The organism is Sulfurimonas denitrificans DSM 1251, from assembly GCF_000012965.1.
GTDB classification, from domain to species: Bacteria; Campylobacterota; Campylobacteria; order Campylobacterales; family Sulfurimonadaceae; genus Sulfurimonas; species Sulfurimonas denitrificans.
The window spans coordinates 1,787,559-1,902,901 of record NC_007575.1 but is presented as its reverse complement, the minus strand read 5'-3'; the positions used below and the strand labels follow the sequence as shown (position 1 = coordinate 1,902,901).

The 115,343-nt window shown below is 35.4% G+C and carries 118 protein-coding genes and 1 tRNA gene (2 of these 119 cut by a window edge); 91 read left to right on the top strand and 28 right to left on the bottom strand.

The features are described from left to right. From nuoH to SUDEN_RS09425, 9 genes are all read left to right on the top strand, one after another. On the top strand, nucleotides 1-435 hold the 3' portion of the coding sequence (gene nuoH, locus SUDEN_RS09465) for an NADH-quinone oxidoreductase subunit NuoH (RefSeq protein WP_011373435.1). Its footprint begins 552 nt before the window's first position; only the last 435 of its 987 coding nucleotides appear in the window; the start codon falls outside the window, past its left edge; it ends in the stop codon at nucleotides 433-435. 9 nt (nucleotides 436-444) lie between these two features. Then, complete coding sequence (gene nuoI, locus SUDEN_RS09460) at nucleotides 445-1,080, top strand: NADH-quinone oxidoreductase subunit NuoI (protein WP_011373434.1); 636 nt, start codon at nucleotides 445-447, stop codon at nucleotides 1,078-1,080. 11 nt (nucleotides 1,081-1,091) lie between these two features. Continuing rightward, entirely contained in the window at nucleotides 1,092-1,664 is a 573-nt protein-coding gene (locus SUDEN_RS09455) for an NADH-quinone oxidoreductase subunit J (RefSeq protein WP_011373433.1), read from the top strand. Beyond that, complete coding sequence (gene nuoK / locus SUDEN_RS09450; RefSeq protein ID WP_011373432.1) at nucleotides 1,661-1,969, top strand: NADH-quinone oxidoreductase subunit NuoK; 309 nt, start codon at nucleotides 1,661-1,663, stop codon at nucleotides 1,967-1,969. The genes SUDEN_RS09455 and nuoK overlap by 4 nt, the downstream gene beginning before the upstream one ends. 3 nt (nucleotides 1,970-1,972) lie before the next feature. Next, nucleotides 1,973-3,895, top strand: a complete 1,923-nt coding sequence (gene nuoL, locus SUDEN_RS09445) for an NADH-quinone oxidoreductase subunit L (protein WP_011373431.1) — start codon at nucleotides 1,973-1,975, stop codon at nucleotides 3,893-3,895. Between the two features lie 3 nt (nucleotides 3,896-3,898). Further along, nucleotides 3,899-5,452: an NADH-quinone oxidoreductase subunit M gene (locus tag SUDEN_RS09440; RefSeq protein WP_011373430.1), complete on the top strand. Its 1,554-nt coding sequence runs from the start codon at nucleotides 3,899-3,901 to the stop codon at nucleotides 5,450-5,452. Continuing rightward, complete coding sequence (gene nuoN / locus SUDEN_RS09435) at nucleotides 5,452-6,960, top strand: NADH-quinone oxidoreductase subunit NuoN (RefSeq protein ID WP_011373429.1); 1,509 nt, start codon at nucleotides 5,452-5,454, stop codon at nucleotides 6,958-6,960. Before SUDEN_RS09440 ends, nuoN begins: the two co-directional genes overlap by 1 nt. A 36-nt stretch (nucleotides 6,961-6,996) precedes the next feature. Continuing rightward, nucleotides 6,997-9,363, top strand: a complete 2,367-nt coding sequence (locus SUDEN_RS09430; protein WP_011373428.1) for a tetratricopeptide repeat protein — start codon at nucleotides 6,997-6,999, stop codon at nucleotides 9,361-9,363. An 83-nt stretch (nucleotides 9,364-9,446) separates the two neighbouring features. Beyond that, on the top strand, nucleotides 9,447-11,180 hold the full coding sequence (locus tag SUDEN_RS09425; RefSeq protein ID WP_011373427.1) for a histone deacetylase family protein: 1,734 nt from the start codon (nucleotides 9,447-9,449) through the stop codon (nucleotides 11,178-11,180). On the opposite strand, the gene miaA is transcribed toward SUDEN_RS09425, so the two are convergent. Then, the gene (gene miaA / locus SUDEN_RS09420; protein ID WP_041672565.1) at nucleotides 11,177-12,070 is read right to left on the bottom strand and encodes a tRNA (adenosine(37)-N6)-dimethylallyltransferase MiaA; all 894 of its coding nucleotides are present in this window, start codon (nucleotides 12,068-12,070) and stop codon (nucleotides 11,177-11,179) included. The two genes, SUDEN_RS09425 and miaA, sit on opposite strands and share 4 nt — an antisense overlap. Nucleotides 12,071-12,138: 68 nt before the next feature. Between miaA and mqnP the strand changes: the two genes are divergently transcribed. From mqnP to argS, 18 genes are all read left to right on the top strand, one after another. Continuing rightward, nucleotides 12,139-12,999, top strand: coding sequence for a menaquinone biosynthesis prenyltransferase MqnP (mqnP, locus tag SUDEN_RS09415; RefSeq protein WP_011373425.1), 861 nt, complete (start codon nucleotides 12,139-12,141; stop codon nucleotides 12,997-12,999). Then, on the top strand, nucleotides 12,996-13,517 hold the full coding sequence (locus SUDEN_RS09410; protein WP_011373424.1) for a hypothetical protein: 522 nt from the start codon (nucleotides 12,996-12,998) through the stop codon (nucleotides 13,515-13,517). The genes mqnP and SUDEN_RS09410 overlap by 4 nt, the downstream gene beginning before the upstream one ends. Next, nucleotides 13,514-14,032: a DUF6115 domain-containing protein gene (locus SUDEN_RS09405; protein WP_011373423.1), complete on the top strand. Its 519-nt coding sequence runs from the start codon at nucleotides 13,514-13,516 to the stop codon at nucleotides 14,030-14,032. The genes SUDEN_RS09410 and SUDEN_RS09405 overlap by 4 nt, the downstream gene beginning before the upstream one ends. A 7-nt stretch (nucleotides 14,033-14,039) precedes the next feature. Continuing rightward, a complete protein-coding gene (locus SUDEN_RS09400; RefSeq protein ID WP_011373422.1) occupies nucleotides 14,040-15,203 on the top strand; it encodes an FtsW/RodA/SpoVE family cell cycle protein in 1,164 nt (387 codons plus the stop codon). Nucleotides 15,204-15,209: 6 nt separating this feature from the next. Further along, entirely contained in the window at nucleotides 15,210-16,232 is a 1,023-nt protein-coding gene (gene murG, locus SUDEN_RS09395) for an undecaprenyldiphospho-muramoylpentapeptide beta-N-acetylglucosaminyltransferase (protein WP_011373421.1), read from the top strand. Then, complete coding sequence (locus SUDEN_RS09390) at nucleotides 16,225-16,836, top strand: DedA family protein (protein ID WP_011373420.1); 612 nt, start codon at nucleotides 16,225-16,227, stop codon at nucleotides 16,834-16,836. Before murG ends, SUDEN_RS09390 begins: the two co-directional genes overlap by 8 nt. Continuing rightward, entirely contained in the window at nucleotides 16,829-17,296 is a 468-nt protein-coding gene (locus SUDEN_RS09385) for a DUF420 domain-containing protein (protein ID WP_011373419.1), read from the top strand. The genes SUDEN_RS09390 and SUDEN_RS09385 overlap by 8 nt, the downstream gene beginning before the upstream one ends. Nucleotides 17,297-17,310: 14 nt before the next feature. Beyond that, entirely contained in the window at nucleotides 17,311-17,895 is a 585-nt protein-coding gene (locus SUDEN_RS09380) for a cytochrome b/b6 domain-containing protein (protein ID WP_011373418.1), read from the top strand. A 9-nt stretch (nucleotides 17,896-17,904) separates the two neighbouring features. Continuing rightward, on the top strand, nucleotides 17,905-18,372 hold the full coding sequence (locus tag SUDEN_RS09375) for a peroxiredoxin (protein ID WP_011373417.1): 468 nt from the start codon (nucleotides 17,905-17,907) through the stop codon (nucleotides 18,370-18,372). Between the two features lie 314 nt (nucleotides 18,373-18,686). Then, nucleotides 18,687-19,466: a 30S ribosomal protein S2 gene (gene rpsB, locus SUDEN_RS09370; protein WP_011373416.1), complete on the top strand. Its 780-nt coding sequence runs from the start codon at nucleotides 18,687-18,689 to the stop codon at nucleotides 19,464-19,466. Between the two features lie 2 nt (nucleotides 19,467-19,468). After that, a complete protein-coding gene (tsf, locus tag SUDEN_RS09365; protein ID WP_011373415.1) occupies nucleotides 19,469-20,521 on the top strand; it encodes a translation elongation factor Ts in 1,053 nt (350 codons plus the stop codon). A gap of 225 nt (nucleotides 20,522-20,746) precedes the next feature. Then, a complete protein-coding gene (locus tag SUDEN_RS11125; RefSeq protein ID WP_011373414.1) occupies nucleotides 20,747-21,352 on the top strand; it encodes a transglycosylase SLT domain-containing protein in 606 nt (201 codons plus the stop codon). A gap of 53 nt (nucleotides 21,353-21,405) precedes the next feature. Continuing rightward, nucleotides 21,406-22,050, top strand: coding sequence for an ABC transporter ATP-binding protein (locus tag SUDEN_RS09355; RefSeq protein WP_011373413.1), 645 nt, complete (start codon nucleotides 21,406-21,408; stop codon nucleotides 22,048-22,050). Between the two features lie 19 nt (nucleotides 22,051-22,069). Then, a complete protein-coding gene (gene fliR, locus SUDEN_RS09350; RefSeq protein ID WP_011373412.1) occupies nucleotides 22,070-22,834 on the top strand; it encodes a flagellar biosynthetic protein FliR in 765 nt (254 codons plus the stop codon). 46 nt (nucleotides 22,835-22,880) lie between these two features. Beyond that, on the top strand, nucleotides 22,881-24,290 hold the full coding sequence (locus SUDEN_RS09345) for a hypothetical protein (protein ID WP_011373411.1): 1,410 nt from the start codon (nucleotides 22,881-22,883) through the stop codon (nucleotides 24,288-24,290). Then, nucleotides 24,290-24,910, top strand: a complete 621-nt coding sequence (gene gmk / locus SUDEN_RS09340; protein WP_011373410.1) for a guanylate kinase — start codon at nucleotides 24,290-24,292, stop codon at nucleotides 24,908-24,910. Before SUDEN_RS09345 ends, gmk begins: the two co-directional genes overlap by 1 nt. Before the next feature lie 62 nt (nucleotides 24,911-24,972). After that, on the top strand, nucleotides 24,973-25,218 hold the full coding sequence (locus SUDEN_RS09335; RefSeq protein ID WP_011373409.1) for a Sec-independent protein translocase subunit TatA/TatB: 246 nt from the start codon (nucleotides 24,973-24,975) through the stop codon (nucleotides 25,216-25,218). A 3-nt stretch (nucleotides 25,219-25,221) separates the two neighbouring features. Then, entirely contained in the window at nucleotides 25,222-26,817 is a 1,596-nt protein-coding gene (gene argS / locus SUDEN_RS09330; protein ID WP_041672310.1) for an arginine--tRNA ligase, read from the top strand. An 11-nt stretch (nucleotides 26,818-26,828) separates the two neighbouring features. Here argS and SUDEN_RS09325 read toward each other — a convergent pair whose 3' ends face one another. Further along, nucleotides 26,829-27,473 (bottom strand): L,D-transpeptidase family protein, encoded by a 645-nt coding sequence (locus SUDEN_RS09325; protein WP_238374806.1) that lies wholly within the window; start codon nucleotides 27,471-27,473, stop codon nucleotides 26,829-26,831. A 98-nt stretch (nucleotides 27,474-27,571) separates the two neighbouring features. Between SUDEN_RS09325 and SUDEN_RS09320 the strand changes: the two genes are divergently transcribed. Then, nucleotides 27,572-28,195 carry an acyl-CoA acyltransferase gene (locus tag SUDEN_RS09320; RefSeq protein ID WP_011373406.1) on the top strand — a complete coding sequence of 208 codons (624 nt, stop codon included), beginning with the start codon at nucleotides 27,572-27,574 and terminating at the stop codon, nucleotides 28,193-28,195. Here the strand turns inward: SUDEN_RS09320 and SUDEN_RS11280 are convergent. Further along, on the bottom strand, nucleotides 28,175-28,465 hold the full coding sequence (locus SUDEN_RS11280; protein WP_148153555.1) for a hypothetical protein: 291 nt from the start codon (nucleotides 28,463-28,465) through the stop codon (nucleotides 28,175-28,177). The two genes, SUDEN_RS09320 and SUDEN_RS11280, sit on opposite strands and share 21 nt — an antisense overlap. On the opposite strand from SUDEN_RS11280, the gene SUDEN_RS09315 reads away from it, so the two are divergent. Then, a complete protein-coding gene (locus SUDEN_RS09315) occupies nucleotides 28,437-29,579 on the top strand; it encodes a Na+/H+ antiporter NhaC family protein (RefSeq protein ID WP_049752238.1) in 1,143 nt (380 codons plus the stop codon). The genes SUDEN_RS11280 and SUDEN_RS09315 overlap by 29 nt on opposite strands. Here SUDEN_RS09315 and SUDEN_RS09310 read toward each other — a convergent pair. After that, a complete protein-coding gene (locus SUDEN_RS09310; protein WP_011373404.1) occupies nucleotides 29,568-30,311 on the bottom strand; it encodes a 3'-5' exonuclease in 744 nt (247 codons plus the stop codon). The genes SUDEN_RS09315 and SUDEN_RS09310 overlap by 12 nt on opposite strands. Before the next feature lie 49 nt (nucleotides 30,312-30,360). Here SUDEN_RS09310 and SUDEN_RS09305 point away from each other — a divergent pair, with 49 nt between their 5' ends. Both SUDEN_RS09305 and SUDEN_RS09300 read left to right on the top strand, forming a co-directional pair. Continuing rightward, nucleotides 30,361-31,020, top strand: a complete 660-nt coding sequence (locus SUDEN_RS09305) for a peptidoglycan recognition protein family protein (RefSeq protein ID WP_011373403.1) — start codon at nucleotides 30,361-30,363, stop codon at nucleotides 31,018-31,020. Next, a complete protein-coding gene (locus SUDEN_RS09300; RefSeq protein WP_011373402.1) occupies nucleotides 31,017-32,147 on the top strand; it encodes a DUF819 domain-containing protein in 1,131 nt (376 codons plus the stop codon). Before SUDEN_RS09305 ends, SUDEN_RS09300 begins: the two co-directional genes overlap by 4 nt. On the opposite strand, the gene SUDEN_RS09295 is transcribed toward SUDEN_RS09300, so the two are convergent. Further along, nucleotides 32,144-32,725, bottom strand: a complete 582-nt coding sequence (locus SUDEN_RS09295; protein WP_011373401.1) for a putative metalloprotease CJM1_0395 family protein — start codon at nucleotides 32,723-32,725, stop codon at nucleotides 32,144-32,146. The two genes, SUDEN_RS09300 and SUDEN_RS09295, sit on opposite strands and share 4 nt — an antisense overlap. Nucleotides 32,726-32,915: 190 nt before the next feature. Here SUDEN_RS09295 and SUDEN_RS09290 point away from each other — a divergent pair, with 190 nt between their 5' ends. After that, nucleotides 32,916-33,353 carry a hypothetical protein gene (locus SUDEN_RS09290; RefSeq protein ID WP_011373400.1) on the top strand — a complete coding sequence of 146 codons (438 nt, stop codon included), beginning with the start codon at nucleotides 32,916-32,918 and terminating at the stop codon, nucleotides 33,351-33,353. Further along, nucleotides 33,350-34,375: a dipeptide epimerase gene (locus SUDEN_RS09285; protein WP_011373399.1), complete on the top strand. Its 1,026-nt coding sequence runs from the start codon at nucleotides 33,350-33,352 to the stop codon at nucleotides 34,373-34,375. Before SUDEN_RS09290 ends, SUDEN_RS09285 begins: the two co-directional genes overlap by 4 nt. On the opposite strand, the gene nhaA is transcribed toward SUDEN_RS09285, so the two are convergent. Beyond that, nucleotides 34,372-35,706: a Na+/H+ antiporter NhaA gene (gene nhaA / locus SUDEN_RS09280; protein ID WP_011373398.1), complete on the bottom strand. Its 1,335-nt coding sequence runs from the start codon at nucleotides 35,704-35,706 to the stop codon at nucleotides 34,372-34,374. The two genes, SUDEN_RS09285 and nhaA, sit on opposite strands and share 4 nt — an antisense overlap. A gap of 85 nt (nucleotides 35,707-35,791) precedes the next feature. Here nhaA and SUDEN_RS09275 point away from each other — a divergent pair, with 85 nt between their 5' ends. From SUDEN_RS09275 to SUDEN_RS09265, 3 genes are read left to right on the top strand one after another with little or no spacing between them, the layout of a single operon-like run. Continuing rightward, nucleotides 35,792-37,150 (top strand): hypothetical protein, encoded by a 1,359-nt coding sequence (locus SUDEN_RS09275; RefSeq protein ID WP_011373397.1) that lies wholly within the window; start codon nucleotides 35,792-35,794, stop codon nucleotides 37,148-37,150. Then, nucleotides 37,147-38,142: an AAA family ATPase gene (locus tag SUDEN_RS09270; RefSeq protein ID WP_011373396.1), complete on the top strand. Its 996-nt coding sequence runs from the start codon at nucleotides 37,147-37,149 to the stop codon at nucleotides 38,140-38,142. Before SUDEN_RS09275 ends, SUDEN_RS09270 begins: the two co-directional genes overlap by 4 nt. Nucleotides 38,143-38,149: 7 nt before the next feature. Continuing rightward, a complete protein-coding gene (locus SUDEN_RS09265; RefSeq protein WP_011373395.1) occupies nucleotides 38,150-39,262 on the top strand; it encodes a vWA domain-containing protein in 1,113 nt (370 codons plus the stop codon). On the opposite strand, the gene SUDEN_RS09260 is transcribed toward SUDEN_RS09265, so the two are convergent. Next, nucleotides 39,259-40,503, bottom strand: coding sequence for a diguanylate cyclase (locus SUDEN_RS09260; RefSeq protein ID WP_011373394.1), 1,245 nt, complete (start codon nucleotides 40,501-40,503; stop codon nucleotides 39,259-39,261). The genes SUDEN_RS09265 and SUDEN_RS09260 overlap by 4 nt on opposite strands. Nucleotides 40,504-40,553: 50 nt before the next feature. Between SUDEN_RS09260 and SUDEN_RS09255 the strand changes: the two genes are divergently transcribed. Next, nucleotides 40,554-41,822 (top strand): ATP-dependent DNA helicase, encoded by a 1,269-nt coding sequence (locus SUDEN_RS09255; protein ID WP_011373393.1) that lies wholly within the window; start codon nucleotides 40,554-40,556, stop codon nucleotides 41,820-41,822. A 30-nt stretch (nucleotides 41,823-41,852) separates the two neighbouring features. Then, nucleotides 41,853-41,990, top strand: coding sequence for a hypothetical protein (locus SUDEN_RS11340; protein WP_158301046.1), 138 nt, complete (start codon nucleotides 41,853-41,855; stop codon nucleotides 41,988-41,990). A 38-nt stretch (nucleotides 41,991-42,028) separates the two neighbouring features. On the opposite strand, the gene SUDEN_RS09250 is transcribed toward SUDEN_RS11340, so the two are convergent. Next, entirely contained in the window at nucleotides 42,029-42,625 is a 597-nt protein-coding gene (locus tag SUDEN_RS09250) for a peroxiredoxin (RefSeq protein WP_011373392.1), read from the bottom strand. Between the two features lie 185 nt (nucleotides 42,626-42,810). Here SUDEN_RS09250 and metK point away from each other — a divergent pair, with 185 nt between their 5' ends. From metK to SUDEN_RS09215, 7 genes are all read left to right on the top strand, one after another. Further along, nucleotides 42,811-43,989, top strand: a complete 1,179-nt coding sequence (gene metK / locus SUDEN_RS09245) for a methionine adenosyltransferase (RefSeq protein ID WP_011373391.1) — start codon at nucleotides 42,811-42,813, stop codon at nucleotides 43,987-43,989. Between the two features lie 133 nt (nucleotides 43,990-44,122). Beyond that, nucleotides 44,123-44,407, top strand: a complete 285-nt coding sequence (locus SUDEN_RS09240) for a 4Fe-4S dicluster domain-containing protein (protein WP_011373390.1) — start codon at nucleotides 44,123-44,125, stop codon at nucleotides 44,405-44,407. A 141-nt stretch (nucleotides 44,408-44,548) separates the two neighbouring features. Beyond that, nucleotides 44,549-44,962, top strand: coding sequence for a nucleoside-diphosphate kinase (gene ndk / locus SUDEN_RS09235; RefSeq protein ID WP_011373389.1), 414 nt, complete (start codon nucleotides 44,549-44,551; stop codon nucleotides 44,960-44,962). Between the two features lie 9 nt (nucleotides 44,963-44,971). Beyond that, the gene (locus SUDEN_RS09230) at nucleotides 44,972-45,352 is read left to right on the top strand and encodes a hypothetical protein (RefSeq protein ID WP_011373388.1); all 381 of its coding nucleotides are present in this window, start codon (nucleotides 44,972-44,974) and stop codon (nucleotides 45,350-45,352) included. Nucleotides 45,353-45,374: 22 nt separating this feature from the next. Continuing rightward, entirely contained in the window at nucleotides 45,375-45,524 is a 150-nt protein-coding gene (rpmF, locus tag SUDEN_RS09225) for a 50S ribosomal protein L32 (protein WP_008335740.1), read from the top strand. 3 nt (nucleotides 45,525-45,527) lie between these two features. Beyond that, entirely contained in the window at nucleotides 45,528-46,526 is a 999-nt protein-coding gene (gene plsX / locus SUDEN_RS09220) for a phosphate acyltransferase PlsX (RefSeq protein WP_011373387.1), read from the top strand. Further along, the gene (locus SUDEN_RS09215; RefSeq protein WP_011373386.1) at nucleotides 46,526-47,524 is read left to right on the top strand and encodes a beta-ketoacyl-ACP synthase III; all 999 of its coding nucleotides are present in this window, start codon (nucleotides 46,526-46,528) and stop codon (nucleotides 47,522-47,524) included. The genes plsX and SUDEN_RS09215 overlap by 1 nt, the downstream gene beginning before the upstream one ends. Before the next feature lie 95 nt (nucleotides 47,525-47,619). Here SUDEN_RS09215 and nosZ read toward each other — a convergent pair whose 3' ends face one another. The 4 genes from nosZ to SUDEN_RS09195 all read right to left on the bottom strand — a co-directional run bounded on the left by nosZ (nucleotide 47,620) and on the right by SUDEN_RS09195 (nucleotide 53,836). After that, complete coding sequence (nosZ, locus tag SUDEN_RS09210) at nucleotides 47,620-50,214, bottom strand: Sec-dependent nitrous-oxide reductase (protein ID WP_011373385.1); 2,595 nt, start codon at nucleotides 50,212-50,214, stop codon at nucleotides 47,620-47,622. A gap of 20 nt (nucleotides 50,215-50,234) precedes the next feature. Then, nucleotides 50,235-51,533, bottom strand: coding sequence for a c-type cytochrome (locus SUDEN_RS11405; protein WP_011373384.1), 1,299 nt, complete (start codon nucleotides 51,531-51,533; stop codon nucleotides 50,235-50,237). A gap of 136 nt (nucleotides 51,534-51,669) precedes the next feature. Beyond that, nucleotides 51,670-52,038: an HIT family protein gene (locus tag SUDEN_RS09200; RefSeq protein WP_011373383.1), complete on the bottom strand. Its 369-nt coding sequence runs from the start codon at nucleotides 52,036-52,038 to the stop codon at nucleotides 51,670-51,672. A 175-nt stretch (nucleotides 52,039-52,213) separates the two neighbouring features. Further along, nucleotides 52,214-53,836 carry a DEAD/DEAH box helicase gene (locus SUDEN_RS09195; RefSeq protein ID WP_011373382.1) on the bottom strand — a complete coding sequence of 541 codons (1,623 nt, stop codon included), beginning with the start codon at nucleotides 53,834-53,836 and terminating at the stop codon, nucleotides 52,214-52,216. Nucleotides 53,837-54,080: 244 nt separating this feature from the next. Between SUDEN_RS09195 and SUDEN_RS09190 the strand changes: the two genes are divergently transcribed. Both SUDEN_RS09190 and SUDEN_RS09185 read left to right on the top strand, forming a co-directional pair. Then, nucleotides 54,081-54,278, top strand: a complete 198-nt coding sequence (locus SUDEN_RS09190; RefSeq protein ID WP_011373381.1) for a hypothetical protein — start codon at nucleotides 54,081-54,083, stop codon at nucleotides 54,276-54,278. Continuing rightward, entirely contained in the window at nucleotides 54,275-54,658 is a 384-nt protein-coding gene (locus SUDEN_RS09185) for a DoxX family protein (protein WP_011373380.1), read from the top strand. Before SUDEN_RS09190 ends, SUDEN_RS09185 begins: the two co-directional genes overlap by 4 nt. Nucleotides 54,659-54,660: 2 nt before the next feature. Here the strand turns inward: SUDEN_RS09185 and SUDEN_RS09180 are convergent, their stop codons facing one another. Continuing rightward, nucleotides 54,661-55,218: a CDP-alcohol phosphatidyltransferase family protein gene (locus SUDEN_RS09180; RefSeq protein WP_011373379.1), complete on the bottom strand. Its 558-nt coding sequence runs from the start codon at nucleotides 55,216-55,218 to the stop codon at nucleotides 54,661-54,663. A gap of 149 nt (nucleotides 55,219-55,367) precedes the next feature. On the opposite strand from SUDEN_RS09180, the gene SUDEN_RS09175 reads away from it, so the two are divergent. The 7 genes from SUDEN_RS09175 to mltF all read left to right on the top strand — a co-directional run bounded on the left by SUDEN_RS09175 (nucleotide 55,368) and on the right by mltF (nucleotide 63,179). Beyond that, nucleotides 55,368-56,687, top strand: a complete 1,320-nt coding sequence (locus SUDEN_RS09175; protein WP_430742003.1) for a hypothetical protein — start codon at nucleotides 55,368-55,370, stop codon at nucleotides 56,685-56,687. A 91-nt stretch (nucleotides 56,688-56,778) separates the two neighbouring features. Then, nucleotides 56,779-57,009 carry a FeoA family protein gene (locus SUDEN_RS09170; RefSeq protein WP_011373377.1) on the top strand — a complete coding sequence of 77 codons (231 nt, stop codon included), beginning with the start codon at nucleotides 56,779-56,781 and terminating at the stop codon, nucleotides 57,007-57,009. Beyond that, the gene (feoB, locus tag SUDEN_RS09165) at nucleotides 57,006-59,141 is read left to right on the top strand and encodes a ferrous iron transport protein B (RefSeq protein WP_011373376.1); all 2,136 of its coding nucleotides are present in this window, start codon (nucleotides 57,006-57,008) and stop codon (nucleotides 59,139-59,141) included. Before SUDEN_RS09170 ends, feoB begins: the two co-directional genes overlap by 4 nt. A 64-nt stretch (nucleotides 59,142-59,205) precedes the next feature. Continuing rightward, nucleotides 59,206-59,721: a ferritin-like domain-containing protein gene (locus SUDEN_RS09160; protein ID WP_011373375.1), complete on the top strand. Its 516-nt coding sequence runs from the start codon at nucleotides 59,206-59,208 to the stop codon at nucleotides 59,719-59,721. A 55-nt stretch (nucleotides 59,722-59,776) separates the two neighbouring features. After that, nucleotides 59,777-60,439 (top strand): response regulator transcription factor, encoded by a 663-nt coding sequence (locus SUDEN_RS09155; protein WP_011373374.1) that lies wholly within the window; start codon nucleotides 59,777-59,779, stop codon nucleotides 60,437-60,439. Between the two features lie 26 nt (nucleotides 60,440-60,465). Further along, nucleotides 60,466-61,740, top strand: a complete 1,275-nt coding sequence (locus SUDEN_RS09150; protein WP_011373373.1) for an ArsS family sensor histidine kinase — start codon at nucleotides 60,466-60,468, stop codon at nucleotides 61,738-61,740. 35 nt (nucleotides 61,741-61,775) lie between these two features. After that, a complete protein-coding gene (gene mltF, locus SUDEN_RS09145) occupies nucleotides 61,776-63,179 on the top strand; it encodes a membrane-bound lytic murein transglycosylase MltF (RefSeq protein WP_238374805.1) in 1,404 nt (467 codons plus the stop codon). A gap of 71 nt (nucleotides 63,180-63,250) precedes the next feature. On the opposite strand, the gene rsfS is transcribed toward mltF, so the two are convergent. After that, nucleotides 63,251-63,586 (bottom strand): ribosome silencing factor, encoded by a 336-nt coding sequence (gene rsfS, locus SUDEN_RS09140; protein ID WP_011373371.1) that lies wholly within the window; start codon nucleotides 63,584-63,586, stop codon nucleotides 63,251-63,253. Then, nucleotides 63,571-64,119, bottom strand: coding sequence for a nicotinate (nicotinamide) nucleotide adenylyltransferase (nadD, locus tag SUDEN_RS09135; RefSeq protein WP_011373370.1), 549 nt, complete (start codon nucleotides 64,117-64,119; stop codon nucleotides 63,571-63,573). Before nadD ends, rsfS begins: the two co-directional genes overlap by 16 nt. A 66-nt stretch (nucleotides 64,120-64,185) precedes the next feature. Here nadD and gap point away from each other — a divergent pair, with 66 nt between their 5' ends. The 6 genes from gap to SUDEN_RS09105 all read left to right on the top strand — a co-directional run bounded on the left by gap (nucleotide 64,186) and on the right by SUDEN_RS09105 (nucleotide 69,750). Further along, entirely contained in the window at nucleotides 64,186-65,184 is a 999-nt protein-coding gene (gap, locus tag SUDEN_RS09130; protein ID WP_011373369.1) for a type I glyceraldehyde-3-phosphate dehydrogenase, read from the top strand. 8 nt (nucleotides 65,185-65,192) lie between these two features. Then, on the top strand, nucleotides 65,193-66,392 hold the full coding sequence (locus SUDEN_RS09125) for a phosphoglycerate kinase (RefSeq protein ID WP_011373368.1): 1,200 nt from the start codon (nucleotides 65,193-65,195) through the stop codon (nucleotides 66,390-66,392). 3 nt (nucleotides 66,393-66,395) lie between these two features. Further along, a complete protein-coding gene (locus SUDEN_RS09120; RefSeq protein WP_011373367.1) occupies nucleotides 66,396-67,118 on the top strand; it encodes a triose-phosphate isomerase in 723 nt (240 codons plus the stop codon). Between the two features lie 11 nt (nucleotides 67,119-67,129). Beyond that, a complete protein-coding gene (fabI, locus tag SUDEN_RS09115) occupies nucleotides 67,130-67,951 on the top strand; it encodes an enoyl-ACP reductase FabI (protein WP_011373366.1) in 822 nt (273 codons plus the stop codon). An 89-nt stretch (nucleotides 67,952-68,040) separates the two neighbouring features. Then, on the top strand, nucleotides 68,041-68,700 hold the full coding sequence (locus SUDEN_RS09110) for a TorF family putative porin (RefSeq protein ID WP_011373365.1): 660 nt from the start codon (nucleotides 68,041-68,043) through the stop codon (nucleotides 68,698-68,700). 90 nt (nucleotides 68,701-68,790) lie between these two features. Next, a complete protein-coding gene (locus tag SUDEN_RS09105) occupies nucleotides 68,791-69,750 on the top strand; it encodes an ABC transporter permease (RefSeq protein WP_011373364.1) in 960 nt (319 codons plus the stop codon). Between the two features lie 151 nt (nucleotides 69,751-69,901). Here SUDEN_RS09105 and nusA read toward each other — a convergent pair whose 3' ends face one another. Then, nucleotides 69,902-71,044 (bottom strand): transcription termination factor NusA, encoded by a 1,143-nt coding sequence (gene nusA / locus SUDEN_RS09100; protein WP_011373363.1) that lies wholly within the window; start codon nucleotides 71,042-71,044, stop codon nucleotides 69,902-69,904. 173 nt (nucleotides 71,045-71,217) lie between these two features. Between nusA and SUDEN_RS09095 the strand changes: the two genes are divergently transcribed. Genes SUDEN_RS09095 through SUDEN_RS09055 form a run of 9 tightly spaced genes read left to right on the top strand, consistent with a single transcriptional unit; the run spans nucleotide 71,218 to nucleotide 77,942 of the window. Continuing rightward, nucleotides 71,218-71,463, top strand: coding sequence for an HP0268 family nuclease (locus tag SUDEN_RS09095; protein ID WP_011373362.1), 246 nt, complete (start codon nucleotides 71,218-71,220; stop codon nucleotides 71,461-71,463). A gap of 5 nt (nucleotides 71,464-71,468) precedes the next feature. Then, nucleotides 71,469-72,776, top strand: a complete 1,308-nt coding sequence (miaB, locus tag SUDEN_RS09090) for a tRNA (N6-isopentenyl adenosine(37)-C2)-methylthiotransferase MiaB (RefSeq protein WP_011373361.1) — start codon at nucleotides 71,469-71,471, stop codon at nucleotides 72,774-72,776. After that, the gene (locus SUDEN_RS09085) at nucleotides 72,769-73,392 is read left to right on the top strand and encodes a lysophospholipid acyltransferase family protein (RefSeq protein WP_011373360.1); all 624 of its coding nucleotides are present in this window, start codon (nucleotides 72,769-72,771) and stop codon (nucleotides 73,390-73,392) included. The genes miaB and SUDEN_RS09085 overlap by 8 nt, the downstream gene beginning before the upstream one ends. Beyond that, nucleotides 73,382-73,840 carry a hypothetical protein gene (locus SUDEN_RS09080; RefSeq protein ID WP_011373359.1) on the top strand — a complete coding sequence of 153 codons (459 nt, stop codon included), beginning with the start codon at nucleotides 73,382-73,384 and terminating at the stop codon, nucleotides 73,838-73,840. Before SUDEN_RS09085 ends, SUDEN_RS09080 begins: the two co-directional genes overlap by 11 nt. Then, nucleotides 73,818-74,657, top strand: coding sequence for a tyrosine-type recombinase/integrase (locus SUDEN_RS09075; protein ID WP_041672307.1), 840 nt, complete (start codon nucleotides 73,818-73,820; stop codon nucleotides 74,655-74,657). Before SUDEN_RS09080 ends, SUDEN_RS09075 begins: the two co-directional genes overlap by 23 nt. Continuing rightward, nucleotides 74,654-75,646 carry a hypothetical protein gene (locus SUDEN_RS09070; RefSeq protein WP_011373357.1) on the top strand — a complete coding sequence of 331 codons (993 nt, stop codon included), beginning with the start codon at nucleotides 74,654-74,656 and terminating at the stop codon, nucleotides 75,644-75,646. Before SUDEN_RS09075 ends, SUDEN_RS09070 begins: the two co-directional genes overlap by 4 nt. Then, a complete protein-coding gene (locus SUDEN_RS09065) occupies nucleotides 75,647-76,201 on the top strand; it encodes a hypothetical protein (protein ID WP_011373356.1) in 555 nt (184 codons plus the stop codon). After that, a complete protein-coding gene (locus SUDEN_RS09060; protein WP_011373355.1) occupies nucleotides 76,191-76,730 on the top strand; it encodes a hypothetical protein in 540 nt (179 codons plus the stop codon). Before SUDEN_RS09065 ends, SUDEN_RS09060 begins: the two co-directional genes overlap by 11 nt. A gap of 24 nt (nucleotides 76,731-76,754) precedes the next feature. Further along, nucleotides 76,755-77,942, top strand: a complete 1,188-nt coding sequence (locus tag SUDEN_RS09055; RefSeq protein WP_011373354.1) for a mechanosensitive ion channel family protein — start codon at nucleotides 76,755-76,757, stop codon at nucleotides 77,940-77,942. On the opposite strand, the gene tilS is transcribed toward SUDEN_RS09055, so the two are convergent. Both tilS and rimO read right to left on the bottom strand, forming a co-directional pair. Beyond that, nucleotides 77,934-78,923 carry a tRNA lysidine(34) synthetase TilS gene (gene tilS / locus SUDEN_RS09050; protein ID WP_011373353.1) on the bottom strand — a complete coding sequence of 330 codons (990 nt, stop codon included), beginning with the start codon at nucleotides 78,921-78,923 and terminating at the stop codon, nucleotides 77,934-77,936. The genes SUDEN_RS09055 and tilS overlap by 9 nt on opposite strands. Next, the gene (gene rimO / locus SUDEN_RS09045) at nucleotides 78,910-80,229 is read right to left on the bottom strand and encodes a 30S ribosomal protein S12 methylthiotransferase RimO (protein WP_011373352.1); all 1,320 of its coding nucleotides are present in this window, start codon (nucleotides 80,227-80,229) and stop codon (nucleotides 78,910-78,912) included. Before rimO ends, tilS begins: the two co-directional genes overlap by 14 nt. A 60-nt stretch (nucleotides 80,230-80,289) precedes the next feature. On the opposite strand from rimO, the gene SUDEN_RS09040 reads away from it, so the two are divergent. Next, nucleotides 80,290-81,444: an NAD(P)/FAD-dependent oxidoreductase gene (locus SUDEN_RS09040; RefSeq protein WP_011373351.1), complete on the top strand. Its 1,155-nt coding sequence runs from the start codon at nucleotides 80,290-80,292 to the stop codon at nucleotides 81,442-81,444. Here the strand turns inward: SUDEN_RS09040 and SUDEN_RS09035 are convergent. Further along, complete coding sequence (locus tag SUDEN_RS09035) at nucleotides 81,439-82,359, bottom strand: sugar transferase (RefSeq protein ID WP_011373350.1); 921 nt, start codon at nucleotides 82,357-82,359, stop codon at nucleotides 81,439-81,441. The two genes, SUDEN_RS09040 and SUDEN_RS09035, sit on opposite strands and share 6 nt — an antisense overlap. A 189-nt stretch (nucleotides 82,360-82,548) precedes the next feature. On the opposite strand from SUDEN_RS09035, the gene SUDEN_RS09030 reads away from it, so the two are divergent. From SUDEN_RS09030 to SUDEN_RS08970, 13 genes are all read left to right on the top strand, one after another. Then, on the top strand, nucleotides 82,549-83,916 hold the full coding sequence (locus tag SUDEN_RS09030; protein ID WP_011373349.1) for a mannose-1-phosphate guanylyltransferase/mannose-6-phosphate isomerase: 1,368 nt from the start codon (nucleotides 82,549-82,551) through the stop codon (nucleotides 83,914-83,916). 9 nt (nucleotides 83,917-83,925) lie between these two features. Beyond that, entirely contained in the window at nucleotides 83,926-85,080 is a 1,155-nt protein-coding gene (locus SUDEN_RS09025; protein WP_011373348.1) for a glycosyltransferase family 4 protein, read from the top strand. An 81-nt stretch (nucleotides 85,081-85,161) separates the two neighbouring features. Beyond that, nucleotides 85,162-85,953 carry an ABC transporter permease gene (locus SUDEN_RS09020; RefSeq protein WP_011373347.1) on the top strand — a complete coding sequence of 264 codons (792 nt, stop codon included), beginning with the start codon at nucleotides 85,162-85,164 and terminating at the stop codon, nucleotides 85,951-85,953. Next, nucleotides 85,950-87,182, top strand: a complete 1,233-nt coding sequence (locus SUDEN_RS09015) for an ABC transporter ATP-binding protein (protein WP_011373346.1) — start codon at nucleotides 85,950-85,952, stop codon at nucleotides 87,180-87,182. The genes SUDEN_RS09020 and SUDEN_RS09015 overlap by 4 nt, the downstream gene beginning before the upstream one ends. Continuing rightward, complete coding sequence (locus tag SUDEN_RS09010) at nucleotides 87,179-88,207, top strand: FkbM family methyltransferase (protein ID WP_011373345.1); 1,029 nt, start codon at nucleotides 87,179-87,181, stop codon at nucleotides 88,205-88,207. Before SUDEN_RS09015 ends, SUDEN_RS09010 begins: the two co-directional genes overlap by 4 nt. Before the next feature lie 2 nt (nucleotides 88,208-88,209). Then, complete coding sequence (locus SUDEN_RS09005; RefSeq protein WP_011373344.1) at nucleotides 88,210-90,726, top strand: glycosyltransferase family 4 protein; 2,517 nt, start codon at nucleotides 88,210-88,212, stop codon at nucleotides 90,724-90,726. Nucleotides 90,727-90,741: 15 nt separating this feature from the next. Further along, nucleotides 90,742-92,232, top strand: coding sequence for a hypothetical protein (locus tag SUDEN_RS09000; protein WP_011373343.1), 1,491 nt, complete (start codon nucleotides 90,742-90,744; stop codon nucleotides 92,230-92,232). 186 nt (nucleotides 92,233-92,418) lie between these two features. After that, entirely contained in the window at nucleotides 92,419-92,703 is a 285-nt protein-coding gene (locus SUDEN_RS08995) for a DUF4214 domain-containing protein (RefSeq protein ID WP_041672306.1), read from the top strand. Nucleotides 92,704-92,741: 38 nt separating this feature from the next. Further along, nucleotides 92,742-96,176 carry a beta strand repeat-containing protein gene (locus SUDEN_RS08990; protein ID WP_011373342.1) on the top strand — a complete coding sequence of 1,145 codons (3,435 nt, stop codon included), beginning with the start codon at nucleotides 92,742-92,744 and terminating at the stop codon, nucleotides 96,174-96,176. Nucleotides 96,177-96,680: 504 nt separating this feature from the next. Next, nucleotides 96,681-97,427, top strand: a complete 747-nt coding sequence (locus SUDEN_RS08985; RefSeq protein WP_011373341.1) for a transposase — start codon at nucleotides 96,681-96,683, stop codon at nucleotides 97,425-97,427. 1,037 nt (nucleotides 97,428-98,464) lie between these two features. After that, a complete protein-coding gene (locus SUDEN_RS08980) occupies nucleotides 98,465-99,211 on the top strand; it encodes a transposase (protein ID WP_011373340.1) in 747 nt (248 codons plus the stop codon). Nucleotides 99,212-99,698: 487 nt separating this feature from the next. Further along, nucleotides 99,699-100,301: a tyrosine-type recombinase/integrase gene (locus SUDEN_RS08975; RefSeq protein ID WP_011373339.1), complete on the top strand. Its 603-nt coding sequence runs from the start codon at nucleotides 99,699-99,701 to the stop codon at nucleotides 100,299-100,301. After that, nucleotides 100,298-100,852, top strand: a complete 555-nt coding sequence (locus SUDEN_RS08970) for a recombinase family protein (RefSeq protein ID WP_011373338.1) — start codon at nucleotides 100,298-100,300, stop codon at nucleotides 100,850-100,852. Before SUDEN_RS08975 ends, SUDEN_RS08970 begins: the two co-directional genes overlap by 4 nt. 46 nt (nucleotides 100,853-100,898) lie before the next feature. Here the strand turns inward: SUDEN_RS08970 and SUDEN_RS08965 are convergent, their stop codons facing one another. The 6 genes from SUDEN_RS08965 to SUDEN_RS08940 all read right to left on the bottom strand — a co-directional run bounded on the left by SUDEN_RS08965 (nucleotide 100,899) and on the right by SUDEN_RS08940 (nucleotide 103,217). Continuing rightward, nucleotides 100,899-101,258, bottom strand: coding sequence for a type II toxin-antitoxin system RelE/ParE family toxin (locus SUDEN_RS08965; protein WP_011373337.1), 360 nt, complete (start codon nucleotides 101,256-101,258; stop codon nucleotides 100,899-100,901). Further along, nucleotides 101,255-101,452, bottom strand: a complete 198-nt coding sequence (locus SUDEN_RS08960; RefSeq protein ID WP_041672305.1) for a hypothetical protein — start codon at nucleotides 101,450-101,452, stop codon at nucleotides 101,255-101,257. Before SUDEN_RS08960 ends, SUDEN_RS08965 begins: the two co-directional genes overlap by 4 nt. A 433-nt stretch (nucleotides 101,453-101,885) precedes the next feature. Beyond that, nucleotides 101,886-102,293: a PIN domain-containing protein gene (locus SUDEN_RS08955; RefSeq protein WP_011373336.1), complete on the bottom strand. Its 408-nt coding sequence runs from the start codon at nucleotides 102,291-102,293 to the stop codon at nucleotides 101,886-101,888. Next, entirely contained in the window at nucleotides 102,283-102,495 is a 213-nt protein-coding gene (locus tag SUDEN_RS08950; protein WP_011373335.1) for a hypothetical protein, read from the bottom strand. The genes SUDEN_RS08955 and SUDEN_RS08950 overlap by 11 nt, the downstream gene beginning before the upstream one ends. A gap of 244 nt (nucleotides 102,496-102,739) precedes the next feature. After that, a complete protein-coding gene (gene brnA / locus SUDEN_RS08945; protein ID WP_011373334.1) occupies nucleotides 102,740-102,967 on the bottom strand; it encodes a type II toxin-antitoxin system BrnA family antitoxin in 228 nt (75 codons plus the stop codon). Continuing rightward, a complete protein-coding gene (locus tag SUDEN_RS08940) occupies nucleotides 102,954-103,217 on the bottom strand; it encodes a BrnT family toxin (RefSeq protein ID WP_041672558.1) in 264 nt (87 codons plus the stop codon). The genes brnA and SUDEN_RS08940 overlap by 14 nt, the downstream gene beginning before the upstream one ends. Before the next feature lie 661 nt (nucleotides 103,218-103,878). Between SUDEN_RS08940 and SUDEN_RS08935 the strand changes: the two genes are divergently transcribed. After that, on the top strand, nucleotides 103,879-106,668 hold the full coding sequence (locus SUDEN_RS08935) for a beta strand repeat-containing protein (protein WP_011373332.1): 2,790 nt from the start codon (nucleotides 103,879-103,881) through the stop codon (nucleotides 106,666-106,668). A gap of 176 nt (nucleotides 106,669-106,844) precedes the next feature. Next, nucleotides 106,845-107,375 (top strand): hypothetical protein, encoded by a 531-nt coding sequence (locus SUDEN_RS08930; RefSeq protein WP_041672304.1) that lies wholly within the window; start codon nucleotides 106,845-106,847, stop codon nucleotides 107,373-107,375. 15 nt (nucleotides 107,376-107,390) lie between these two features. Here SUDEN_RS08930 and SUDEN_RS08925 read toward each other — a convergent pair whose 3' ends face one another. Continuing rightward, entirely contained in the window at nucleotides 107,391-107,714 is a 324-nt protein-coding gene (locus SUDEN_RS08925) for a hypothetical protein (protein ID WP_011373330.1), read from the bottom strand. A gap of 117 nt (nucleotides 107,715-107,831) precedes the next feature. Between SUDEN_RS08925 and SUDEN_RS08920 the strand changes: the two genes are divergently transcribed. Continuing rightward, nucleotides 107,832-108,671 carry an IS982-like element ISSude1 family transposase gene (locus tag SUDEN_RS08920; protein ID WP_011373329.1) on the top strand — a complete coding sequence of 280 codons (840 nt, stop codon included), beginning with the start codon at nucleotides 107,832-107,834 and terminating at the stop codon, nucleotides 108,669-108,671. 643 nt (nucleotides 108,672-109,314) lie between these two features. On the opposite strand, the gene SUDEN_RS08915 is transcribed toward SUDEN_RS08920, so the two are convergent. Continuing rightward, complete coding sequence (locus tag SUDEN_RS08915) at nucleotides 109,315-109,512, bottom strand: hypothetical protein (protein ID WP_011373328.1); 198 nt, start codon at nucleotides 109,510-109,512, stop codon at nucleotides 109,315-109,317. Between the two features lie 201 nt (nucleotides 109,513-109,713). Here SUDEN_RS08915 and SUDEN_RS08910 point away from each other — a divergent pair, with 201 nt between their 5' ends. Beyond that, nucleotides 109,714-110,913, top strand: coding sequence for a Calx-beta domain-containing protein (locus SUDEN_RS08910; RefSeq protein WP_011373327.1), 1,200 nt, complete (start codon nucleotides 109,714-109,716; stop codon nucleotides 110,911-110,913). Between the two features lie 4 nt (nucleotides 110,914-110,917). On the opposite strand, the gene SUDEN_RS08905 is transcribed toward SUDEN_RS08910, so the two are convergent. Continuing rightward, a tRNA-Thr gene (locus SUDEN_RS08905) sits at nucleotides 110,918-110,994 on the bottom strand. Nucleotides 110,995-111,059: 65 nt separating this feature from the next. On the opposite strand from SUDEN_RS08905, the gene SUDEN_RS08900 reads away from it, so the two are divergent. From SUDEN_RS08900 to SUDEN_RS08885, 4 genes are all read left to right on the top strand, one after another. Then, the gene (locus SUDEN_RS08900; protein WP_011373326.1) at nucleotides 111,060-111,530 is read left to right on the top strand and encodes a hypothetical protein; all 471 of its coding nucleotides are present in this window, start codon (nucleotides 111,060-111,062) and stop codon (nucleotides 111,528-111,530) included. 116 nt (nucleotides 111,531-111,646) lie between these two features. Next, nucleotides 111,647-113,032, top strand: coding sequence for a SapC family protein (locus SUDEN_RS11120; RefSeq protein WP_011373325.1), 1,386 nt, complete (start codon nucleotides 111,647-111,649; stop codon nucleotides 113,030-113,032). 8 nt (nucleotides 113,033-113,040) lie between these two features. Then, complete coding sequence (locus SUDEN_RS08890) at nucleotides 113,041-114,831, top strand: type I secretion system permease/ATPase (RefSeq protein ID WP_011373324.1); 1,791 nt, start codon at nucleotides 113,041-113,043, stop codon at nucleotides 114,829-114,831. Between the two features lie 7 nt (nucleotides 114,832-114,838). Then, nucleotides 114,839-115,343, top strand: partial view of an HlyD family type I secretion periplasmic adaptor subunit gene (locus SUDEN_RS08885; protein WP_011373323.1) — the start only. 791 nt of this gene lie beyond the right edge of the window; only the first 505 of its 1,296 coding nucleotides appear in the window; it begins with the start codon at nucleotides 114,839-114,841; its stop codon lies beyond the right edge, outside the window.

Below are 115,343 nucleotides of genomic sequence, written 5' to 3'. Positions count from 1 at the left end.
GAGTATCAATCAGCTGGAATTACAAGTTGGATAGTGTGGACTCAACCAGTTGCGTTTATTCTGTTTTGGATAGCAGCTTTTGCTGAGACAGGAAGAACACCATTCCACTTAATAGCAAATGACCATGAGATTATTGATGGATTTGGAACAGAGTACTCTGGTATGAGATGGGGACTTTTCTTCATCGGTGAGTATGCAAATATGTTCTTTATCTCTTTTGTAATTTCACTTCTTTTCTTAGGTGGATATGGAGATGGAAGCCTCTTGGGAGCACTTGGGTTACTAGCTAAAGTCGCATTTTTCTTCTTCTTCTTCCTATGGACAAGAGCGGCTTGGCCAGATATCAGACCAGATCAATTGATGTGGTTGTGTTGGAAAGTTTTAATGCCAATAGCATTGATAAATATAGTTATCACAGCTATTGTAATGATGTAAGGGGAAGAGATGCATAATGAACATATAGAAGAACATTTTAATAATAGAAATGTAACTGAATTAAGTAGTGAGTACTACATGGTAGATATTGCCCCTTATCCAACTGATGGCTGGGGCAAATTTACAAGAACGCTAAGAAGAGCAATCAGAGGTGAGTTGTTTGTTGGTCTTTGGGTAGTTCTTCGTGAGATGATAAGATTTGATATTCACACGATTCAGTATCCTCTTGAGAAGATGCCAATAGGTCCAAGATACAGAGCTGTTCATGAGATGAAGAGACTTTGGGAATCAGACACTGAGAGATGTATTGGGTGTGGGCTTTGTGAGAAGATTTGTATATCTAACTGTATTAGAATTGATACAAAATTAGATGAAAATTCTCGTAAAGAGGTAACAGAATACAGTATCAATCTGGGTCGTTGTATTTTTTGTGGATACTGCGCTGAAGTTTGCCCAGAACTTGCAATTACCCATGGTGGAGAGTATGAGAATGCAAGTGATCAAAGAGAGCACTTTATAATGTACCAAGATATGCTCACTCCTCTTGATAAGATGAAAGCAGGAACTCAAAAAGAGTTTGAAGGTTTTGGTGCAATTACACCACATGAAGATGAGCGTGTTAAAAAAACACCTCTAGCTTATTAAGGAGTTTGGTTATGTTTGAAGCAATAGCATTTTATCTTTTCGCTTTTTTAACAATTGCAATGTTCTATATTGCGGTAACAACGTCACAAGCGTTATATGCCCTCTCAGCACTTGCAGCTGGAATGATTTTTATATCGGCGTTTTTCTTTATCTTAGGTGCTGACTTTTTGGGTGCAGTCCAAATAGTTGTTTACTCTGGTGCTGTTATGGCGCTTTATGCTTTTGGTATGATGTTCTTTGATACAACAAGAGAGGTAAAAGAGAAGCAGGGAAATAAAGCGATAGTTATCGGTCTTAGCTCTTTAGCGGCACTTATGGTAGTTATTATCGTTGCAGCTCCAATAGTAGGAAGCAATATAGAAGCGCTCTATCCTATGAGTGAGGGTGTGGGGAATGTTCAAGAAGTTGGTATGGTGCTTTTTACAAAGTATCTTGTACCTTTTGAAGTAGCCGCAGTAATGTTGTTAGTGGCAATGATTGCTGGAATCGTTCTTGCAGGAAAGAAGATGGATCTCTCTCTTACTCTTATGAGTGATTCTGAGCTTATGGCGATGAAAGAAGAAGATAAAAAGGTGAACCTATGATGGAAATTGGATTAAATCACTATCTTGTACTCTCAACTATACTTTTTGCTATAGGTTTAGTTGGGGTTATGAGAAGAAAAAATCTACTTATGCTCTTTTTTGCAACTGAGATACTCCTAAATTCAGTAAATATCTCTTTTGCTGCAATCTCACACTATTATGGTGATTTGACTGGACAGATGTTTGCATTTTTTGTAATAGCAATTGCTGCATCAGAGGTTGCTGTAGGGCTTGGGCTTTTAATTGTATGGCATAAAAAACATAACAATATTGACCTTGACAATATGTCAACGATGAGAGGATAAGATATGGAACTATTTTTATATACAGCACTTTTCTCACCACTTGTTGGTTCTTTGTTTGCAGCACTTTTTGGGGCTTCACCAAAGACAAAAATAGCTGGAATTGTACCTAGTGCGCTTCTTGGGGTATCTCTTATTAGCAGTACTATTTTACTAATATTAGTATTTACAACAGGACATACGCTACATGTAGAGATGATGACATGGATGGCTACGGGAGATTTATATATTCCTTTTGGCTTTGTAGTTGATCAGGTAAGCGTGGTTATGATGATGGTTGTAACATTGGTTTCAACTGTTGTTCATGTTTACGCTATTGGTTATATGGACCATGATAAAGGCTTTAACAGATTCTTCTCTTACCTTTCTGCTTTTGTTTTCTCTATGATGATACTTGTTATGAGTGATAACTTTGCAGGTCTCTTTATCGGTTGGGAAGGTGTAGGGCTTTGTTCATGGTTACTAATTGGTTTTTGGTATCACAAAGAGAGTGCGTCTTGGGCAGCTAATGAAGCGTTTATCATGAATCGTATTGCTGACCTTGGGATGTTAATTGGCATCTTCTTGGTTTACTGGAACACAGGGACACTACAATATGATGGTGCTTTTGCAGCAATGCCATCACTTGATACTGCTACTATTACATGGATAGGAATCTTCTTATTTATTGGAGCTATGGGTAAATCTGCACAGTTTCCACTTCACACTTGGTTAGCAGATGCTATGGAGGGACCAACTCCAGTATCAGCGCTAATTCACGCAGCAACTATGGTTACAGCTGGTGTTTATTTGGTAGTTCGCTCAAGCCCTCTTTATGAGCTAATCCCTAATGTAGGGCTATTTATTGCAAGTCTTGGAGCATTTGTTGCTCTTTTTGCAGCATCTATGGCGTTAGTTAATCGTGATATGAAAAGAGTTATTGCATACTCTACACTCTCACAGCTAGGTTATATGTTTGCTGCTGCTGGGCTTGGAGCTTATTGGGTAGCACTTTTTCACCTTATGGCTCACGCATTCTTTAAAGCGCTTCTATTCTTGGGTGCAGGAAATGTTATGCATGCTATGCATGATGAGTTGGATCCGTTTAAAATGGGTGGATTAAACAAGGTAATGAAGGGCACATTTTTAATGATGACCATAGCTTCAGTGGCACTCGCTGGAATCTTTCCGCTAGCTGGATTCTTCTCAAAAGATTTAATTTTGGAAGTAGCTTTTGTTAATCATCACTATGTAATCTACGCAGTGCTTCTATTTACTGCAGCGCTTACAGCATTTTACTCATTTAGACTTGTTGCACTAATATTCCACGGAGAGGAGAGATACAAACTATTTGGTATTCATCCACATGAAGCGTACAAGTTTATGTTAATAGCTATGAGTCCACTTCTTCTTTTAGCAATTATTGCAGGAGCATTCAAAGCTGGATATTTCGAGATGGTTACGCAGCTTTTACCTTCTACTGAGTACCATGTTCACTCTGCTGCAACTTACTGGATTATGACAATAGGAACTCAACTTCTTGTTGCCTTGGCAATTTTTTATGCATATAAAAAATATACAAAAAAAGATATAAAAGTACCAGATGGAACTTCTAAAATGGAGAATAGTTTTGTATATAAACTTCTTATTAACCAATACTACATCCCATATTTTTATGAACAGTATATAGTTAAGGCATATAGAGAGCTATCAGAAGTTTTCTGGACAAAAATAGACCAAAAAATTGTAGATGGAACTGTTGATGGTATGGCAAATATACTTTATAAAACAGGAAATACAACAAGAGTTATGCAGAGTGGAAATCTTTCTACCATGCTAAAATGGATGGTAGCAGGAACTGTTGCTTTACTATCACTAGCTGTAGTTTTTGGACTAGCGGCTAGATATTCTGGAGAAATTAAGACAATTCTCTCAGGTTTAGGAGTTTAACGTATGCTAGATCATATATTATCGATTTTAATTTTCTTCCCAGCCTTAGCAGGTATTCTTGGGTTTGTAGTTAACAAAAACAGCATACGCTCTTATGGTGTAGCTGTTGCTACAATTGAGTTTGGACTTGCTATGTGGCTATGGTTTGCATTTGATTCTACTCTATCTGGTATGCAGTTTATGGAACAGATTGCATTAGTTCCAGCTTTTGGTATCAACTATATAGTTGGTGTTGATGGAATCTCTCTGTTTATTATCATACTAGCGGCGTTCTTTACGATGATAGGAATTGCTTCACTTGGAGAGATGAAAGATATTAAAAACCTAATTATTACGCTTCTGTTCTTGCAGATGACTATGGTTGGTGTCTTTGTTGCACTTGATGCTATTGTATTTTATCTCTTTTGGGAGTTGTCTCTTGTACCAATGTTATATATTATTGGTGCGTGGGGTGGACCGCTTAGAATTTATGCTTCAGTTAAATTTTTCCTATATACATTTGCAGGCTCGCTTGTCATGTTAGTAGGTATGCTATTTATGGCATATTTTTACTATCAAGCAACAGGAGAGTGGAGTTTTGCACTTCTTGACTGGTACCGTCTGATACTTCCAGAATCATTTCAAAATTGGCTCTTTATTGCTTTTTTCTTTGGTTTTGCTATCAAAGTTCCAATGTTTCCATTCCATACGTGGCTACCATACGCTCACGGTCAGGCACCTACTATTGGTTCAGTAATACTTGCGGCAATACTTCTTAAAATGGGTACGTATGCGTTTATTCGCTTCTCTTTGCCACTTTTTCCAGATGCGTCAGTTTACTTTATGTATCCAATAGCAGTTTTAGCAATTATTATGATTATATATACTGCAATGGTTGCTTATGCGCAAAAAGATATTAAACAGGTTGTTGCTTACTCATCTGTATCACACATGGGTGTAATTATTTTGGGAACGTTTGCACTTAACGTTGAGGGTATTACAGGTTCAATCTTTTTAATGATAGCTCATGGAGTAGTCTCTGGTGCGCTCTTTTTCCTTGTCGGTGTAATTTATGACAGAAGACATACAAAACTAATGAGTGAATTTGGCGGTTTAGCTTCGGTTATGCCTCGTTATGCAACCATCTTTGGAATTATGCTTATGGCTTCTGTGGGTCTGCCTCTTACTATAAACTTTGTTGGAGAGTTTTTAAGTTTACTCGGCTTTTACAAGCAGTCACACATCTTAACACTCCTTGCAGGGACTGCAATTATAGTTGGTGCAATCTACATGTTATCTGCATATAAAAAGATGTTCTTTGGAGTTGTGACTCATGAGGAGAACAGAAATCTCCCAGATATAAACAAAAGAGAGCTCTTAGCACTTATTCCACTAACGATTATTACTATCTGGCTTGGAATCTATCCAAAACCAATTTTAGAGCCAATAAACAAAAGCGTTGAGGGAGTTGTTACTTTAATGCATGAGAAATCTTTAACGCAAGAGGCAAAATTAAGAATACCAAATGTCAATAAAGAGATGGAGCTTATTAGTAAATCGCAAAGGGAGGCACACTAATGTTATCACCTGTAAATGTATCAATTGAGTCATTAAATCTAATGACTCTTGTGCCAATGTTGATTCCAATTATTGGCGCACTTTTTATTATAGTTATAGATCTATTTAAGAGTGAGCAAGATAAGTCTTTGTATGTAATGCTAAGCCTTCTAATATTGGGAGTTGATTTTGTTGCACTAGTAGATTCTGCTGGCGTATTTGCTAATAATGGAACAATCATGGGCGTATTTGATATGATGCTTATTGATGGTTTGGCAATACTCTCTCAGTTTATTATCGTTGGGGCTTCTATGCTCTTTATACCATTAGCACTTACACATAAGAGATTTCACGAATTCTCATATCCTGAATTTTTCGCACTCTTTTTGTTTATGATTGCAGGCTTCCAATTTATGGTTTCAACAGATAACTTAATTTTGATATTTGTTGGTTTAGAGACAGCTTCACTAGCACTCTACACTCTAATAGCAATGCACAATCGCGATAAGTCATTTGAAGCAGCTGTAAAATACTTTACAATGGGTGCACTTGCTGCTGGATTTTTCAGCTTCGGTTCAATGGTCTTTTATGCTCTTACTGGTTCAGTTGAAATCAATCAAATTGCAACAGTTCTAACAGCTAACAACTATGCGGACATAGGCTTTGTTCTTGTAGGAGTTGTCTTTTTACTTGCGGCGTTTGGCTTTAAGCTCTCAATGGTTCCATTTCATACATGGACGCCAGATGTTTATGAGGGCAGTTCAGCTGCACTAGCTGGTTATATGTCAATTGTTCCAAAGATAGCTGCATTTATAGTAGCCATGAGACTCTTTGAATTTTTAATTCACAGTGGGGTTGTTTGGTTAGAGGTTATTTTATATATGGGTGTTGTAGTAACTATGACTATGGCAAACATCTGGGCACTTGTTCAAAGCGATGTTAAAAGAATGCTGGCATATAGCTCAATATCACATGCTGGTTTTGTAATGGCTGCGATACTAATAGGCACTACACAATCAAATAGTGCACTATTTTTGTATTGGATACTCTTTAGTTTTACTAATTTAGGGTCATTCTCTATGCTTTGGATAAGCAGACAAAAAAACCTTCCTGCTCATCAACAATCAGATCATAGTTATGATAAGTTTGCTGGTATGGTTAAAACATCGCCAGTTGCAGCTTCTATTATGGCTCTATTTATGCTAAGTTTGGCAGGTATTCCACCATTTGCTCTATTTTGGGGCAAGATGTATCTCATGAGTTCTGCTATTACTGGTGGCTACACAGTTTTAGCTCTAATTATGGCTCTTAACTCAGCAATCGCAGGTTACTACTACCTAAAACTGATAGTTTACATGTTTATGAAAGATCCAGTTGTAGAAAACAATGGACATGTATATAGTGCAAACGCAACACTTCCGCTTAAAACAATTATTGGTATTGCTGCTATAGGAACTATTTTTGCTTTTGTCGCAGTAAATCAGCTCATAGAGTTTGTTACGCTCTTTGTATATAATAGCGGATATTAATAGAATATATTTTTTATATAAAGGAGGAGGGAGCATTTGTTTAAAATAGTACTCCTTCTCCTTTTTGCTTTAAAGATTTTTGCTCTTGAGATATCTCTTCAAAGTGCAAAAGAGAGTCATCAAGCCTATTCTACACTTCATCTAAATCATAATGATAAGTTTTTATGTCAAGAGTTTAAAGATGATTTTGAGAATGTAACAAAAATTGTTTGTGCTTTTTCCAAGCTTCCATCACAAAAGATAGAAAAAATTCAAAATAGTTTTTTTGAAATTGAGAGTGAAGTAAAAAAAAATACCTTTTTCTTGATAATCAAACCATTTCAAAAAATGAAGCTTTATCCTATAGTTTTTAATTTGACAAAAGAGGAGACACTCTTTAATGCAAATGTAGAACTATCTGGACATTGGATGATAGTTGGATATAAAGATGATATTCCATATATACAAAAAAATAAAAAAAATCCTCTCTCCATAAACATTCCATATACATCACATGTAGAAAAATTCCCATATGTTGGAAGTTTAGATATCAAGGGAAATCCAGTACATATTAAAAGAGTAGGCGATGCAACAGAGTATATAAAAATAAAAAAATTGTATGAAGACAAAAATTATGAGTTTGCACTTGATTTATGTAATGATGTTATTAAAGAGTATCCTACCTCGCTATTTAGAGCAGAACTACTTTTTTATAAGATTAGATCACACGCAAAACTAAATGATAATGATAAGCTTGTAGAAGTTGCAAAAGATTACTTAAGAGATTACTCATCTGATGAAAATGTTGCTGAAGTACTCTCCCTAATTGCAAGAGCTTACAATAAAATCGGATTAAATAGTGATGCAGAGTATTTTTATGACAGGCTCTTTAGTGAGCATTATGACTCTATTTATGCAAAATGGGGATATATCTATATGGCAGAGGTTCTAGAGAAATCTGGTAACAATTCAAAGGCTCAAGTATTATATGAAAAAGCGTTGAGCGAAACAGACAATATAGATATTGCAGTAGTCGCAGCATTTAAGTTAAGCAGAGTATTAATTGCAAGTGCAAAGATGAGTGAAGCAGCAAAACATATAGAAAAAATAGCTCTGGTAAAACCTAGCTACTTTATTGAAGACAAAGTCGATTCAACAAGTATGATGTATGATTTTTTAGACAACAATGACTTTATAACAGCTGCTACAATAGCAAAAGCACTTTATGAAAATATGGAAGCTACGGAAGATGAGTATGAAGAACTTGTAAAAAATGTAGGTATCTGGCTTAGTCAATCAGCTAAGAAAAAAGATGCTCTAGTTGCACTAAATATATATGTAGAAAAATTTCCTGATGGCATCTATCTCTCAGATGTAAAAATTGCAAAAGATTCACTCTTTTTTGATGTAAATGATGATAACACAACAAATAAGTTTGATACATATAATAAGTTGATAGATGAGTACACTGGAGATAGAATAGGTGACAAGGCACTTTATGAAAAGGTAAAGCTTCTAATAGCGCAGAAGATGTTTAAAGAAGCTCTCTCTCTTGAAGAAAAAATTGCAAAATTAGACAAAGTAGAGTATGGTGATGTGCCTGAACTAATAACAGATGCAGCTATTGGTACTATGGAGTTATCATTAAAAGAAAAAGAGTGTAACAAGGTACTTCTTATCTCATCTAAATATAACATTGAACTCTCAAGCCAGTGGGATGATGGTATATATGAGTGTGCCATGAAGGGAGGCGATTTTGAGCTTGCTAAAAAGATGGCGAATAGAAATATAAAATCTAAAGATTTAGAACTTAGAAAAAAATGGCTATACAGATATATCAAGATAGATTTTGCAACTGGTAACTATAGCAATGTTATAGAGGCTTCAAAAGAGCTCATAATACTAATAGACGAAGATAAAGAGTCCCCTTACAGAGATGTTTATAGAAATCTCTTTGACACATATCAGAGACTAGAAAATAGCCAAAAGATGATTGAATCAATCGCAAAACTTATAAATATCTATGGTGAAAATTATATAGATATAGATAGATATGTTGCAGTTATGGGAGTTGGAAGTCAGACGAAAGATACAAATCTAGTTATTGAATATGGTGATAAAGTTTTAAATATTCAAAAAACATCAGCTTCAAGACCACAAACTCCTTATGTTGAGTTTACACTATATGAAGCCTACATACAAAAAGAGAACTACAATAAAGCTCTTGAAGTTATAAAACTACTTGATGATGTAACACTTAGTAAAAATAATATCTCAAGACAGAAATATCTCCTTGGAAGTGTCCTAGAGAGACTCTGGAGAGATGATGAGTCCAAAAAAGCGTATCAAGAAGCGATAGATATAGACCCAACTTCAGCTTGGGCAGGGCTTGCAAAAAGTGCTAAAAATATAAATAGTAATTAGAGATTATAGAGACTGTTTTTAGAATTATTTATCAGCAGAGTTAAGCTACAATGTTATATTTTCGCAAATGAGATGAGACATTGATGTTTAGAATTAGAAAAATCCTCGATAACACTTCCATCAGCAATCGTGACACTATAGAACAGGTTCGTGAGATACTGAAAAAGCAATTTCCCTCTGCTAGAAAAGAGGAGCTTGTTAAAATTTCATTGCAACTAAATGATCCTATGAAGTACAACTACAGATCCATCCTTTTTGTAGTTGAAAACAGTCTTGGCAAAGTTAAAGCATTTGCGATGCTTCTTCATATGCCAGATATCAAGATAGCTTACCTTGAACTTATCTCAACGGCACCTGGAAAAACAGGCGGCGGAATAGGCAGTGCGTTATATGAGTATATTAGAGAAGAGTGTCTGCTTCTTGGAGTAAGAGGGCTTTTTTTTGAATGTGCGGTAGATGATTCTACCATCATAAGTGATGAAACTATACTCAAACAAAATATTGCCAGAATGAAATTTTATGAACGCTACGGCGTATATCCAATCATCAACAATATTTATGCATCTCCTGTTAATGTCGGCGATCAGGATTTATACTATCTTATGATGGATACTCTTGGACAAGAAAAGCCCATAGATTTAAAATTAGGACACAAAATAGTTAGAGCCATTTTAGAGCGCAAGTACGGCGATTTAATCTCAAAATCTCAGATAAGCGAAGTTGTACGCTCATTTAAAGATGAGTATTTTATCTGTCGTGCACCAAAATATATACGTAAGCCTGTTACATCAAAAGTGGCGTTAAAAGAGAGAGAAAAGATAATTTTAGTCGTAAATGAGGGGCATGATATTCATCATGTTCAAGAACTGGGTTATGTAGAGGCTCCTGTTAGGATTCCTATCATACTTGAAGCACTGGACAAAACAGGGTTATTTTTACGAATCCAACCTAAACATGTAAGCGATAAACTCTTAAAACAGGTGCATTTAGGTGCTTATGTTGACTATCTTCGCCGAGCATGTGAAATAATAGAACCTGGAAAATCAATTTACCCGATTGTTTTTCCGCTTAGAAATATGGCGAGACCGCCTAAAGATATTGAGTTACAAGTCGGATATTATGCACTGGACACTTTCACCCCGCTTAATGCAAACGCTTACAAAGCGGCAAGAGGAGCGGTTGACTGTGCAGTAACGGCAGCTGACGCAGTTATTAACGGTACTCATATAGCCTATGCATTGGTTAGACCTCCGGGGCATCATGCAGAGCGTCGTACTTTGGGTGGATTTTGCTATTTTAATTCGGCTGCGGTAGCGGCTCATCATCTTAGCTCATTTGGAAAAGTGGCAGTTTTAGATGTTGATTTTCATCATGGAAACGGAACGCAGGATATCTTTTATGAGCGCAGAGATGTTTTGACAATCTCTATTCACGGTGATCCTAAGTTCGCATATCCCCATTTTGCAGGCTTTAAAGATGAGTGCGGAGAAAAAGAGGGCGAAGGGTTCAATATAAATTATCCGTTGGCACAAAACACTACTCCTGAGCAGTATCGCCGTACTCTTATAAGCGCACTAAAGCAGATTAGTAAATTCACACCATCTTATCTTGTCATCTGTTTAGGACTTGACACCGCTAAATCAGACCCGACAGGAACATGGTCAAATGAAGCCAAAGATTTTAAAGAGATGGGACGTCTTATCGGAGCACTTAAAATTCAAACTCTAGTAGTTCAAGAGGGCGGGTACCGAACTCAAACTCTTGGGGAGAATGCCGGCAACTTTTTTGAGGGGCTTTGGAGCGGATTTGTAGGCTAAGCTAAAGTAGAGAGGATAATATCCTCTAATTTTTCAAGTGGCGCACTTCTTATAGTGTCAAACTGAGTACGGTTAAAAGTCTGCTGTCTTTTTGCAAGCTGTGCAGTGTGAGTAGAAATTTTCTCTATCATCTCATCTTTTGATATAAAACCATCTATATACTCTAGAGTCTCAACTATGCCAATGGAGTTCATAGCGTGGGGAAGTCTGGTGTACTTTTTCTCTAAGTGGCAGACTTCATCAATAAGCCCTAAATCTAGCATCTTTTTTGTACGGTTTAAAATTCGCTCTCTTAAAATATCTCTACTAACATCAATATTAAAAATATCTATATTTTTTATTACTGGTATTGGAGGATTTTGCCTAAACCACTCACTTGGTGTAAGGGAGGAGCCTACATGTAGAAGAAGCGCTTTTTCTATTCTGTAGCTGTCTTTTGCAGAGATGTTTTTCATATATTCTCTATCAAGGGAGTATAAAAAATCATAACATTGTTGTAGATTTTTAAGCTTTATCTCTACATGTAACTCTTGCTCTTTTGATATTTTTGGAATAGCTGAGAGACCCTCTATCAAGGACTTTAGATAAAAAGAGGTACCACCTACAATTATGAGATTTTTCTTCTGCTCTTTACATATTTGCAAAACTTCTTTATAGAGATTTATAAATATATCTACACTAAAGTAATCATCTACATGTAGGAAATCAATCCCAAAATGTTTTATATCTTCTAGCTCTTTTTTTGATGGCTTTGCGGAGACTATATCAATCTCTTTATAGATACTGAGTGAATCAATTGAGAGTATATAAGCATCGATTTTCTTTGCGATTTTAATCGCCAAATCACTTTTTCCAGATGCTGTTGCGCCAATAATTGCTAGTTGAGTCATAAAAAAAATTATATCAATATTTAAATCAACTTTGGGTAAAATAAAACAAAAAAAGCTCAAGGTTGGATTTGAAACGTTATATAGATAAACTTAAAGATTTTAACGAACTAGTAATGTTCGAACACTCTATCTTTTCGTTGCCTTTTATTTTTATAGCTATGATAGTTGCAGCTGATGGCTGGTTTGGATTTACTCTTTTAATCTTGGGAGTATTCGCAGCTCTTAGTGCTAGAAACTTTGCTATGGGACTCAACAGATTTGCAGATAGAGATATAGATGCACAGAATCCACGAACAGCTTCAAGACCAAATGTAGATGGAAGACTTGATTCTACTAGTATATTTCTCTTTACTGCGATAAATGGTTTTGTTTTTATAGCGGTAGCATATCTTATCAACCCTCTTGCTTTTTATCTTAGTTTTCCGATTCTCTTTATTTTGGGCAGTTACTCATACTTTAAGAGATTCTCCTCTTTAGCACATGTTATTTTAGGACTCTCTTTAGGTCTTGCTCCAATTGCTGGTGTTGTAGCTGTGAGTGCAGAGATAACTCCATGGTCTGTTTTACTTAGTTTTGGAGTGATGTTTTGGGTTGCTGGGTTTGACCTTTTGTACTCTTTGCAAGATATAGATTTCGATAAAGAAAAGGGGCTTCACTCTATTCCATCAAAGTACGGAGAAGAAGCAACACTTCTGCTTTCTGCGCTATTTCATGCTCTTGCCATACTCTTTTGGGCTCTTTTTGTTTGGGTTGCAGGGCTTGGTTTTTTTGCATATAATGCAATCATTCTTAGTATGTTTATGCTTGGATATGAGCACTATTTAGTGAGAAAAGATTTTACAAAAATAGATAGAGCTTTTTTTACAGTAAATGGTTATCTTGGCATACTCTTTTTTATTTTAATTGTGATGGATAAGGTTTTAGGATGAGCGTCCGTTTGGTAAAAGCACCAATAAATATAGTTTTTAGCCCTCTTGCACAAGATACTCAGTCTTATTTAAGAGAGTTTGATAAGCTAGGTGAGAGCGATGAAGATCCGATAAATCAATGGCTAAAATTGGCACGTGGCAAAGGCGATACATCAGACACTGACCCCGTACTTTTAAATCTTATTGTTGAACTTCATAGAAAAATCGATTTATTAGAGAAATTTTTAAAAAATGAAGAGCCGAGCAGGGTTTCGCTTACAAATGAAACAGAGATAGAATCCATTGGATTTGAGCATTTCAAAATGAGAGATAACGTTTTAGAAGAGGGCATGGAATATTATGGAAGAGTACTTATGCCTATTCATCCAAAGCGTGATATAGCAGTTTTTTTTACTGCTATTGATAGCTCACTCGCAAAAATAACAAAGATTCATGAGCGTGATGAGAGAGAGTGGAATGCTTACTTGATGGCAAGAGAGAGAGTGTTGATTCGTGAAGCAAAAGAGAGTAAAGCGTGAGACTAGAGTCAATAAATATAGAGTATTTAGTTGTCGCTATGGCAGCTATGATTTTATATCTGCTCTATTACGTTTTTACAAAAGATGCGCAGTATAATAAAAATATTCGCTCTGTTGCAACGGTTGCGGAAGAGCTAAATAAAGAAATTTTTTATCTTAAGAAAAAATTAACCGATACGCAGACAAATATTAAACAAAACAGTAGCAGAATGAGCGATGAAGAGATATATCAAGAGGTTGAGAGAACAGTTTATGACATGGTAAAGCCTATTTCAGTCTCAATAAAAAGACTCGAAGAGAGTATCCACATGATAGAAGGGCACATAGAATCAAGACTCTCCTCGTTGGAGAGCGGAGTGAAGCAAATCTCTATCCCAGCATCTATCCATGGCAATGATGATGAAAAAATTATTTCACTATATAAACAGGGAGTAGGTTTAGAGACTATATCTAAAGAGTTGCATATATCTAAAGCAGAAGTTGAGTTTGTTCTAAAAATCAACAAAATAAAGTAAAAAGTACATGGCAGATAGAAAACTCTTTACAGCTGTAGCGCTTCTTATCGGTATAAGTGTAGTTCTTACATACTCTCTGTCTGCCTATATAACGCTTCTTTTTGAGCTTAATCAGTTTCATTTTGCACTAAGACAGGCAATTTTTGGATTTTTAAGTATTTTTGTTATTTGGCTCCTTGCGCAAGGCGATCCTGATAAGCACCTCTCCCCAATAGGCTTTTCTCTCTTTATCGGTTCGGCTATTTTAATGATAGCAATGCCGTTTTTGCCAGAATTTTTAGTCTCAGCAGTAGGAGGTGCAAAAAGATGGATAAAAATTTTTGGTTTTTCTCTTGCACCAGTTGAATTTTTTAAGATAGGGTTTGTATATTTTTTAGCATGGAGTTTTTCAAGAAAATTGGGGCATCATGGCGGTATGGGCGTGAAAGAGGAGTATATCAGATTTGCTCCTTATGGGATTGTTTTTATCGGAGCAATGTTTGTTATAGCCTTTGTCCAAAATGATTTGGGACAAGTTGTGGTACTTGGGCTTACTCTTTTATTTATGTTGATGTTTGCGGGAAGCAGTTTTAGATTCTTCTTGACTCTACTTATTGGAGCAGTTCTATTTTTTCTCTTTTTTATCTTTACAGCAGAACATAGAATTTTGCGTATAAAATCGTGGTGGGCATTAGCGCAAAATAATATTTTAGAGATTTTTCCAGAAGCGATTGCTTCGCAACTTAGAGTTCCAACCGAGGTGGAGCCATACCAGATAGGACACTCGTTAAATGCAATCCATAATGGCGGATTTTTTGGAGTAGGGCTTTCAAATGGAACTTTTAAGCTTGGATTCTTAAGTGAAGTTCACACCGACTTTGTTTTAGCAGGGCTAGCTGAGGAGTTTGGATTTTTTGGTGTACTTATTGTTGTACTACTCTTTATGATAATGCTTCAGAGAATTTTTAAAATTGCAAACAGAGCAAAGGATTCAAAAAACTACCTCTTTAGTTTAGGAGTAGGACTTCTGCTTGCATTTGCATTTTTGGTAAATGCGTATGGGATTAGTGGAATTACTCCTATTAAAGGTATCTCCGTTCCATTTTTAAGCTATGGAGGCTCTACAATACTTGCAGCTTCTGTTGGAATTGGAATGGTTCTTATGATATCAAAAAAAGCAAAAATGGATTAAAAAAAGATGAGACTTTGCATTACTGGTGGGGGAACGGGCGGACATTTGATGATAGCAGAAGCTTTAGTGGAGGCTTGTGCTAATGATGGGCATGAAGCTATATTTATAGGTTCTACAAGTGGACAAGATAGAAAATATTTTGAACAAAACTCTAAATTTAGTCATGTCTATTTTTTGCAAACAACAGGCGTAGTAAACCAGAGAGGTTTAGGTAAATTAAAAGCTCTCTGGCTTGTTTTGCGTGCTTTTTTTGCCTCAAGAGCAATTCTTAAAAAACATAATATTCAAGCTACTTACAGTGTAGGCGGATTCTCAGCAGCAGCTGCATCATTTGCATCACTTAGCAGACTTATCCCACTCTTCATACATGAACAAAATGCAGTTTATGGAAAATTAAACTCTATTTTAAAACCATTTGCAACGAGATTTATCTCTGCTTATGATGAAGCGTCCCCTATAAAAGGCTACCCTGTAAAAGATATTTTTTTTAAAAATGCAAGGCTAAGAGATGAGATAAAGTGCGTCATTTTTTTAGGTGGTTCACAAGGTGCAAAAGCTATTAATGATTTAGCTCTTAGTGTGGCACTTGAGCTTGAAGCAAGAGGTGTGAAAATAATCCATCAAGCTGGTGAGAGAGATTATGAGAGAGTAAAAAGCGCTTATGAAGAGCTTGGAGTTAAAGCTGAGTTGTGTGGGTTTACAAAAGAGATGCCATCACTTATGGCAAGGGCAGATTTGGCAGTTAGCCGCTCGGGAGCCAGTACGCTTTGGGAGTTATGTGCAAATGCTTTGCCTTCATTTTTTATTCCATTTCCACATGCAGCTTCAGACCATCAATACCACAATGCAAAATTTATAGTAGATAACGAGCTTGGATGGTGCCAAAGAGAAGAAGAGGATTTAAGAGCAACTCTACTCTCAATATTGCCTCAAAACTTAGCCGACAAAAGTAAAGCACTTATGGAGTACTCAAGTAGAGATGTAGCGAAGAAGATGATAACAGATGTAGTGATGAGCTTAAATGCTTAGAGAAGCAGCTACTGCTTTAGTTGAACTCATCTTTGATTGGGGTTATCTTGGCATATTTATACTTATGACGATAGAGAGCTCATTTATCCCATTTCCTAGTGAAATAATCCTCATTCCCGCAGGTTATCTGGCTTCCAAGGGAGAGATGAATATATGGATGATTATGTTTAGTGCACTAAGTGGCTCAATGGCTGGTGCATTTACAAACTACTATCTTGCACTCTTTCTTGGTAGAAAAATTCTTAAAAAATATGGAAAATATCTCTTTATAAATGAAGGTGCACTGCAAAAGATGGATGAATATTTTGCTAAACATGGGCATATATCTACATTTATAGGAAGACTAATTCCAGGAATTCGTCAACTTATCTCTATTCCCGCAGGGCTTGCCCGTATGAATCTAGCTGTTTTCTCAATTTACACAGCACTTGGAGCTGGAATTTGGGCTGCGATTTTAGTTGCACTTGGCTACATGATAGGAGAAAATCAGGAACTTCTTGAGAGTTATTTAAAGCAGATAACTATAATAACTCTTGTCATTTTATTTTTACTCGCTTCGTGGTATGCTTATGTACAAAAAAACAAGAGAGACAAAAGTGAATAATCAGATAGCGTATATGTTCGAAGATGGTTTTTTAGGAACAAGAGCGCCATTTTTTATGGATTTAGTAACGTTAATTGTCGCACTTCTGCCATTTCTCTTAGCTGCTGCAATCTCTTTTGCAAGGAATAAACACTACAAGATTCACTCCTATTTGCAGATTTTTATATTTGCTTTTTCTGTTATCGTCCTTTTTTATTTTGAGTATGGTGTTAGAGTTGGCGGAGGCTTTGACTCTTTTATGAAAGATAGTCATGTCTCTCACGACTATGCCTTTTTTGTTCTGATTTTTCATATATTCATCTCTTTGGTTACACTGCTATTTTGGGGTGTCGCTATTTTTATGGCTAAAAAGCTGTTACAATTAGGCAAACATAGAAAAATTGGATTTTTGACATTTGTTGGAGTTGTTCTTACCTCATTAACTGGAATTTGGGTCTATTTCTTGATGTTTGTATATTAATAGAGGAGTTTTAGATGAAATATACACTTGGTTTTAGAATCTGGCATTGGTTACATGCAGCGGTTATTCTTGGTCTCTTAGGAACTGTCTTTTTGCGTAAAACTTTTTTAAGCTATAAGACAAACGCTGAAATTTTGATGGCAAAATTAGCTGATATGGGAACAGATATAACTATTGAAGATGCCAAAATATTGGCAAAAACTATTCGTGATAACATGTGGGAGTGGCATATTATCTTAGGATATGCGTTGGTAGCCTTGGTTATTTATAGAATTGTACTCTTCTTTTTAGATAAGAGTAAAAGAGAGAGTTTTAGCTCTCTATCACTCCATAAAAAAGGTGTAAAAAGCTTATATTATCTACTCTATACAACGGTTTTATTCATGAGCATAAGTGGATTTATAATCTATTTTTATCAAGATTTGGGGCTTGCAAAAGAGGTAGCAAAACAGATAAAAGAACTACATGAAGCTGCTTTTAACATCATAATGATTTTTGTTCTTCTACATGTAGCTGGTGTTATTATTGCCGATACAACACAAGAGAACGGTTTAATTTCTACTATGATAAATGGTAAAGAAGTAGATAATTTTAAATAAAGGTATAAAATGGTTCAAATAGATAATATAGCTCCAGATTTTTGTCTGCCAAATCAAGACGATGTAGAGATATGCTTAAGAGATTTAAGAGGCAAGTGGGTAGTTCTTTACTTCTACCCAAAAGACAACACACCAGGATGCACAACCGAAGCATGTGACTTCAGTGAAGCTGCACCTGATTTTAGCTCAATAAATGCAATAATAATAGGTGTTAGTGCAGATAGCACAGCAAAACATCGTGATTTTATAGAGAAAAAAGATTTAAGTATCACTCTTCTTAGTGATGAGAGTGGTGCAATGTTAAAAGAGTATGGTATTTGGCAATTGAAAAAAAATTACGGCAAAGAGTACATGGGAATTGTACGCTCAACCCTGATTATAAATCCAGAGGGCGTTATAAAAGCTATTTGGAAAAATGTAAAAGTAAAAGAACATGTAAGAGCAGTAGAAGAGAAGCTAAAATTACTTCAAGGCTAATTTCCTTAAAGCTTGTTTATAATATTGAGCTAGCACCATATTAAAAATAGATATTTTTTTTAAAATATTATAAATTTATATAAAAAATTGTAATAGATTTAGTAGCTCTTAGAGCAAAATTATTATACAAAAAAGCAAAATTTTATATATTTTTTAGTATAATTCGCAGATTTTTCTTTTGCTTAAATGCTCAGAAAATATTAACAAGCATGTGTCAAATAAACCAGTGCAGCTCCTTTTTTAAGGAATAATTGCTCGACATTGCTAAAGATAACTGGTAAAAACCTGGCTTAAATGCCTTTAAAGGACCTTATATGGTAACTATGAAAGACTTATTAGAGTGTGGTGTACACTTCGGACACCAAACACGTCGTTGGAATCCAAAAATGAAAAAATATATTTTTGGTGTTCGTAAAAATATCTATATTATAGATTTACAAAAAACTCTTCGTTATTTCCGTAATACATACACAATTGTTATGGACGCTGCTGCTGAGGGTAAAACAGTTCTTTTTGTTGGTACAAAAAAACAAGCTCGCGCTTCTGTTAGAGATGCAGCAATTGCATGTGGAATGCCATACGTAGATAACAGATGGTTAGGTGGTATGCTTACAAATTTTCCAACTATTCAAAAATCTATCCGTAAACTTGATGTTATCTCTGAGATGCAAGAGAATGGACAAATTGACCTTCTGACTAAAAAAGAAGCACTTATGCTTTCTCGCCAAAAAGAGAAGCTAGAGAGCTATTTCGGTGGTATCCGTAATATGAAAAAACTTCCTGATATGCTTTTCGTTATGGACGCTGTTAAAGAGCATATTGCTGTTTTAGAAGCTCGTTGTTTAGGCATTCCTGTTGTAGCTCCACTTGATACAAACTGTGACCCAGACTTAATTACTTACCCAATTCCTGGAAATGACGATGCTATTCGTTCTATCCAACTTTTCTGCCGTGAAATGACAGAAGCTATTAATGAAGGTAAAGCATTAAGAAGTGGCGGAAGAGACGAGATTGTAGCTGAAGATTCTGAAGAAGTTTCTACTGTAGATGCTGATGCTATAACTGCAGAAGATTTCGAAACAGAGGAAGTATAATTATGGAAGTTACAGCAGCAATGGTAAAAGATCTGCGCGCATCTACTGACGCGCCGATGATGGACTGTAAAAAAGCTTTAGTTGAATGTAACGGAGATATGGAAAAAGCAACTGCTTGGTTAAAAGAGCGCGGTATCGCACAATCAGCTAAAAAAGCTGATCGTGTTGCTGCTGAGGGTCTTGTTGGTTTTAAAATAGCTGATGATTTTTCTCAAGCTACAGTAGTTGAAATCAACTCTGAGACTGACTTTGTTGCTCAAAATGATGGCTTTAAAAACCTTGTTTTAAAAACAACAGAGGAGATTTATTCTACTTCACCTGCTGATGTTGAGAGTTTAAAATCAACAGCATTTGGCTCATTTTTTAGTGAGGCAGTTGTAAAAATTGGTGAGAAAATAGAACTTCGTCGTTTTAAAACTATTAAAGCAGATGACGAAACAGTTGCAATTAACGGCTACATTCACTCAAATAATCGTATAGCAGTTATCGTATCTGCTAAATGTGATAGCAAAAAAACAGCTGAGGCTCTTAGACCAATGCTTAAAAATGTTGCTATGCATGCATCTGCAATGAAGCCAAAAACTCTATCTTATAGAGATTTTGATGCGGAATATGTTCAAAATGAGACAATAGGTAGAATTGAAACAATTAAAAAAGAGAATGAAGAGCTAGCTCGTCTGAAAAAACCTCTTAAAAATGTTCCAGAATTTATCTCTATGTGTCAATTAACAGATGTAGTTTTAGCAAAAGCTGAAGCAGCTATCAAAGAGACTCTAAAAGCTCAAGGTAAACCTGAAGCTATCTGGGATAAAATTGTTCCAGGTCAATTAGCTCGCTATATTGACGACAATACAACTCTTGATAAAGAACTTGCGCTTCTTGATCAAACTTATGTCCTTAACGATAAACTAACTGTTGGAGCTGCTGTTGAAGCCGCTGCAAAAGAGGTTGGCGGAACTGCTGAAATAGTTGATTTCGTTCGTCTTGAAGTAGGTGAAGGAATTGAGAAAAAAGTTGATGACTTCGCTGCTGAAGTTGCAGCTCAAATGAGTTAAGGATTTTTCCTTAGCTCTTCCCCTTTAATTAATTTTTTTCCAAATATCATAATAATCGCAATTTTTACACTATCTTAGGCATTTTTTATTTGTTTATGTGCTAAAAATAGAAATAATCTTACAAAAAAATAGCATAAAAAAATAGTTTTTTTAAAATTTTAAAAAAGGGAATTATTTTTGCTTTAATATTTTTATTAGCAGTTTTGCATCAAGGAATTTGAGGGAATGAAGATAATCTGGTTACTATGGATAGTTTTGGTAGTAGGTTTACATGCTGCTACAAATATATGGATGAGCACAGGCAATTCTCAGGGAATAGATCCGAGACTTCTTTATGCTATCTCAAAAGTTGAGAGTAATCATAATCCACTGGTAGTCTCAGTAAACTATCAAAAATTAAATAGAGTGCAGACAGATATGCTCTATCTTATGCTTCAAAGCAGAAATATAAAATATAATACTTATACAAAAGTGGTTTCTATTTATAGCAAAGATATCACTCAAGCAAAACAGGTAATTAGTTTTTTAGATCAAAACAATTATCCAAGTTTTGATATTGGGCTAATGCAGATTAACAATGTTCACAAGGAAGTACTAAAGAGCTTAAAAATTTCACTCCATAATCTTTTAAATGAGCAGACAAACCTTAATGTGGCTTCTGGGATTTTATGGAACTGTTATAAAAAACATCGTTCAAACAAAGAAGCCATAAACGCTTATAATGGTCGTATCGTTGGCAATGATTACTACACAAAAGTTTCAGAAGTACTTAATAAACTTCTGCTTCCGCATGAGAGTACTTCAAAAAATCTATTTTACAGAATACTATAATTACTTTGAGAAGACATATACTATTAATTAAGTAAATTAGTTATAATCCCCTTATGAATTTACTAAGCGCTAAAAACTTATCTCATACCTTTGACTATGAACTTTTTTCTAATATTTCGCTTGATTTGCAAGAGGGTGAGTCTGTTGCTATTATCGGTGTAAGTGGAAGTGGAAAATCAACCCTGTTAAATATTTTGTCAACGCTATTAAAGCCAGACAGAGGAAGTGTTGAAATTTTTGATGAAAATGTCTCTACTATGAGCAAAAAAAGGCTCTGGGAAATTAAAAGAGATGAGATAGGTTTAGTGTTTCAGTCCCACTATCTATTTAAAGGTTTTACCTCTTTAGAAAATTTAGAAGTCGCAGCAATCCTCTCAAAACAGGAGATTGATGAGTCACTTTTAAAAAGATTACATATCGATAACACGTTAGAGCAAAAAGTTACAGAGCTCTCAGGCGGGCAGCAACAAAGAGTCTCCATCGCTAGAGTTTTAACAAAAAAGCCACGTCTGCTATTTGTAGATGAACCAACAGGGAACTTAGACAAAACAACAGCAAATGAGGTAATGAATATCTTTTTTGAATATCTGCAAAAATATAATGCTGGAATGGTTTTAGTAACACATGATGAAGAACTCGCTGCAAGATGTGATAAAGTCTATAAGCTTCTAAACAAAGAACTCGAAAGAGTAAACTAATGAAAAAAGAGTGGTTATTATGACATGGCCGCAAGTATTTAGTGATACTTATATAGTCGGTTTTATTCTTCTGTTTTTTAGATTTGCAGCACTATTTATTGCTGTACCAATATTTTCACACAATAACATTCCAATCAGTATAAAAACTTCATTAGCATTTTTTTTCACTATTGTTTTTTACTCTTCCATGCCCCCATTAACAATGGTCATAACAGTCCCAAGCATTGTCATGGCAATTTTAAGTGAACTACTTTTTGGTCTTGCCATTGGAGTTATTTTACAAATAGCATTTAATGCAATTACGTTTGCAGGCGGGCAGATATCTTTTATGATGGGATTTTCAATGGCAAGTGCAATTGACCCACAATCTGGTATTTCAATGCCTATAATCTCTCAATTCCTATCTTTGATGGCTCTTATGATGCTCTTTGCAATAGATATGCACCACTGGATTCTACTTTTTATTGACTCCTCGTTGCAAAATATTCCTCTTGGAGGTTTTGTGATGAGTGAGAATCTCTTTACCTATATTATCAAAGCTATGTCAAATATGTTTTTAGTCGGTTTTATGATTGCTTTTCCAATTACTGCTCTTGGCTTGTTAGCTGATATTATATTTGGAATGCTTATGAAAACAATGCCTCAGTTTAATCTTCTTGTAATTGGATTTCCTATAAAAATAATGGTTTCTTTCGCTGTATTGATAGCTACAATAAGTGCAATTATGCTGATTATAAAAGGTCAAATGGTCGAGGCTTTTAACTTTTTAGAGATGTTTTTTTAGTTTTTTTGATACAATAACGTCAAAAGAGCCTTCAAGGGAACATGTAATGAAAATATTACTTTTAAATAATAATCCAGTAGTTAACAAGCTAATAACTCTTAGTGTACAAAAGACTTCTGATGAGTTAATTACAGTTGATAGTATCGAAGCAATAGAGCCAAAAAAATATGATCTTTTGATTGTTGATGACGCTCTATATAGCGAAGATAATATGGATGAGCTTAGAAGTAAAATTCAGTTTGCTCAATCACTTTATATCTGCACAAGAGATGCCGCACCCGCTGAAGAGTTTACTAAAACACTTAAAAAACCATTTCTGCCAACTGAATTAGTTGAAGTTCTTATCTCGTTTGAGAAGATGATGGGAGCAGTAGAGATTGATAAAACAGATAATATCTCCTTAGATGAGATAGATGGTTTTGAAGATGATTTTATTGATGATACTATTAAAGATGTTGATAGTTTAGAAGATTTAGATGGGCTTGAAGATTTTGATGATATAAAAGATTTTGATGCCTTTGATAACATTGAAGAAGATGATGACGAACCTCTTGTAGAGCTTAAAGATGATACAAAGAGCCAAGATATAGAAAATGATGATGAGCTTGAAAACGAAGATGGGATTTTAGATAAAGATGAACTTCAAGAAGTTCAAAATCTTTTAGAAGAGACAGAAACCCAAGATTTTGACATGCAAGATTTAGAACTAGATGAAGATATTGACTTAGAAGACAATAAAGCAGATGAGAGTTTAGAGTATGATTTAGATGAAACTGATAAGCTAATAGAAGATACTAAAGAGCTTAAAACTTTAGATGACGATTTAGAGCTTGATTCTCTTGATGACTTTGAAGATGATGAGTTTCTACTTGAAGATGAAACTACAAAACAGAGTGATAAAAAAGAAGAGTTAAACGAAGATGAGATAGAAGAAGATGAAGCACAAGAGAGAAATGAAGATAAAATAGAAGATGAAGAAATTGATGATTTTATTTTGGATGATGAGACGCAAGAGTTAATATCAGATGACGACACTCATGAATTCGATATAGAGAATGAAATAGGAGAGCTAGAAGAAGATGTTGAGTTAAATGAAGAAGATTTGTCTTCTCAGATACAAAGTGCACTCAGCTCATTAAGCGAGAAAGATTTACAGACAGAAGTAGATGAAGATATTTTACTAAATATAGGTTCTTTAACTAGCAGAGACTTAAAGCTTGCAATTGGAGAGGATGTTGAAGAGCTTGATGAAGAGAATCTCTTTGAAGCAGAAGATGAACAAGAAGTTGAAGATGATTTTGATAATAGTGATGAAGAGATAAAAAAACCAAACGATAATTCTGATGATGGTGTTGAAGCTCTTAAAAAACTTTTAAAAGCACTCTCGGATAAGGATGTGGCAGCGTCATTAAAAGGGATGAAGATAAATATAAATATAACTTTAGGTGAAAAATAGTGAATCATAAAACAGGAGCTATATTAGTTCTCTCAGGTCCAAGCGGGGCTGGTAAGAGTTCTTTGATAAAAGAGGTAATTGATGATATTGGGGAGTGTTACTTTTCTATCTCTACAACAACTCGTCCAATAAGAGAGGGTGAGGTGGATGGCGTACACTACCATTTTGTTAGCGAGAGTGAATTTAAAAAAGATATAGAAGATGAATTTTTTTTAGAGTATGCAGTTGTGCATTCTAACTATTATGGAACATCGATAAAACCAGTGAAAAAGGCTCTAAAGAGTGGAAAGTTAGTTATTTTTGATATAGATGTTCAAGGAAACGCAACGATAATTAATCGCCTTGGAGATATAACAACCTCAGTTTTCATCTCTCCTCCTACTCTCTCGGAGCTAAAAAAAAGACTTGAAGCTCGCTCAACAGATACCAAAGATGTGATTGAACGTCGTATTGAAATGGCAAAGAGAGAGATGCAAAGAGTTAGTGAATATGACTTTCTTATAGTAAATGACAACTTGCAAGAGGCCGCTAAAACACTTAGAATCATAGCCGATGCGGCAAGGGTAAAAATACCAAGCAATGAGATAAATGATTTTGTCAGAAGTTGGGAAGATATATAAAATAAGAGAAGTTACAGCAAATTTGGCTATAATTTCTGACTTAAATTACAAAAGGAATATACATGGGAATGCCTAGTGGACAAGAGCTCTTAATCATCTTAGCGATAGTTGTTTTATTGTTTGGTGCGAAGAAAATACCTGAATTAGCAAAGGGTATTGGCAAGGGAATTAAAAATTTTAAAGCTGAAATGAAAAATGAAGATGATGATACAGAAGTAAAATCAGCTTCAACAGAAGCTCCTAAAAAAGTAGAATCTGCTGAAGAAGTTGCTTCAAAAGAGAGTTCAAAAACTCCAACACAAGCGTAAATTTTGAAACAACGAGTGTCAGCGCTTTTGCGTGAAAAGTTTGGTCGTGAAGTTATTTTAGAAAAACCTCGTGACCGCTCTTTTGGTCACTTTGCTACTCCTATCGCTTTTGCTTTAGCTAAAGAGCTAAAGCAATCTCCTATGAAAATTGCTGATGAAATTGCCTCCTCTTTTGAAGATAACAATATTTTTAGCCGTGTTGAATCTGTAAAAGGTTATCTAAATTTTCGCCTAAGTGAAAACTTTTTAAGTGAGTATGGCTCGTGGGCACTAGAAAATCCTCAAACATTTGCAAAACAAGAGAAAAAAGAGAAAATTCTCTTAGAGTTTGTCAGTGCAAATCCAACAGGACCTCTGCATATTGGACATGCAAGAGGCGCTGTTTACGGAGATACACTTTTTAGACTAGCACGTCATTTGGGCTATGATATAACAGCCGAATATTATGTGAATGATGCTGGAAACCAGATAGATTTACTAGGACTCTCAATCCAACTTTATGGACGAGAAAATATACTACATGAGAGTGTGAAATACCCAGAGAGTTACTACAGAGGCGAATATTTAGCGCCATTAGCACATGAAGCAATAAAGAAGTTTGGCCTCGAGATTCTAAGTGATGAATCTCGCCAAAAAGAGCTTGCACTATGGGCTAAAGATGGCGTTATGGAGATTATCAAAAAAGATTTAGCAAATACAAATATTTTCTTTGATACCTTTGTTTATGAGTCAACTCTGTATGATGATTGGGATAGAGTTATGGCTAAAATGGGGGATGGTATCTATAAGAAGGATGATAAACTCTTTATCGCTTCAAGCCTAAAGGGCGATGATGATGATAGAGTTGTTGTTCGTGAAGATGCTCGTCCTACGTATTTGGCTGGTGATATAGTCTATCATAACCAAAAGTTTGAGAGAGGATATGATCACTATATAAATATTTGGGGTGCAGATCATCACGGATATATAGCTAGAGTAAAAGCCTCAGTCGAATTTTTGGGTTATGATAGCGCTAAGCTTGAAGTTTTACTCTCTCAAATGGTAAGTCTTTTAAAAGATGGTGAACCTTATAAGATGAGTAAGCGTGCTGGAAATGTAATTCTAATGAGTGATATAGTTGAAGAGATAGGCTCAGATGCACTTAGATTTATATTTGCTTCTAAGAAAAGTGATACAGCTCTAGAGTTTGACCTTGCAGAGTTTAAAAAGCAAGATAGCTCAAATCCTATTTTTTATATTCAATATGCTCATGCAAGGATAAAAACTATTATTGCAAAGAGTGACTTGAGTCACGATGAGATAATGTCAGCAACACTTAAAAACTTAGATGAGAGTGCTGATATGCTTATGTTTGATGCGCTTTTGCTCCCAGAAATTGTAGAAGATGCTTTTATCTCAAGACAGGTTCAAAAACTCCCAGAGTATCTAAAATCACTCGCTGCGTCACTGCACAAATTTTACTATGATTGTAGAATTATAGGAACAGCGGATGAGGCAAAACTTCTTAAACTTCTTATGCTCGTTGGATTGTCTTTAAAAACAGGTCTGGCATTAATGGGCATAGAGGCAAAAGATTATATGAGCAAAGAGGAAGAGTAACCTCTTAGGGATTATATCTCTAAGAGCGGATAGAGTTTTGCAAGCTCTCTCTTTTGAGAAGATAATATTTGAATTAAAATTGGGTTTTTGCTTTTATCAAGCCAATGGACTATTTTTGTTATATCTTCTAGTTTCATAGATGTGCATCCAGCAGTTGGGGCATCTTTGGATTTTTCTACATGTATAAAGATGCAAGAGCCCATTTGTGGTATCTGTTCTTTATTGTGTCCAACTGTAATTCCTAGCTCATATTGAGCATCTTCTCGTCTCATCTCTTCATAAGAAGCTGGCAGTTTTGAGGATTTTTTGATGATTTGGTTATAAGATTTTGAGTTTGAATCATCCACACAAATCAACTCCTCCGTTACATGTAGATATGGCATTTTAATATTCATATCTTTTTCATATCCAAAAACAGACTCAAGAGTAAATATTCCAAGCGGTGCTTTTTTATCACCTTCCTTTTTTATGGGGTCTGCATCTGTTTTTAAAAATTCTATCTCACCAGCTCCAAAAGCTACCCCAAGAGCTCCTAAATTTACCTCTATAGGCGCAAATATAGCTCTGTTGTTTTCAAAACAGAGAAGTTTTGCTTTGGTTGAGTTAAACTCATCCGCAACCACTAAAATGATTTGTTCATTAGCAAAAAGGAACATTTGAGAAATTATTATAATTAAGAAGTTTTTTACCATAAAGTATGTTACTATTACCAAAATATGAAACAGATTAATTTTAAAAAAATGGAAATAAGTTTATGGGTATTAACATAAGAAAAGCTACTAGTGCTGACGCATCTTTTTTAGCACAAATGATTTTACAAAGTACTAGGGCTGATAAAAAAATTGGTGTTTTTGACCTGATTTTTAAACTAAACAATGATGAAGAGATTTTAAAAAATTTAGAAAAATTAACAAATACTACGGCGAAGTCAAATTGTCATTTTAGTAATTTTTTAATTGCAGAAATTGATGGGAAAAGTGTTGGTTCTCTTGCAAGTTATGAACCAAGGTTGATAACTAAAGAGACTTTTATGAGTGCTCTTGAAGAGATTGGCATTAATGCTGAGGAGAGTGAGTACTTTGGTTTAATGGAAATTTGCGGTTTTGCATTAAATAGCAGAACTTTAGTATTTGATTACATGGAAGAGTTAGAGGGCTTTATGGATGTTGGAATTTTAAAAGCACTTATGCAAAAGAGTCTTTTAACTGCAAGGCTAAAAGGTTATAGAATCGCACAAACTATAGTTGAAATTGGCTCGCTAGAGACACTGCTTTACTATAAAAAACTGGGATTTAAAGAGGTTAGGCACAAAGATTGTGAGCCATATAAAGAGATTTTTGGAAGACCAGGTTTGGTTTTACTCTCTATAGAGTTTTGATAGGTCTGACATAGAACTCTCTGCACTCTCCCTTCTTCCTTCACTCCTAGCAATTGCCTTAGCGCTATATAGTAGAAATGTTCTGCTCTCACTTTTTGGTGGGATAGTTCTTGGCGGATTTATCTTAAATGATTTTTCCGTTTTTCCATCATTAAAAAATATATTTTCTCTCTTTGTATCTCTATTACAAGAGGCTTGGATAGTGCAAACTCTCTCTTTTGCTATTCTTGTTGGAAGTATTATGGCTCTGATTGAAAAATCTGGCGGCATTGATGGTTTTGTAGATTTTATGCAGCATAAAACAGGTGTTGTAAAATCTCCACGATCTGCTTTGATGCTTAGCTATGTTATAGGTATTTTTATATTTATAGAGTCAACCATAACATCTCTAATCGCAGGAGCTGTTGGAAAACCATTTTGTTACAAATACAAGATTCCAAGCGCAAAATTAGCTTTTGTTTGCGACTCAACTGCTGCTCCTGTTAGCTCTCTTATCGTCTTAAATGGATGGGGAGCACTTCTTTTGGGGCTAATAACAACACAAATTTCACTAAATAGCCTAAATCTTGATGCCATAGGCGTTTTAATGCACTCTGTTTTATATAACTTTTATGCCATGGCGGCGCTCCTTGTTACATTTATAGCGATATGGTTTAACATCGATATCGGAGCTATGAAAAAAGCAGAACACAAACCTAAAAAAGATGAGCTAAAGAGCCAAAAATCTCAGACAATGTTCTACATGTTGTTGCCAATTTTATTGATGGTGTTTTTTGTTTTTCTCTTTTTATACATCACTGGCAATGGCGATATTTTAAAAGGAAGTGGGTCTAGTTCTATCTTTTATACCATGCTCTCTACGCTTCTATTTACTCTTTTTTATTTTGTAGGAACAAAAAACATGTCACTCTCATTATGGGGTAAAACTGCTCTTGGTGGTGCGTTAAAGCTAGTTCCAATTGCACTTATACTACTTTTTGCATTTGGTATAGGAGAGATAACAACAGAGTTAAAAACAGGCAATTTTTTGGCTTCACTAGTCAGTCAAAACTTAAACGTGATTTTTTTAGCTCCTGTAATTTTCATAATTGCCTCTCTTATCTCTCTCTCAACAGGAACTAGTTGGGGAACTTTTAGCATAATGATTCCAATAGCTATTCCAATGGCTCTCTCCATGGATGCAAATATGGCTCTTTGTGTTGGTGCTGCGATATCTGGAGGTGTTTTTGGAGATCATTGCTCACCTATCTCAGATACCACTATCATCTCTGCAATGGCAAGTGATTGTGATTTGGTTGAGCATACAAACACACAACTCCCCTATGCATTTATAAGCTGGGGAATCTCTTTGGTGCTATTTATTGTTTTTGGATTAATTGCTTAAGAGTCTATTTATAGAGTAGCGCATATCTTCATCAAGATTTTCCATATTTGTTAACATCCATCTTAAGTATGGTGCGTCACTTGTGGCTACTTCTTGTAGAGTTTTACCTCTGTATTTTCCAAAATTAAATGATTTTATCATGATTGGTGTGAGTGTTAAATCAACCATTTTTTCTACTGGATTTTCATTTGGAAACTTCTCTAAAACAAGCTTTTTTAATCTGCTCAAAAGTAGTTTTAAAACCAAAACATCGCCGATTGCATCATGGGCTTTTATAACGATGTTTAGCTCATCTGCCTCTTTTTGCTCCTCTTTGTAGAGCTCCATTTTATAACGGAAGTATTGAAGTCTGTGTGCTTCTTCGTCTGGAAGTAGATGTTTTGCAACCCTTAGAGTGTCTATTACTCTCATTTGAGTTTTAAAACCCTCTTTTTGAAGCATATCTATATCAAATTTTGCGTTGTGGATGATGAGATAATTCTCGTCACTGTTTAGCTCATTTAACCTCCGATAAGAGGTGCTATCTTTGCATAAAGGCTTGCCATCTAACATTTCTGGAGTGATTCCATGCGTCTCCATAGCCCCAAAACTAATAGGAACTGATGTGCTGAAAAATTCGTTTTGAACCTCAATTTCTCTCTCGCCCAAAACAATAAAGCCAAGCTGAATTACTCTATCTTCTTCACCTATTCCTGTTGTCTCTGTATCTAAAATGATGTATCTCTTTGCCAAATATTTATTCCTATTTTTTTCTTAGAGTATAATATCTAAAAAGGTTTACATGTACAAATTTATCATACTCTATGTGCTTTTTAATCTCTCTCTATTTGCTATAGAGATAAAGCAGACACCTATAAAATTTGAAGAAAAAAGAGTAAATCTTACAAAAGAGTATATAAAATATCACTACAACTTAGATGTAAAAGATATAAAAATTACTCCTAAAATCATCGTTATTCATCACACAGCGATAGATGATTTTAACGCATCGCTCTCTTGCTTTAAAGACCAAACTCTGCCAAATGCCAGAGCAGATATTCATAGAGGCGGAGCACTCAATGTTTCGGCTCACTTTATTGTTGATAGAGATGGAACCATCCATCAGCTTATGCCACTAGATATTATGGCTCGACATGTAATTGGGCTTAACTATAACTCCATTGGCATAGAAAATGTCGGCGGGCAGAACTCAAAGGATAACTTGACACCTGAGCAACTAAGAGCAAATATAGAGTTAGTTGCAGAGCTTAAGAGGAGATTTCCAGAGATTGATTATGTTATAGGACATTATGAGTATAGATGTTTTGAAAAAGATGAACTTTGGCTTGAAGTAGATAAAAAGTATAGAACATACAAAGATGACCCATCGAGCAGATTTATGAGTGCAATAAGAGAGCAGATAGAGGGTTTTAAAAATTCACCATGTAAAGATACTAAATGATTGTCTCACCCTTTGGCTATCTTTTTGCATTAGCATCTTTGGCAGCTATTATCACTTTAGTTGAGCAAAAAAGTAACTCAAAGTTTTTCAAGTTTCTCCCTGCTGTTGTGCTGATTTATCTCTTTAGTATGACATTTGCTTCCATGGGAGCCTTTGAGCAAAATGAAGCTATAGATGCAATATATGAAAATACAAAGAAAAATCTACTCCCAGCCATGCTTTTTTTGATGCTTTTGCAGATTGATTTTAGGGATTTTTTCAAGCTTGGAAAATCTCTTATCATCGCCTATGTTTTGGCTGTTTTCTCTTTAGCGTTTGCATTTGTATTTATCTCTTTTATTTTTGATTTTAATAAAGAGATGGCATCTGCCTTTGGTGCGCTAAGTGGGAGCTGGATGGGCGGAGTAGCAAATATGATAGCAGTTGGCTCTGCGCTAAATGTTTCTCAAGAGGCTTTTGGATATGCACTAATAGTTGATAGCGTAAACTACACTATATGGATAATGTTTTTACTCTTTTTAACTCCATTTGCGAGCTACTTTAATAGTTTTACGTCATCACATGAACAGATGGCAAAACTAAACTTAATTGGGTGTTCGTGTACTATTGGAGCAAAGAGATACTATTTTTTGATACTCTTGGCAATAATCGTTGCATTTGTAGTAAACTTTATAGCTCAGAGTGGATTTGAACTTTTAAATTACACAACAACAACAGTTATCTTAGCTACACTTTTTGGAGTTTTAGGCTCATTTACAAGATTAAAAACACTAAACGGTTCTAGCGAAGTTGCTACTACAATGCTCTACATGTTAATAGCACTAATTGGCTCAAAAGCAATATTTGATAACTTTAGCGGTGTTGGTATCTATGTTTTTGCAGGTTTTTGTATTCTAGTTGTTCATGCCGCTCTTATGGTTTTAGGCGCTAAAATATTTAAACTAGATCTATTTAGTATCGCCATAGCATCTTTAGCAAATATAGGCGGAGTCGCATCTGCATCCATTTTAGCTGCAACATATAATAAAGCTCTTGTAGGCATAGGTGTTTTGATGGCTATAATGGGCTACATTGTAGGAACTTTTGGTGGTTTGGCTGTGGGGAAGTTGATGCTCTTTTTATCTTAAGTTTTAATATCTTTAGACTCATCACTTGTGCTAGCCGCATTTTTATATGTCTCTTTTCCTAGCAGCTTCTCTTGAGCCTCTTGTGTTACCTGCTGCTGTGCCTTCATCATCATAATCATGGCGCTTGAGGCTACAGCTATATCTTGAGCACTTGGGTCTGCTGGCGCTAGAGCTGAGGCTATAACTGCTTGGGCATTAACGATAGTCTCTTGTGGAGTTGAGCCTGTTTGAAAAGAGATGGAAACTTCACCGCCAATAGCGTACATTCTCCCATCAGGACCTTTTTGATATGTGTAAGAAGCTCCGCCAGTTGATGCTCCACCACTCTGATGTGCTGCTTCATGGGTACGAACTTCAGCGTCCCTTGATTGTAAATCTGCAACTAAACGTTTTTCGTCTTGGCTTAACTTCTCAGCGGAGTTTGACTTATCAACTCTTTTTTCTTCTTCTAGTTTTTTTTGCTCTTCAGCCTCTGCTGTTTTTAGGGAATCGTCCTGAGAAACAGGCACTTCCTTAACGCTTGGTTTTACAGAATTGTTTGTGCTGATATTGTATAAACTATTTAAAACTACATCCATAAGGTAAATTATACAAACGAGTAAATTAAATTAAGCCACTATTTTATAATTAAAGAGATTGGCAAGATAACAATATTTGAACTTCAACATTATCAGATACTCAATGCAAAAAAATATCAAAGAAATGGAGGTTATATCTGTGATTATTGTCTTTACTACAATAAACTAATGCAATAAAAGGAGATTAGATATGAATAAAAGAATTTTAATTATTACAGTTTTTCTAAGCAATGTTGTTTTTGCAACGCTTACCCCTCTGCCTCCGACTCAAAGCTCTCTTAAAAATAGTACAATCAACTCACTCTCAAATATGGCAACACTCAATCTTTACAATAGAGGTTTAGACAAAGCCGTAGCAAAGAAAAAGATTTCAGACTCTCTAAGAGGGGATGAAAATAGCAATGATTTGATGATGCAAAACATTCTAAACCAGCTAGATGTGCTAAGTAGAGAGGATTTAGTAAAGTTCGTTAGTGATGCTGCTCTGCACTCTAGAGATGTTGACCTTAGCTCTTATGGCACACTTTTATGTATGGTTCAAAAAAATAGCAAAACTACTCTTGATAAAACAGTGCTAGAGAAGTTACAAAAAATCGCCCTAGAAAATCAAAATATTAGATCCTTATGAAAATAGTAAATATAACAACCCAAGTAGAGAGTATAGAGCTTAAAACTCCATTTAAAACGGCGTTGCGCCAGACTTCACATGTAGAGTTTGTAAGAGTTGAAGTGGAGTGCGACAATGGCTTTGTGGGTATTGGCGAAGCGTCTGCTACAAAGGTTATAACGGGGGAGGATATATACATCATCCTAACTTCAATCGCTAGTGTAGAGGAGCTGTTTTTAAATCTTACATGTGAGGAGGCACTCGGTGCTTTGCATACAAAGTGTGCTATTGGCTCAAGTGCAAAAGCCTCTCTTGATATAGCGTTTGTTCATCTACTCTCGCAAGAGGCTAAAAAACCGCTTTATGAGTACTTTGGAGCCACTGATAAATCGGCGCTAAAGAGTGATATAACTATCAGTTTAAATGAAGCAGATGTTATGCTAAATGATGCCAAAAAAGCCTTTAGCAATGGAATGGATATACTAAAAATAAAAGTTGGAAGCGATATTTTACATGCCATAGATATTGTTAGAAAGATAGCCAAAGAGTTACCAGAGTGCGATATTTTAGTAGATGCAAACCAAGCATGGAGTTTTGAGAATACAGTTTTATTTATAGAAAATATGCTAAATACTCCTATAAAACTTATAGAGCAGCCAGTTGAAGCACCCAACCTTGATGGCTTAAAGAAGATAACCGAGCTCTCACATATACCCATTTTGGCAGATGAAGCGGTATTTACACTCAAAGATGCAAAAAAAGTCATAGAAGAGAAGTGTGCGGACATGATAAATATAAAGCTTATGAAGTGCGGTGGAGTGAGTAAGGCTATTGAGATTTTGGAGTTTGCAAGAAATAGAGAATTTAAGTGTATGTTAGGCTCGATGTTAGAGGGACCATACTCTATAAATATGGCGCTACATTTAGCGTTTGCTTATCGCGATGTTATAGAGTTTGTAGATTTGGACAGCCCTCTGCTTTACAAAGAGATGCCCAAAGAGCTAGATTTTGTGTTTGATGGATGTGAGATAAAACCTCTTTAGTTTGCACTTTTTGCGATAAATCTAAGCCAGATAAAACCAAAGATTCCAGCAAATAGAGATGCTGCTAAAATGCCTATTTTTGCTTGAAATACTAGCTCACTATTTCCAGCAAATGCAAGCTCTGCGATAAATATAGACATCGTAAAGCCTATACCGCCAAGAAAAGCGACACCAAAAACTTGACTCATTGTGCTGCCCTCAGGAAGCTTTGCAATCCCAAGTTTTATAGCAAGATAAGAGATACCAGCTATTCCAAAAACTTTTCCAAAAACAAGACCAGCCATAACTCCCAAAGAGATTGGTTGAAGCAGAGTATCATAGGCAGATGAAAAATTTATTGAAACCCCAGCATTTGCAAGTGCAAAAAGAGGGATAACTACTAAACTCACTGGAAGATGAAGCGAGTGTTCAAGTCTAGCCGATGGAGAGCTTATAGCATCTATTTTGTCTTTTACATTTTGTAGGATTGCTTTTTGCTGTTCATGTAACATGTAGTTATCTTCAATGGGGTAGTTGTCATACTCATCCAATCTCGATTTTACTGATTTTGTGAAATCCATTGGGGTATATTTAGGTCTTGATGGAATTGCCATAGCAGCTATAACTCCAGCCACTGTTGCGTGTATGCCTGATTCCAACATAAATAGCCACATGATAAACCCAACTACAAAGTAAGGGAGTATTGCATGTATGCCAAAACGATTAAATGATACTAAAACCAAAAAAGATATAAAAGCAAAAAGAAGAGGCAGCATGTTAATCTCTTGTGTGTAAAAAAGAGCGATTACAACAACAGCGCCAAGGTCATCAACGATAGCAAGAGCTACTAAAAATGTTACAAGTGATGCTGAGACTCTTCTTCCAAGAAGAACCAAAGCGCTAATTGCAAATGCAATATCTGTAGCCATTGGGATTCCCCATCCAGCCTCCCCTATATCGCCATAGTTTATAGCGTAGTAGATGAGTGCAGGAAGTGCCATCCCTCCGATAGCTGCGAGTATTGGTAGCATTGCAACTTTTATATTTGATAACTCTCCTACTAAAATATTTCTTTTTATCTCAAGCCCGATAATAAAGAAAAAGATAGCCATAAGTCCATCATTTATCCAGTGATGAATACTCTTTGAGAAGCCATAATTTCCAACAAAAATATCTATATTTGTATGAAATATGTGTAGATATTCATCGGAGAGTGGTGAGTTTGCAAGAAGAAGCGCTACTACTGTCATAAGCATTAACATAAGTCCAGTCGTTGTTTGAGCGTGAAGGAACTGCTCAAAAGGTGTAGCTATTTTCTCAAAAGCTCTCTGCCAAGGTGCATATAGTTTCATTGTAAATCCTTTATTTTGAGTTTTGATTATAACTAGAGTAGTTAAATGGCATAAAAATTAAAAGATAAATTGCTATAATCGGAGTATGAATTTAGAACAATTACAAAATAAAAATATACTCTTATTTGGCAAAAGTCGTGCATTTAGCACTGATGAGTTTGCTTCACAGATGAAATTTCATAAGATAGGAGTTGTGAGCGAGTACTCTGATGATGTTGCTTTGGTTGTTGATGGCAAGATGATGACTCCTTATGAGCAAAATGCGAGTAATGCACTTTACGAAGCAAAATCAACTATTCTTGAATTTATCTCTATTGAAGCACTTGAGAGAGAAGTTGCAAAATATATAGATCCAGAGACTCTTCTCATGAGCTTAAAACTTAGCAGAGACAAAGAGAGACTTAAATCTTTCATACAAAATTCAACCATAAAAGATGAACTTTTCTTTAAGCTCTTAAAGATGTACTCATGGGGTGGCGAGGACTTTTTTGAAAATGATGATAATCGTGATGTGAGTGCCGCAATCATACTAAGGTTTTATGAAAATATAGAGAGAAACCATAATGTTCAATACGCTACAACTGGATTTATGCACCTTATATCCCAGAGCAACTCAGCAGAGATAATTGAGATGATATTTGAGCTAGAACCACTGCAAAAAAGCTTACATGTAGAAGCAAATGCTCTAAATTTAAATATCTTGTCTGCAATCGCAACGCATCCTAAGACTCCAAAGAGTATCTTAAATAAACTTATTAAAAAAGCAAATCCAAGAGTTAAAATGCTTATTGCCAAGAGGCAAGATTGTGATGAAGAGATGCAAATAGAGCTTTATAACTCTAAGAATGAAGAAGTTTTAGAAGCTCTTTGCAAGAGTAGGAATTTATCAACTGAGTTAATTCCTAAATTCATAAATGATGAGAAGTACATAAAGTATCTCGCACAAAATCTAAGGTTGGATAGTGAAATTTTTGAAGAGCTAATTAAAAAAACTCCACTAGAGGTTGCTAAAAATAGTTCACTAACCCTTTACATGCAGCAATGTTTAGCTGACTTGAATCTGGATGATGTAAATATCTCTTTAGCAAACAATAACAATTTAGACAATAATGTTGCGATGAGGTTGCTAGAATTTAACTCAAAAATTCTTACAAGTGAGATATATAAAAACAGTACTCTCTCACAAGCAACACTCATAGAAGCATATAAAGATGAGGCAAATCATGCCTCTTTAGCTCAAAATAGCAACACTCCTTGCGAGATACTTGAAGCACTCTTAAATAGTGAGGATATAGAAGTTTTAAAAGCTCTAGCGCAAAACCCAAACACTCCAGTTGAGGTTCTATATCAACTCCAACTTGACTCAAGAGTAGCTCGTCAAGTAAAAGAGAATGCTGCGTTTACAAAACATATACAACAAGAAAATATAGGATGGGAAGTATGAGAGCAACTGATTTGATAGCAACTATTGGCTCTTTAATAGAGCAGAGAGTTCCTACTTTTTTATGGGGCGCACCAGGGATTGGAAAATCCTCCATTATAAAGCAGATAGCCTCAAGCAGAGATATTGGTTTTATAGATTTAAGATTAGCCCTTATGGACCCAACTGATTTAAAAGGAATACCATTTTACGATAAGGAGTCACACACTGCACTCTGGGCACCTCCTGCGTTTTTACCAAAAAATGGCGAGGGAGTTCTGTTTTTGGATGAGTTAAACTCAGCACCGCCAAGTGTCCAAGCTTCAGCGTATCAGTTAATTCTTGATAGAAAAGTTGGCGAGTATGAACTCCCTGATGGTTGGGCAATTGTGGCAGCTGGAAATCGTGATAGTGATAGAGGTGTAACATACCGTATGCCCAGCCCTTTAGCAAACAGATTTGTCCACTTTGAGATGGATGTACATGTAGAAGATTGGCGACTTTGGGCTTATAAAAGCGGTCTTGATGAGCGTGTAATATCTTATATCTCATATAAAAACGAGCATCTCTTTACCTTTGATGCAAAAAGTGATACAAAAAGTTTTGCAACTCCTAGAAGTTGGGAGTATGTAGATAGCATCCTAAAAGCAAATATGCCAAAATCACTTCTGCTTGAGACCATAAGCGGCGCAGTTGGAAGAGATGTCGCAGTCTCTTTTTTATCTTTTATAAAAGTAATAGATAGATTGCCAGATATAAATGAGATATTGGAAACTTCAAATGGCGATTATAGTGATGAAGTAGATGTTCTCTACGCACTAAGTAGCGGACTTGTTAGTGCATATCTTAGAGATAAAAGTGATGAAAAGTTAGAGAACTTACTCAAATACACTTTTGATTTAAAGTCAGAATTTGCGGTTATGATAGTCCAAGATTTACAAAGAAATGGCATCACTATGGGACACTCAGCGTCCTTTAGAGAGTGGGTTAAAAAGTTCGCTTATCTTTTGGGGTAAAAGTTAGATGTCAATTGATCAAAAAATCTCTCAAGCAAAAGCTAAACTTTTAGTTAATTATCCCTTATTTGGTGCACTTGCTTCAAAGCTGGAGTTAAGTGTAAACGATGATATAGAGAGTTTTAAAAGTAATGGTATCAAGCTTGAGTACAACAGTGATTTTTTAGCAGAGCTAAGCGATGGTGAGATGGAGTTTGTATTTGCAAACGGAGCTATGCATGCTTCTTTAGCTCATGAATCCAGACGAAACGGTAGAAGTGGGTGGCTTTGGCAACTCGCAACTGATTATGCAATAAACGATATGTTGGTTAAAAATTCTCTTCTTAGACCTCATGGAGCGCACTATTCAAAGAGATTTAGCGGTATGTATGCTGAGGAGATTTATGCCGAGCTTAAAGATGATATTTTACGTGATGAGCTAGAGTATGAGGCAGATGATATAGAAGATACAAAAAGTGACTCCGATAATCAAAACAGCTCTAAAAATCCAGAATTTATTCAAGAAGAGCAATTATTTGAAGAGTTTGCAAAGGCTAAGTTTGATGAGTCTCAAAAAAATAACGAGATTCCAGCGTCAATGGAGAGATTTTTTACTCTTACATGTAATAGTAAAATAGATTGGCGAGATGAGTTGAGAGTTGCTCTAGATAAGTTTTACAGAGATGACTACACACTTCTTCCTCCAAGTAAAAAGCTTCTATATAGCGGCATATATCTTCCATCCTCAAAGAGTCAAACATTTAGATTTGTTGTTGCCATAGATAGTTCAGGCTCTGTTGATGAGATTCTCTTAGGTACATTTTTAAGTGAACTAAATTTCATTATGAACACCTTTTCAAACTTTCATCTTGATTTGCTTGTGTGTGATGATAAGATTCAAACACATAAAACTTTTTACAGTGGAGATATTTTAGAAGTAGAGCTAAATGGTGGCGGAGCGACTGATTTTAGAGCTGTTTTTGAGTTTATAGAAAAAGGGCAAGAAGATGTAAAACTGCTTCTCTATTTTAGTGATTTGGATGGGATTTTTCCAAAAAACTCTCCAATGTATGAGGTTAAATGGATAGCACCAAAAGAGAGCCAAGTCCCTTTTGGAGAGGTAATAGTTATGGAGCCTTAGTTATGTTCTATGCGGTTTCTTCCGTTTTGTTTTGCGTTGTATAGCAACATATCTGCTTGATTTATGCTCTCATCAAGCGTATCTTCTGGAGATAAAAGCACACCTATTGAGATAGTAAATGTGATTTTTTCTTCATCGCCAAGTGAAAGAAAACTATTTTCAACCTTTTCTCTTAAATTTTCAAAATGAGACAGAGCCTGCTGAGGAGTTTTGTTTTTTAAAACAATACAAAACTCCTCACCGCCAAATCTTGCAACTATATCATCTTGAGAGGTGTTTGCTCTTAAAATATCTGCTAGTTTATTTATCGTTTTATCACCCATTTCATGCCCATAAGTATCATTTATCTTTTTAAAGAAGTCAATATCTATCATAGCAATTGCAAAATGATTGCCATTGGTTAGAGCTTTTTCAAAATATGGATACATGTTGTTGAAAAAATATCTTCTATTGTAAAGACCCGTTAAAAAATCTCTATTTGCATTATTTGTGATTGCATGTATATTTTCTAACGCTTCGATAGAGTTGTTTATGCGACATGAAAACTCCTCTTTTGAGAAAGGTTTTTTAATGTAGTCATTTGCTCCAATTTTTAAAAACATTGCAGTTGTGTCCTCATCATTATCCCCAGAGATTGTGATGATTGTTAAATCATTTTTTGTATATTTTTTTCTAATCTCAGTTGTTAGCTCAAGTCCATCCATCACAGGCATATGATAGTCTGTTAAAACTAAACTTATGTCTGGCACATTATCTAAAATCCCAAGAGCCTCTTCCCCGTGAGCAACTGTTATGACTTTGAAAAACATATTCTCAAGCATGTGAGTCATCTGTTTTCTAAAAACCATAGAGTCATCAACGAGTAATATTTTATGATTTTGATTTTTTTTGAGCCTTGCAATTGTGTTGATGATGAAGTTTATATCATTAACTCCACCCTTATTTACATAGTCAATTATGTTTTTTTTGAGGATATTAGCACGAAATGTTTTATCAATATTTCCACTCAACACGATAACACGATTTCCAGATTCAAGTACATAGTCCACAATTTCGCCATTTGGTGAGTCTGGAAGATTTAGATCAATTAGTGTTAAAAAGTAACTATATCTTTTTAAAAATAGTTTGGCTTCTAAAAAGTTATAGGCAACTTCAACTTCAAAACCAAGCTCTAAATTTATCTTTTTAGCAATCAATTTAGCTAATGTCTTATTATCTTCTACAACTAATATTTTCTCCATAAAATAGGCTTTCCTCGTAAATATTTTTTGCAATTATAGTATAATTTTTTATGAATTTTTTAAATGAGATAGTAGATAAATTAGAATCTAAAAAAAAAGTTTTTTTAACGGGTGGTGCAGGTGTTGGTAAAACTACACTCACAAAGAGTGTTATTTCACACTATGAACAAGATGCAAAAAAAGTTGCTAAACTCGCTTCAACTGGTATGGCAGCTACTTTGATAGGTGGTCAAACACTGCATAGTTTTTTGGATTTGGGAATCGCTAAAGATATAGAGGAGCTTCAAAAAAACTCTAAGTATGAGATAAAAACAAAAGTGCAAAAGCTTATCTCTAGTATGGATTTGATAGTCATTGATGAGATTTCAATGGTAAGTGACACTCTCTTTGAGATGATAGCTCTTCGTTTAGAACAAAGCAACTTCAAAGGTATGCTTCTAGTCGTTGGCGATTTTTTACAGCTTCCTCCAGTTGTTCGTGGATATTCAGAGGTGCATTTTGCTTTTGAGTCTGCCATTTGGGAGAAGTTTAATTTTGAGATAGTTGAGCTAACTCATATATATAGAACAGATGACAAGGAGTTTATAGAGCTTTTAGCTAAAGTAAGAGAGGGTTTTGTGGATGAAGATGTCCATAATGAGTTAAATAGTTATATAAAGCCACTACCGCAAGATTTAAGCGAATTTACTTTTTTATTTGCAAAAAACGACTCTGCAGCCATGCATAATAGAGCTCAGTTAGCTCTGCTTGATAGTGAACTTCATACAAAAGAGGCTCAAATAATCAAACATGTAAAGAGTGTTAAAGATGCAGATGTAGAGCGTTTTATGGATGATGCAAGAATTGAGAGAACTTTAGAGATAAAGATAGGTGCACCTGTTCTCTTTACGAGAAACTCATGGAACTATTTTAATGGAGAGCGAGGAGTTGTTGTAAATATTGACGCTACTTATGTTTATGTACAAAAAAGTGATTTGATTGTTATAAAATTAGAGAGAGTTGCGCAAAATAAATCTCATTGGGTTCAAAAGAGTGTAGATGCAAAACTTCAGTTTGTAGAAGAGAGTCTCTTTAGTATCTTTCAGTTTCCAATCAAGCCCTCATACGCCATAACAATCCACAAATCACAAGGGATGTCGATTGTGGACTTAGTTATACAGAGTAATGAAATTTTTGCGCCATCTCAGTTTTATGTGGCGATTTCAAGAAGTTCAAATCCAAAACGATTAAATCTTATCGCTCCAAAGAGGCAGTGGAGAGATATTATTTTTGTAAATAACAAGGCGATGAGGTTTGTAAAAAATAGCGCTATGCTATAATCGTAAAATAGATTAAAACGGAGATTTTAAATGAGTAGAGTTATAACTGTTTTAGCTGTTATTTTAGCGGTAAGTTTTAGTGCATGCGCAAAAAAAGTGGATGAGTATCACTACAATAGAGCAAAAAATGCTTCAGACAAAGCGATGCAGAGCTTAGATAGAGAGTAATAAACCCTCACTACATGTGAGAGTTTATAAAGAGAAATTTATAGGTTATTTTCGTGCTTTGATAAGTACTCAGCAACACCCTCAGTAGAAGCTTTCATTCCCTCATCACCTTTTTGCCATCCTGCCGCACAAACTTCACCATGCTCATCAGTAAACTGCATAGCGTCAACCATACGAATCATCTCATCAATATTTCTTCCAAGTGGCAAGTCATTTATAACAGCATGACGTACAACACCTTTTCCATCAATCAAGAATGAGCCACGAAGTGCAACAGACTCGCCAAAGAGCACATCATAATCTCTTGAGATTTGTTTTGTAAGGTCTGCAACAAGAGGGTATTTTATGCGACCGATACCACCGCTGTTTACTGGAGTCTCTCTCCATGCAAAGTGTGAAAATTGGCTATCAACTGAAACACCAATTACATTTACATCACGACTCTTAAACTCCTCTATTCTATGAGAAAACGCAATGATTTCAGATGGACATACAAAAGTAAAGTCTAGTGGATAGAAAAACAAAACTGTACCTTTTTTTCCAAAATTTTCTGAGAGTTTAAAGTTTTCAACGATTGACCCATCTGCTAAAACCGCCGTTGCGCTGAAGTCTGGAGCTTGATTTGTTACTAACATATTTATGTCCTTGAATTAGTTAAATTTGTAAAATTCTAACAGAAGTATGCTAATCAAAATACAATATATTTAAGTTAAAAAAAGCTTTAAGAAATAATAAAAGTTTGAGATTTTTCATATAATTTTTTTTGCTATACTTTCGCTGATTTATGAAGAGAAACTTCATATTTCAATAAGGAAAATCGATGACAAAAGAAGAAAAAACTTTAAAAGAGTACATTTTCACTTCAGAGTCTGTAACAGAAGGGCACCCTGATAAGATGGCAGATCAGATTAGTGATGCAATTTTGGATTATATTATTGAACATGATCCTAGTGCACATGTAGCGTGTGAAACACTGGTGTCAAATGGTTTTTGTGTAATTGCAGGCGAACTGAAAACTACAGCTTATGCACCAATGCAAGAGATTGTAAGACGAGTTGTTCAAGAGATAGGCTATACGGATGCAACTTATGGGTTTGATTATCGTTCTGCTGCTGTGCTAAATGGCATAGGAGAGCAATCTCCAGATATAACACAAGGTGTAACTCTCTTGGATGGAGAGATTGGAGCAGGTGATCAAGGACTTATGTTTGGTTATGCTTGTCGTGAAACAGATGTTTTAATGCCTCTACCGATATATTTGGCTCACCTCTTAACCAGACGTTTAGCTGAAGTTCGCAAAGAGGGCATCATTCCATATTTACGTCCAGATGGAAAAGCGCAAATAAGCGTAAAGTACATTGGAGATAAACCAGTGAGTGTTGAAGCAGTAGTTGTCTCAACTCAACATGCTCCAGAGGTATCGCAAGAGAAGATACGTGAAGATGTTATAAGGGATGTTATAAGAGCTGTTATTCCAGCTGAGTTGATGAGTGAAAAAACTCTTTTTCATATCAACCCAACTGGAAAGTTCGTAATCGGCGGACCACAAGGTGATGCAGGTTTGACAGGGCGAAAAATAATAGTTGATACTTATGGCGGAAGTTGCCCTCATGGTGGCGGCGCATTTTCAGGCAAAGACCCTACAAAAGTCGATAGAAGCGCTGCATACGCATGCCGCCATGTAGCAAAAAATCTAGTTGCTGCTGGAGTTTGTGATAGAGTTACCATACAAATAGCCTATGCAATAGGTATTTCAGCACCTGTTTCTATCATGATAGATACGCACAACACTGCGATAGTTGAAGAGAAAAAGATAGAGTCTTGTGTAAAAGAGCTCTTTGATTTAACTCCAAAAGGTATTATAAAATCTCTAGATTTGTTACGTCCTATTTACAGAAAAACAGCTGTTTATGGGCACTTTGGAAGAGAAGAAGAGGGCTTTACATGGGAGCTTACAAACAGAGTAGAGGATATTAAAAAATACCTAAAAATAAACTAACTTTAATTGGGTCATTTTTTATATATAAAAAGCGTAACAAATTCTTCTTATTGCGTTTTTATCTATGCTGTTTTAGCTATCTTTAAAAATCTTTTGTTAAACTTACCACGAAATTAATAATAGGAGAATCCTAATGGCAGTAATTATTGGTGATACATGTATTAACTGCGGCGCTTGCATTGATGAGTGTCCAGTAGAAGCAATTGTAGATGAGGATGATAACCCGACTGGTGAAGAAGTTTACTATGTTTATGCTAATAAATGTGTAGAGTGCGTTGGCCATCATGATGAACCAGCATGTGCTACTGCATGTCCAACTGAAGGGTGTATTACTTGGGATGTTGTAGGTGAGAGTCCTGCTCATCGTGAAGACATTACAGAGAGCATGCGTGGAATTGGCAAGGCTGTAGTAGAATAATTTTTTAAAAATCACAAAGCATTTTCGCTTTGTGATTCTCGCATTTACCCGTTTTTAATCCTAAATTTATCTTTTTAATTTAAAATCAAATCTTTTTTAGATATCATTCCACCCTAATTTTATATATTTATAGGAGATTTGATGGAACGCACACTATCAATAATAAAACCAGATGCCGTTGCTAAAGGTGTTGTCGGTAAGATTTTAGATCGTTTTGAGAGTAATGGTCTTAAAATAGCAGCAACTAGAAAAATGCAGCTCTCACGCGCAGATGCAGAGGCTTTTTATGCTGTTCACTCTGAGAGACCTTTCTTTGGTGATTTAGTTGACTTTATGATTAGCGGTCCAGTAGTTGTTTCAGTATTAGAGGGCGAAGGCGCACTAATTAAAAACCGTAACTTAATGGGAGCTACTAATCCTAAAGAGGCGGAAGCTGGAACAATTCGTGCAGATTTTGCTGAAAATATAGATGCAAATGCTGTTCATGGAAGTGACTCTTTAGAAAATGCGGCTGTTGAAATCGCTTTCTTTTTCTCTGAGAGAGAAATTTCTTAAGTAGATATTTTGAAAGTATCTCTTATAAAGGTCGGTAAAACTCCACTTGACTTTGAAGTTGAGTCTGATAAAATAACTTTTAAAGGTTTTTTACAGTATGATGCCGACAAATTAATTTTGCTAAAAGCACAATTAAATGGGGTAATTAACACAGATTGCGATGTTTGCGCCGAAGAGTTTAAACTTGAGGTAGATGAAGATATAGAATTTTTTATCTCTGATGGAATCTACACAAAGAGTGAAGATACACTTTTAGATGTTGTTGAGTCATTAGACTCTACATTGGATTTAAAAGAGCTTATGAACTCGGAGATAGAACTTATAAAAAGTGACTACAAAAGCTGTGAAAATTGCAAGAAAAATAGTGCTTCTTATGAAGAAGCGTTTTAAATAAAATAGAAAGGATTATATTATGGCAGTACCAAAGAGAAGAGTCTCTCATTCACGTTCAGCAAAGAGAAGAACTCACTACAAAATCACTTTAGCTAAACCAGTTAAAGATAAAGATGGAACTTATAAACTTCCACACCACATTAACCCAACAACTGGTGAGTATAAATAGTCAATGGTGAAGATCGCTATTGACGCAATGGGCGGGGATTTCGGTCCCAAGCCAATTATAGACGGTTGTATTCAAGCTCTCAAACAAAAACTTTTCATTCCTATTCTTGTAGGTAAAAAATCAGAAATTTTACCTCTGTTACCAAAACGTTATAGAGATAAGATTTCTATAGTCGAAGCCGATGATGTTGTATCTATGCATGATGCGGCTACCGATGCACTCAAGAGAAGTGAGAGTTCTATCTATAAAGCAATTGAATTAGTGAAAAATGGAGAGGCACAAGGAGTTGTATCCGCTGGTCACAGTGGTGCAACAATGACGTTGGCTACTCTTAGATTAGGACGTCTAAAGGGTGTTTTGAGACCAGCGCTTGTAGCACTTATGCCTACAAAAAGTTCTCGCAGATCTGTTATACTAGATGTTGGTGCAAATGTTGATTCCAAAGCAGAACACTTGATGCAGTTTGCTGTTATGGGTGGTTGTTACGCTGAGGATATGTTCAAAATTACTACACCATCAATCGGATTATTGGCAAATGGAGAAGAGAAGAGCAAAGGAAATGAGCTTACAAAAGCTACATTCAAACTTCTTGAAGGGTATAAAGGCTTTAAGGGAAATGTTGAGGGAAGTGACATTTTCAATGCAAGCTGCGATGTAATAGTGTGTGATGGTTTTGTAGGAAATTTAGTTCTTAAAGCTTCAGAGGGTGTTGCTTCAACTATAACTGGGCTTATAAAAGAGTACATAAGAAAATCACCAGTAGCAATTACAGGTGCACTCTTAATGAGAAAAGTTTTTGTATTACTTAAAAAACAGATGGATTACGCAGAGATAGGTGGTGCTCCGCTTATCGGTATTCAAGGTTGTGTTATTGTTAGTCATGGAAAAAGCAATCCAAAAGCTATAAAAAATGCAATATTTCAGGCTATAAGCTATGTTGATACTGGTGTAAATGGGCATATTATTCAAAGACTTGAAACCTTAAAAAATAGGGAAAATTAATGGCGTATGCTGCATTTCGCTCAATAGGTGCTTATGTCCCTTCTAAAATCCTCTCGAATGAAGATTTGTCAAAAATGGTTGATACTACTGATGAGTGGATAACTAAACGAACAGGTATAAAAGAGAGACATATTGCAGCAGATGGTGAATTTACAAGTGATATGGGAGCAAAAGCTGCCCAGATTGCTATTGAGAGAAGCGGTATAGAAAAGAACAAAATCGATATGATAGTTTGTGCTACTATTTCGCCAGACTATTTTTGCATGCCCTCAACTGCTACTATAATAAGCACAAAACTAGGTCTTGAAAATGTTACAGCTTTTGATATCTCTGCTGCATGTACAGGATTTGTTTACATACTCTCTATTGCAAAAGCATTTATAGAATCGGGAATGAAAAAAAATGTCTTAATAATTGGTGCGGAGAAGTTATCCTCTATAACTGATTATACAGACAGAGGTACATGTATTCTTTTTGGTGATGGTGCTGGAGCGGCTATTATAAGTGCAACTGATGATAAAAGTGAAGCAATTATAGATATTCACACTGGAGCAGATGGAGAGTTTGCGGATTTGCTGATGTCTCCAAATGGCGGAAGCGGCTCTATTCATGATACTCTAGATCAAGAAGCTAAGAGCTGTTTTATGCAGATGAAGGGCAACGAGACTTTTAAAGTTGCTGTTAAAACTCTCACTAAAGATGTTATTGAAATTTTGCAAGATAACAACATAGAGAGTTCAGAGATTAAGCATTTTGTTCCACATCAAGCAAATCTTAGAATCATAAAAGCAGTTGGCGATGCATTAAAGCTAAACGATGAACAAGTAGTGCTTACTGTTGAGAAGTTTGGAAATACTTCAGGCGCATCTATCCCAATGGCAATAAATGATATATATGAGAGTGGAAAGTTAAAAGCAGGAGAGCTTATGCTCCTTGATGCTTTTGGCGGAGGGCTTACTTGGGGAAGTGCATTGGTTCCTTTTTCACCGTTAAAATAGGCAAAAACAGTTATATAATTATTATCTTTTCTTTATAACTAATAAGCTCAGATAAAAATAATCTTTTATCTGAGTTATGCAATTAATCTATACAATCAAAACAAATCAGCATTTTCATCTATCCATTTAAAATATTCTATGATATCTTTAATCTCTTCGTCTTTCATGTTTTGATTTGGCATCTTTAGGTTGAAAAACTTAATCAATCTCTCCATGTAGGGTTCTTTAAATTTACTCTCTGGGTTTTTGATATACTCTGCGACCCATTTCTCTGCGTTTCTATGTCGCTTAAGAACACCTATCAAATCAGGACCAGAGCTGACTCTACCGACAACATGACAGCCAGAACATCCTCCTTCATGAAATACCTCTTCTCCTTTTTTTGCCCCTGCTGATTTTTTTGTAGCTAAATTTGTGACCAAAAGATCTTTAGCTCTAATAGCAGAATCAGCGGTTTTAATCATATATTGCCATACCATATTTTCAAAAAGAACTGCATTTTCGAGATTTTTTTCGTTGTATGCTTTTGTTGCTTTTTCTCGCTCAGAATCTATTTTGGTATATTGATCTTTTGCATCATCTACTAGATTCTTTACAGTAGGATATTTTGCATATCCTCTATCTTCAAAAAATTTAAAGAGTGAATCTATAACACTGTTGGTTGCTTCATTATTTGCTAAGATTTTTTCATACTCTTTTTGTAACTCCTCCTTGGAGAGTCCTTTGATTTTTGTTTTTTGAATCCACCCATAATCTTTATTTGGGTCTTTAACTAGCATATATCCAAGCATTTCAATATGAAGTGCAGAGCAAAATTCTGTACAGTAGTAAGGAAAGACACCTTCAATATCTGCTACAAAGTCCAACTGGACACTCTCTCCAGGTTCCACAGAGGCGTGGATGTTATGATGATCAATTGTAAAGCCGTGAGTCTCATCCTGAGCACGCTCTAAATTGGTAATATACATCGTAACCTTATCTCCTTTGTTAAGAGTAATATGTTCAGGATTTATATGTGAGCGTACCATTGTGGAGTAGATATAAACATGATTTCCTTTTCTCTCAATTCTCTCTTGTCCAGCGAGAGTTTTTCCTACATGTGGTTTGAGAGTCTTTGAATTAGTTCCCATGTTATATCTGACTTCCGTATGAATCTTACTTGCTCTAATTGAAGCGGCTTGATGTGGCTCTCCAAGTGGAACAGGCATATCAACAAGAAGTTCCATTTTTTTACCACCAATATCTATGAGCTGGTTATTTTGCGGATGTAATGGACCAACGGGCAAAAATCTATCAATAGAGAGTTTATTTAGAGCGATGAGATACTCTCCTTGAGGGTCAGCAGATTTGCCCTCCATTGCTTCAAGGTGTCCAACGTTATAGTGTATATTTGTTCTATCTAAAAGTTTTAGCTGTTTGTAATTCCATTTTACGACTTGAGAATCAACATATAAAGAGCTATAAATTGTGCCATCTTCCTTGCCAAATGTATTGTGCAGATGCCCAAGTCCAAGTTCTAACTGTCCATGTAGAGATTTTTTAATATCTAAAATTGGTATGCCATAACTATCTTTTGAGGCAAATTCTTTGTTCTCAATCTGCTTTAGAATCTTCTTAAAATCATAAACAGATGCGTGGGTATCTAGTTTGCCTGAAACTATTATGTACTGTCCATCTGGGTTTACATCAACTCCATGAGGAGATTTATTTTCAGGAATTAAGAAAAGTGCGTTGTTTTTAACAGCTATTTCTATGGGTATGACTCTATGTCCATTTATTACTTTAACATTTTTGTCATCTTTTACAAGCTCAGCTAATTTTTTCCAGTTATATACATGTAGGTAGTCCATATCGTTGCGGCTACATCCAGCTTCAAAAGGAGGAAGCCCTTTTTCTATGCCTCCTGTATAGAGCTCTGAATTAAAAGAGTTTGTAAATGCCCATCCATCCGAGATACCTTTGCCTGCATCTGTTAAATCTTGCATATAAGGAGGGAGTTCAAGAGTAAAAGAGTCTTGCTGTGAAATTTTTCCGTTTTTTTTGTCAAATTTCCAAAACGTTACTCCACCTCGATAAACCTCTTCATACGCCTCCATAGGATAATAATCATTTGTAAAAGGGGCTGCGTATTGGCAAGATTCAAGAATATAGTCTGTATTTGGAGTTACAAATGCGCCTCCGTGGCTTGATTTGAAGATTGGATTTACTACGATTTGTGAAGTTTCAAAGTATTTTAAATCAATTACAGCAATTCTTGCATTTGCCTTGTCGTTGATAAAGAGATATTTTCCATCATATTTTCCATCACTCTCAGAGAGCGCTGGATGGTGTGTATCTCCCCAATTAATCTCTCTTCCTCTGATGTTTCCTTGTCTTAAAATCTCTTTTGAATCAGTGTCAAAACCATAGCCTTGCCATGGTTCTGGGGCGAAAACTGCAATATATTTTAAAATTCTCATAGATGGGATGCCATAAACCATCACTTGACCAGATTGTCCTCCGCTGACAAAAGCATAATATTCGTCATGCTTGCCGCTAGGGTTATAAACTTTTAATGCAGCGAGTGCGTCTTTTTCGCTAAGACCACGCTTTTGCATAACTTTTTGAAACTCTGACTCAGCAGTCGCACTTTGCACTATAACTAACACTCCTAAAAGTGCACCATAAACAATCTGCAAATATTTTTTCACGCTATTCTCCTCTATTTTGTCTATTGATTCTCAAATATTGCAATCTCTTCAGAGAGCTCTTGTAAATTCTCATTTGACAAGGAATCAAAAACAGCTATGTGCATATCATCTTCATTTGCTTTGAAATCGAGTAATTTTTTAAGTAACTCATCTTTGCTGAATCCAACAAGTTTTGGTCCAACACTTCCTTCTCCACTATTGCCATGACATGGAGCACAACTACTTTTGTACATTGGACTTACTTTAAATTTTCCAGCAGATCCAGCTCTTTTTTCTAGAGCTTTTATCTTTTGTTCCTGCTCTTTTCTTTGATCTTCTCTCTCTTTTATAAGAGCATCCTTTTCTTGTTGTTTTTGCTCTTGAGTAATCTCTAATACCTCTTTAATCAGTGGTGCCTTAGACTCTTTTGAACTCTCAATAAGGGCAGTGACTTTAGCAAGTGTATCTACTTCTATATCAGTTTTTAAAACATACGCGCTAGCTCCAATACCTAACAATAGAGTAACAATAAAAATAGAGTGTTGCAGATAGGTTGCTTTTGTTAAAGAGTCTGTTTTTTTAGATTTTGATCTAAAATACCATGCTATCAAAGAGAAGATGCTAATAGCTAATAAAACCCAAAAACCTGTAGCAGGGTAGGCATGAGTAGTAAATTGCGCTACTTTTCCATCACCAAAAATTACAGGCGTAAATGGCTCTATTGTAATAGCTCCTGAATGAAGGTTATGCCCAAACCAATATAACCAATAGCCATAAATTCCCAAAAATAAAAAAGGAAGAAGTACGGGAATCGCCATAAGCCAATTAAGCCACTTTTTCTCATAAATGATAAAGAGCATAAGTACAATTGCCAATGCAATTAGTGCATAAGGAGCAAGAGAGCTTTCATATATTCCGCCTCTCTCCATGCGAGCCATTCCTACATAGTGGTTAATGGTGTTCATCTCATGAACCTCTCCGCTGAGGCCATCAAAGTGGATATATACTGGAAGCCCATAAGGAAAAGCCTCTTTTGGATAGTTTGGTGCTTCAAGTGAAAAGTTCCATACGGGAAGTGATGGCACACCTATCTCTTCAGATATTTCAACCATTTTTTCTAAGTTGCCTCTTGCATCTTTTTGGGTATTTACACCAATGTATCTGCCCTTTTGATAAAAATTCCAAAGTGGATAGACGTATGAGGGGATATCTTCAATTTTGTTATCTTTGATGCGCTCAAGAGTTCCATTGAAGCCTACCGAGGGTATAACAAATCCATATAATAAAAGTACTAAGGCGAGAGCGCCAAAGACTCTTGACATCAATAAAGTGATATTCATAAAAACCTCTTTCAATTTAATGTTACTTTAATTGCAGCTGTTTTTATTATACATCAAATTATATTGCTTCGGAGTAAAATTAACTTAAGATTCAAGCTCTAAAAATAGATGCCCATTGTTAAAGTTTGCTCTTAAGTTATCTGTTTTGTAGAGCTTCTTTAACTTTTTTAAAAAACTTCTCTTCATCTGGAAGATTTAATTTTGCTACTCTTAGTTTCTCTCCCCACATTGGGTTTGGAAAGTAGCTATCTTCTTCAAATCTAGCCATTACATGTATATGAACACGAGGTAGCATATTTGCAAATGATGCCATATTTATTTTTTTTGGATTGTAGTATGCTCTCATCTCATCTTCAATGGCGTCATAAACTTCCCATATTTTTACTCTTAAATCTTTTGGAACATCGCCTAACTCTCTGTATGGCTCTTTTGTAAAAATTTTTAGCCATGGAATCTCGCTTTTTTCATTTTCAACATAAAATTCATCATCTTCATAGATAATCATATTTTCTCTTTTTTTGTAAATTATATCTAATTTATACTGCTCATAGAGGGATGGTTTTTATAAAAAAGTTGGTAAAATATTTTTTTGAAGATTTGTCAAAGATTGCAAAAGCTGCAATTTTTTTCAATGTAAAAGTTGTAAAAAACCCGAAATGTATCGGGTTTTTAGAAGTTTTTTAGTCTCTGCTTCTGCTTGTGCGATTTCTATCACCGCTTGGGCGGCTTCTCTCACCTGTGCTTGAAGTTCCACGGTAACCACCGCCACTTGGGCGAGCATTTCTGTCGCCACCCTCACTTGAGCGAGGTCTATCACTACTGCTTGAAGAGCGGTTTCTATCTCCACTTCCAGAGCGATTTCTATCGCCACTTGGGCGAGCGCTTCTGTTTCCACGGAAGTTTCCACGTCCACCTTTAGAATCTCTTCTCTTATCAGCACGTTCTAAGATAGCTGCTAGTTTCTCAGCAGGAATTCCTATGCTATTTGGTCCTTGAATTGCCTGTCTATCTAAAATCATAGATACAAGTTTAAACATGATAGTCGGCTCATCAATATCCTCTTTTAACATATCTAAAATCTGATGTGCCTCATCATAAATGTTATGCTCTTCAATTGAAGTAGCTATTGATTTTAGGTTAATTGCGCGCAAATCATTTTTACTTGGAACAAAGGCGTGAGTCATAGTAGTTCCAACTTTAGTTTTAATACGTTGAAGTTCTTTAAACTCAAGAGGAGTTAAAAGCGTAATTGCTTTACCTTTAGTTCCAGCACGTCCTGTTCGCCCAATTCTATGAACATAAGATTCAGGATCAAAAGGAATATGGTAGTTAAATACATGTGAAATATTATCTACATGTATTCCACGAGCTGCCACGTCTGTTGCAACTAAAACTTTAACACCATTGTTTTTAAAACCTTTAATCACTGTTTCACGTTGGCGTTGTTCCATATCTCCATGTAAACCATTTGCTAAATATCCAGCGCTTGATAAAACATTTGATAGTCTATCTACTTCGCTTTTTGTTCTACAAAATACAATAGACTTTTGACAAGCTTCAGCGTCCATCAAACGGATAATAGCGTCATCTCTCTCACTCTCTTCAATTACATAGTACTCTTGGTTTATATCTGTATTTGTAGTTTCACCTTTTGTGATACTTATAAATTCAGGATTATCTAAGATTCTCTCAGCAAGAAGCTTGATTGGCTTTGGCATAGTAGCTGAGAATAGAAGTGTTTGACGATTTGATGGTAAGTATGAGAAAATCTCATTAATATCATCTAAAAAGCCCATATCTAGCATCTCATCAGCTTCATCAAGAACAACTATGCTAGGAGCAAAATCTTTTAAAAGGTTCTTTTTGAGTATGTCCAAGAGTCTTCCTGGAGTTGCGACAACAACACTTGCACCTCTTTGGATTAAGTCAATTTGTCTGTTATAAGAGCTTCCGCCATAAACTGTTACAGTTCTAGCGCCTATGTTTCTGCCATATTTGAAAAGTTCATCACTTACCTGAGTCGCTAGTTCACGCGTTGGAGTGATAACTAGTATGCCAACACCATCATTAGGGTTGATATTGTTAAGTGCTGGAAGACCAAATGCCGCTGTTTTACCTGTTCCTGTATGAGCTTGACCAACTATGTCACGCCCCGCTAATATAAACGGAATTGCCGCTGCTTGAATAGGACTTGGAACTGTAAATCCAGCATCTTTGACACTGCGAAGTATCTCTTTTTTTAAACCTAAATCATCAAATGTGATCAACTTTTCTTCTGTCTGTGTTTGTGCATTTTCTTGCATCATTTTCCTTTAAGATAGGAGATGATACAAGCATGTCACTAATGACATGGCACCTTCCCCTAGAATATTTGGCGAATTATACCCAAATATATTCTCTTTTTTGTAAAATAAATTATATTTAGAATTGTTTAAGTTGATATTGTGTAGATAGGGCGTTTGTAGCTACTATAATTACGCTATATTTGAATTTTTAGCTATTATTATATAATTTTAAAAGAGAATCGATAGAGAAAAAGAGAAAAAAATGAAGATAGAGACACAATACAGCTATGAAAAAGTATATAGAGTTACCTCAGAGAGTGATATTTTAAAGATAATAGCACAAGAAGTAGGCGACGCAGATCCAGAGGGAACGCTTAAATATATAAAAGAGGCTATAAAAAATTCTAAGGTTATCTTGGTTGGAAGTTGCAGATTTAGAGAAGTTAAGGAGATAAAATGAGTAACGACATTGCAAAATTACTGCTAAGGCTTAGTGTCGGAGTTATGATGCTTTTTCATGGGTTAGATAAGATTATAAACGGTATTGATGGAGTCAAACATCTTCTAGTTAGTGCTGGAGCACCACAGTTTTTAGCTTATGGTGTTTATGTTGGTGAGGTTGTCATACCTATATTTATAATACTTGGTGTTTATGTTAGAGCTGCGTCAGTAATACTGGGGCTAAATATGGTAGCTGCGATTTTTTTGGCGTATGGAGGAGCTCTGTTTTCTTTAGGCAAACATGGCGCACCTGTTTTTGAGTTGCCATTTTTGTATCTTATGATGTCTGTTATTATATTTATGTTAGGAAGTGGAAAGTACGCACTAAACTCAAAATAGATTTATGGATGCGGTACTTTTATTTTTGAGTTTAAGCTCCAACCAATAGCAACCATTAAGAAAAAAACTATAAAAGAGGGTATTAGACTATAAGTTTGTGCTAAGTAAACTAGCCAAAGCAAGATTGCACCAAGAGGAGTAGGAACGCCTATAAAGTGTCTGCTAACCTCTCCAGCGTCTGAGTTTATGTTGAACTCTATGAGTCTTCTAAGCCCAGAAATTACATAATAAACGCTAATGGCTCCAGCTATAAGAAGCATGACACCAGAGAAACTACTGCTATAAATGGCTTGAAATATGAGAAATACGGGAACAAGCACAAAGCTTAAAAAATCTGCAAAGCTATCTAGTTGTATGCCAAACTCATTTGAGAGTTTATATTTTCTAGCAATTTTTCCATCAAAAATATCAAAAGCTCCGCCAATCCAAGCTAAAATAATTGCAAGAAAAAAGTTCTCCTGAGTTATGAAGTAGAGAGCTAACAAGCCAGCAGTAATATTTACAAAAGTAAACATATTTGCTAAATTAAAGTGAGATGATGAGTTGTATAAAAATTTCATAATAATCTTTTAATTGAGATAATAATCTAAAAAAAGATTCTACTATAAAATTTTAACAAGATGGGAGATGATAAGAGTTATCAATATTAAGTTATATGTAAGTTGATATTGATTATCATTCAGGATAAGTTTTTAATAAAGGGTTAAAAATAATTAAAAAAATAGTTCTTAGCGCATTTGCCACTCTTTTTATTTTTAATATTAACGCAAATGCTGCACAAGAAGCATCTCAAAATATAAAAGATAGAGAGCACTCTATTAGAGGTATAATTGACAATGTCTCAAAACCTGATGAAAAAGAGGTCTCAACAGTTGATCGTGCAAAACATGTTTTTAAAGACTCTACTATTTCAGGGCAAGCCAGAGTGTTATACTCTGGTTATAACAGCAATGAAGCCCAAAATCAGTATGCAACTGCCATTGGCGGTATTTTAAAATATGAACTTGCGGAGTATAAAGGTTTTAACGCTGCTATGGAGGTTACAGCCGCACAAGATATAAATTTTGCAACAGGTGATGATACAAAACAAAATAGTGAAATATCTTCAGAAAAAGGGAGTTATATTGAACTCTCTCAAGCTTATATAAATTATAAAAACGATGGATTAAATCTTCGTGCAGGACGTCAATTAATAGATACTCCATTAGCAGACAGCGATGACATTAGAATGATTTTAAATACGTTTGAAGCGTATATAGCAACTTATGAAAATGAAGGGTTAATGCTAACTGGCGGATTGCTAACAAAATGGCAAGGAGTTGACACAGAGCTATCTCCTTCAAATCATTGGTCAGATACTGGAGATGATGGAACATATTTTGGTGGAATTTCATACTCTACAAAATTTTTAGATACAAGAGTTTGGTATTATGATATATCAAAAGATACAAATCCAAACAGTGCAACAGGAAATGTTGCAAACTCTTCTCTTTACGCAGATATTTCACTCCACTTAGCTATATCACAAAACTATGCTATCCACGCAAACGCACAGTATTTAAATCAGAAAGAATCACACGATAGCGCAATAGACTCTTCCATATATGGCGTTATGGCAGAGTTTGTAATATTTGAAGATTTTGCTATATCTGCTGCGTATAATAAATCCAAAAGAGAAGCGGATAAAAGAAGTTTTTCTGGTTTTGGAGGAGGAACCTTGTACACAAATATGGATTCTATGATTATTGATGCTATTACGGCGGATAGGGATGCAAAAGCCATTGTTATGGGTATTACTTATAGAATTGGTAAATTTGGTTTTATGTATGCTTATGGAGATTTTGATGGAGATGCAAACTCTTTGCAGGCAAAAGAGCATATAATAGAACAAAATCTAGGTTTTGAATATAAAGCGAATGAAAATCTAACTATTGCAGCTATATATGTTAAAAACAGCGACAAAGAAAATAGTGGAAGTAATGATGGAGATTGGGAAAATATAAGAGTGTTTGCTTCATATAGTTTTTGATTTTAACCGATATTTAATATGATATTTATTATCATTATATATTAACGTGCGTTTTACTTTATAATACTAGATAAAAATAAAAGATAAAAAAATGAAAAAAAAATTAAGTGAATGTAAAAAAGCTTGTGTAGTAAGAGTTACAAAACTAAATGCAGATGCAGAGTTAAAACAGAGACTCATCTCTTTTGGTGTTATGAAAGATGTGATTGTAGAAGTCTTAGAGTATGCTCCTGCAAAAAGTACAATAGAGATAAAAGTAGGTAATACAAGGCTGGCTCTAAGAGCAAAAGAAGCTGATTTAATAGAGGTAGAAAAGATATGAAAAGCGTAGCAAAAAGCTGTCCTATTACAGCAAAACATATAAAAATTGCACTAGTTGGTCAGCCAAATGTTGGAAAGAGCATGCTTATCAACTCTATCTCAAAAGCGAATCTACATGTAGGAAATTTTACAGGCGTTACAGTGGAGAAGAGCGAAGTTCTTTTTGACTATAAAGATTACCATTTTACTGTTGTAGATCTTCCAGGAACTTACGCTCTAAGTGAGTACTCTATTGAAGAGAGAGTTACAACTGATTATCTTTATAAAGAGCATTATGATTTGATTGTCAATGTTGTTGATTCTACAAACTTAGAGAAAAACCTCCAATTAACTGCTGAACTTATGAGTATAGGCAAAAAAATTGTTATCGCTTTAAATATGAGTGATGAGGCACAAAAAGAGGGCATAGAGATAGATGACAAGCAGATGTCTCTTATACTTGGCATTACATGTATAAAAGTCTCCGCTGCTACAAAATTTGGAATTGAGACACTTATAAAAGCTCTTATAGATGAGTTTGAGAGTGAAAAAATTGAAAATAAACTTCTCTTTAGTGAAGCAGTTGAAGAGGAGATATCTTTGATTGTGCGCAGTTTGGCAAAGCATAAATACAAAGATGAAAACTCTTATAGAAATGTAGCTATAAATATTTTAAAAGGTGAGAAAAAAACTTATGCAAAGTTGCATGACAATCCTATCTGGACAGAGCTGCAACCACTAGTTATAGAGGCTCTAAAACATATAGAACTCCACCATGAGAGTGATGATATAAAAGAGGCTTTTGCCTCTGAATATGCAGCTTTTAACAGAGGTGTGATACATGAAGTTTTAAAATATGCCAAAGAGATACAGAAGAGAACGCTAACAGATAAAATAGATGCTGTTTTAATACACAATATTTTTGGAATTCCTATATTTCTGTTTTTTATGTGGTCTCTTTTTCAGTTGACTTTTGAGATAGGTTCTATTCCTATGGATTGGATTGATGGCTTTTTCTCATGGCTAGGTGAGACTGTAGGAGCGACAATTGCAAATGATGATATACGCTCTTTAATCGTAGATGGAGTCATAGCTGGAGTTGGTGCTGTTGTGCTTTTTGTTCCAAATATAGCGATACTCTTTGTTGGTATTGCTCTTTTGGAGAGTACTGGTTATATGTCAAGAGTAGCATTCTTGCTAGATGGTTTCTTTCACAAGTTTGGACTTCATGGACAATCTTTTATCCCGCTGGTCACTGGTTTTGGCTGCTCGATTCCCGCTTACATGTCAGCTAGAATATTAAAGAACGATAGAGACAGACTTCTTACTCTTTTTATCATAGGATTTATGAGTTGTGGGGCTAGACTGCCTGTTTACGTACTTTTTGCAGGTGCATTTTTTTCTGAGAGTATGGCTGGAAATATCCTATTTGCTATCTATATAACTGGAGCTGCAATTGGTTTGCTAGCTGCTAAGATTTTAAAACTTACAGCATTTAAGGGTGTGGATGAGCCTTTTGTTATGGAGATGCCAAAGTATAGACTTCCATCATTAAAACTTATTTGGCATACAGTTGTTACAAAGACTTTGATGTATCTAAAAAAAGCTGGTACATTTATAGCAGCAGCTTCAATTCTTATCTGGTTTTTTAGTAACTATCCACATAATGTGGAGCTACAAGAGAGTTTTGATGCAAAAATAGAGAGCGCAACAAGCGAAGAAGAAAAGAGAGAGTTTGAAAATAGCTTTGCACAAGAGCATCTAAAACAGAGCTATTTAGGTCAAATTGGAATGTTTTCTGAGCCTATTTTTGCACCGCTTGGTTTTGATTGGAAGATGAGTGTAGCACTTCAAACGGGACTCGCTGCTAAAGAGGTAGTTGTTTCAACACTTGGCGTTTTGTACTCACTTGGTAATGATGTAGATGAGCAGAATAGTTCACTAAAAGAGATAATTTCAAAAAATATTCCTTTTGCTTCTGCGGTTGCTTTTATTGTTGTAATAATGATTTATCTGCCTTGTTTGGCTGCTTCAGTCGTCTTTACACGTGAAGCTGGAGGAATAAAATACTTCTTTTATCTCTTGACATTTACTTCCATAGCAGCTTATTCATTAGCTTTCATAGCTTACAATATTACAAAGTTCTTGGAGTAAAAATTATAATTTAAGACTCAAAGAACTATACTAGTAGAGATAAAAACACTTTAAGGAGTAAGTTATGGCAAAGTTTGGAAATTCGATTATCAAAGGTTTAGAGATTAGTGAGATAATCACTATATTAAACAGAGCTTATGCTGATGAGTGGTTGGCATATTATCAATACTTTATTGAAGCTAAAGTTGTAAAAGGAATTATGAAAGATGCGGCTATTGCGGAACTTACGCAGCATGCAGCAGATGAGCTAAGACATGCTAACATGGTAGCGGACAGAATTTTACAACTAGGCGGTACTCCTCTGCTAAATCCAAAAGATTGGTTTACACATACAAATTGTGGATATGAAGAACCAACACACTTTGATGTTGTAAATATACTGCAAGACTCTATCAAAGGCGAGCAGTGTGCTATATCTATCTACTCAACACTAGTTGATATGACAAGAGATAAAGATATAGTTACTTATGATATTGTTTCTCAAATATTAGCAGATGAAGTGGAGCATGAAGAGGATTTACAGGCCTTACATGACGATATTACAGAGTTTATAACAGACTTGAAAAAGTCTCTTAATTAATGATGAAATCAAAACCATTAACTAGCTATTATTTGATCTCTGTTAAGATTTGAGCATGAAAAAAATATTAATGATTGAAGATGATTTGGAACTTGCTGAAATTCTTACGGAGTACTTACAGCAGTTTGGATTTGATGTTGTTACAGAAGATGACCCTTTTAAAGCGGTTAGTATCTTAAAGTTGGAACCATTTGATTTGGTTATCCTTGATTTAACTCTTCCTGGAATGGATGGTTTAGAAGTTTGTGAAGCAATTCGTGAGCGTCAAGACATACCTATAATCATCTCTTCAGCTAGAAGTGATGTAACAGATAAAGTAAAAGCGTTAGAACTTGGTGCGGATGATTATATTCCAAAGCCTTACGATCCCAGAGAACTTGAGGCTAGAATCCACTCAGTTTTAAGACGTTATGAAGCAAAATCACAACAAAAAGAGGAGTCAAAGAGCGACTTTAAATGTGACATGTCTTCGATGATGATTACATATCGCGGAAGAAACATAGACCTTACAAATGCTGAATTTGGCATACTCTCATATATGATTGCAAAGCAAGGTTTAGTGGTTTCAAGAGAAGATTTGATTCATAATGTAAATGCTATAAATGAAGACTCTTCAAACAAAAGTATTGATGTTATGGTCGGTAGAATAAGAAATAAACTTGGAGACAAATCTCTAATCGAATCTGTTAGAGGCGTTGGATATAAACTTCTTAAATAGTTCTCATTGTTTTAGGAGATAAACCAATGCGCAAACATGCCGTCTTAATAACTGTTCTATTTGCGCTCACTGTTACTTTAGTGAGCGTGAGTGTTGTATTTTGGAAATTTTTTCAACTTAACAAACAAAACTACATAAACAATATCTTCACAAAACACGCTATTATCACTCAAATATATCAACAACATCAACAAAAAGTAGATTCTCAAATTATGCTTGAAGCAAATTTGGCAGTTTACAATTTTGTTTTAGAAAAAGATGAAAAAGATATTGAGATAGTTTTAAAAAATGCAAAGATTTTAAAGAAAAAAGATTTTCAAAATGTGAATTCCTCTTTGCTTTTCTCTGGAAATGGTTTCTATACAAAGCAAATTGTAACAGATTTAACAGCTACTATGCTTGAGTTTAATAGAAAAATATACTTCTATCTTCAGTCACCTTCCTCTTCGGTACTTATTTTGGATGAAGAGCTAAAACCATATAAATACTGGAATGTTGCCTACTCATATCTGGTTATAATCTTTATTATTTCTGTCTCATTTGTGCTGATTTTAAGAAAACTTCGACCTCTTATTAGGCTTAGAAAAAAGATTGCACTTTATGGTGATGGAGATATGAATGTCTCTTTTAAGGCAAATGGACACGATGAAATAGCACTTGTCTCAAATGAACTAGAAGCAACAAGAGAGAAGATAAATCTTATACTAGAGTCAAGGACTCTGTTTTTAAGAAATATTATGCATGAGCTAAAAACACCAATCGCAAAAGGTACTATTGCAACTCAGATGTTAGAGTCACAAAAACAAAAAGATAGATTTAGCTCCATATTTGGTCGTCTTGAGTCACTTGTAAATGAGTTTGCTCTCATTGAAGAGGTTACATGTATGGGAGATAAAACAGATTTTAAAGAGTATCGGCTTGTTGATATAATAGATGGCGCAATAGATATGGCGATGATAGAGCGAAGTAGTATAACTGTTGAGGTTGATGCGGTACATAAGATAAATGCAAATTTTAGGCTCTATACAACAGCTATAAAAAATATGATAGATAATGGCATAAAGTACTCTATTGATTCACATGTAAAGATTCTTATAAAAGGGCATGAGTTAGCCTTTGAGAGCAGGGGTGAATGTATAGCTCATCCTCTTCAGTATTATATAGAGCCTTTTACAAAAGACAACCCTTCTAAAAATAGTTTTGGACTTGGATTATATCTTGTTGACTCTATCTTAAAAGCCCACAATCAGGTTCTAGCACATGAGTATGAAAATGGGATTAACCGTTTTATTTTTGCGTAAGTTTTGAGAGATAAACTACTGCTATGAATAAATATATGAAGAGAGGATCTGTTGCACTTTTTGCAATAAGTTTCTTTGCATTTGGCTGGATGACACATGCGCTTTACAATGACGCATACAAGATGATAAAAGAGAGCACTTTAAAGAAGATTAAAAAAAGTGGAGCTCTTAATGTAGTACTTCTTAATGCGCCATCAACTTACTATATTGGCTCAGATGGACCAAAAGGCTTTGAGTACGATTTACTTGAATCATACGCAAATCACTTAGGTGTAAAGCTAAATATAACCACAGCAAATACTATAAAAGAAGCGCTAGAGCTTAGTAAAAATCCAGATATTCATATAACATCCGCATCTTTGACAAAAACACCAGAGAGAGAAAAAGAGTTTAACTTTGGTCCATCATATTTTGAAGCCCAAGAACAGGTAGTCTGCAATAAATCACTGCTCTTAGATGGAAGATTTCCAAGTGATGCAGATAGCCTCTCAGGCTTAAGAGTAGTTGTAGGCGATAGCACTAGTTATAGCGAGACTATTGAGAGTTTGAAAAAAGAGGGATTTGATATTAATGCTACATATACAGCCGAATATTCAACTGAAGAGCTCATCTCGCAAGTAGATACGCATGAGATAGACTGCACAATAATAGACTCAAACATATATGCGTTGAATCAGCGCTATTTTAAAAATATTGTACTTGCTTTTGATATAAGCAACAGAAGACAACAAGCGTGGATTTTAACCCCAGATTCTAAGATGTTAAAAAATGACATGTACTCTTGGTTAAATACGGTAAATCAAAGCGGAGAGATGGCAAGGCTTAAAGATCACTACTACAGTTATGTCCTCTTTTTTGATTACTATGACACTGTTATGTTTTACAAAAGAATTAAAACAAGATTGCCAAAATATGAGAGTTATTTTAAAGAGGCGGCTGTTAAATATGAAATTCCCTACTCAGCACTAGCGGCACTCTCTTATCAAGAGTCTCACTGGAATCCAAACGCAGTAAGCTATACAGGTGTTAGAGGATTGATGATGCTAACACAAGATACAGCATCTATGCTAGGAGTCAAAAATAGAATTGATCCACAGGAGAGTATTTTTGGTGGAGCAAAACATCTAGATCAGATGATAAAAAGCGTTCATGCTGATGTGACGGGAGAAGATCGCCTTAAATTTGCTCTTGCTGCTTATAATGTTGGATTGGGGCACGTAGCTGATGCTCAAAAACTGGCGCAGCAACTAGGATTAAACCAAAATAGCTGGGCAGATTTGAAAAAAGTTTTACCAATGCTTTCGCAGAAAAAATATTATAGAACCCTTAAACATGGCTATGCAAGAGGAAACGAAGCTGTTAAATATGTAGATGCAATTTACGATTATAGGGATATTTTACAAAAAAATGATGTTGAGGTGTCTTTAACAACAAAGTAAATATTTTAGTAGGATTGATTTTTTCTCACGCACGAGAAGATGCGTGAAGCTTTTGTAAAAAGCAAATAAAATTAAAGAGGCATACCCTCTTTGCCATTAGAAAGAGATGCTAAAAAGCTCTCCATATCATATTTTACTCTGTATTCAGGTGTCATGATGTGTATGAGAACATCGCCTAAATCCACAACAATCCAATCACTACTCTCATCAACTGCATTAAATTTTTCTGCTGGTTTTAGCTCATTTTTGAGATGATCCAAAAGAGCTGATGTATGTCTTGAACCAAGAGATGATGCTATAATCGCATAATCTACAAAGTAGTTTTTCTCTCTTAAATCAAAAACCTCTATATTTTCTGCTTTATTTTTATCTAAAACGTCTGTTATTTTCTCTATTCTGTTTTGCAATGCTCTTCCTTATAAAAATCATATATCTCTTTTGCACACTTCTTTGGCAGTTTTGAGAGTTGTATATTCTCTCTTAGCTGCGTTGATGATATTTTTTCATCAACGCTTAGCATTATAAACTCATCTGGAATCTCTATATCATCTCTTGTGGCTACTACAAAAGTAACAAGCTCTTTTAGCTCATCGTAACTATTCCAATCCCTAAGTTTAGCAAGATTATCAGCACCTATTACAAGATATATTTTTTTATAACTCTCTAAGAGGTGTTTTGCTGTCTCTATGGTTGGAACTTGTCTATTTTGTAAAACTTCATAATCTGATACTTCAACTCTCTTCTCCTCTTTAAAAATTTCTCTGAGCCATTTCACTCTAAGTGAAGAAGGAGCGTAAAAATTTGATTTAAAAGGATTTAAAAACGTCGGCATTATTATAATTTTATCAATATCTTTAAATTTCTTTAAAGCCTCTATAATAGCCTCATGACCGATATGCGGTGGGTCGAATGAGCCACCAAAAAGTGCGATTGTATCCATATTTAAAGCGAATTATAACTAACTTTAGGTAAAATTGCCCAATTTTTATTTTAATTAGGAAATATAATGGCACTAAAAATAGCAATTAACGGATTTGGTAGAATCGGTCGCTGTGTGGCTCGAATTGCCGCAACAAGAGATGATGTAGAGATAGTTGCAATAAATGACATGGCAAGCATGGATATGATGCTTTATCTTCTTAAGAACGACTCTGTTCATGGAACATTTAAGAGTGAAGTAGTGCAGGTTGATGAAGATAACATCACTATTGATGGTAAAAAAATCAGAGTTTTTAGTGATCGTGATCCAAAAAATCTTAAATTTGCTGAGTGTGGTGCAGATATGGTTTTAGAGTGTACAGGTGTATTTTTAAGTCAAAAAGATGCTCAAATTCATATCAATAATGGAATTAAAAAAGTTCTGTTTTCTGCTCCAGCAAAAGATGACACACCAACATTTGTAATAGGTGTAAATGAACATCTTTATAAAGGCGAGAGCATTGTTTCAAATGCTTCATGTACTACAAACTGTTTAGGACCAATAGCAAAAGTATTAGATGATGCTTTTGGAATAGAAAAAGGTCTTATGACAACCATCCACTCATATACAAATGATCAAAATATCTTAGATGTAAAACACTCAAAAGATAAGCGCAGAGCACGTGCTGGAGCTATAAATATGATACCTACTACGACAGGTGCAGCAAAGGCTATTGGACTGGTTCTTCCACAACTCAAAGGCAAACTTCACGGGCAAAGCGTTCGTGTTCCAACTCCTAACGTCTCTATGGTTGATTTAAACGTAATCGTAAAGAAAAAAACGACAATACAAGAAGTTACTGCTGTATTTAACAAAGCTGCAGAGGGCTCTTTGAGAGGAATAATCTTAATGGATAAAGAGATGAGAGTATCTCAAGATTTTGTTGGATGCGAATATAGCGCTATTGTCGCAGAGGATTTAACTCAGGTAATAGATGGCGATATGGTAAAAATTATGGCTTGGTATGACAATGAGTGGGGGTACTCTACAAGACTCTTAGACATGGCACTACACATTAGCAAATAGGATAGCATTTGGAACTATTAAATATTAAAAATTTAGATTTAGCTGGTAAGAAAGTTTTTATAAGATGTGATTTTAATGTGCCGATGGATGAGTTTGGAAATATCTCAGATGACAGACGCATTCGCTCAGCAGTATCTACTATAAACTACTGTCTTGATCAGGAGTGTGCAGTAATTTTAGCATCTCATCTTGGTCGCCCAGAGGGAGAAGTTGTTGATAAGTATTCACTTATCCCAATTGCAAGGAGAATACAGCATCTCTTAAGAAGAGAAGTTGATCTCGCAAGCGACGTTGTTGGAGAGGACGCACTAAAGAGAGCGTCTGAACTTAAATCTGGTCAAGTCTTAATGCTTGAGAATCTTCGTTATGAAGCGGGTGAGACAAAAAACGATAAGGAACTTTCAAAAAAGTTGGCATCAATGGCAGATTTTTACATAAATGATGCTTTTGGTGTAAGCCATCGTGCTCATGCTTCTGTTGAGGGAATTACACATTTTTTTGACGACAAACATAAAGCAGCAGGATTTTTACTTCAAAAAGAGATAGATTTTTTGGGCAAAATCATACAAAATCCAGTACGTCCTTTTGCTGCAATAGTAGGAGGAAGTAAGGTTTCTGGAAAACTAGAAGCTCTTATAAACTTACTTCCACGTGTAGATAAGGTTCTAATTGGTGGCGGAATGGCTTTTACATTTTTGAAAAAACTGGGCTACGATATAGGTGCCTCACTTGTTGAGGATGACTTATTGGAAGAGGCTGGGCGAATTATGGATGAAGCAAAAAAACTTGGAGTTAAATTTTATCTCCCCGTTGATGTGGTAGTTGCCGATAAATTCTCAGAGGATGCTATAAGCAAAATTGTCTCATATCAAGAGATTCCGCCTCTTTGGATGGGATTAGACATAGGACCAGCTACAGTTAGACTCTATGGAGAGGTTTTAAGTGATGTTCAAACAGTCCTTTGGAATGGTCCAATGGGTGTTTATGAGATGGATAAATTTGCACGTGGCTCAAATAAAATAGCACATTTTGTTGCAGATAGTTACGCTACAACAATTGTTGGTGGTGGCGATACAGCCGACTTGGTGCAAAGAATTGGCGTTGATGATGAGATGACATTTATCTCAACTGGAGGAGGAGCCTCTCTGGAGCTCCTTGAGGGCAAAATTTTACCAGGCGTGGCATCTTTAATAAGAAAAAAAGGTTAAGTTATGATAATTGCAGCAAATCTAAAAACAAATTTAACAAGAGAAAAAACTGCCAAATATATAAAAGAGGTAGAGAGTTTTTTAAATCAACACAATATCTCTCAAGAAGTTTTTGTTTTTCCTGCAATTTCTAATCTTATAAGTAGCTCCGCCAATGTAGTTGTTGGTGCCCAAAATGCTTATCCTACCCAAAATGGGGCGTTTACTGGGGAGATAGGCAATGAGCAGTTAGAAGAGTTTGGTATAAAAACTATCCTAATTGGGCATAGTGAGAGACGACATGTTATAGGCGAGACACAAGACTCACTAATAGTAAAATTTAATTTTTACAAAAATCTCGGTTTCAAAATAATCTACTGTGTCGGAGAGCCTCTACATATAAGAGAGATGGGGCATGAAAAAATGATGGAGTATATCTCAGCACAGTATGTTGGTATTGACGCTGCTTATGAGAACCTTATCATCGCTTATGAGCCTGTCTGGGCGATTGGAACAGGACTTACTCCAACGCTTGAAGATATAAAAATGATACATAAAGAGTTAAAAGCAAAATCAACTGCACCGCTTCTTTATGGAGGAAGTGTAAAAGTCACAAATGTTGAAGAAGTTTTAGCGCTTGATGGCGTTGATGGCGTGTTAGTCGGAAGTGCGGCACTTTATGTCGAACACTTTTGTACAATGTGCGAGTACGCACAAAATATAGATAAAAAAAATAAAAAATTATAGGAGAAAAGAGTATGTTAATGAAGGGCAAAAAAGGCTTAATAGTAGGATTGGCAAACAATAAATCAATCGCATACGGTATAGCAAAAGCGTGTGCAGATCAAGGTGCCGAGATGGCATTTACATATTTAAACGATGCACTTAAAAAAAGAGTTGAACCGATTGCAGCCGAACTTGGAAGCGATAAAGTATATGAGCTAGACGTATCTAATGAGGCTCACATGTCAAATATAGCTTCACTTGTCGAAAAAGATTTTGGTAAGATTGACTTTTTGGTTCACTCCGTAGCATTTGCACCTAAAGAGGCATTAAGCGAGCCGTTTATGAAAACTACAAAACAGGCATTTGCTATTGCTATGGATATCTCTGTTTACTCTTTGATTGATTTAACAAACCGCCTAGAGTCTGTTTTATCAGACGATGCTTCAATTATTACTCTCTCATATTTAGGCGGACCTAAATATATAGTGAATTATAACGTTATGGGTGTTGCAAAAGCGGCTCTTGAATCAACGGTTAGATATATGGCAGTTGAGCTTGGTAAAAAAGGTCAACGTGTAAATGCAATATCTGCAGGACCTATTAGAACTCTTGCTGCTGCAGGGATAGGCGACTTTAAACAGATTCTTAACTGGAACGAGATTAATGCACCTTTAAAGAAAAATGTAACAATTGAGCAAGTAGGCAACTCTGCTATGTATCTTTTAAGTGATTTGGCATCAGGCGTAACAGGGGAGATTCACTATGTTGATGCAGGATATAATATAATGGGTATGGCAGCGGCAGAGGAGAACGAAGAGGGTAAAACAGTTCTCTCTTGGGATGCTGCTAAATAATTTAAAAACTGATTAAAATTTACTCAGTTTATTGAATGGCTTCTTAGTTTGATATGATAAAATTTTCCTATCAGCAAAAAGGATATAAGATGAAATTGAGTAAAATTACTCTAACTGCAGCTTTAGCTGTAACTGTTTTATTTGGGGCAGATGAGGCATCTGATGTAACTATTAGTTCAAAAATGGCTCTTACTAGCAACTATATTTGGAGAGGTATGACTCAAAGTGATAACTCTGCTGCACTTCAAGGCGCCCTTGATTTAGGCTATAAAGGCTTGTACTTAGGTGTATTTGGTTCAAATGTAGAATTTGGTGCTGAAAATAGAGCCTCTTTAGAGTTAGATATATATGGTGGTTACGCAGGTGAACTATATGGAATTGGTTATGATGTTGGATTAATTAGCTATTCATATCCCAATCAATCTAAAGAGCTTAACTTTGCAGAAGCATATATTGGGCTAAGTAAAGATTTCGAAGTTGTAAATATTGGTGCAAAATATTACAGCGGAATTAAAACAGATGAGTTAGATCCTACTGATGCATGGGAAGTAAGTTTATCGGCACCTCTTGTAATGGAATTAACATTGAGCGCTCTTTATGGTGATTATGACAAAGTAGGAAACTACTACAACGTTGGAATTACTAAAGCGCTAGGCAAATTTGAAGTAGGCATCTCTTATGTAGGTATTGAGATGGATAATAATCCAAATCAGGATAACCTTATAGCCACAATAAGTACAAGTTTCTAGCTAAGAGACTTTTTAAATAGAAAATTCATTTTCCCTCTTATTTTTTTGGAAAATGAGTTTTGTAGCAAACTTTTTTGATATAATCCTCCTATGATGGAATTACTAAAAAAACTTACATACATTTTATTTATGCTTTTTCTTATCTCACTTATTTCATTTTTAGCAATACATGCAGCACCAAATAGCTTTTTTGGCGCAGGAGAGTTAAATCCAAACATGACACCAGCAGCCATTAACGCACTAAAGGCTGTTTATGGGCTTGACAAACCTCTACATGTACAATATTTTGACTGGATTTTAAATATCTCAAGACTAAATTTTGGTATCTCTTTCGTTAGTGGGCAAGATGTAACAAGCGAGATACTAAAACGTCTGCCAATTACTCTGATTATGAATATTACAGCACTTCTTAGCGTCTTTGCTCTATCTTTGTACTTAGGGGTAAAAGCCGCTCTAAATTATGAAAAAAAGAGTGATTACCTTATTCGTCAAATCTCTTTAATCTCTTTTTCTATGCCATCTTTTTATCTTGCACTTCTTTTTATCATATTTTTCTCTACAACGCTAGATATTTTTCCAATAGCAGGTTTGCACTCAATAGAGCCAAAAGGGGGTGTAAATTACTATCTTGATATGGCATGGCACTTGGTTTTGCCAGTAGGTGTGATGATATTTGTGGGGCTAGGAAGCATGATAATCTATGTTCGCTCCCTCACACTAGAGATACTAAAGAGTGACTACTACTATTTTGCACTCTCTAGAGGAATAGAAAAAAAAGAGCTGCTGCGCTACTACATACTTCCAAATCTTCTTCCTCCAATTGTTACACTTCTTGGTCTCTCTCTTCCTGGGCTAATAGGCGGAAGTGTAATTTTAGAGTCAATTTTTGGCATAGAGGGGATGGGGCAGCTATTTTATATGAGTGCAATGAGTCGTGATTACCCAATAATTATGGGAACTTTGATGATAACAGCATTTTTAACGTTAGTTGGAAATATGGTGGCAGATGTCATACTCCTAAAGTTAAATCCATACATGAAGAGAAACTAACTTTTATATTTTGATTGAGAAATAAGTAGTTTTAGAAAGCTAAAGAGTGTCAATAATTTCTCATATATGAAAAGATATATGTAGCTTTAGGTGGTTGTAGGGACAATTGTCCCTACCATCTTTGTGGGCTTTGCTCAGAAAGTGTTTTAAATCAGTTAAACAACGCCTTAAGTGCATCAACGCCCTCTTTTTGCTCTTTATTATCTTGCATGTCACTCATTTGGGCAACTTTTACATCGCTCTCTACAAGCTCGATGTTCAATCCACTCAGCATTGAAGCAAGACGGATATTTATACCATTCTTACCTATCGCTTTTGATTTTTGATCTGTAGGCAGAGTTATTATCGCTTTTTGAGCCTCTCCGTTTTCATCTTTTAGTATCTCAACATTTGAGATGATAGCAGGACTCATAATTCTAGATATAAATAACTCAGGAATAGTTGTGTACTCTATGCAATCTATGTTCTCACCAATTAGCTCTTGGCTAACAGCATTTATACGAACACCTTTTACACCAACAGTTGCACCAACAGCATCAACTTGTGGATGCGTGCTAAAGAGTGCTACTTTTGCTCTCTCACCAGGAATACGAGCACTTCTCTCCACGATTACAGTTCCATCTGAAATCTCTGGAACTTCAAGTGCCAAAAGTTCTTCTAAAAACTTAGGAGAAGTTCGTGAAAGCTCTATCTGTATGCCATTCTCTTTATTCATATCAACACGTCTAACAACCGCTTTTAAGTGGTCTCCAACTTTGAAAATTTCACCTTTAATACGGTTTTTTATAGGTAAAACTGCACGAATTTCATCTATCTCTATATAGGTAGAGTTTTGATTGTCAACTCTTGTAACTCGCCCATTTACAAGAGAGCCTATTTTTGATTTGTACTTGTTAAAAATCTCATCTTCTACAACTCTTTGAATATGGTACTCAATCTCTCTGTGTAGCTGAGATGCAGCAGTTCTTCCATACTCTTCTAAGTCATGTGGAATCTGCAGCTGATCATCAAGTTCTACCTGATCGTCATACTCTCTTGCTTCTGTGATAGAGATATATGCAGGTGCAATCTCTTCATCTTTTAATCTCTCATCACTATCTGAGACAACTGTGATTGTTTGAATGATATCAATAGTTTTTGTTTGAGTATTAATTACAGCTTCAAAGGCAAATTTTGAGTTAATTATTCTCTTTGCTGTTTGTATAAAAGCTGCTTTTAGAGCCTCTTTAACTTTGTCTGACTTGAGACCTTTTTCATTTGCTATTGCTTCAACTATATCTAAAATTTTTTCCATTATTATATCCTTGATTAAGAGTTATCTCATAAAAAACAGTGCTAAAAAATATAAGGGAGTTCTTATGGAGAGTGGCATTATACCAAAATAGCATAAAAGCATCTTTAATGCGAATTTTAGTAGAGTTTAACTATAATGCAAGAAAATATAGTGCACAAAAATAAGGATAAAAAATGGATTTGAAATTTGCAAGAACTGATGTTACAGCAAAGCCAAAAAAAGCAGAATTAGCGAAAATTGAGGCTGCAGTTGAAAAAGATGAGAGCGTGATTTTTTACTTTGATAAAGAAAATTCACACAAAGATTTACTAGAGCTTCAAGATTATTTTGAGGCAAAAGGAAAAAGCTTTTATATGAACGAAGTAAAATACGGACTCTCAGATGGAGAGTACATGTACCAAGTTCATATAATTAACTAAAAATTATGCAGGGTATGAAGAAACTTTTTATTGAGACTTTAGGTTGTGCAATGAACTCACGAGACAGTGAGCATATGATTGCAGAGCTAAGCGAGAAAGAGGGTTATGAAACCACAAATGACCTCTCGAGCGCAGATTTAATCATAATTAACACTTGTTCAGTTAGAGAAAAGCCTGTAGCAAAACTCTTCTCAGAACTGGGAGTTTTCAACAAAAGGAAAAAAGAGGGTGCAAAGATAGGTGTTTGTGGCTGTACAGCTTCACACCTTGGAGAAGAGATAATCAAACGTGCACCTTATGTAAGCTTTGTTTTGGGTGCAAGAAATGTATCTAAGATAAGTGAAGTTTTACACAAAGAAAGAGCAGTGGAGATAGATATAAATTATGATGAGAGCGAATTTGCTTTTAATGATTTTAGAACATCTCCATATAAAGCATACATAAATATCTCAATAGGATGTGATAAATCTTGCACATACTGTATAGTTCCAAAAACACGTGGAGAAGAGATATCAATCCCAACAGAACTTATTTTACGTGAAGCACAAAAAGCTGTAAAAGGCGGTGCAAAAGAGATTTTTCTCTTAGGACAAAACGTAAACAACTATGGTCGCCGTTTCTCAGGTGAACATGAAAAGGTTAGCTTTAGTGAACTTCTTCGCCGCCTTAGCAAGATAGATGCGCTTGAGAGAATCCGCTTTACATCTCCTCACCCTTTTCACATGGATGATGAGTTTATAGAGGAGTTTTCCTCAAACCCAAAAATTTGTAAATCAATGCACATGCCACTTCAAAGCGGCTCTAGCAAAGTTTTAAAAGATATGAAAAGAGGCTATACTAAAGAGTGGTTTTTAAATAGAGTTCAAAAATTAAGAGCTATGTCGCCTGATGTAAGTATAAGCACTGACATAATCGTCGCTTTTCCAGGTGAGAGTGATGAAGATTTTGAAGAGACACTCTCTATTATGAGAGAAGTTAAGTTTGATCAGATTTTCTCATTTAAGTACTCACCTCGTCCAGAGACAGAAGCTGAACACTTTACAAATATAGTAGATGAAGATGTGGCATCAAGCAGACTTACTACCCTTCAAAACTTAGCAGTTAACATACTAGATGAAAAAAACAAAACGCATCTTGGAAAAATATATCGTGTCTATTTTGAAGATTTAAATCAAGACTACTATGCAAGTGGTAGAAGTGATAACAACTTGCTCATAAAAGTAAAAGGCTCTGATGAACTCCTTGGAGAGTTTAGAGATGTAAAGATAACAGACATTGGAAGAACTATCCTAAGTGGAGAAATAGTTGGCTAAGAGGCTGCTTCGTGCATTTGCACTTTTAGTTGTTCCTTTTATAGCTTCGCTACTTATGAGACTTCTTTATGCTACAAACAAAAAAGAGTTTCACTCTCCAGATACCATCTCTAATGAGCCAACAATCTTTGCATGTTGGCATGGAGAGCTTTTAATGCTCCCTTATCTCTACTCAAAATATAGAAAAACTCCACATGCAAAAGTTCTTATTTCAAGCCATTTTGATGGAATGTTAATCTCAAAAACAATAAAATATTTTGGATTAGGAACCATTGCAGGCTCAACTAACAGAAACGCAGCAAGAGTTTTGATACAGGCAATCTCTGCCATAAAAGATGGCTATGATATAGGAATAACTCCAGATGGACCAAAAGGTCCTCGTCATGAAGTAGCTGATGGTATAATAGCTATGGCGCAAAAAACAAAGGCAAAAATAGTTTTAGTTGAGATAAAGCCGACAAAATTTTGGCAGTTAAAGAGCTGGGATAAGTTTAAAATTCCTAAGCCATTTGGTACACTAAATTACTACTCTACTGCTCCCATTGATGTAAGCGATATGGACACTTTGAGTGCAAAAAAATTGATTAAAGAGGGGCTTTTAAAACATGAAAAATAAATTTTTTATCCCAGCTTTTGCTATCTTTTTGCTCTTTATTATGGCGACCTATTTTTTAATAAATCCATCTTATGAAAAATCCCTCAAGGCAAAGTATTATTTTGAGATTGCAGAGTATGACAAAGCTTACTCTTTGGCAAAAGAGGCTTTTAGTTTGGATTTGTACAACAGAATGGCATCTACAATCATGACGCAATCTCAAACATCACTAAAATATGTTAGCTATATCCAAGATGCAAAAAAATATATGCAAGTAATAGATGAGATAGCAACGCATGAGAGAATATCTGAGGCCGATAAAGCAAAAATAAGAATGATGTGTAATATTATGATTAGCTCTTATGTAAAATTGGCGCCAAGTGTGATAACGGATGAGACTCTTATTAATGAGAGTGCTGAGTATTATAGTAAATTTGAGAAGCTTCTTGAAAAAGTTAATAAAAACTAAAAAAGTGGAGTTTCTAAAATATCTAGAGGATATTAGAGGCTACTCAGACCTTACAATTAAAAGCTATGATGAGTCCATCACAGAAGCACTAAAGAGCATAGAATTTGTGCAAGATAAAAATCATATCCTCTTAAATCTTATGCCATATCGTATTAAGATTTCAACGCTAAACCCTAAAACAATCAGTAAAAAACTAAGTGCAATTCGCTCATTTGCAGACTACTTAAACGATAATGAGATAAGCGTTATGTTAAAGGGTGATGATAGCATTAAAGTTGCAAAAACATTACCAAAACCGATATCACATGTAAATATCATCGAAGCCATAAACTTAGCTTCTTTGGATGAGAGAGTGGTGGTTACTCTTTTTTATACACTAGGGCTTAGAATCTCTGAACTCGCCTCATTAGAGTTAAAAAATGTCTCTGATGAGTGGGTTAGAGTTATTGGAAAAGGCTCCAAACAAAGAGATGTACCGCTCTTAGAGCAGAGCAAAAAAGTTCTAGATGAGTATTTAAGCAAATCACCACATAAAAAGTTTGTTTTTGAAAAAAATGGCGAAAAATTAAGCGAAAACAGTCTAAGATATATCATTACAAAAGTCTTTAGAAGGGTTGGATTGAAAGTTTCTCCTCATCAGCTTCGTCACTCTTTTGCATCACAGCTACTCAATGGTAATGCGCCTATAGCAGATGTCAGTGAGTTACTTGGACACTCTTCTATGGCAACAACACAGATATATACTAAATTGGGCAGTGCTTTGAAACAACAAAACTATAATATGGCTCATCCACTTTGCGGAGTCAAAGAGTCATGATTGGAAAACTTTTAGAATATTTATATACAAAAGTTTTTATAAATATAATTGTACAAAATTCACAAACAGTCGTATATGTTGAAGTTTGTTCAAAAAAAAGAGTAGAGCAGAGTTTACATAAAAGTTTTGATACAACTACTCTCAACGCTAAAATGTATGAATTTATCTCCGCGTATTATAAAACCTCCCCTTTTTGTTACATTTCCATCTTAGATGGCTCCTCTTTGCAAGGGGCTGTTCCTACATGTATCGTTAGTGAAATGAGTAAATATTGTAATATTAACTCCTCTGAACATAAGTGCTACTCAAAAAATTGGGCATTTTACACATCAGAGTATGATTTAGAAGCGATAAAACATGAGTACAGAAGCATAGGCGTTGACTTTATCTTCTCGCCTTTTGCGCTTTTAGCTAATTTTTTCAAAGATAAGATAGACACTACTCTCTCTATGTTTATACTGCTTGAGGAGAGCGCTCTCTCTTTTACAATATTTGATAACACAAACCTGCTCTATGCCCAGTATTTAAGCATGCAACATAGCAAAAATGGTGAAGATATTTTGATGGACACCTCTTTAGATGAGTATGAAGAGATGCAAGGGATTGATTTAGAAGAGATTACAGTCGAAGACGACTCCTCTGGATTTGATGACTTTACAAATATTGAAGATTTGGATGATGGAGAGGGGATAGATGAGTTTTCCGATAATGTAGAGATTCAAGATATGGACGATAGAACAGAGACTATTTCCGATAGTGGATTTAATGAAGATTATCAGAGATTTACTCTTATTCAAAGCGCCTTAAACACTTTTTATAAAGATCCAAAATATAAAAGTCAATTTATTGAGAGTGCATACATAGCAGATGGAGTAGGCGTAAGTAGTGATCTTAAAAATTATCTTGAAGAGGAGATTTTTTTAAACGTCTTTATAAGAAAAATAGATCTAGGCAGCGCACTTTGCGAGATGGCAAAGGCAGAGATATAGATGAAATATAGTTATATAAAACCAAGGGTTAAAACTGTTTTTACAAAAGATTTACAACTTCTTTTGACCTTTTTTAGTGCGACTATTTTTATGCTTTTTTCTACTTACGCTTTTTTACTTTTTAAAGATTATAGATTTGATAAAGATCTATTTGAGATAAATGAACAAAAAACAAAATTTAATCAAAACATAGTAAAAATGAGCCAAGAGATAGAAGATATAGAGAAGCAAGTCCTCTTTAGTGAGAAGATATTTACAAAAAACAGCGTATTAAAAGAGAGTATAGCAAACCTCTTTGACTTAGTTCCTATCAGAATAACTCTCTCAGAAGCTAAAATTATGCAAGATGGACTTGTTCTATATGGAATAACTCCAAATAAAGATGTTTATAACTTTATGCTTCATGCTCCACTGCGCTCTATCTTTCATAGAACCTATAGCAGTTTCTACCCAGATAAAAATGGTTGGCTCCGTTTTGTCTCAACAAACTATATAGATAACGAAGAGATTAAGCTTGATGAAGATAACAAAGGGGAGGTGGAAAATGAAGATTAATTTCTCAAGACAAAATACCTATCTTTTGGCAGTATCCCTTTTTCTGCTTGTTTTTGTTCTAATCTTTTCGTTTGCAGTTTTAATTCCAGAGGGAAAAGAGTACAGAATCAAAAGAGCAGAGTTGGCTAAAGAGAGTCAAGAGTTAAAACAGTTAAGCGATTTTGCAGTTGAGAAAGAAGTTATCCTTCAAAAACTCAGCAGTGAGCATCTTCACTCCATAGAAGCCTTTGAGGCAGAATTTAACCAAGAGAGATTTGTAAAGCAGCATAGAGCATATTTCAGCTCTTTAGATGTTTCAAAAGTCCAACCGCTTGGGGAAGAGGATGGCTTTAGCGTTTATGAAGTAAATACTACCTCCGAGATTAGTTCACCTAAGGGCTTTTATGATTTCCTTGACTCACTAAATAAGAGTGATTGGATAATAGGGGTAAATTTCCCTATTAACTTTAAAAGAGAGGGTGAGATGATAAAATCATCTTTTACAATGAGAGTCTATAACAATAAGAGTGATTCCAACACAACTAAGTAACTTCTAAAATTTGAATGGAAAAATATGCAAAATCTAATCAATATTCTCTCCATTGAAACCATTTTTGAACTCTTTATATTGGCGGTAGTAACCCTTTTTATCTCAATACTGCTCTACTATCTATCAAAAAAATATCTCCTAAGAGTCATACACAAATTTATCCATAAAACAAAAAATAGCTGGGATGATATCTTCTTAAAGATTGGTTTTTTTGAAGAGCTCATAAAGATTATCCCACCTCTTATAATTCTATTTTCACTAAAGTTTTATCCTCAAAACATAAGTAGCGCCATCTCCAATATAGTAGAATTTTGGATAGCAATAGTCGCAATAAAGATAGTAGATAAATTTTTATCAGGAATCTTAGAAATTTACAGCGCCTATGATATATCTAAAGATAAGCCCATAAAAGGTTATATCCAACTAATCAAAATGGTTGTATATATTCTAGGCACTATTGTTGCGATATGTATATTATTTGGCATATCTCTGTGGGGCGTTTTAAGCGGAGTAGGGGCGTTTACAGCAGTTCTTATGTTTATATTTAAAGATACTATTCTCTCTCTTGTTGCAAGTGTTCAAATCACAGCAAACGATTTATTTAAAGTAGGTGACTGGATAGAAGCTCCAAATTTTGGTGCTGATGGAGAGGTTATAGATATCGCACTCCACTCGGTAAAAGTTCAAAACTGGGATAAAACAATCGTTACTATCCCCACATATAAGTTTATGGAAAACTCTTTTAAAAACTGGAGAGGAATGTCACAAAGTGGAGGAAGGCGCATAAAGCGCTCTCTTTTTATAGATGCCAACTCCATAAAATTTTGTACACCAGAGCTTTTAGAAAAACTCTCTGAGATAGAGATTTTAAAAGATTACCTCCATGAAAAAACAAAAGTAGTCGATACAACCCATAAAGTTACACTAAATGAGAGAAAACTGACAAATATAGGAACATTTAGAGAGTATGTAAAGAGATATTTGATAAACAACCCAAACATCGATAACAAAAATTTCACCTTTCTTGTAAGACAGCTACAGCCAACTTCAAAAGGAATCCCACTCGAAGTATATGCTTTTAGCAACAAAAATAAGTGGGCAGAGTATGAAGATATCCAGTCCGATATTTTCGACCATCTTCTAGTGGCGCTTAGGGAGTTTGAGTTAAAGTTATATCAAGAGCCCTCAGGAGAGATTGGCACTCTAAAATAGCTCTTTTATCTTTAAAAAAACTTCCCTGTTTTCGTATAGATAGTTGCGCAGTTTTGGCTCTATTTTTAAAACTCTGCACTCCTCTTTAAACTCGCTACTCATTACTACTTTTGTAATATATGGAGCTATAAAGACAAACTTTCTGCTCTGGTTTATAACAAATTTTCTGCCAACTACTAAACTCTTCTGCTCCCTTAACAAATCTCTCTCATTTGCACTTAACATGTAGAGCTGTGATTTTAGATATTTATCTATTGCAAAGATATTACTTCTTTGAGTATTCAAACGTTTAAAGTAAGCAAATTTGTCTATTACTTTTATATCAGCTTTTTCTATTAGAGCCTCTCTATCTTCATCCAAATAAGCAAAACTTTTTCTGATTCCCTCAAGATGTCTCTCTAGCAGAGGAGTTGTGTGGTTATGTCTAAAGTAGTTTCTCTTTATGCTCTCATCCAAGTTACTCTCATCCTCAAAATAGCGTGCCTTTATGCGATGGAGATACTCTATGAGTTCTCTCTTCTCCAGATGCAAAAGAGGGCGGATGATGGTGTAAGAGCCTCTTTTTTGAACACTCTGCATCCCTGCAATCTCAGCACATCCAGCCCCTTTGCAAAACTGCATTAAAAACCACTCAAATCTATCTCCAAGATGATGAGCGGTTAAGAGGTTTTCATAGCTATTCTCCAGAGAGAGTTTTGAGAAAAATTCATATCTTATCTCTCTGGCTTTTGCTTCAAAGTTTTGCTCTATTTTTGGCGCATTATATATATGACATGTAATATTATTGGCTGCAGATAGCTCTTTTGCGTAAGCAACTTCATCTCTGCTTTGCTCTCTAATTCCATAATTTACTATGGCAATATCAAAAGGGATACTCTCTTGTGTAAGAAGAAAAAACAGAGCGCTAGAGTCCGCTCCGCCTGAGAAAGCTAGAAGATTTTTTTTGTCTCTCAGTTTTGAGAGGATTTTATCTTGAAGCATTCTTTGTTGTTGCAGTTAATATATTTCCAACCATATCAGTTATCTCTGCGTTATAAATCGCTCCAAAATTAAGCTCCTCTTCGCCACTTCTGTCATTTACATAAATCTCACCATCTATATCTGGCGCCCAGAGAATTTTTCTAGCACTAAGGAGATACTCATGCTCATCGCTCTCTTTATCTATGACAAGGAGAGTCTCTTTGCCAATCTCTTTTTTTAAAGATGCCTGCATAACATCTGCAGCAATTTTGCCTAAAATAGATGCTCTTTTATTTATAACTTTTGCTGCAATCTTATCGCTCATCTCATGTGCTGGAGTTGTCTCTTCATCTGAATAGGCAAAAACATTTATGCGCTCAAACCCAAAACTAGAAGCAAACTTGCACATCTCATCAAACATCTCTTGGCTCTCCCCAGGATGTCCAACTATAAAGCTTGTGCGTATAAATGAGTTAGGTAAGCTTTTCATAAACTCTAAAAGCTCTAGCGTCTGCTTTTTGCCAAAACCTCTCTTCATAATGCGCAACATATCATCATTTATATGCTGAATAGGCATATCAAAGTAGTTATGAAATATCTCACTTTTTGCTATATTTTTAAGCAGCGCCATAGATGTAGTAGATGGATAAAGATAGAGGATTCTAGCACTCTTTACCCCCTCAATTAGCTCAACTCTTTGTATTAAGAGACTTAGCCCGTCTTTTACATTTTTATCTCTTAGGTATGAGCTTGAGTCTTGTGATACAAAAGAGAAATCCCAATACCCTTTTTTTACAAGACTCTCAACCTCTTTAGCGATAGAGTCTAAAGTTCTTGAGTTCAACTTCCCCTTAAAAGATGGAATAGCGCAAAAACTACATGTCTGGTTACACCCCTCTGAGAGCTTTATGTAAGCGTGATAAGTCGAGCCAGTAACTACACGCTCTGCACCATCAATGAGGTAAACTGCTTCTGAGAATCTACTCTTTTTCTCAACCAAAAGTTCATCTATCTTGTCATAATCGCCAACACCCGTAAAGATGTCAACCTCTGGCATATCTTTGGCTAACTCCTCTTTATATCGCTCACTAAGACATCCAGCCATAACCAAAACAGAGTCCTCTTTTCTTGCATCATGTAGATTAAGAACAGTGTTTATTGACTCCTGTTTTGCAGCATCTATAAAGCCACATGTATTTACGATGATAACATCAGCATCACTTTGATTGTCGGTAAGTTCAAAGTTTTGAAGTTTGCCCATCATCACCTCTGTATCAACTAAGTTTTTTGTGCATCCAAGAGATACTATGTGGAGTTTATTGCCCATTATTTCTACTTTATTTTTTTTTGTATTATATCTAAAGGGAGCGTAAAGTATAATTTTGCCATGAAAATATATGATGTCTTAATACTTGGTGCAGGAGCAAGCTCCCTTATGTGCGCTGCAAATCTAGATAAAAAATTGAGCGTTGCCATTGTTGAGGGCAACAGCAAAATAGCTCAAAAACTAAAGATTTCAGGCGGCTCAAAGTGCAATTTTACAAACATAGAAGTAACCCCAAACAACTATGAAGCAGATTATGATTTTGTTTGCGCATCATTAGAAAAATTCTCCAAAGATGATTTGCTCCATTATCTACATGTAAGAGGACTTGAGTCAGAATTGAGAAAAGAGCGCTACTACTTTTGTAAAAAATCCTCTGATGAGATTATAGATATTTTAAAAAAAGAGATAAGAGGTGTGGAACTGCGCTTAAGTGAAAACATCCTACATGTAAGCAAAACAGAACTCTTTGAAGTCAAAACCTCAAAAGAGACTCTAAGAGCAAAAACAGTTGTAGTAGCAACTGGCGCTAAAAGTTACGCAACTCTTGGAGCTACAGATATAGGTCTGCAAATTGCAAAAAGCTTTAACATAAAAGTAAAAGATTTCCACCCCGCTCTTGTAGGTTTAACTATCCAAAGGGAGCAGTTTTGGATGAGGGAGCTTAGCGGACTTAGCTGTTATGTACATGTAAGAGTTGGTGATAAAATCCTAAAAGAGGAGCTTCTCTTTACACACAAAGGCATAAGCGGACCAGCGATTTTATCTGCATCACTCTATTGGCAAAAGGGAACTATATCGCTGGATTTTCTACCAAATAGCCATATCTTCTCTCTTTTGAGCGATAGCAAAAAGCTACTGAGTTCAATTATTCCTCTGCCAAAGAGGCTATCAAAAGCGCTGCTTGAAGCGCTTGGTGTCGAAGACATTGAGTGTAAAAAGATAACAGCTCAAATGAGAGAGAAGTTACAAAAGATACACAACTATGAGTTTTCTCCCGCTGGAAATTTTGGTTTTAGCAAAGCTGAAGTTTGTCGTGGCGGAGTCCTAAGTGAGGAGCTAAATCCATACACGCTAGAGTCCCTACATGTACAAAACCTACACTTTATAGGCGAAGTTGTAGATGTAACAGGAGAGCTAGGCGGCTATAATTTTCAGTGGGCATTTAGCAGTGCGGTTACTTGCGCAACTGCCATCAACGAGGCATGCTCTCTATAACCCTTTTTTGCCCATAACAGTCATGGCTGTTTTATAGACAACTCTAAGCTCCAAACCTATACTCCAGTGCTTGATGTAGTACAAATCATACATAAGTTTCTGCTTTGAATCTTCTATGTTTGCACCATAAGGGTAGTTAACCTGCGCCCAACCAGTAATTCCGGGTTTGACTAAATGCCTCTCATTGTAGTGCGGAATCTCTTTTTTATAAGACTCCACAAGTATATCCCACTCAGCTCTAGGACCAATAAGATGCATCTCCCCCTTTAAAATATTTATCATTTGTGGAAGCTCATCTAACCTTCTTCTTCTCATAATATTGCCAAAAGGAAATATTCTACTGTCATTCTCCCTTGTGTATGGGTCGTGATGTGAGCCCTCATGCATAGTTCTAAATTTTGTACACCTAAACACCTCTCCATTTAGCCCAACTCTCTCCTGCTCAAAGAGAACTCCGCCGTAACTCTGCTCTTTTATCTTTTTTAAACATAGCAACATAACAGGCCACGAGAAGAAAAAGAGCCAAAACACTCCAAAGTAGTCTATTGCCCTTTTTTGCATATATTGCCAAGTGGAGTAGGGCTTCAAGCCATCTAAAGCTTCACTCTCCTCAGCTATATAGCATTTATACAAAAACTCCTCCATAAACTCCTCTACAGAGATGATTTTGAGCTTTGATTTATCCACCTTAAACTGCTTCTCTCTCAAATAGCTCATAATCTCATCACTAACTTTTACCTTAGCATTAAGCACAAGCATCTCAAAATCTCTCAAATCAAAAGCAGCTTCAATCTCAAGTAGCACTTCACTCTGCTCTCTTTGAGAACACTCGATAATAACAATATTTTTAAATCTTCCCTCCAGCCTCTCAAGCTCAAGCTGCGTAAAACTATATTTATTACCTAAAATCAACATATCGTATAAAATTCTCTTTTTTGAGCGATTATGCCACAAACTAAATAAAAGCGACTCCCCTCACTTACTATATTCTTCAAAATGTTATTAGCTCAGATGAATCTTGAGCAATAATTTTGTGTATAATATCGCCTTATTAAATTAACTGTTTTTTTAAGTTTTGTACATGTAAGAGGAGATTCGATAACTTTGATAAATATAATATTATGCGGTGGAAATGGCACAAGACTTTGGCCAATAAGCAGAACACTAATGCCAAAACAGTTTGTAAAACTTTTTGATGATAAATCACTATTTCAACTAACAGTACAGAGAAACTCTAAGATATGCGATTCTCAGTTTATAGTCTCAAATGCTCAACAATATTTTTTAGCTTCAGACCAGCTCCAAGAACTTAAAAAATCAAATAACAAGTATCTACTAGAGCCTCTAGGCAGAAACACTGCTCCAGCTATTGCTCTTGCTTGTATGGCGCTAGATAGTGAGGATATAGTTCTCGTTACCCCCTCCGATCATCTGATTAAAAATGAGAGTGAGTATGACAAAGTAACCAAAGAAGCAAAAATCTTAGCTCAATCTGGCAATCTTGTCACATTTGGCATAAAACCATCCTTTGCCCAAACAGGATTTGGCTATATAGAAGCCAATGGCAATGATGTAAAAGCCTTTCATGAAAAACCAGATTTCTCTACTGCCTCAAAGTATCTTGGAGCAGGAAACTACTACTGGAACAGCGGGATGTTCTGCTTTAAAGCTGGAGTTTTTTTGGATGAACTAAAAAAGCACTCCCCTCAAATTTACGAAGCATCAAAGAGAGCACTGCAAAATGCCAAAATCCAAAATCTAATACGCATAGATTATGATGATATGTTAGCCATCCCTGAGGATTCTATTGACTATGCAGTTATGGAGAAATCATCAAAAGTAAAAGTAGTTCCCTCAGACATAGATTGGTCGGATGTAGGAAGTTTTGACGCACTCTATGAAGAGTTGCCAAAAGATGAAAATGGTAACACCATAAACAAAAATTATGTTCAAATAGATAGTAAAAATAACCTCATATATGGAAATGAGAGAAAAATAGCAACAGTTGACATAGAAGACCTAATCATTGTTGACACAGGCGATGCACTCCTCATCTCAAAAAAAGGCGCATCTCAAAAAGTAAAAGAGATTGTCCAAAAGGTAAGAGGCGACAGCGAACTTCACAATATTCACCTAACAGCTCATCGCCCATGGGGAACATACACCATACTAGAAGATAACCCAAAGTATAAGATAAAACGCATAGAAGTAAAACCAGGCGGCAGACTATCACTTCAAAAACATTTTCACAGAAGCGAGCACTGGACGGTAGTAAGCGGAACAGCAGTAGTAACACTTGGCGAGAGAGAAATCCCTCTAAGAGCAAACGAATCCATATATATTCCCATGGGTGAGTTGCACCGCCTTGAAAATGCAGGAAAACTCCCGCTTGTTATCATAGAGACTCAAATAGGTGACTATTTAGGCGAAGATGATATTGTAAGGGTAAAAGATGATTATAAAAGGTCATAAATATACTAAATGACAATATACCTAGATATAACTCAACTAAATAAGAGCAGAGCAAACACAGGAATACAAAGAGTTGTTAAAGAATTTTTAAAAAGAGCTTTAGAAAACAGAGAAAATATTTTTTATAAAATCATCTCTTACAATGCAGATATAAACTCTATGGAGCTACTTCAAAACAGTGAGATAAGAGAGTTCTTAACTGACATTCAAAACTACACTTTTGTAAAAAAAACTACAATAGATATATTCTCAATTAAGCCTACAGAGCCTACCATACTCTTTGAGCTTGATGCTACTTGGAATGCACCGCTAAATAGAGCGCTTTTGTATCCTATATTAAAAGAAAACGGCTTTTTAATTTTTAATTTCATATACGATTTAACACCAATCATACTACCAAACTTTGCTAATGAGATAACAGCTCAAAATTTTCCAACTTTTTTAAATGCTCTCTACCAACATAGTGATATGGTTTTTTGCGATTCATATTCTGCAAAAAATGATTTTTTACACTATAAAGAGAGTCTAAACATCACCAGAGAGATTAAAACAGAAGTTGTTGCCTTGGGTGCGGATTTTTTCAAGATAAACACCCCCCTTGAAAATCACTACATTAAAAGACTTCTCAAGAAAAAATATATTCTCTTTGTCGGAACACTCGAACCTAGAAAAAACCAAGAAAACGTACTTGATGCTTTTGAGATTTTAGCCAAAACGCATCCAGATTTAAATCTTATTTTCATAGGCAAACAAGGTTGGAAAATCGAGCACTTGATTCAAAAGATAGAAACACACAAACTAAAAGATAAACAACTCTTTTGGTTAAATGATATTGATGACAACACTCTAAGTCATTTTTATCAAAATGCCTTCTTAGTAACATACTTATCAAAATACGAAGGTTACGGACTACCAATAACAGAAGCGCTCCAACATGCAAACATAGTCATAACTTCCAAAAATAGCTCGATGCACGAAGTTGGGCAAGATTTTGTACACTACATACTCCACGACTCCACAGAAGAGTTGATAGAGACCATCCTCTTTTATTACAATAATCCAACACTCTATAATCAAAGAAGAAAACATATAAAACAAAACTTTAAAACAAAAACATGGGATATGTTTTATGAAACAATCCATCCATTTTTTAGTGAATTTTGAAGAGTTAAATAAAGAGGCTATTATGTATATGATGATAAAATCACAATTAAAATTATAAACACAAAGTGAGAACAAGCATACATGAACCAACTAAGAGCAATTTGGGCTTATCGTTTTTTTATCATAAGCTCAATTAAAACAGAGTTTAAAACACGTTTCATCCGCAGTCGCTTGGGCGGAATATGGATTGTTTTAAACCCGCTTGCTCAGGTAGCCATATATGCGTTAGTACTCTCAGCTGTACTCTCAGCAAAACTACCAGGCATAGATAGCCAATACGCATACGCAATATATCTCATGGCAGGTATGCTCTCATGGTCGCTCTTTAGTGAAGTTTTTACTAAAAGTCTAAACATTTTTATAGAAAATGCAAATCTTATTAAAAAAATGGCATTCCCAAAAATAGCACTTCCTCTGATAGTTACAGGCTCTGCACTGATAAACAATATGTTTTTATTTATGGCAGTATTGGTTGTATTTGGGCTATTAGGACATACTCCTACATTTGCTCTGTTATGGTTTCCACTCTTAGTTGCCATTACTCTAGCTCTAGCCTTAGGATTGGGTTTGACACTTGGGATATTAAATGTATTTATGAGAGATATCGGTCAAATGATGCCAATTTTATTACAATTTTGGTTTTGGTTAACACCTATTGTCTATGTTTCAACTATTTTGCCTCCAAAATATCAAGATATTTTACTTATAAACCCTATGACAGGAGTTATCTTAAGCTATCAAAATATTTTTGTTTACTCAAAATCAATAGACTTCAACACTCTTATCTACCCAATAACCATAGCGCTAATATCTATTTTCTTGGCACTGTTTATGTTTTTTCGCGCAAACGAAGAGATGGCGGATGTACTATGAGTAAAGAGTTTATACTAGAAGTTAAGAACATTACAAAAGTTTATAAAACATATCGCAGTGAGTGGCGACGAATCCTCTCATGGTTTGGCTTAGGCTTCAAATCAGTCAGTCAAATCTGCACACTCGAAGATATCACTTTTTCCATTCAGCCAGGTGAAGCAGTAGGCATCATCGGTCAAAATGGAGCAGGGAAGAGTACTCTACTAAAAATAATTACAGGCACACTAAAACCAACTCAAGGAAGCGTTACATGTAAGGGCAGAATTGCAGCCATACTAGAGTTAGGCATGGGTTTTCATCCAGATCTCACAGGCAGACAAAATGCCTATCATTCAGCAGGCTTGATGGGGTACTCACTTGAGCAGATAGATACTGTTATCTCAGATATCGAGTCATTTTCCGAAATAGCAGACTACTTTGATAAACCAGTTCGCCTCTACAGCAGCGGTATGCAGATGCGTGTAGCTTTTTCTGTAGCAACAGCGTTTCGTCCTGAGATTCTTATTATCGATGAGGCTCTATCAGTTGGAGATACTTACTTCCAACACAAAAGTTTTGAGCGCATACGCAGATACCGTGACAGTGGAACGAGCCTACTCTTTGTCTCCCATGACAAAGGTGCTATCTTAGCACTATGCGACCGTGCTATACTCCTTGAAAAAGGGCATCTACTAAAAGATGGCAATCCAGAAGAAGTGACAGACTACTACAATGCTCTAATCGCACAAAAAGAGAACAGCACAATCTCACTTCATACACAAGAAGATGGCAAAGTAAAAACTACATGTGGCACAGGTGAAGCAGTACTAAATGAGATTGGACTTTATAATGAAGCTGGAGACAAAGTCGAGACCGTAGGTGTCGGTGATTTGGTTGAGCTAAGGATAAAGATAAAAGCACAAAGTGATCTCCATTCACTTGTATTAGGCTATGGCATAAAAGACCGCTTAGGACAGGTACTCTTTGGAACAAACACTTGGCTTATGAAACAAGTACTTCATGATGTAAAAAATGGAGAATATTATAGTTTTACCATCGCCTTTCCTGCAAATTTTGGAGAAGGAAGCTACTCCGTTCAAACAGCACTAGTAGATAGAGACACACATTTAACTTCAAACTATGAATGGCAAGATATGGCACTGGTATTTAACGTAGTAAACATAGATAAAAACCACTTTGTAGGTCTATCTTGGAATGAGCCAAAAATAACAATCAGGAGAGAAGTATGAGTTTTATCTCTTATGCACAAAATTTTGAAGATGTAATGCTTTGGCGAGCACTAAAACATATAAAAAAAGGCTTTTATATAGATGTTGGGGCATATTCGCCAGATGATGATTCTGTAACAAAAGCTTTTTATGATAATGGTTGGAGTGGCATAAACATAGAACCAAACCCACAGCTTCATGAGCAATATCTCACTAAAAGAGAGCGTGATATAAACCTAAAAGTTGCCATAAGTGACACCACAGGCGAAACAAATATCTACTTTTCTCAAAATGCAGGGCTCTCATCACTAGATAAAAACATTGCACAAAGCCATGAAAAAATCGGCTTACATGTAACTCCATCAAAAGTTACTCTAACAACACTAAGCCATATATGCCAAGAATATACTAAAGACAAAGAGATTCATTTTTTAAAAGTTGATGTTGAAGGTTTAGAAGCAAAAGTCATCAGAGGCAACGACTGGAGTAAATTTCGTCCATGGATAGTTGTTGTAGAGGCAACTATGCCAATGAGCCAAGTTGAGAATCATCAAGAGTGGGAATATATCTTGATAGAAGCAGATTATATCTTTGCTTATGCAGATGGCTTAAACCGTTTTTACATATCACCCCAGCACCAAGAACTGCTACCATCTTTTAAATATCCGCCAAATATATTTGATGATTTTATCGTAGCAGGTTATGCAGATTCCCAATGCGAAGCCCAATCAGCTCTTATCCAACTAAACGAAGCAAACGCAAGAGCCCAAGAAGAGGAACAAAATGCAATAACTGCATGGCAACACTATGAAATGCTCACAAAAAGCAAATCATGGAAACTTACAAAACCTCTGCGCTCTATGGGTGATATAGTGCGATGGATTCGTAATAAATCATCAAAAAAAAAACTCCCTCAAAACATAAATGATGAGGAGAGTTTGACATCTAAGAACTACCCTAGATCTCTTGAGCATCTCACTCCAAATGCCAAAAAAATATATCATGAGTTAGAGAGTACAATAATGCGCAGCAAAAAAAAGGCTTAGATATGAGAATAGTTATTGATTTACAAGGAGCGCAAACAGAGAGCCGTTTCCGTGGTATTGGGCGCTCTTCATTATCTATAGCACAAGCAATAGCGCGTAATAGAGGTAACAATGAAGTTTTAATAGCACTAAATGGACTTTTTGTAGAAACTATAGAACCAATTAGAGCTGCTTTTGAAGGCTTACTCGCTCAAGAAAACATTAAAGTTTGGTATGCACCTTCTCCTGTAAAAGAAAGTGTCTCTAAAAATACCTTACGAAGAGAGATATCAGAACTTATACGTGAACAATTTCTCTCAAGTCTCAACCCTGATGTAGTGTTTATAACAAGCCTTTTTGAAGGCTACCTTGATGATGCCCTCACGAGTGTGAAAAAATTTGATGACAATATAAAAACTGTTATATTGTTACATGATTTAATCCCATATATCTATCCTGAAATTTATTTATTGCAACAGGCACAACACACTTATTATCATCGCAAAATAGAATTTCTTAAAAATGCTGATTTGCTACTTGGCGTATCGAAGAGTTCTTGTAAAGAAGCTATAGAACAATTACAGTTTTTACCAGATAAAACTACCGCTATCTCCTCAGCAGTAAGCGATATGTTTAAACCTATTTTTTTCTCACAAGAAGAACAAAAATACTTAAAGTCTAAATATTCAATCAAAAAAAAGATTATTATGTACGCACCAGGTGGTTTTGATAAACGTAAAAATTTTGAAAACCTTATTGCTGCATTTAGTAAATTATCATCTTCCATAAAAAAAGATTATCAGTTGGTAATTCTCAGCAAAGTAGATGATAAAAATAGAGACTATCTTAACACAATTGCAAAAAAAGAAAATATAGATGACTTAGTTATTACGGGTTATGTAAGCGATGAAGATTTAGTTGCTCTGTATAACATCGCTGATCTATTTGTTTTCCCCTCAATACATGAAGGTTTTGGCTTGCCTTTACTTGAGGCAATGTCTTGTGGCACAGCTTCTATAGGTTCAAATACAACTAGTATGCCTGAAGTCATAGGTCTCAAAGAGGCAATGTTCGATCCTTACTCTGTTGATTCTATAGCAAGTAAAATAGAAGAAGTTTTAGAAAATGAAACACTGAACATAAAACTTAAAAGTCATGCAACTCTTCAGGCTCAAAAATTTTCTTGGGATAAAAGTGCAAAAGTTGCGATAAAAGCAATTGAAAACTTAGTAAATGGCTCGCCTAATATAAAAAAGTTCAAAGAAAACAGCACCGATTTATACACCAAAATTGCCACTATTTTAAAAATAGCTAAAACAGAAGAATATAACTCTACTCTTTTAAGTGTAGCTCACTCCCTTGAGCTAAACATGCAAAACAACTCAAATCCAAACCTCTTCATAGACATCTCTATATTAGCAAAACAGGATTTTGGAACAGGTATCCAAAGAGTAGTAAGATCTGTTATCTCAGAACTTTATAAAAATACTCCAAATGGTTACAACCTAAACTTAGTCTATCTCTCCCATGAAGATAACTATTGGGCATACTACAGAGCGTCTGATTATGAACATAACTTCACGCAGACTCTTTTACAAGAAAAGAACTATCCCCTTGAGCCAAAAAACGGAGATGTTTTTTTAGGATTGGACTTAAGCGGTGATGTTTACCATGCACAAAAGTATGATTTATTTACTCAGTGGCGCAACCGTGGAGTTAAGATAGCCTTTGTTGTTTATGACATATTGCCTATTTTACATCCCCAGTGGTGGCCACAAGGAGGCAGTCTCACACATACAAACTGGCTTACAACCATCACAAAAGTATCCGACAAACTCATAAGCATCTCAAACGCTGTCTCAGAGGAGGTTCAAGCGTGGGTAGTTGCAGCTAATCTAAAAAGAGATAGACCACTACAGTACGCTTCATTTAACCTTGGTGCTGATGTAAAAAACTCCATGCCCTCATCTGGACTCACAAAAGATACCGATTTCGTATTAAAAGAGATGAGCAAAAGAGTAACATTCCTCACAGTAGGAACTATAGAACCCAGAAAAGGACACAAGCAAACATTAGCTGCCTTTGAAAAACTCTGGGCAGATGGAGTCGATGTAAACTTAGTCATAGTAGGAAAAGATGGCTGGATGATGGATGATTTTATCCTAAACCTCAAAGAGCACAATGAGCAAAACAACAGACTCTTCTGGCTCAACGCCATAAGCGATGAGTACCTAGAACAAGTTTACATAAACTCATCTTGTCTCATAGCCCCAAGTGAGGGCGAGGGTTTTGGTCTGCCACTCATAGAAGCAGCCCAGCATAGTCTCCCCATCATCGCAAGAGATATACCCGTCTTTAGAGAAGTCGCATCTAAGTACGCATACTACTTTACAAACAATAATGAACCATCTACTTTAGCAGATGCAACTCTCTCATGGCTAAAGCTCTACAAACAAGACAACCATCCAAAATCAGACAAAATGCCATGGCTTACATGGAGAGAAAGTACAAAACAGTTGTTACATGTACTAGAACTTTAAAACAAAGAAAAACAGATGAAACATATTGTAGCGATTACTCTTCTCTCACTTTTCATAGTAATCGCCAACACAGGCATCTGGGCTATGCCAAACCTTAGTATGCAACATATGGTCTCTCAAAGCCTTACTAAAGTTCCCTTTGATGATCCAAATGCTCACTATATCTATACAAACTATTTTGAGCCTCTATTATTTAAGCTTCTAGGTGGAAAATCACTACTAGCATACGCTCTCTACACACTATTTATCTCTACTCTGTTCTTCATTGTGTTTGCTATCTGGTTTATATACCACCATGGTAAAGAAGTAGCGATTCATCAGCATAAGTTACTACTAGCAGTTACCTTCCCTCTCTTTATGATTCCATTTTATTGGGTTGGAATGGATGGTATGACTCTGCTGCTAATGCTACTAATCATGCTATCTCTAAATCGCCCCATAGTTATCTTACCCGCCATTTTGCTAGGGCTTCAACATTTTGAACAAGGTTTCTCTGCCTTTTTACTTCTCTCAGGCTCTCTCACACTCTCTTATCTTATCTCAAAAGATAAACAACACTTATCACTATTAAAACGTTTAGCCATTATTACTCTATCTATTTTAGCAGGAAAACTTCTCTTAAGCTTTTGGTTCTATTTTATGAACGTAGGTTTAAGTGGAGATAGAAACAGCTACCTACAAAACAATCTAGAACTTTTTTTATCCATGTTCAAATCATCATCCTTTACTATCCTCTATTCACTGCTAGGAGTAGGCTGGATAGTAGTTGCAACAAATGCCAAAAAACTTTGGCCATTTCTAGTTGCAGTTGCAGTAGTTTTCTCTCTCACAGCAATTGTTGGTGACCAAACAAGAGTAGGCTTGATTGTACTCTTTCCATCGCTCTTTTTTTGGGTTATGATGGACAAAGAGCTATGGCAGAAGATAAAACAAAACACAACCTATCTTTTAGTAGCCCTCTATCTACTTCTTCCTGTAGTTGTAGTTTGGGGTGCACCACATGGCGCTCTTCTAAAACATGATTTAAAACTACTAAAAGAGTATAAAAACAACACTCTTGATATTGCCACTTTTGATTGGTTAGCTCCTTTTAAAGCAGAAGACTTCAAAGATAAAGCAGCCCCACTAACAGAGTATAAAGCAAAGATAGAGCTACAAGAAGAACTCCCTCTATACTGCGAAGAGAACAAAGAGTGTAAAATCCACCTCAAAGTTACAAACACGAGCAACCAAACATGGCAACATCTAAGTTCAGGTGCATACAGCATAAATTTATCTTATCATATAGAGTCCAAAGAAGGACAAATTCTGCTAAGTGATGGTATCAGAACACCACTTCCACATGCTATAAGTAGTGGAGTAACAATACCTCTATATTTAGAGATAAAAAAAGGGTTGCAAAGGGGGCACTATCTCATCAAAGCAGATATGGTTCAAGAAAGCGTAACTTGGTTTCAAAAAATGGATTCAACCTCCTCTCTCTGCTTTGCTTTAGAGATAAAATGAGACACTTTTATCCATTAGCTTAAAACTTCTCTTTACATCAACTAATCGCTGATTATAAAAAACAAATTTTTGCTATATAAAAGAAGCTTTATATATGAGATTTGCTTGACATATAAGCAAAAATGAGTTAGTATGTTATCGCTAAATATTTAAGTGTGATCACACTAAAATTAAAAAGGAGAATATATGGCACTAGATACAATTTCAATAGCTCGTTTGGAAATTACAAAAATTTACATCGCAGCTTTCAATAGAGCACCGGACGCGGCAGGTCTTTCAAACTGGATGAATCAATACACAGCAGGTTTGATGACTTATAAGCAAATCTCAGAAGATTTCTCAAATCAAGCTGAATATAAAGCTAAGTATCCTTCAGCTATGACAAATGATGAATATATTACAAAAATATATTCAAATGTATTCGGTAGAACACCAGATGCTGGTGGACTTGAGAACTGGTTAGCCAACTAGATAACTCTTCTGTTACAGGTTATACTCGTGGTAATATCATGAAAGCAATGTTAGAAGCAGCTGGCGCAACAGGTAATACTGATGGTATTCGTTTAGCTAACCAAGCAGAATTTGCTGTTCAAGCTGTTATCGTTGATGGTGTTTCTGATGATATCGCTACTGCTCAATTAGCAAATATCACTTCTGATCATGCAACAGTTGATGCTGCAACTGAAGCAGTTTCTGGGGCTATTAATGTTGGTGAGACTTTTAATTTAACTAAAGGTCTTGACAACTTAGTAGGTACTGAGGCTAATGACACTTTCAATGGTTCAATCTCTACTTCTGCAGAATTAAATACATTAAGTTCACTTGATGCAGTAAATGGTGGTAATGGTGTAGATACACTTAAGATTTCTACAGATACTATAGCTACTACTGCTATTCTTACTCCTAGCATGAGTAATGTAGAAGTTATTGAAGTTACTGCTACTTTAGGTGCTAATATCAATACTTCAGCTATTACTGATTTAACAGATTTAAAAATTGTTAAAGCTGGTGCTGGTGCAATAACTGCTACTGCTGCTGCAACTACTAATGTTACTGCTGCAATTTCAGAAGATAATGTAGGTGCTTCAACTCTTGCTAACACTATTTTTGGTGCTAAAGATGTAACAGTTAATGCTACTAAAATGGGTACAGCTGCTGGTACAAATGCTGACACTATAGCTGTTGGTACTGGTGGAACTGCTCCAGTAGGTGATGTAGTAGTTAACCAAACAGGTGCTGCATATACAGCTGCAACAGCTGACTCAACATTAAGTGCTATTGGCGTAACTGGTGGTAAAACTATCTCTGTAACACAAGTAGCTACAAGTGATGCTTCTGCTGCTGCAACTGATACTGGTAACAACACAATCACTCAAGGTGCTGTAACTATAGTTGCAGGTGCTACTACAACTAATGTAACAGTTAAGCAAGATACTGCAGTAAATAAAATAGATGCAGTTATAGCTAAAGCTGGAACTGCAGGAACTCAAGAAATTACTTTCACAGATATGGCAAAGGGAGCAGTAGCTTCATTAGCTATCAACGGTGGAACTCTTACATTCACAGCAAACAAAATATTAACTGCTGCTGAAGCTGCATCTGCATTCGTTAGCTTAGTAGCTGGTGATAAGCAAGGTAATGCTGCTGCAACATTAGGTGTTTATTCTGATGGTGCTACAATTATAACGGCTGACAAATTCACTTCTGCTGCAACAGCAACAGTTGTAGATTCAACACACTCTAAAGTAGTGTTCTCAACTTCACTTAGCACTGCAACTGCAATTACAAACAATGGAGCATCTGTTGGTGTATCTTCTGTTGGTGCTTTAGTAGCTGCTGTAGATGCTGTTGTTGCTAAAACAGGTGTTATGGGTGTTACTGCAGGTAAAGTTTTAATTGACGATAATGCTGCTCACACATTAACATCTATCACTCTTGATAGTTATGGTGCAACTTCTGATATTGGTACAACAGCACTTGCTACAACTAAACTTGCAACACTTAACCTATCAAATGTAGCTGAAACAGTTGATTTGACAGTTGCAGACACTGCAGACACGCTAGCTCTTACACTTTCAAATGTAGGATATGATTTAAACCTTAATGGTACTGCTGTTGCATCAGATTTAACATTTACAGCTGCTCCAAAAACTTTAAATGTTACTTCAACTGGAGCTAACAATGTTAAATTAGTAAATACAGACAATGGACTTGAAACATTAAATGTTGATGGTACAGGCTTACTAAACTTATCTGCTGCTTCTGTAGGTTCAGGACTTAAAACAGTAACTGTTACAGGTACTGCTGGTCTTACATTAGAAGGTTCAGAATCTGCTAATATCACTTCTGTTACAACAACAGGAACTACAGGTACTGTAACTACTACTATCGATGCTACAAATGCTACTTACACTGGTGGTGCTGGTAACGATATGGTAACAATAGGTACAACTGCAACTAAAGCAATCGACTTAGGAAACGGTGATAACAAATTAACATTAGTTGGAACTGTAGTAGTACCAACTGTTGAAGTTAAAGCTGGAACAGGTACTAAAGACACAATCGCTATGGCAGCAGCAAGTGCAGCTTCTTTAACTGCAAGTGATAAACTATTCGCAGATAAAATCAGTGGATTTGAAAGATTAAGTGTTGGTACAGTAGCAACAGCAGCTACAGTTAAGCTAGAGAACATGGATGCTATCAACTATGTTATAAGTAATGGTACATCAGGTTCTACATTTACTGGCGCTGTTACTGCTGCTACATCAGGTGAAACATTTACTTTCGTTTACAATGGTACTCTTTATACTGCTACTTTAGCAGGGACAGCTATAGGAGACTTTAACACAGCGATTAATGCTGCAGTGGATTCTAAAGCTGTTGCACTTGGTGCAGGAAAAGTAACTGCTACTGGTGCTGCAGACTTAGTACTAGCTGCTGATGATTTAAGTAATACACTTCAAGGTGTTGCATATAATGATACTACAGGAGGCACTACTATCGCTGTAGCTAATGTAGGTATATTATTTGATAAAATGCTTGCAAACGCAACAGTTCAATTAGATAAAGCTGGTAGTGTAGAAGCAAAACTTACTACAGACACTGGTCTTACAGATGTAGTTAATGTTGTTACAAACGGTACAACGGGTGCGAATCTTGGTTCATTCAAAGCTAATAATATTGAAACAATCAATATTACTGCAAACGATACAGATTTAACTAAAACGGGAACTGTTGAAAATGTTTCTACAAACACTTTAGCAATTGATGCTAATAAAGCAACATTATTAAAAGTTGATGGAGCTGGTAACTTAACGTTAACATTAAGTGCTGCTACAACTGAAGTTGCAACTATCAATGCATCAACTATGACAGGTGCTATTACTGTTACAACTAATGCAAGCGATACAGGTGCTACAACTGTAACAGGTGGATCTGCTAATGACACTATTACACTTAAAGGTGCAAATGATGTTGCTATCGGTGGAGACGGTAATGATACACTTATCGTATCTGGAAGCGTTGCAAGCTTTGTTCAATTAACAGGTGGAAACGGTATTGATACATTTGATGTAAGTGGATTCTTAGCTGCAAACTCAGGTGCAGGTGCTTATATTACAGATTTAGCTGTTGGTGAAACTATCAAGTTTAACACTGCTGCAACTAACTTTGTTTCATCAAAAATTACACTTGACCCTAACTCAACTCTAGAACAATATGCTCAAGAAGCTGCATCAGTTGCAAATACTGGTAATACTTCAGGTATCGCTTGGTTCCAAATTGGTACAGGTGCTACTGCAGCAACTTATATCGTTCAAGATGTTAGTAACAATGGCGTATTTGATAATGGTGCAGATACTATCATTAAAATAAATGGTCTAGTTGATCTTTCAACTGCATCATACAGTACAACAAACGGAACATTAGACATAATCAGTCTATAATCCAAACTCAAACTCTACCCTCAAAAGTAAAGTTTAAAACCTCTCCCCAAAGACCCTTAAAAGTCCAAAGGAGAAACTCAAAGCCTCACTCTTCGGAGTGGGGCTTTCTGCTTTCTTAAAAAGGGTGTCAGGCACCTAAACAGGAAAAAAGGGTGTCAGGCACGCTTTTGAAACTTTTCTTATTTTTTTCTTTGAAAAAGGGTGTCAGGCACCATTATGGGAACAAAACTTAATTTAAAATTAATACATATTTCACTATAATACTACATGCCAAGAAAAGAACGATACCAAAAAAAGGGTGTCAGGCACTCTTTTGAAACTTTTCTTAGTTTTTTATTAATCTTTTACTTCTGCTTAAAAAAGGGTGTCAGGCACCTAAACAGGAATAAAACTTAATTTTTCCTTTCTTCTTCTTTTCTCTCTTTTTGCAAAAAAGGGGTGTCAGGCACCATTATGGGAACAAAACTTAATTTAAAATTAATACATATTTCACTATAATACTACATGCCAAGAAAAGAACGATACCAAGAACCATGTTATTATCATATTGTAAATCGTGGAGTAGAGAGAAGATCTATCTATCTTGAACTAGAAGATTATGAGTTTTTTTTAGATCTTTTACTTAAAGCCTCCAAAGATTATGAACTCATTATCCACGCATTTTGTCTTATGACAAATCACTATCATATTCTTTTAGAAACAAAACAAACCAATCTCTCTAAAGCTATGCAGTTTGTAAATGATAAATATGCAAAATACTTTAACAAAAAGTACACAAGAAGCGGTCATCTTTGGCAGGGTAGATACAAATCATATCCCCTATTTGATGATGCTCATTTTTGGATAGTAGCAAAGTATATAGAGAGAAATCCCATAAAAGCAAATATGGTACAGGATGTTGCTATTTATAAATACCAATCTTTTTTTCAATGGAAATATAAACACAACTACTTTGAACTTTTAAACGATTCTATGATTTTTGAGATGACTTATGATGAATACTCAGATTATTTAAGTAGTGAAATGGATATAGATGCTATAGATATAGTTTATAAATCTCCAAAGCTTATAACAACAAAAGAGGGCAATTTAAAAGTTCTCAAAAAAAGATTAGAAACTTTTTTTGAACAAGACCGTGATATTAACAGAAATGAAAATATTAAAAAAGCTTTTGAGTATGGATATACAAAAAGTGAAATAGCAGAATTTATAAACCTAAGTACCAAAACAATCAATACAATTTTAAAATAATCCCAGCCGACCACCACCAAACGCAACACACCAAAAAACCAACACATTTCACACCCAAACAATATATTTCAAAGACACCTAAAACCACCCCAAACACTCAAATCTGCTACAACAAGTAACAACTTCTAAAATTCATAAATTTCTTTCAAACTTAAAACGACCTAAAATGGTGGGCAATTGGTGGGCGATTTTACCCCTACTGTCCCAAAATAGTTTTAGAGACACCTCAAAGCCTTATATCAAAAGGATTTCTCATCTTTTTTACCCCGTCCCAAAACCCAAGAGGGTTTAAAGACACTTTTAAAGAGACTTTAGCTCAATTTGGTCGGCAAATGGTCGGCAATGCCTACTTGACAAGGTTTTTCACCCTTGACTATACTTCCAACAAGCCCACATACTTTTCTATTGCGGTCGGCACATCATAATGAAGAGCAAAAATAAGTAAAAAGCAAAAAGGGTGTCAGGCACCATTATGGGAACAAAACTTAAAAAAGGGGTGTCAGGCACCATTATGCCATTATGGAAAAAAAGGGTGTCAGGCACCTAAACGGGACTTTCCTTAAACTTTCCTTTACCTATTCTAGCCGACCACACACAACCCACACACCAAAAACCCAACTCAAAACCACCAATCCAACATACACCAAAACCACCCCAAACACCCACATTTGCTACAAACAGTTACATCTACTAAAATTCGTAAATTTCTTTCAAACTTAAAACGACCTAAAATGGTGGGCAATTGGTGGGCGATTTTACCCCTACTGTCCCAAAATAGTTTTAGAGACACCTCAAAGCCTTATATCAAAAGGATTTCTCATCTTTTTTACCCCGTCCCAAAACCCAAGAGGGTTTAAAGACACTTTTAAAGAGACTTTAGCTCAATTTGGTCGGCAAATGGTCGGCAATGCCTACTTGACAAGGTTTTTCAAAAGGGGTGTCAGGCACCATTATGGGAACATGAAAAAGGGGTGTCAGGCACCATTATGGGAACAAAACTTAATTTAAAATTAATACATATTTCACTATAATACTACATGCCAAGAAAAGAACGATACCAAGAACCATGTTATTATCATATTGTAAATCGTGGAGTAGAGAGAAGATCTATCTATCTTGAACTAGAAGATTATGAGTTTTTTTTAGATCTTTTACTTAAAGCCTCCAAAGATTATGAACTCATTATCCACGCATTTTGTCTTATGACAAATCACTATCATATTCTTTTAGAAACAAAACAAACCAATCTCTCTAAAGCTATGCAGTTTGTAAATGATAAATATGCAAAATACTTTAACAAAAAGTACACAAGAAGCGGTCATCTTTGGCAGGGTAGATACAAATCATATCCCCTATTTGATGATGCTCATTTTTGGATAGTAGCAAAGTATATAGAGAGAAATCCCATAAAAGCAAATATGGTACAGGATGTTGCTCTTTATAAATACCAATCTTTTTTTCAATGGAAATATAAACACAACTACTTTGAACTTTTAAACGATTCTATGATTTTTGAGATGACTTATGATGAATACTCAGATTATTTAAGTAGTGAAATGGATATAGATGCTATAGATATAGTTTATAAATCTCCAAAGCTTATAACAACAAAAGAGGGCAATTTAAAAGTTCTCAAAAAAAGATTAGAAACTTTTTTTGAACAAGACCGTGATATTAACAGAAATGAAAATATTAAAAAAGCTTTTGAATATGGATATACAAAAAGTGAAATAGCAGAATTTATAAACCTAAGTACCAAAACAATCAATACAATTTTAAAATAATCCCAGCCGACCACCACCAAACGCAACACACCAAAAAACCAACACATTTCACACCCAAACAATATATTTCAAAGACACCTAAAACCACCCCAAACACTCAAATCTGCTACAACAAGTAACAACTTCTAAAATTCATAAATTTCTTTCAAACTTAAAACGACCTAAAATGGTGGGCAATTGGTGGGCGATTTTACCCCTACTGTCCCAAAATAGTTTTAGAGACACCTCAAAGCCTTATATCAAAAGGATTTCTCATCTTTTTTACCCCGTCCCAAAACCCAAGAGGGTTTAAAGACACTTTTAAAGAGACTTTAGCTCAATTTGGTCGGCAAATGGTCGGCAATGCCTACTTGACAAGGTTTTTCACCCTTGACTATACTTCCAACAAGCCCACATACTTTTCTATTTTAAAGCCCCTCCAACCACGCCACCAAAAATAAAACCCCATAAAACACCCCTAAACAAGGAGACAATATAAGGAAATGAGATGAAAAAGAAAAAACCAACACTCAAACGGATAAAAGAATCAGTAACCGAACAAGAGTATAAAAAGTTAATGAGTGCAATCAGAGGCGATGAGTCACTACGACCCAACACCAAAGATAATCTACTTCGTGCTTTTACAATTTTATACTTCACAGGTCTAAGACTTAATGAACTACAACAGATGAAACTCTTACATATCAAAGAGCTACTAGATACAGGTGAAACAAAACTTCTCTTACTAAAAACCAAAAGTGAACGCAAACTCTTTGCAGGTGATGAATTTCAAAAGCAACTTAAAAAGCTACTTAGTATAACAACCGACACCGACTTGCAAATAAAAGTGATAAGTAAAGGAAGCAGCCAAAACAAAAGAGAAGGAATCCATCCATTTACATTTATCGCTCAAGTCAACGAGGTAATGAAATCCATCTTAGGAGACGGCTACACCTCCCACTCATTCCGACAAGGTCTTATAACTGAGATGGGAGCAAAAGGTATCAATACAAAAATCATCTCAAAGTTTATAGGTCATAGTGATGTAAAAACCACTATGGGATATATCAAGCCAACAGATGCAGATGTCAAAGGAGCGATGATACGATGAAAAAGATAGGATATATCAGAGCCACAAACAAAGAGGAGATAGAAGAACAATCAGAACTTCTTATAGCTGCAGGGTGTAGTAAAATCTATGTTGAACCAAAAGAGAATCTCAATTATCAAAGCAAAGTAAAACTTGCTCAAGTAGTAGAGATACTTCATTGCGGCGATATTTTAGCAGTGACAAGATTATCAATCCTCTCTAGCAGTGTTCAAACTCTTTTAGAACTTATGTTTACTTTTGAAGAAAAACATATAATCCTACAAGCTACCAAACAGCAGTTTATCTCTTCAAATAGCTATAACCTTGATGAACTACTCTTTTTTCTAAGCGAGTTTATAGAGGATATAAGAGTAGAAAAACAAGCTTATGGTATCTCTAAAGCAAAAGATGAATGTAGAAGATTAGGCAGACCACCAAAACTTAGTGCTAAAGAGGTGTTAAAAGCTATAGAGCTAAAGCAGAATAATACCTCACGACAAGTTGCCAATAGATTTAGAGTAGGAAGAAGTACGCTACTGCGGCATATTGCTAGGAGTAAAAAGAGTGCGTAAATAAAGTCAAATTCAAATGCTGGAGTGGGATAATCCACTTTGGCATTTATTCTTTATTTGTTTTTTCAAGAATGGTTTTTTTAATTAATGCGTCTATTTGTTTTTCAGATACAGTGCCAAGGTCACTTTTGTCGTAAACATACATAAGGTAGAGTTTGTTATCAATAAGTTTTAAATATGAGATAAGCCTGTAACCAGAACTTTTACCGCTTTTTTTATCACTATTTGCAATTCGTACTTTATAAACTCCACTGCCTAAATTTACACCTAAATTGTCTATAGTCTTGATATTATGCACAAACTCATCACAATCCGTTTCTACATTTTTAAATTGTTTTTGAAGTTGTTTTACAGCTTTGGCAAAAGTTTCAGTTTCCTCGATAATAACACCGAGAAGAGAACTCAAGCAACAGTCCTAATTTTTTTAGTTCTTCCTTGTTTAATGTCGTCAAATGCACAAATTATGTTTTTTTCTATTTCTTTTAGTTTTTTTTCTTCATCTTGCTGTTCAATTTTTACAGCTTTTTTAGGGAGTATTTCTAAAAAAGAAATGATTTTATCAAAATAATCATCTTCAATTTTTAAAGTTACAGTTCTCATTGTCAAACTCCTTTTTTAATCTTAAGTATGATTATACCAAAAATCCATCTCTAATAATCAAACCTAAAAACTTAAAATAAGCTAAAAAATATACTAAGTTACCAGCAATATGCCAGTAACTTTTTTTTTATGATTTTCCTTATTGTCGTACTTTAAAGAGCCTCAATTGTACATTTCATAATTCATTTTTTGCCAGCAATATGCCAGCAAGAAATTTATCTAAAAAATAGCACTCTTCTATCAAACTTTTACTTCCTCGGTTTTTAGGGAGTTTTAGGGCTAAAAATACTAAGAAAAGTTTGTTTACTTTTCATTGCCAAATTAGTACGTTAACGATTTAGTGTAGGTAGGTCAACTCTGCTTAGGCATATTGCAAAGCAAAGAGATAAAAAGAGTGCTTAGTGCTGGAGTGGGTTTCCACTCTGGCACTATTTTATTTTTTAAATGGGTTGATGATTTTTAAGCGGTTATCTACAATTAGTTCATGTTGCATGTCTTCAGAGTAAAGGATTGTGCAATTAGCTATTATAGCAGCAGATACAATAATGCTGTCATAGTATGAGAAGTTGTATTTTTCTCTTAGCTCAGAAGCCCTTATAAAAACATTCCTTGTAAGTTCAACAACATTATATCTGTGATAAGAACTATCTACAAACTTCTGAATCATCTCTTCACTGAATTTTAGTTTTTTTAGTAGATTGACACTTGCTTCATTGATAACTTGTGCACTTATTGTAGCATCTGACAGAACTATAGGTGTTGCAATAGAACGTTTATCAGCATCCTGAGTGCTTATCGCATACAGAATTATATTAGTATCTATAAATACTTTATCGCACATTCGCATCTTCCCTAGTTAGAAAGCTATCGTTATGTGCAATTTCTACAGGGTTTGAGGTTAGATAAGATATGAAGTCATCATCTATTGAATATGGCTGCTTGTTCTCTTTTATATGAACCTCATTTTGTGGCAGCTGTTCAAAGAAGTTCATAACCTGATTTATAAGACTCTCATTTTGAAATTCAAGTGTGTAACTTTTCATCTTTGGCTCCCTTAATAATTTATCTAATATTATATCACAATAAAGCTACATCTTACCAAAACTACCAAATATAAACATTATAACCTGCTGCCAGCAATATGCCAGCAAAATTTCAACTACAATCTCCCTCGATATAGAGCTTCAAAGAGTACTGGCAAATCTAAATTATCTTCATTATATTACAAAGCAAAGAGAAGCTAGTTAAGTGCTAGAGTTGGTAATCCACTCAGGTACTATTTTATTTTTATATTGCTTTTTCTAAATGTTGTGCTAAGAACATTTTCATAATAGCTTGTCTAGCAACACCCAAGCGTTTTGCTTCCTTATCAAGTTTTTCAATCATCCATACTGGTAAGTCAAGATTAACTCTCTTTTGGGCAAGATTTGGTCTAGTCGCTTTTGAGTAATCAACAAACTCTGATATATCTTCACCACTATCAAATAGCTCATCAAACTCTTTAACTGTTTTCATAGCCGTTTATCTCCTCTTTTCTCGATCTTCTAACAGATATAATACGAATAGCTTTACTTCGATATGTAATTACAGCAGAATAATGTTTATTCAAAATTTTACCTATGCATAAATGGCGTACTTCCTCTTTAAAAGGTAGAGGAACTTCTAAAAGGTTATCATCTTCCCATAACACTTTAGCTTTCTCAAAGTCTATACCATGCTTCTCTTTATTAATATCTGATTTGTTGCTATAATATTCAAATTTCATACCAAAATTATACCATAGTTCTTTATGTTTTCTCTTAAAAAGCATATTCTAAACATTATAACTAGCTTAAAATTTAACCTGCTGCCAGCAATATGCCAGCAACATTCTAGCTGCAATTTCCCTTGATATAGAGCTTCATCAAGTACCATTCATCTACTTTTACATTCAATCTCTGCCAGCACTGTGCCAGCAAGAAATTAGAGCTAAAAATCACTAAGAAGATATGAAACTTTCATTTTCCCTTATTTAAGGGCTTTATAGAGGGTAAAAAGGTGTAAAATAGACTATTTTTAGGGTAGGGTAAACTGGAACGTTAACTAAAGATATTACTATTGGTGCTACGACAGGTGCTGTTGGTGCAATCACTGTAACAGATACAAATCAAACTACTGGTGACATAGCAATTGATGGCGGAACAGATGTAACTGTTACTGCTGCAAAGGCTACGACGGGTACTATTGATATTGGTCAATCAGCAGGTGCGGCAAACCCAATTCCTACAGGTGCAATAAGTGTAACTTCAACAGGTACAGCATATGATGCTACTGCTGATGATGCAGCTAATGATGGAGCTAATGTTCTTGGTGCAATTACAATTGATGGCGGTACAACTGTTACTGTAAATCAAACTGCATTTTCATCTACTTCTGCTGTATCTGCAATGCCTGCAAATGGTTCTGGTACAAGAACTCAAAGTGATGTTACAGTAACTGGTGGTAATAACACAACAACTGTAACTGTAAACCAAGACGCTGCTGTTACTGCTGTTGATGCTGTTGATGCTGTTGCTGGTGCTAACGAGACTGCAACAGTTGTTTTCAGTGCATTAACTATTGGTCAAACAGTTATCCTTGATGGTTTAACTTTTACTGCTTCTGCGGCTATGACTGCAACTGAAGCTGCAACAATATTCGAAAATTTAGCAGCTGGTGCTACTCATGGTGCAGCAACTAAAGGTGTCTATACAGGTGCATTAAGTTCAGACTATACAACAGGTGCCGTGAGTGGTACAAGCAGTAATACTGTTGTATTTACAAGCGTTGTTAAAGCAAATGATGGAACTAATATAGCAAATACTGGTACTGGTACAGCTGCTGTAACTGTTGTGAATGGTTCAAGTGCAACTACTGCAGTAACTGGTGTTGCTGGTATCGTTGGTGGTGCTGTTGTTATTGCTGATGGTGCTACTACTACAGACACAATTGCAACTGTAACTCTTGATGGATATGGTGCATCATCTACAATTACTTCTGATGCATTAACAACATTAAGCATTGCAAATAGTGCTCAAGACCTTACAATAACAAATGCTACAGCTACAACTTTAGCTCTTACTGTTGATAATGTAACAGCAGGTTCAGTTGTTGATGATAATTCTGGTACATATACTACAATTAACATCACTACAGCGAATGCAGATTCTGATATTGATTTAGATGCTGCTGCAGCAACTACATTAACTGTAGCTGGAACAAATGCACTTGATTTAACAGGCGCAACTTTGACTGCACTTACTACATTAACAGTTTCTGGTTCTGCTAGTTTAACTATGGATGGAGATGAGGCAGATACGCTTACATCTGTAAACACATCTGCTACAACTGGTACAACTACAATCACAATCGGTGGTGATACTGCAACATATACTGGTGGAGCTGGTGTTGATAATGTAACTTTGGATAGTACTACAGTTAACAAAGCTATCAACTTAGGTGCTGGAAATAACTCATTAACTCTTGCAACAGGTACTACATCATTAACAACCGAAATGATTGCTGGCAGTGGAACAGATACATTAGTTATGGCGTCTGCTGATGCGATTACTGCAAGTAGTACTACAGTTTTTGAAACTAAAATCACAGGATTTGAAAAGTTAAGCTTAGGTGCGAACACAACAACTGGTACAGTTGACTTAGCTAATATGGATGATATGAGTTATGTAGTAAGTGCAAACTCTGCAGCTGGTGCAGAAATTCAAACATTTACAATCACTCATGGAACAGATGCTGAAGTAGCTGAAGTTCAAACATTTACTACTACAGGTTCAACAGGTGCCGGTACAGCTGTAGTTGCTGGCGTAAATGTTGCAATTGGTGGAGCATTAACAGCTGATCAAGTTGGTGCATTAATTGCTGCTGAAGATTATTCTGGAAATGCTAATATAAGTTCTGTTACATATTTAGGTGGTATAGTTCGTATTACTTATACTACTGCTGCAGGTGACCAAGCTGCTGCTGTAATCAATGATGATAATGGAAATACTGGAATCGTTTTTGGTGCAGTGTTAGATAATGCTGTAGCGTACGATTCAAACACTGGTAATATCGCTATTGAAGGTGTGAATGTTGCTGTTGCTGCTGATCTTACAGCTGATCAAGTTGGTGCATTAATTACTGCTGCAGATTATTCAAGTACAACAATTGCATCTGTTGCATATAACAGCACTACTGACACAGTAACCGTAACATATGATGCTGGTGTTAATGAAGCTGCTACAACAGCTGTTGATACTGATACGACTGGTGTTGCTTTTGGTTCAATTACAACAACTGTTGATGGTTCAGCTACGACTGCATTAACTCTTGATAACATGGCTAATAATGGTACTTTAGAGCTAACAGCAGCTGGTTCAGGTGTTGTTGTAACTATGGATGACGCTACAAGTACAACTGCAGATATTTTTAATATTTTATTAAGTACAAATACAAATGGTACTGTTGCTATGGGTACGGTAAGTGTAGCTGGTGTTGAAACAATTCATATCACTACTGCAGATACAAACACAGCTTCAACTGATTCAAATGTGCCTGCATATACTATGACTTTAAGTGATGCTGCAGTTAAAACTATGACTATCTCAGGTAATGCTGCATTAACGCTTACAAATACAGATAATGTTGCGTTAACTTCACTTAATGCTTCAAGTATGACTGCTGCATTGACAGCAACTACAAACGGTACAGTAGCTGAAACAATCACTGGTGGTTCAGGAAATGATGTGTTAACTACATCTAAATCTGGAGATGTTCTAATCGGTGGCGAAGGAAATGATACTTTAACAGGTACAGAACTTGTAACATTAACTGGTGGGGCAGGTAATGATATATTTGTTGCTGATACAGTTTCATCAAATGTTAACAGCTATATGACAATTACAGATGCAACTGCTGGTGATTACATCAAATTTACTGGTGCGGATTCATTCGCAAGCTCTGCTGTTGAACTTGGTAGTACTGCAGTATTCCAAGACTATGCAAATGAAGCAATTAACTTAATTGGTGCTAATGATATTGCATGGTTCCAATTTGATGGAAATACATACCTTGTTATGGATAAAACAGATACAACTGTATTTACAGAAAATCAAGATGTTATTGTTAAATTAACAGGTCTTATAGATTTAAGTACTGCAACATTTAACGATACAGCAGATACTATCCAACTATTCTAATAAAAGGGTATAGCCCTTTAAACTCTACCCTCAAAAGTAAAGTTTAAAACCTCTCCCAAAGACCCTTAAAAGTCTAAAGGAGAAACTTAAAGCCTCATTCTTCGGAGTGGGGCTTTTTTCATTCCCACACGACACAAAAGGGGTGTCAGGCACCTTTTTGCATAGGCTCTATTTTGGTGTTCACACTTTTATTTATCGAGAAACTTTTTGCTTTTGTTGCAAGTATGTTTTTACTGATTTACGCTTTTGCGAAAAATCAAGAAGATAGAGTTGCGACTGCGATGGCTAAGATTTTTGCGGTAGCGTTTAAGACGATATTGATTGTTGTTTGTATATTTTTGGCTATGTATAGCTTGAATTTGGTGAGTAGTTTGGAATTGATATTTGTTGAGTCGTTTTTTAAATCAATGGATATGATTGAGAATGCGAGTTGGGGGTATGTGTTTAGCGGAGCTAGTTTGTCGGGCGAACTCGCAAACAACATAGTCGTTATTGGAACTATGCTTAGTTTCTTTTTTAAGAAATATATTTTCTTTGGAGTTACAAAGTTTGCATTTACAATGTTAAAGTTAACACTTGTTGTTCAGATGATTTGGAAGATGCCTGGGTTTATGTATGAGTTGATATATGAGAAAGTTCATAGCGTTAGCGATAGTGTTGGAGAAACATTGCAAAGCGTGAATGAGAAACATTCTATGAGAGTCTAGGCTCTCATAGTGATTTTAAAATCCAAAAATATTTGCTGCTGCTGGAATAGAAAACATACTACCAAGTATGACAAAATAGACTTTTATAAATTTATTTTCTTCTTTTTTGATGCCGCTATAAATCATACCAATACCAACAATTAATAAAAAACCTATTGCTAAAGGCATTGAATTTTTCCCTAAAAATGCTACCACAATTGCAACAAGGAATAAAATTCCAAACGGAGCTAACAGTTTTCTAATCGTTTTTTGTTTTGGAGACATCCCATCTATGCTCTTTAAATATGCTTCGTGTTTGTCTTGTGCTATTTTTATTTTTTCTTCAATAGTTGCTGACATTTTATGTCCTTTTGTTTATATATTGTAATTGTATAATATTCTAACTCAAATTGCTAGTTAAAAAGAGGATTGTAAATTGCTAGAACCATAAGAAAAACTCGTGGCAGAGGGATTCTTATGGAAGAGAACATAATAACAATATTTTGTTTAGTAGATGATATATTAAAAGCAATAAATGTAAAAGATGATGTTCGTGCGAAAATTTGTAATGCAGAGATATTAACAATAGGATATATGGCAGTGAGATACTTTCATGGAAATTACTACAGTGCCCACCAATTTTTTATGAGTATGAAACCATCTTATCCAATAGATTACAGTCGTTTTATTAGGAGACTCAATAATTTACACAATGCAATAGATTATGCTTTTCAACTTTTGAGTGAAGTGTTTTATAAAACTGCAAAAAGTACCATTTACTCCGTAGATTCATTTCCAGTAGAAGTTTGTAAAATAGAGCGTTCATCAACTTGTAATATCTACAATCATAAAGATATGAAAGGCTATAACGCTTCAAAGAAAAGATTCTTTTACGGCTTTAAAGTTCATATGGTAGTAACAACGAATAAAGAACCACTACACTGCTATATCTCTTACGCCAATGAACATGATGCAACTGCTGCAAAAAGATATTTGCCAGCGATGAAAGCCAATTCATCTGTCATTGGAGATAAGGGATATGTGTCTAAAAAGCTAGCAACATTTTTAACAAAATTTGGTGTCAATCTCAATGCTATTCAACGCTCAAATATGGGTGAAGATAAAGATTGTTTTATCAAACGCAGACTTAGAAAAAAAGTTGAAACTGTGTTTTCTATCATTACTGGTAGATTTGGCAATGTTATTAAAGCCACTTCGATAGATGGCTTTTTGACTAAACTCAAATTGTTTATTACTGCTTACTCAATGGACTGCTTTTTAAAGTTGTCTGATGATGAAAAGCAACTATCAATTTGAGTTATTTTATCTTAATTACTGAATTAAATATTGTCTAGTTTATAGGGGACATTCCAGATAAATATGCGAAATACTTTAATAAAAAATATAAAAGATCAGGACATCTTTGGCAAGGTAGATATAAATCTTATCCTTTATATGACGATGCGCATTTTTGGATAGTAACAAAATATATTGAGAGAAATCCTATCAAAGCAAATATGGTAAAAAAAATAGAGCACTATAAATTTCAATCTTTTTTTGAACGAAAATATAAACATACTTACTATGAATTGCTAAATGACTCTATGATATTTGAAATGACATTATAAGAGTATATTGAGTACATTGAAACACCCTTACATGTAGATGCCATAGATATAGTATATGACTCGCCAAAAGTCATACTAAGGGATGACAAATTAAAGGTACTCAAAAAAAGGCTTGAAACTTTTTTCGAACAAGACAGAGATGTAAATAGAGATGAGAGAATTAAAAAAGCTTATGAGTACGGGCATACAAAAAGCGAAATAGCGAAGTTTTTGCAGGTAACTCCATCTACAATATCAAAAATTGTATCTTAATTTCAAAGTCGTATTTTTATGACCATATGGAGAAAAAAATCTCCAGAGGTCAATAACATAGAAAAATTAAAAAGCTAGCGCTATTCTCTTTTTAAAATTTTTTTTACAAATTTCTTTGCGGCTTTTTTGTTAGCAAGATGCTCCTTCTTAAGACTTCTTGTAATGCTTTTAATCACAGATTTTGCATCTTTTTTCTTAAGAATCTTTTTTTTCATAGCCTTCTTTGTTGCCTTTGCAACAACCTTTTTTATATCTTTTTTTGATAACTCTTTAGCCATTTTTGACTCCTCATGTTGTATTAAACTCAATTTAAAGATTTATGCTCTTTATCAAGCTTATGATACATTATACCTAATAAAGAGTTACCCAAAAAACATGTTGGATATAAGAGCATAACGAATGTTCAATAGCTTTATAAATAGGTTTTGTATATAATTGTCTATGAAAATATTTACATGTTGAGGATTTTATAACGCAATATGACTACCTATCTCAACAATTATCTTGATTCAAGGTACAAAACATACAAAAATGATTTTTACAATGGAGTAGTAAGAGTATCTTATGGTGGGTATTTTGCAACAGGCACTCTCCTTTATGATGGAGTCTCTATTTTAACATCAGCTCATCTTTTTAATTCATTAGCTCCCTCAGATACAACGGTGCGGCTTGAGACATCTTTAGGAACCGTTACTTATGATGCTTCGTACACAAAGTATGAAAAATATGACCCAACTAGTGCAAACGGAGATTTGGCGATTGTTAAACTTTCGCAATCTGCACTTGTAGATGCTCAACGATATACACTTTATAGGCAGAGTGATGAGATAGGAAAAACGTTTACAATGGCTGGATATGGCATACATGGAAACGGAGCTACTGGCGTGGATGAGAGAGATACAAATCAGATTTTAAAACTCAAGACTCAGAACACTTTTGATGCAGATTTTGCCGATATAAAAGCAAAAACAAACTTAAGCTGGTCGCCCTTAGCAGGCTCACAACTAGCCGCTGACTTTGATGATGGCTATGCTGAGCATGATGCCATAGGTATGATAATGGGAAATGCCAATGCAGGATTAGGAACAATGGAGGGATTAATAGCATCTGGAGATAGTGGTGGACCTGCTTTTATAGATAATAAACTAGCAGGAGTCGCAACTTTTGTTGCAACCATAGATGTTAATGGTATAAGCCCTGATATAAATAGCTCTCTTGACTCAAGTTTTGGTGAGGTTGCATCTTGGCAGCGTATAAGTTATTATCAAGAGTGGATAGATAAAACTATCAGAACAAGTTATCTAGATGCTCCCACAAAACCCCAAGATGTCGTAAAAAACATAAAAGAAGGTGCAGATTCAGAGGTAAGCACCACTTACTTTTTAGTTCAATATCTAGGAATCCGTGCAGACATTGGCGAAATAATAAGTGTTGATTATGCAACAAGAGATGGAAGTGCTCGTGCTGGAGAAGATTATATAGCAACAAAAGGAACTCTTATATTATATCTAGATGAAACTCAAGCCCTTATACCTGTTGAAATCATTGGAGATAGTTATTATGAGGAAGATGAGACTTTCTATTTGGACATTTACAATAATAGTCATGGCAGTTTAGGAGATGGTGTGGTTATGCTAAGCGCTATGAGAACAATAATAAATGATGATTTTTTACTCTAAAGTGTGGTGCCGACACGAGGATTTGAACCCCGGGCCTGCTGATTACAAATCAGCTGCTCTAGCCAACTGAGCTATGTCGGCGAAAATAGAGCAGAATTTTATCCTATTAACCTTTGATAAAACTGATTTCATATATTATTGCACTTATGAAAAAGAGTATTACAGCAAAAACATTCACACCACTTTATGATGAAGTAGAAGACAGACTTAGAGTTGTTGTTAACTATAATGATATTAGCGATAGAGTTGATTTTATGATAACAAGAAGTTTTATCTTAAATCTAATACCCTCAGCAGAAGAGTTTATACTAAAACACTATAACGCAGAGCCGCCTTTAGCTCAGAGCATAAGTATAAGTTCAGAAACAGACGCAAAAGAGAGTGAGAGCTTCTCAGAAACAGATGCGATAAATTTGGAGCTTTTTCGCACCGAAGAGGAGCTTTTACTAGAGGTAAACTTCTCATTTGATAAAACTACAAAACAGACCGTCTTAAGCCTTAGTTCCAAAAATGTTATTGCAAAAATAGCACTAGATGAATCAACACTGCAAAAAATCATTTATGTCATAAAATCCGCTATACCCTTTATGAAATGGGGAATATCAAGACATTTTTAGCACTAAATCACTATGGCACCATTTATTTTTAATTAAATAGGTGTCGGAGTCATTTAATAAATAATAAAGCTAAATAAAAGTATAATTCTTTTTGAAATAGGTTAAGGAATTTATATTTGGCACGTAAAGTTAGAATTTTTGTTGAAAATGCAGCGCAACACGTAATACTTAAGAGCATCGATAATACTACTCTTTTTAAAGAAGAGCAAGATTACATACTATTTCTTGAGATATTAAAAGAGCTTAGTTTAAATCATGACATGGATATTCACTCCTATATCTTAATGCCGCAATACTTTGAATTTTTGGCTACTCCAAAACATGCTGATGCTTTATCAAAATTTATGCAGAGTTTGGGCAGAAAATATGTAGGCTATTTCAACAAAAAATATAATCGTACAGGTACACTTTGGGATGGAAGATATAAAGCATCTCTAATAGAGAACAAGAGTTATCTTTTTGAAATTATGAGATATATAGAACAACAATCACATGTAGATTATCTATATAGCAGCGTTGGCAAAAACCTTCTTGGCAGGGCTGATTCTATCGTTTCTCAAAATGAGTTGTATAAAAAGCTTGGTTATACAGATGATAAGAGACTTAGTGAGTACTCACAATTTTTCTACTCTGGTATAAATAACGCAAAAAAAGAGTTTATAGTGAGTTGTTTAGAAAAACAGCTTGTTACGGGAAGCGTAGATTTTGTTAAAAATTTACAGCATTTAGTCGGCATGACGCTTATCTCAAAAGATAGAGGGCGTCCAAAAAAAGAAGATGAAGAAAAAAGGAAAAAAATGTATAAGAATTTAGTAGTATTAGACAAAGAGCAACACAAAGATTTAAAAATAAGTCCAATGGAGAATCTATTTTTTGCAAAACAGAGTGCGTTTATCCCTGTAATCGCAAATGAGGTAGCATTAGTTGGAGCAGCTTTTCCAGTAGTATTTACAGCGGATGAGAATCCATCTTTAGTCTCGTTGGTATCACTTGGTGGCGATAGTTTGGCTATCAATGCTGATGGAAAATGGGTTACCTCTTACGTTCCATCATATTTGAGAAAATATCCGTTTTCATTGGCAAGCACTAAAGAGAATCCAGATCAAAAAGTTATTCTAATAGACGAAGAGTCACCTCTTTTTTCAAAAACAAAAGGCAAACAACTTTTCAAAAAAGATAAAGAGCAGTCTGAGACTCTCTCACATGCAATCAATTTTTTAACTTCACATGAGAATCAATCAATTATTACAAGCAATGTAGCAAAAGCAATTGCCGCTAGTGGAATACTTGAAGATAGAGAGATTTCTGTTGGCGAGGGCGATGAGAAAAAGGTTCTTGTTAATGGTTTTAGAGTAGTTGATAGAGAGAAGTTAAACGCTCTTAGCGATGATATACTAGCTGATTGGGTTAGAAAAGGAATCATCTCTTTAATAGACGCACACCTTAAGTCACTTGATAATATTCAAGCGCTTTTTAACATAGCACACGCAAGACAAAGCTAGGGAATTTTATGGCAAAGATAGCACAAAATAGGCAAAAACCGACAAACTCAGAACTCAAAGAGGCTATTTTAGCATCTAAAAAATCATTTATAATAGTTGGTTTTTTTAGTATGTTTATAAATATACTTATGCTCGTTCCATCACTCTACATGTTACAGCTCTATGATAGAGTTTTAGCAAGCAGAAGCGAGGGCACTCTTTATATGCTTACGGCAATTGTAGTTGTTCTGTTTATAACGATGGCACTACTTGAGGTAGTACGCTCAAAAATACTTGTAAAAGTTGGTAATAAACTTGATGCACTTCTTAGTAAAAGGGTTTTTGATTCACTCTTTGAAGTAGCAAACAAATACCCTGGAAAAGCCTCCTCAATGCCGCTAAATGATTTAACTTCAATTAGACAGTTCATGACAGGTAATGGACTTTTTGCCTTTTTTGATGCTCCTTGGATACCGATTTATATAGCAGTACTTTTTATGTTCCATCCAATTTTCGGATATTTTGCAATTTTTGCGGCTATTGTTTTGATAGCGTTTACGATAATTAACGAATACTCAACAAAAGAGAAACTCTTAGAGGCAAATAATTTAAGCAGAGCATCTAATATATATGTAGATTCAAATATAAGAAATGCAGAAGTTATAAATGCGATGGGCATGAAGGGCAATATCTTAGGGATATGGCAAGAGAAGTATTACGGTTTTTTAAATGCACAAAACAGTGCAAGCAATAAAGCTGGAATCTGGGCTAACATGTCAAAAAGCGCAAGAATGCTTTTTCAGTCTCTTATCTTAGGTATCGGTGGATATCTTGCTATAAAAATGGAAGTAAGTGCTGGTATGATGATAGCAGGTTCTATTATCATGGGTAGAGCATTGGCTCCACTTGATTTGATTATTGGTAGTTGGAAAGGCTTTAGTGCAGCTAGAACATCTTATGAGAGATTGGATGCACTCTTGAGTGAATTTCCAAAAGAAAAAGAGTATATGGAACTTCCTGCTCCAGAGGGTGAAGTGCTTTTAGAGGGAGTTGTTGTTGTTCCTCCAGGTGCTACTCAGCCATCAATTCGTGGCATTTCAATGCTGATAAATAAAGGTGATGTTGTTGGTATAGTAGGACCAAGTGCTGCTGGAAAATCATCTTTAGCTAGAATTATCTTAGGTTTATGGCCTTTAGCTGCAGGAAAAGCAAGACTAGATAAGGCAGACATCTCACAATGGGACAAAGCAGATTTAGGGAAGTATATAGGCTACCTGCCTCAAGATATAGAACTTTTTGAAGGAACAGTCAGCCAAAATATAGCAAGATTTACTGATGTTGATTCGGTTAAAGTAGTTGAAGCTGCTCAAAAAGCTGGTATTCATGAGATGATATTAAGGCTTCCTGAGGGGTATGATACTAGAATTGGTGTTGGCGGTGCAACACTCTCAGGTGGTCAAAGACAACGCATAGGTTTTGCTAGAGCTATCTATGACAACCCTGTTTTAGTAGTACTTGATGAGCCAAACTCAAATCTTGATGATCAAGGTGAAGCGGCACTAGTTAAAGCGATACAATCTTTAAAAGAGAGTAATACGACTGTTATTCTGATAACTCACAGACCAAACATACTACAAGTTACAAATAAACTCGCTGTTATAAAACAGGGTCTTTTGGAAGCTTATGGCAACACTAATGAGGTACTCTCAAATATGGCTGCCGCGGTAAAAGATGCTCAGGCACAAGCGCAGGCTCAGACGCAGGCTCAAGCTCCCATGACGCAAGCTCCGAAAATATCGTTAAGCAAACCAAGTAGTTAGGATGATTATGGAAAATAAAAAAATAACGATGCCATCATACGATGACTCTGGAGTAATTAGATTTGGATTAGCAATAATCTTTGTGATGTTTGTTCTCATGGGTGGCTGGATGGCTTATGCACCTCTTGCAAGCTCAGCTGTTGCGGTAGGAAAAGTTTCTGCAGATTTGGATAAGAAAACTATTCAGCATTTAGAAGGCGGAAAGATTGAGAAGATATATGTCAAAGATGGAGATAGAGTAAAAAAAGATCAAATTCTTTTAAAGCTTAGTGACGTACAGATAAAGGCTCAATTAAATATTTTAAATTCGCAATATCAAGATGCCTTAGCACTCTTTGCAAGGTTAAAGGCACAAAGAGACGGCGATAAAGTGATTGAGTTTTTGCCTGAATCAACTGATGAAAATATAATAAAAAATCAAAGAAATATATTTGAAACTACAAAGAGAAAAATTGAAGATGAGAATATTATTACAAATAACAGAATCACTCAATTGCAAAATCAGATTGATG

Bases quoted from the DNA above. Each gene is read 5' to 3' on its own strand.
- SUDEN_RS08925 (WP_011373330.1), bottom strand. From the start codon at position 107,714: ATGTCAGCAACTATTGAAGAAAAAATAAAAATAGCACAAGACAAACAC.
- gap (WP_011373369.1), top strand. From the start codon at position 64,186: ATGGCACTAAAAATAGCAATTAACGGATTTGGTAGAATCGGTCGCTGT.
- SUDEN_RS11340 (WP_158301046.1), top strand. From the start codon at position 41,853: ATGAGTAGAGTTATAACTGTTTTAGCTGTTATTTTAGCGGTAAGTTTT.
- nuoI (WP_011373434.1), top strand. From the start codon at position 445: ATGCATAATGAACATATAGAAGAACATTTTAATAATAGAAATGTAACT.
- mltF (WP_238374805.1), top strand. From the start codon at position 61,776: ATGAAGAGAGGATCTGTTGCACTTTTTGCAATAAGTTTCTTTGCATTT.
- metK (WP_011373391.1), top strand. From the start codon at position 42,811: ATGACAAAAGAAGAAAAAACTTTAAAAGAGTACATTTTCACTTCAGAG.
- SUDEN_RS09005 (WP_011373344.1), top strand. From the start codon at position 88,210: ATGAGAATAGTTATTGATTTACAAGGAGCGCAAACAGAGAGCCGTTTC.
- SUDEN_RS09000 (WP_011373343.1), top strand. From the start codon at position 90,742: ATGAAACATATTGTAGCGATTACTCTTCTCTCACTTTTCATAGTAATC.
- SUDEN_RS09410 (WP_011373424.1), top strand. From the start codon at position 12,996: ATGAGCGTCCGTTTGGTAAAAGCACCAATAAATATAGTTTTTAGCCCT.
- SUDEN_RS08910 (WP_011373327.1), top strand. From the start codon at position 109,714: ATGACTACCTATCTCAACAATTATCTTGATTCAAGGTACAAAACATAC.
- SUDEN_RS08890 (WP_011373324.1), top strand. From the start codon at position 113,041: ATGGCAAAGATAGCACAAAATAGGCAAAAACCGACAAACTCAGAACTC.
- SUDEN_RS09170 (WP_011373377.1), top strand. From the start codon at position 56,779: ATGAAAAAAAAATTAAGTGAATGTAAAAAAGCTTGTGTAGTAAGAGTT.
- SUDEN_RS09455 (WP_011373433.1), top strand. From the start codon at position 1,092: ATGTTTGAAGCAATAGCATTTTATCTTTTCGCTTTTTTAACAATTGCA.
- SUDEN_RS09390 (WP_011373420.1), top strand. From the start codon at position 16,225: ATGCTTAGAGAAGCAGCTACTGCTTTAGTTGAACTCATCTTTGATTGG.
- SUDEN_RS09285 (WP_011373399.1), top strand. From the start codon at position 33,350: ATGAAAATAGTAAATATAACAACCCAAGTAGAGAGTATAGAGCTTAAA.
- feoB (WP_011373376.1), top strand. From the start codon at position 57,006: ATGAAAAGCGTAGCAAAAAGCTGTCCTATTACAGCAAAACATATAAAA.
- SUDEN_RS09010 (WP_011373345.1), top strand. From the start codon at position 87,179: ATGAGTTTTATCTCTTATGCACAAAATTTTGAAGATGTAATGCTTTGG.
- SUDEN_RS09195 (WP_011373382.1), bottom strand. From the start codon at position 53,836: ATGCAAGAAAATGCACAAACACAGACAGAAGAAAAGTTGATCACATTT.
- SUDEN_RS08935 (WP_011373332.1), top strand. From the start codon at position 103,879: ATGCCTGCAAATGGTTCTGGTACAAGAACTCAAAGTGATGTTACAGTA.
- SUDEN_RS08985 (WP_011373341.1), top strand. From the start codon at position 96,681: ATGCCAAGAAAAGAACGATACCAAGAACCATGTTATTATCATATTGTA.
- SUDEN_RS11280 (WP_148153555.1), bottom strand. From the start codon at position 28,465: ATGCCGCCAGATTTTTCAATCAGAGCCATAATACTTCCAACAAGAATA.
- SUDEN_RS09215 (WP_011373386.1), top strand. From the start codon at position 46,526: ATGGCGTATGCTGCATTTCGCTCAATAGGTGCTTATGTCCCTTCTAAA.
- SUDEN_RS09295 (WP_011373401.1), bottom strand. From the start codon at position 32,725: ATGGATGTAGTTTTAAATAGTTTATACAATATCAGCACAAACAATTCT.
- SUDEN_RS08915 (WP_011373328.1), bottom strand. From the start codon at position 109,512: ATGGCTAAAGAGTTATCAAAAAAAGATATAAAAAAGGTTGTTGCAAAG.
- SUDEN_RS09380 (WP_011373418.1), top strand. From the start codon at position 17,311: ATGAAATATACACTTGGTTTTAGAATCTGGCATTGGTTACATGCAGCG.
- SUDEN_RS09035 (WP_011373350.1), bottom strand. From the start codon at position 82,359: ATGTTGATTTTAGGTAATAAATATAGTTTTACGCAGCTTGAGCTTGAG.
- SUDEN_RS08975 (WP_011373339.1), top strand. From the start codon at position 99,699: ATGAAAAAGAAAAAACCAACACTCAAACGGATAAAAGAATCAGTAACC.
- SUDEN_RS09400 (WP_011373422.1), top strand. From the start codon at position 14,040: ATGGCAGATAGAAAACTCTTTACAGCTGTAGCGCTTCTTATCGGTATA.
- SUDEN_RS09150 (WP_011373373.1), top strand. From the start codon at position 60,466: ATGCGCAAACATGCCGTCTTAATAACTGTTCTATTTGCGCTCACTGTT.
- rpsB (WP_011373416.1), top strand. From the start codon at position 18,687: ATGGTAACTATGAAAGACTTATTAGAGTGTGGTGTACACTTCGGACAC.
- SUDEN_RS08980 (WP_011373340.1), top strand. From the start codon at position 98,465: ATGCCAAGAAAAGAACGATACCAAGAACCATGTTATTATCATATTGTA.
- SUDEN_RS09320 (WP_011373406.1), top strand. From the start codon at position 27,572: ATGGGTATTAACATAAGAAAAGCTACTAGTGCTGACGCATCTTTTTTA.
- SUDEN_RS09060 (WP_011373355.1), top strand. From the start codon at position 76,191: ATGAAGATTAATTTCTCAAGACAAAATACCTATCTTTTGGCAGTATCC.
- ndk (WP_011373389.1), top strand. From the start codon at position 44,549: ATGGAACGCACACTATCAATAATAAAACCAGATGCCGTTGCTAAAGGT.
- SUDEN_RS09315 (WP_049752238.1), top strand. From the start codon at position 28,437: ATGGCTCTGATTGAAAAATCTGGCGGCATTGATGGTTTTGTAGATTTT.
- nhaA (WP_011373398.1), bottom strand. From the start codon at position 35,706: ATGAAACTATATGCACCTTGGCAGAGAGCTTTTGAGAAAATAGCTACA.
- SUDEN_RS08995 (WP_041672306.1), top strand. From the start codon at position 92,419: ATGGCACTAGATACAATTTCAATAGCTCGTTTGGAAATTACAAAAATT.
- SUDEN_RS09270 (WP_011373396.1), top strand. From the start codon at position 37,147: ATGAGAGCAACTGATTTGATAGCAACTATTGGCTCTTTAATAGAGCAG.
- fliR (WP_011373412.1), top strand. From the start codon at position 22,070: ATGACATGGCCGCAAGTATTTAGTGATACTTATATAGTCGGTTTTATT.
- SUDEN_RS09160 (WP_011373375.1), top strand. From the start codon at position 59,206: ATGGCAAAGTTTGGAAATTCGATTATCAAAGGTTTAGAGATTAGTGAG.
- SUDEN_RS09065 (WP_011373356.1), top strand. From the start codon at position 75,647: ATGAAATATAGTTATATAAAACCAAGGGTTAAAACTGTTTTTACAAAA.
- SUDEN_RS08970 (WP_011373338.1), top strand. From the start codon at position 100,298: ATGAAAAAGATAGGATATATCAGAGCCACAAACAAAGAGGAGATAGAA.
- SUDEN_RS09180 (WP_011373379.1), bottom strand. From the start codon at position 55,218: ATGAAATTTTTATACAACTCATCATCTCACTTTAATTTAGCAAATATG.
- SUDEN_RS08950 (WP_011373335.1), bottom strand. From the start codon at position 102,495: ATGAAAAGTTACACACTTGAATTTCAAAATGAGAGTCTTATAAATCAG.
- SUDEN_RS09040 (WP_011373351.1), top strand. From the start codon at position 80,290: ATGAAAATATATGATGTCTTAATACTTGGTGCAGGAGCAAGCTCCCTT.
- SUDEN_RS08955 (WP_011373336.1), bottom strand. From the start codon at position 102,293: ATGTGCGATAAAGTATTTATAGATACTAATATAATTCTGTATGCGATA.
- fabI (WP_011373366.1), top strand. From the start codon at position 67,130: ATGTTAATGAAGGGCAAAAAAGGCTTAATAGTAGGATTGGCAAACAAT.
- SUDEN_RS09355 (WP_011373413.1), top strand. From the start codon at position 21,406: ATGAATTTACTAAGCGCTAAAAACTTATCTCATACCTTTGACTATGAA.
- SUDEN_RS08940 (WP_041672558.1), bottom strand. From the start codon at position 103,217: ATGAAATTTGAATATTATAGCAACAAATCAGATATTAATAAAGAGAAG.
- SUDEN_RS09325 (WP_238374806.1), bottom strand. From the start codon at position 27,473: ATGTTCCTTTTTGCTAATGAACAAATCATTTTAGTGGTTGCGGATGAG.
- rimO (WP_011373352.1), bottom strand. From the start codon at position 80,229: ATGGGCAATAAACTCCACATAGTATCTCTTGGATGCACAAAAAACTTA.
- SUDEN_RS08960 (WP_041672305.1), bottom strand. From the start codon at position 101,452: ATGAGAACTGTAACTTTAAAAATTGAAGATGATTATTTTGATAAAATC.
- SUDEN_RS09105 (WP_011373364.1), top strand. From the start codon at position 68,791: ATGATGGAATTACTAAAAAAACTTACATACATTTTATTTATGCTTTTT.
- tsf (WP_011373415.1), top strand. From the start codon at position 19,469: ATGGAAGTTACAGCAGCAATGGTAAAAGATCTGCGCGCATCTACTGAC.
- SUDEN_RS09240 (WP_011373390.1), top strand. From the start codon at position 44,123: ATGGCAGTAATTATTGGTGATACATGTATTAACTGCGGCGCTTGCATT.
- SUDEN_RS09055 (WP_011373354.1), top strand. From the start codon at position 76,755: ATGCAAAATCTAATCAATATTCTCTCCATTGAAACCATTTTTGAACTC.
- SUDEN_RS11125 (WP_011373414.1), top strand. From the start codon at position 20,747: ATGAAGATAATCTGGTTACTATGGATAGTTTTGGTAGTAGGTTTACAT.
- tilS (WP_011373353.1), bottom strand. From the start codon at position 78,923: ATGCTTCAAGATAAAATCCTCTCAAAACTGAGAGACAAAAAAAATCTT.
- SUDEN_RS09200 (WP_011373383.1), bottom strand. From the start codon at position 52,038: ATGATTATCTATGAAGATGATGAATTTTATGTTGAAAATGAAAAAAGC.
- SUDEN_RS09290 (WP_011373400.1), top strand. From the start codon at position 32,916: ATGAATAAAAGAATTTTAATTATTACAGTTTTTCTAAGCAATGTTGTT.
- SUDEN_RS09015 (WP_011373346.1), top strand. From the start codon at position 85,950: ATGAGTAAAGAGTTTATACTAGAAGTTAAGAACATTACAAAAGTTTAT.
- SUDEN_RS08990 (WP_011373342.1), top strand. From the start codon at position 92,742: ATGAAAGCAATGTTAGAAGCAGCTGGCGCAACAGGTAATACTGATGGT.
- SUDEN_RS09440 (WP_011373430.1), top strand. From the start codon at position 3,899: ATGCTAGATCATATATTATCGATTTTAATTTTCTTCCCAGCCTTAGCA.
- nadD (WP_011373370.1), bottom strand. From the start codon at position 64,119: ATGGATACAATCGCACTTTTTGGTGGCTCATTCGACCCACCGCATATC.
- brnA (WP_011373334.1), bottom strand. From the start codon at position 102,967: ATGAAAACAGTTAAAGAGTTTGATGAGCTATTTGATAGTGGTGAAGAT.
- nuoL (WP_011373431.1), top strand. From the start codon at position 1,973: ATGGAACTATTTTTATATACAGCACTTTTCTCACCACTTGTTGGTTCT.
- SUDEN_RS09345 (WP_011373411.1), top strand. From the start codon at position 22,881: ATGAAAATATTACTTTTAAATAATAATCCAGTAGTTAACAAGCTAATA.
- SUDEN_RS09020 (WP_011373347.1), top strand. From the start codon at position 85,162: ATGAACCAACTAAGAGCAATTTGGGCTTATCGTTTTTTTATCATAAGC.
- SUDEN_RS08900 (WP_011373326.1), top strand. From the start codon at position 111,060: ATGAAAAAGAGTATTACAGCAAAAACATTCACACCACTTTATGATGAA.
- SUDEN_RS09185 (WP_011373380.1), top strand. From the start codon at position 54,275: ATGAGTAACGACATTGCAAAATTACTGCTAAGGCTTAGTGTCGGAGTT.
- plsX (WP_011373387.1), top strand. From the start codon at position 45,528: ATGGTGAAGATCGCTATTGACGCAATGGGCGGGGATTTCGGTCCCAAG.
- SUDEN_RS09110 (WP_011373365.1), top strand. From the start codon at position 68,041: ATGAAATTGAGTAAAATTACTCTAACTGCAGCTTTAGCTGTAACTGTT.
- SUDEN_RS09260 (WP_011373394.1), bottom strand. From the start codon at position 40,503: ATGGAGAAAATATTAGTTGTAGAAGATAATAAGACATTAGCTAAATTG.
- SUDEN_RS09190 (WP_011373381.1), top strand. From the start codon at position 54,081: ATGAAGATAGAGACACAATACAGCTATGAAAAAGTATATAGAGTTACC.
- SUDEN_RS09335 (WP_011373409.1), top strand. From the start codon at position 24,973: ATGGGAATGCCTAGTGGACAAGAGCTCTTAATCATCTTAGCGATAGTT.
- nuoN (WP_011373429.1), top strand. From the start codon at position 5,452: ATGTTATCACCTGTAAATGTATCAATTGAGTCATTAAATCTAATGACT.
- SUDEN_RS09300 (WP_011373402.1), top strand. From the start codon at position 31,017: ATGATTGTCTCACCCTTTGGCTATCTTTTTGCATTAGCATCTTTGGCA.
- SUDEN_RS09080 (WP_011373359.1), top strand. From the start codon at position 73,382: ATGAAAAATAAATTTTTTATCCCAGCTTTTGCTATCTTTTTGCTCTTT.
- SUDEN_RS09255 (WP_011373393.1), top strand. From the start codon at position 40,554: ATGAATTTTTTAAATGAGATAGTAGATAAATTAGAATCTAAAAAAAAA.
- rpmF (WP_008335740.1), top strand. From the start codon at position 45,375: ATGGCAGTACCAAAGAGAAGAGTCTCTCATTCACGTTCAGCAAAGAGA.
- miaB (WP_011373361.1), top strand. From the start codon at position 71,469: ATGCAGGGTATGAAGAAACTTTTTATTGAGACTTTAGGTTGTGCAATG.
- SUDEN_RS09120 (WP_011373367.1), top strand. From the start codon at position 66,396: ATGATAATTGCAGCAAATCTAAAAACAAATTTAACAAGAGAAAAAACT.
- SUDEN_RS11405 (WP_011373384.1), bottom strand. From the start codon at position 51,533: ATGAATATCACTTTATTGATGTCAAGAGTCTTTGGCGCTCTCGCCTTA.
- SUDEN_RS09425 (WP_011373427.1), top strand. From the start codon at position 9,447: ATGTTTAGAATTAGAAAAATCCTCGATAACACTTCCATCAGCAATCGT.
- SUDEN_RS09155 (WP_011373374.1), top strand. From the start codon at position 59,777: ATGAAAAAAATATTAATGATTGAAGATGATTTGGAACTTGCTGAAATT.
- SUDEN_RS08920 (WP_011373329.1), top strand. From the start codon at position 107,832: ATGGAAGAGAACATAATAACAATATTTTGTTTAGTAGATGATATATTA.
- SUDEN_RS09070 (WP_011373357.1), top strand. From the start codon at position 74,654: ATGATTGGAAAACTTTTAGAATATTTATATACAAAAGTTTTTATAAAT.
- nuoK (WP_011373432.1), top strand. From the start codon at position 1,661: ATGATGGAAATTGGATTAAATCACTATCTTGTACTCTCAACTATACTT.
- nusA (WP_011373363.1), bottom strand. From the start codon at position 71,044: ATGGAAAAAATTTTAGATATAGTTGAAGCAATAGCAAATGAAAAAGGT.
- SUDEN_RS09275 (WP_011373397.1), top strand. From the start codon at position 35,792: ATGAATTTAGAACAATTACAAAATAAAAATATACTCTTATTTGGCAAA.
- SUDEN_RS09095 (WP_011373362.1), top strand. From the start codon at position 71,218: ATGGATTTGAAATTTGCAAGAACTGATGTTACAGCAAAGCCAAAAAAA.
- SUDEN_RS09265 (WP_011373395.1), top strand. From the start codon at position 38,150: ATGTCAATTGATCAAAAAATCTCTCAAGCAAAAGCTAAACTTTTAGTT.
- miaA (WP_041672565.1), bottom strand. From the start codon at position 12,070: ATGACTCAACTAGCAATTATTGGCGCAACAGCATCTGGAAAAAGTGAT.
- murG (WP_011373421.1), top strand. From the start codon at position 15,210: ATGAGACTTTGCATTACTGGTGGGGGAACGGGCGGACATTTGATGATA.
- SUDEN_RS09250 (WP_011373392.1), bottom strand. From the start codon at position 42,625: ATGTTAGTAACAAATCAAGCTCCAGACTTCAGCGCAACGGCGGTTTTA.
- SUDEN_RS09305 (WP_011373403.1), top strand. From the start codon at position 30,361: ATGTACAAATTTATCATACTCTATGTGCTTTTTAATCTCTCTCTATTT.
- SUDEN_RS09375 (WP_011373417.1), top strand. From the start codon at position 17,905: ATGGTTCAAATAGATAATATAGCTCCAGATTTTTGTCTGCCAAATCAA.
- SUDEN_RS09025 (WP_011373348.1), top strand. From the start codon at position 83,926: ATGACAATATACCTAGATATAACTCAACTAAATAAGAGCAGAGCAAAC.